The 115,343-nt window shown below is 64.1% G+C and carries 103 protein-coding genes, 1 other RNA gene and 1 riboswitch (2 of these 105 running past the window's edge); of the genes, 60 read left to right on the forward strand and 44 right to left on the reverse strand.

All coding sequences use genetic code 11. The features are described from left to right. The 3 genes from NFC73_RS02510 to NFC73_RS02520 all read right to left on the reverse strand — a co-directional run. On the reverse strand, positions 1-504 hold the 5' end (the start) of the coding sequence (locus NFC73_RS02510) for a cryptochrome/photolyase family protein (RefSeq protein WP_254747355.1). Its footprint begins 972 nt before the window's first position; the window shows 504 of its 1,476 coding nt (coding positions 1-504); it begins with the start codon at positions 502-504; the stop codon falls past the left edge of the window. A 143-nt stretch (positions 505-647) separates the two neighbouring features. Further along, on the reverse strand, positions 648-1,433 hold the full coding sequence (locus tag NFC73_RS02515; RefSeq protein WP_254747357.1) for a PspA/IM30 family protein: 786 nt from the start codon (positions 1,431-1,433) through the stop codon (positions 648-650). Between the two features lie 111 nt (positions 1,434-1,544). Then, entirely contained in the window at positions 1,545-3,593 is a 2,049-nt protein-coding gene (locus tag NFC73_RS02520) for a TPM domain-containing protein (RefSeq protein WP_254747359.1), read from the reverse strand. A 287-nt stretch (positions 3,594-3,880) separates the two neighbouring features. Here NFC73_RS02520 and NFC73_RS02525 point away from each other — a divergent pair, with 287 nt between their 5' ends. The 4 genes from NFC73_RS02525 to NFC73_RS02540 all read left to right on the forward strand — a co-directional run bounded on the left by NFC73_RS02525 (position 3,881) and on the right by NFC73_RS02540 (position 8,267). Continuing rightward, positions 3,881-5,461 carry a trypsin-like peptidase domain-containing protein gene (locus NFC73_RS02525; protein ID WP_254747361.1) on the forward strand — a complete coding sequence of 527 codons (1,581 nt, stop codon included), beginning with the start codon at positions 3,881-3,883 and terminating at the stop codon, positions 5,459-5,461. A gap of 254 nt (positions 5,462-5,715) precedes the next feature. Then, a complete protein-coding gene (locus NFC73_RS02530) occupies positions 5,716-6,516 on the forward strand; it encodes an electron transfer flavoprotein subunit beta/FixA family protein (RefSeq protein ID WP_254747549.1) in 801 nt (266 codons plus the stop codon). A gap of 14 nt (positions 6,517-6,530) precedes the next feature. Beyond that, positions 6,531-7,484, forward strand: a complete 954-nt coding sequence (locus NFC73_RS02535) for an electron transfer flavoprotein subunit alpha/FixB family protein (RefSeq protein WP_254747363.1) — start codon at positions 6,531-6,533, stop codon at positions 7,482-7,484. Between the two features lie 3 nt (positions 7,485-7,487). Beyond that, positions 7,488-8,267 (forward strand): PIG-L deacetylase family protein, encoded by a 780-nt coding sequence (locus NFC73_RS02540; RefSeq protein ID WP_254747365.1) that lies wholly within the window; start codon positions 7,488-7,490, stop codon positions 8,265-8,267. Between the two features lie 43 nt (positions 8,268-8,310). Here the strand turns inward: NFC73_RS02540 and NFC73_RS02545 are convergent, their stop codons facing one another. From NFC73_RS02545 to NFC73_RS02560, 4 genes are all read right to left on the reverse strand, one after another. Beyond that, on the reverse strand, positions 8,311-9,189 hold the full coding sequence (locus NFC73_RS02545) for an anti-sigma factor (protein WP_254747367.1): 879 nt from the start codon (positions 9,187-9,189) through the stop codon (positions 8,311-8,313). 1 nt (position 9,190) lies between these two features. Next, complete coding sequence (sigK, locus tag NFC73_RS02550; protein WP_254747369.1) at positions 9,191-9,799, reverse strand: ECF RNA polymerase sigma factor SigK; 609 nt, start codon at positions 9,797-9,799, stop codon at positions 9,191-9,193. Between the two features lie 202 nt (positions 9,800-10,001). Further along, positions 10,002-10,469 (reverse strand): tRNA (cytidine(34)-2'-O)-methyltransferase, encoded by a 468-nt coding sequence (locus NFC73_RS02555; protein WP_058931909.1) that lies wholly within the window; start codon positions 10,467-10,469, stop codon positions 10,002-10,004. Positions 10,470-10,534: 65 nt separating this feature from the next. After that, positions 10,535-11,497 carry a J domain-containing protein gene (locus tag NFC73_RS02560; protein WP_254747371.1) on the reverse strand — a complete coding sequence of 321 codons (963 nt, stop codon included), beginning with the start codon at positions 11,495-11,497 and terminating at the stop codon, positions 10,535-10,537. Between the two features lie 167 nt (positions 11,498-11,664). Here NFC73_RS02560 and NFC73_RS02565 point away from each other — a divergent pair, with 167 nt between their 5' ends. Further along, positions 11,665-12,336: a hypothetical protein gene (locus NFC73_RS02565; protein ID WP_254747373.1), complete on the forward strand. Its 672-nt coding sequence runs from the start codon at positions 11,665-11,667 to the stop codon at positions 12,334-12,336. Positions 12,337-12,345: 9 nt separating this feature from the next. On the opposite strand, the gene NFC73_RS02570 is transcribed toward NFC73_RS02565, so the two are convergent. Beyond that, entirely contained in the window at positions 12,346-12,774 is a 429-nt protein-coding gene (locus NFC73_RS02570; RefSeq protein WP_254747375.1) for a hypothetical protein, read from the reverse strand. Positions 12,775-12,863: 89 nt separating this feature from the next. On the opposite strand from NFC73_RS02570, the gene NFC73_RS02575 reads away from it, so the two are divergent. Together NFC73_RS02575 and NFC73_RS02580 are read left to right on the forward strand one after the other, a co-directional pair. After that, the gene (locus tag NFC73_RS02575) at positions 12,864-13,526 is read left to right on the forward strand and encodes a helix-turn-helix transcriptional regulator (RefSeq protein WP_254747377.1); all 663 of its coding nucleotides are present in this window, start codon (positions 12,864-12,866) and stop codon (positions 13,524-13,526) included. Between the two features lie 56 nt (positions 13,527-13,582). Next, the gene (locus tag NFC73_RS02580) at positions 13,583-14,815 is read left to right on the forward strand and encodes a cysteine desulfurase family protein (RefSeq protein ID WP_254747379.1); all 1,233 of its coding nucleotides are present in this window, start codon (positions 13,583-13,585) and stop codon (positions 14,813-14,815) included. Here NFC73_RS02580 and NFC73_RS02585 read toward each other — a convergent pair. Further along, the gene (locus tag NFC73_RS02585; RefSeq protein ID WP_254747381.1) at positions 14,791-16,062 is read right to left on the reverse strand and encodes an NAD(P)/FAD-dependent oxidoreductase; all 1,272 of its coding nucleotides are present in this window, start codon (positions 16,060-16,062) and stop codon (positions 14,791-14,793) included. The two genes, NFC73_RS02580 and NFC73_RS02585, sit on opposite strands and share 25 nt — an antisense overlap. A gap of 208 nt (positions 16,063-16,270) precedes the next feature. Here NFC73_RS02585 and mnmA point away from each other — a divergent pair, with 208 nt between their 5' ends. The 7 genes from mnmA (at position 16,271) to NFC73_RS02620 (ending at position 24,620) form a co-directional block, all read left to right on the forward strand. Then, the gene (gene mnmA, locus NFC73_RS02590; protein WP_305884500.1) at positions 16,271-17,395 is read left to right on the forward strand and encodes a tRNA 2-thiouridine(34) synthase MnmA; all 1,125 of its coding nucleotides are present in this window, start codon (positions 16,271-16,273) and stop codon (positions 17,393-17,395) included. A gap of 174 nt (positions 17,396-17,569) precedes the next feature. After that, positions 17,570-19,210 (forward strand): ABC transporter substrate-binding protein, encoded by a 1,641-nt coding sequence (locus NFC73_RS02595; protein ID WP_254747384.1) that lies wholly within the window; start codon positions 17,570-17,572, stop codon positions 19,208-19,210. A gap of 93 nt (positions 19,211-19,303) precedes the next feature. Then, positions 19,304-20,386 carry an ABC transporter permease gene (locus NFC73_RS02600; RefSeq protein WP_254747386.1) on the forward strand — a complete coding sequence of 361 codons (1,083 nt, stop codon included), beginning with the start codon at positions 19,304-19,306 and terminating at the stop codon, positions 20,384-20,386. Further along, the gene (locus tag NFC73_RS02605) at positions 20,386-21,399 is read left to right on the forward strand and encodes an ABC transporter permease (protein WP_254747388.1); all 1,014 of its coding nucleotides are present in this window, start codon (positions 20,386-20,388) and stop codon (positions 21,397-21,399) included. Before NFC73_RS02600 ends, NFC73_RS02605 begins: the two co-directional genes overlap by 1 nt. Continuing rightward, complete coding sequence (locus tag NFC73_RS02610; RefSeq protein ID WP_254747390.1) at positions 21,396-23,111, forward strand: ABC transporter ATP-binding protein; 1,716 nt, start codon at positions 21,396-21,398, stop codon at positions 23,109-23,111. Before NFC73_RS02605 ends, NFC73_RS02610 begins: the two co-directional genes overlap by 4 nt. A 121-nt stretch (positions 23,112-23,232) precedes the next feature. Next, positions 23,233-23,619, forward strand: a complete 387-nt coding sequence (locus NFC73_RS02615) for a chorismate mutase (protein ID WP_058931921.1) — start codon at positions 23,233-23,235, stop codon at positions 23,617-23,619. Continuing rightward, positions 23,610-24,620, forward strand: coding sequence for a uroporphyrinogen decarboxylase/cobalamine-independent methonine synthase family protein (locus NFC73_RS02620; protein WP_254747391.1), 1,011 nt, complete (start codon positions 23,610-23,612; stop codon positions 24,618-24,620). The genes NFC73_RS02615 and NFC73_RS02620 overlap by 10 nt, the downstream gene beginning before the upstream one ends. Positions 24,621-24,656: 36 nt before the next feature. Here NFC73_RS02620 and NFC73_RS02625 read toward each other — a convergent pair whose 3' ends face one another. From NFC73_RS02625 to NFC73_RS02650, 6 genes are read right to left on the reverse strand one after another with little or no spacing between them, the layout of a single operon-like run. Then, positions 24,657-25,370 carry a DUF4166 domain-containing protein gene (locus NFC73_RS02625; protein WP_254747392.1) on the reverse strand — a complete coding sequence of 238 codons (714 nt, stop codon included), beginning with the start codon at positions 25,368-25,370 and terminating at the stop codon, positions 24,657-24,659. A 41-nt stretch (positions 25,371-25,411) separates the two neighbouring features. After that, positions 25,412-26,704 carry a DUF58 domain-containing protein gene (locus NFC73_RS02630; protein ID WP_254747393.1) on the reverse strand — a complete coding sequence of 431 codons (1,293 nt, stop codon included), beginning with the start codon at positions 26,702-26,704 and terminating at the stop codon, positions 25,412-25,414. Between the two features lie 11 nt (positions 26,705-26,715). Then, positions 26,716-27,717, reverse strand: coding sequence for an AAA family ATPase (locus NFC73_RS02635; protein WP_256548514.1), 1,002 nt, complete (start codon positions 27,715-27,717; stop codon positions 26,716-26,718). Next, positions 27,714-28,973: a DUF4350 domain-containing protein gene (locus NFC73_RS02640; RefSeq protein WP_254747394.1), complete on the reverse strand. Its 1,260-nt coding sequence runs from the start codon at positions 28,971-28,973 to the stop codon at positions 27,714-27,716. The genes NFC73_RS02635 and NFC73_RS02640 overlap by 4 nt, the downstream gene beginning before the upstream one ends. Then, positions 28,970-29,626 carry a DUF4129 domain-containing protein gene (locus NFC73_RS02645; protein ID WP_254747395.1) on the reverse strand — a complete coding sequence of 219 codons (657 nt, stop codon included), beginning with the start codon at positions 29,624-29,626 and terminating at the stop codon, positions 28,970-28,972. The genes NFC73_RS02640 and NFC73_RS02645 overlap by 4 nt, the downstream gene beginning before the upstream one ends. Further along, positions 29,616-30,887: a DUF7847 domain-containing protein gene (locus NFC73_RS02650; RefSeq protein ID WP_254747396.1), complete on the reverse strand. Its 1,272-nt coding sequence runs from the start codon at positions 30,885-30,887 to the stop codon at positions 29,616-29,618. Before NFC73_RS02650 ends, NFC73_RS02645 begins: the two co-directional genes overlap by 11 nt. Before the next feature lie 154 nt (positions 30,888-31,041). Here NFC73_RS02650 and mtrA point away from each other — a divergent pair, with 154 nt between their 5' ends. From mtrA to secA, 7 genes are all read left to right on the forward strand, one after another. Then, positions 31,042-31,716, forward strand: a complete 675-nt coding sequence (gene mtrA / locus NFC73_RS02655) for an MtrAB system response regulator MtrA (RefSeq protein WP_056343773.1) — start codon at positions 31,042-31,044, stop codon at positions 31,714-31,716. After that, on the forward strand, positions 31,688-33,535 hold the full coding sequence (mtrB, locus tag NFC73_RS02660) for an MtrAB system histidine kinase MtrB (RefSeq protein ID WP_372494552.1): 1,848 nt from the start codon (positions 31,688-31,690) through the stop codon (positions 33,533-33,535). The genes mtrA and mtrB overlap by 29 nt, the downstream gene beginning before the upstream one ends. Then, complete coding sequence (locus NFC73_RS02665) at positions 33,532-35,250, forward strand: LpqB family beta-propeller domain-containing protein (protein ID WP_254747397.1); 1,719 nt, start codon at positions 33,532-33,534, stop codon at positions 35,248-35,250. The genes mtrB and NFC73_RS02665 overlap by 4 nt, the downstream gene beginning before the upstream one ends. A gap of 170 nt (positions 35,251-35,420) precedes the next feature. Next, positions 35,421-36,308: a ComF family protein gene (locus NFC73_RS02670; RefSeq protein WP_254747398.1), complete on the forward strand. Its 888-nt coding sequence runs from the start codon at positions 35,421-35,423 to the stop codon at positions 36,306-36,308. A gap of 145 nt (positions 36,309-36,453) precedes the next feature. Continuing rightward, a complete protein-coding gene (gene hpf, locus NFC73_RS02675) occupies positions 36,454-37,179 on the forward strand; it encodes a ribosome hibernation-promoting factor, HPF/YfiA family (protein ID WP_254747399.1) in 726 nt (241 codons plus the stop codon). Positions 37,180-37,211: 32 nt separating this feature from the next. Continuing rightward, positions 37,212-38,477 carry a winged helix-turn-helix domain-containing protein gene (locus NFC73_RS02680; RefSeq protein ID WP_254747401.1) on the forward strand — a complete coding sequence of 422 codons (1,266 nt, stop codon included), beginning with the start codon at positions 37,212-37,214 and terminating at the stop codon, positions 38,475-38,477. Between the two features lie 47 nt (positions 38,478-38,524). Next, entirely contained in the window at positions 38,525-41,263 is a 2,739-nt protein-coding gene (gene secA, locus NFC73_RS02685) for a preprotein translocase subunit SecA (protein ID WP_254747403.1), read from the forward strand. Positions 41,264-41,386: 123 nt separating this feature from the next. On the opposite strand, the gene NFC73_RS02690 is transcribed toward secA, so the two are convergent. Then, a complete protein-coding gene (locus NFC73_RS02690) occupies positions 41,387-41,854 on the reverse strand; it encodes an Rv3235 family protein (protein ID WP_254747405.1) in 468 nt (155 codons plus the stop codon). 43 nt (positions 41,855-41,897) lie between these two features. Continuing rightward, positions 41,898-42,731 carry a LysM peptidoglycan-binding domain-containing protein gene (locus tag NFC73_RS02695; protein ID WP_254747407.1) on the reverse strand — a complete coding sequence of 278 codons (834 nt, stop codon included), beginning with the start codon at positions 42,729-42,731 and terminating at the stop codon, positions 41,898-41,900. Positions 42,732-42,879: 148 nt separating this feature from the next. Here NFC73_RS02695 and NFC73_RS02700 point away from each other — a divergent pair, with 148 nt between their 5' ends. After that, complete coding sequence (locus NFC73_RS02700) at positions 42,880-43,452, forward strand: hypothetical protein (RefSeq protein WP_254747409.1); 573 nt, start codon at positions 42,880-42,882, stop codon at positions 43,450-43,452. A gap of 115 nt (positions 43,453-43,567) precedes the next feature. Here NFC73_RS02700 and NFC73_RS02705 read toward each other — a convergent pair whose 3' ends face one another. Then, a complete protein-coding gene (locus NFC73_RS02705) occupies positions 43,568-43,783 on the reverse strand; it encodes a helix-turn-helix domain-containing protein (RefSeq protein ID WP_104062208.1) in 216 nt (71 codons plus the stop codon). Positions 43,784-43,935: 152 nt separating this feature from the next. On the opposite strand from NFC73_RS02705, the gene NFC73_RS02710 reads away from it, so the two are divergent. The 4 genes from NFC73_RS02710 to NFC73_RS02725 are packed head-to-tail and all read left to right on the forward strand — an operon-like array spanning position 43,936 to position 52,290. Further along, a complete protein-coding gene (locus NFC73_RS02710) occupies positions 43,936-44,577 on the forward strand; it encodes an SAF domain-containing protein (RefSeq protein ID WP_254747411.1) in 642 nt (213 codons plus the stop codon). Further along, a complete protein-coding gene (locus tag NFC73_RS02715; protein WP_254747413.1) occupies positions 44,574-45,881 on the forward strand; it encodes a CpaE/TadZ family protein in 1,308 nt (435 codons plus the stop codon). Before NFC73_RS02710 ends, NFC73_RS02715 begins: the two co-directional genes overlap by 4 nt. A 57-nt stretch (positions 45,882-45,938) precedes the next feature. Beyond that, a complete protein-coding gene (locus NFC73_RS02720) occupies positions 45,939-50,792 on the forward strand; it encodes an NAD-glutamate dehydrogenase (protein WP_254747415.1) in 4,854 nt (1,617 codons plus the stop codon). A 28-nt stretch (positions 50,793-50,820) separates the two neighbouring features. Further along, positions 50,821-52,290, forward strand: a complete 1,470-nt coding sequence (locus NFC73_RS02725) for a sensor histidine kinase (protein WP_254747417.1) — start codon at positions 50,821-50,823, stop codon at positions 52,288-52,290. A 117-nt stretch (positions 52,291-52,407) separates the two neighbouring features. On the opposite strand, the gene NFC73_RS02730 is transcribed toward NFC73_RS02725, so the two are convergent. Beyond that, entirely contained in the window at positions 52,408-52,656 is a 249-nt protein-coding gene (locus NFC73_RS02730; RefSeq protein WP_003804966.1) for a WhiB family transcriptional regulator, read from the reverse strand. Between the two features lie 230 nt (positions 52,657-52,886). Between NFC73_RS02730 and NFC73_RS02735 the strand changes: the two genes are divergently transcribed. Further along, the gene (locus NFC73_RS02735) at positions 52,887-53,324 is read left to right on the forward strand and encodes a hypothetical protein (protein ID WP_254747419.1); all 438 of its coding nucleotides are present in this window, start codon (positions 52,887-52,889) and stop codon (positions 53,322-53,324) included. A 13-nt stretch (positions 53,325-53,337) separates the two neighbouring features. Here the strand turns inward: NFC73_RS02735 and NFC73_RS02740 are convergent, their stop codons facing one another. Continuing rightward, positions 53,338-57,348, reverse strand: a complete 4,011-nt coding sequence (locus NFC73_RS02740; RefSeq protein ID WP_254747421.1) for a type VII secretion EssC family protein — start codon at positions 57,346-57,348, stop codon at positions 53,338-53,340. A 211-nt stretch (positions 57,349-57,559) separates the two neighbouring features. Between NFC73_RS02740 and NFC73_RS02745 the strand changes: the two genes are divergently transcribed. From NFC73_RS02745 to NFC73_RS20935, 9 genes are all read left to right on the forward strand, one after another. Beyond that, positions 57,560-58,891: a glycosyltransferase 87 family protein gene (locus NFC73_RS02745; RefSeq protein WP_254747423.1), complete on the forward strand. Its 1,332-nt coding sequence runs from the start codon at positions 57,560-57,562 to the stop codon at positions 58,889-58,891. Between the two features lie 104 nt (positions 58,892-58,995). Next, a complete protein-coding gene (locus NFC73_RS02750; RefSeq protein WP_254747425.1) occupies positions 58,996-59,613 on the forward strand; it encodes an acyltransferase in 618 nt (205 codons plus the stop codon). Then, on the forward strand, positions 59,610-60,701 hold the full coding sequence (locus NFC73_RS02755) for a DegT/DnrJ/EryC1/StrS family aminotransferase (protein WP_254747427.1): 1,092 nt from the start codon (positions 59,610-59,612) through the stop codon (positions 60,699-60,701). The genes NFC73_RS02750 and NFC73_RS02755 overlap by 4 nt, the downstream gene beginning before the upstream one ends. Beyond that, positions 60,701-61,687 carry a Gfo/Idh/MocA family protein gene (locus NFC73_RS02760; protein WP_254747429.1) on the forward strand — a complete coding sequence of 329 codons (987 nt, stop codon included), beginning with the start codon at positions 60,701-60,703 and terminating at the stop codon, positions 61,685-61,687. The genes NFC73_RS02755 and NFC73_RS02760 overlap by 1 nt, the downstream gene beginning before the upstream one ends. Before the next feature lie 175 nt (positions 61,688-61,862). Continuing rightward, positions 61,863-63,047, forward strand: coding sequence for a UDP-galactopyranose mutase (glf, locus tag NFC73_RS02765; RefSeq protein WP_254747431.1), 1,185 nt, complete (start codon positions 61,863-61,865; stop codon positions 63,045-63,047). After that, positions 63,044-65,059 carry a glycosyltransferase gene (locus NFC73_RS02770; RefSeq protein ID WP_254747433.1) on the forward strand — a complete coding sequence of 672 codons (2,016 nt, stop codon included), beginning with the start codon at positions 63,044-63,046 and terminating at the stop codon, positions 65,057-65,059. The genes glf and NFC73_RS02770 overlap by 4 nt, the downstream gene beginning before the upstream one ends. Before the next feature lie 2 nt (positions 65,060-65,061). Beyond that, positions 65,062-65,961: an ABC transporter permease gene (locus tag NFC73_RS02775; protein WP_372494555.1), complete on the forward strand. Its 900-nt coding sequence runs from the start codon at positions 65,062-65,064 to the stop codon at positions 65,959-65,961. Between the two features lie 2 nt (positions 65,962-65,963). After that, positions 65,964-66,701 (forward strand): ABC transporter ATP-binding protein, encoded by a 738-nt coding sequence (locus NFC73_RS02780; RefSeq protein WP_254747435.1) that lies wholly within the window; start codon positions 65,964-65,966, stop codon positions 66,699-66,701. Between the two features lie 135 nt (positions 66,702-66,836). Continuing rightward, positions 66,837-67,205, forward strand: coding sequence for a helix-turn-helix domain-containing protein (locus tag NFC73_RS20935; RefSeq protein WP_372494563.1), 369 nt, complete (start codon positions 66,837-66,839; stop codon positions 67,203-67,205). On the opposite strand, the gene NFC73_RS02785 is transcribed toward NFC73_RS20935, so the two are convergent. The 6 genes from NFC73_RS02785 to NFC73_RS02810 all read right to left on the reverse strand — a co-directional run bounded on the left by NFC73_RS02785 (position 67,138) and on the right by NFC73_RS02810 (position 77,112). Beyond that, positions 67,138-68,310 (reverse strand): putative hexosyltransferase, encoded by a 1,173-nt coding sequence (locus NFC73_RS02785; RefSeq protein WP_254747437.1) that lies wholly within the window; start codon positions 68,308-68,310, stop codon positions 67,138-67,140. The two genes, NFC73_RS20935 and NFC73_RS02785, sit on opposite strands and share 68 nt — an antisense overlap. A 347-nt stretch (positions 68,311-68,657) precedes the next feature. Then, positions 68,658-70,922, reverse strand: coding sequence for a hypothetical protein (locus NFC73_RS02790; RefSeq protein ID WP_254747439.1), 2,265 nt, complete (start codon positions 70,920-70,922; stop codon positions 68,658-68,660). A 72-nt stretch (positions 70,923-70,994) separates the two neighbouring features. Next, entirely contained in the window at positions 70,995-72,677 is a 1,683-nt protein-coding gene (locus NFC73_RS02795) for a DUF6798 domain-containing protein (RefSeq protein WP_254747441.1), read from the reverse strand. 154 nt (positions 72,678-72,831) lie between these two features. Next, on the reverse strand, positions 72,832-73,842 hold the full coding sequence (locus NFC73_RS02800; protein WP_254747443.1) for a flippase-like domain-containing protein: 1,011 nt from the start codon (positions 73,840-73,842) through the stop codon (positions 72,832-72,834). Then, positions 73,839-74,582 carry a glycosyltransferase gene (locus NFC73_RS02805; RefSeq protein WP_254747445.1) on the reverse strand — a complete coding sequence of 248 codons (744 nt, stop codon included), beginning with the start codon at positions 74,580-74,582 and terminating at the stop codon, positions 73,839-73,841. The genes NFC73_RS02800 and NFC73_RS02805 overlap by 4 nt, the downstream gene beginning before the upstream one ends. Positions 74,583-74,781: 199 nt before the next feature. Then, the gene (locus NFC73_RS02810; protein WP_372494556.1) at positions 74,782-77,112 is read right to left on the reverse strand and encodes a lysozyme; all 2,331 of its coding nucleotides are present in this window, start codon (positions 77,110-77,112) and stop codon (positions 74,782-74,784) included. Positions 77,113-78,003: 891 nt separating this feature from the next. Between NFC73_RS02810 and NFC73_RS02815 the strand changes: the two genes are divergently transcribed. From NFC73_RS02815 to NFC73_RS02885, 15 genes are all read left to right on the forward strand, one after another. Further along, on the forward strand, positions 78,004-78,735 hold the full coding sequence (locus NFC73_RS02815; protein WP_254747449.1) for a polyprenol monophosphomannose synthase: 732 nt from the start codon (positions 78,004-78,006) through the stop codon (positions 78,733-78,735). A 315-nt stretch (positions 78,736-79,050) separates the two neighbouring features. Continuing rightward, positions 79,051-80,274, forward strand: coding sequence for a TadA family conjugal transfer-associated ATPase (locus NFC73_RS02820; protein ID WP_254747451.1), 1,224 nt, complete (start codon positions 79,051-79,053; stop codon positions 80,272-80,274). Next, a complete protein-coding gene (locus NFC73_RS02825; RefSeq protein ID WP_254747453.1) occupies positions 80,274-81,128 on the forward strand; it encodes a type II secretion system F family protein in 855 nt (284 codons plus the stop codon). Before NFC73_RS02820 ends, NFC73_RS02825 begins: the two co-directional genes overlap by 1 nt. Next, positions 81,125-82,066 (forward strand): type II secretion system F family protein, encoded by a 942-nt coding sequence (locus tag NFC73_RS02830; protein WP_254747455.1) that lies wholly within the window; start codon positions 81,125-81,127, stop codon positions 82,064-82,066. The genes NFC73_RS02825 and NFC73_RS02830 overlap by 4 nt, the downstream gene beginning before the upstream one ends. Positions 82,067-82,147: 81 nt before the next feature. Then, positions 82,148-82,414 (forward strand): hypothetical protein, encoded by a 267-nt coding sequence (locus tag NFC73_RS02835; protein ID WP_254747457.1) that lies wholly within the window; start codon positions 82,148-82,150, stop codon positions 82,412-82,414. Positions 82,415-82,438: 24 nt separating this feature from the next. Beyond that, a complete protein-coding gene (locus NFC73_RS02840; RefSeq protein WP_254747559.1) occupies positions 82,439-82,861 on the forward strand; it encodes a TadE/TadG family type IV pilus assembly protein in 423 nt (140 codons plus the stop codon). After that, positions 82,842-83,345, forward strand: a complete 504-nt coding sequence (locus NFC73_RS02845) for a hypothetical protein (RefSeq protein ID WP_254747459.1) — start codon at positions 82,842-82,844, stop codon at positions 83,343-83,345. The genes NFC73_RS02840 and NFC73_RS02845 overlap by 20 nt, the downstream gene beginning before the upstream one ends. Before the next feature lie 77 nt (positions 83,346-83,422). Then, positions 83,423-83,836, forward strand: coding sequence for a pilus assembly protein TadG-related protein (locus tag NFC73_RS02850; RefSeq protein ID WP_254747561.1), 414 nt, complete (start codon positions 83,423-83,425; stop codon positions 83,834-83,836). Positions 83,837-83,899: 63 nt separating this feature from the next. Continuing rightward, on the forward strand, positions 83,900-85,018 hold the full coding sequence (prfB, locus tag NFC73_RS02855) for a peptide chain release factor 2 (RefSeq protein WP_254747461.1): 1,119 nt from the start codon (positions 83,900-83,902) through the stop codon (positions 85,016-85,018). A gap of 175 nt (positions 85,019-85,193) precedes the next feature. Continuing rightward, positions 85,194-85,988, forward strand: a complete 795-nt coding sequence (gene ftsE / locus NFC73_RS02860) for a cell division ATP-binding protein FtsE (protein WP_254747463.1) — start codon at positions 85,194-85,196, stop codon at positions 85,986-85,988. After that, positions 85,985-86,899, forward strand: a complete 915-nt coding sequence (gene ftsX, locus NFC73_RS02865; RefSeq protein ID WP_104061128.1) for a permease-like cell division protein FtsX — start codon at positions 85,985-85,987, stop codon at positions 86,897-86,899. Before ftsE ends, ftsX begins: the two co-directional genes overlap by 4 nt. Positions 86,900-86,926: 27 nt before the next feature. Beyond that, positions 86,927-88,333, forward strand: coding sequence for a peptidoglycan DD-metalloendopeptidase family protein (locus tag NFC73_RS02870; protein WP_254747465.1), 1,407 nt, complete (start codon positions 86,927-86,929; stop codon positions 88,331-88,333). 87 nt (positions 88,334-88,420) lie between these two features. Further along, entirely contained in the window at positions 88,421-88,891 is a 471-nt protein-coding gene (gene smpB / locus NFC73_RS02875; RefSeq protein ID WP_056343258.1) for an SsrA-binding protein SmpB, read from the forward strand. Between the two features lie 87 nt (positions 88,892-88,978). After that, positions 88,979-89,347: a transfer-messenger RNA gene (gene ssrA, locus NFC73_RS02880) on the forward strand. Positions 89,348-89,551: 204 nt separating this feature from the next. Next, a complete protein-coding gene (locus NFC73_RS02885; RefSeq protein WP_254747467.1) occupies positions 89,552-90,532 on the forward strand; it encodes a S1C family serine protease in 981 nt (326 codons plus the stop codon). 4 nt (positions 90,533-90,536) lie between these two features. On the opposite strand, the gene NFC73_RS02890 is transcribed toward NFC73_RS02885, so the two are convergent. The 11 genes from NFC73_RS02890 to NFC73_RS02940 form a co-directional block, all read right to left on the reverse strand. Beyond that, complete coding sequence (locus NFC73_RS02890) at positions 90,537-90,674, reverse strand: hypothetical protein (RefSeq protein WP_254747469.1); 138 nt, start codon at positions 90,672-90,674, stop codon at positions 90,537-90,539. A gap of 81 nt (positions 90,675-90,755) precedes the next feature. Continuing rightward, a complete protein-coding gene (locus NFC73_RS02895; protein WP_254747471.1) occupies positions 90,756-91,124 on the reverse strand; it encodes a hypothetical protein in 369 nt (122 codons plus the stop codon). Between the two features lie 43 nt (positions 91,125-91,167). Then, positions 91,168-91,563 (reverse strand): fluoride efflux transporter FluC, encoded by a 396-nt coding sequence (locus NFC73_RS02900; RefSeq protein WP_254747563.1) that lies wholly within the window; start codon positions 91,561-91,563, stop codon positions 91,168-91,170. Continuing rightward, positions 91,563-91,997, reverse strand: coding sequence for a fluoride efflux transporter FluC (locus NFC73_RS02905; RefSeq protein WP_254747473.1), 435 nt, complete (start codon positions 91,995-91,997; stop codon positions 91,563-91,565). Before NFC73_RS02905 ends, NFC73_RS02900 begins: the two co-directional genes overlap by 1 nt. Next, positions 91,998-92,711, reverse strand: a complete 714-nt coding sequence (locus NFC73_RS02910) for a metal-dependent transcriptional regulator (protein ID WP_254747475.1) — start codon at positions 92,709-92,711, stop codon at positions 91,998-92,000. A gap of 31 nt (positions 92,712-92,742) precedes the next feature. Continuing rightward, positions 92,743-93,501: a class I SAM-dependent methyltransferase gene (locus NFC73_RS02915; protein WP_254747477.1), complete on the reverse strand. Its 759-nt coding sequence runs from the start codon at positions 93,499-93,501 to the stop codon at positions 92,743-92,745. A 121-nt stretch (positions 93,502-93,622) separates the two neighbouring features. Continuing rightward, positions 93,623-95,062, reverse strand: coding sequence for an aminotransferase class V-fold PLP-dependent enzyme (locus NFC73_RS02920; protein ID WP_254747479.1), 1,440 nt, complete (start codon positions 95,060-95,062; stop codon positions 93,623-93,625). A gap of 35 nt (positions 95,063-95,097) precedes the next feature. Next, positions 95,098-95,211: riboswitch (SAM riboswitch) on the reverse strand. A gap of 158 nt (positions 95,212-95,369) precedes the next feature. Next, complete coding sequence (gene hisN, locus NFC73_RS02925) at positions 95,370-96,182, reverse strand: histidinol-phosphatase (RefSeq protein ID WP_058931973.1); 813 nt, start codon at positions 96,180-96,182, stop codon at positions 95,370-95,372. A 52-nt stretch (positions 96,183-96,234) separates the two neighbouring features. Next, positions 96,235-97,350, reverse strand: a complete 1,116-nt coding sequence (gene rsgA, locus NFC73_RS02930) for a ribosome small subunit-dependent GTPase A (RefSeq protein WP_252576400.1) — start codon at positions 97,348-97,350, stop codon at positions 96,235-96,237. Continuing rightward, entirely contained in the window at positions 97,334-98,734 is a 1,401-nt protein-coding gene (gene aroA / locus NFC73_RS02935) for a 3-phosphoshikimate 1-carboxyvinyltransferase (protein WP_254747481.1), read from the reverse strand. Before aroA ends, rsgA begins: the two co-directional genes overlap by 17 nt. A 6-nt stretch (positions 98,735-98,740) precedes the next feature. After that, positions 98,741-99,277, reverse strand: a complete 537-nt coding sequence (locus NFC73_RS02940; protein WP_254747483.1) for a DoxX family protein — start codon at positions 99,275-99,277, stop codon at positions 98,741-98,743. 316 nt (positions 99,278-99,593) lie between these two features. Between NFC73_RS02940 and NFC73_RS02945 the strand changes: the two genes are divergently transcribed. Both NFC73_RS02945 and rsrA read left to right on the forward strand, forming a co-directional pair. Further along, complete coding sequence (locus NFC73_RS02945) at positions 99,594-100,403, forward strand: sigma-70 family RNA polymerase sigma factor (RefSeq protein ID WP_254747485.1); 810 nt, start codon at positions 99,594-99,596, stop codon at positions 100,401-100,403. Next, positions 100,400-100,660: a mycothiol system anti-sigma-R factor gene (rsrA, locus tag NFC73_RS02950; protein ID WP_254747487.1), complete on the forward strand. Its 261-nt coding sequence runs from the start codon at positions 100,400-100,402 to the stop codon at positions 100,658-100,660. The genes NFC73_RS02945 and rsrA overlap by 4 nt, the downstream gene beginning before the upstream one ends. 127 nt (positions 100,661-100,787) lie before the next feature. Here rsrA and NFC73_RS20940 read toward each other — a convergent pair whose 3' ends face one another. From NFC73_RS20940 to NFC73_RS02970, 5 genes are all read right to left on the reverse strand, one after another. Further along, a complete protein-coding gene (locus tag NFC73_RS20940) occupies positions 100,788-100,862 on the reverse strand; it encodes a 50S ribosomal protein bL37 (protein WP_104061284.1) in 75 nt (24 codons plus the stop codon). A gap of 128 nt (positions 100,863-100,990) precedes the next feature. After that, a complete protein-coding gene (locus tag NFC73_RS02955) occupies positions 100,991-101,602 on the reverse strand; it encodes a PadR family transcriptional regulator (RefSeq protein WP_254747489.1) in 612 nt (203 codons plus the stop codon). Continuing rightward, positions 101,602-102,444: a DUF4097 family beta strand repeat-containing protein gene (locus tag NFC73_RS02960; RefSeq protein WP_254747491.1), complete on the reverse strand. Its 843-nt coding sequence runs from the start codon at positions 102,442-102,444 to the stop codon at positions 101,602-101,604. Before NFC73_RS02960 ends, NFC73_RS02955 begins: the two co-directional genes overlap by 1 nt. A gap of 101 nt (positions 102,445-102,545) precedes the next feature. Then, the gene (locus NFC73_RS02965) at positions 102,546-103,145 is read right to left on the reverse strand and encodes a GDSL-type esterase/lipase family protein (protein ID WP_099093407.1); all 600 of its coding nucleotides are present in this window, start codon (positions 103,143-103,145) and stop codon (positions 102,546-102,548) included. A gap of 121 nt (positions 103,146-103,266) precedes the next feature. Continuing rightward, on the reverse strand, positions 103,267-107,067 hold the full coding sequence (locus tag NFC73_RS02970; RefSeq protein WP_254747493.1) for a multifunctional oxoglutarate decarboxylase/oxoglutarate dehydrogenase thiamine pyrophosphate-binding subunit/dihydrolipoyllysine-residue succinyltransferase subunit: 3,801 nt from the start codon (positions 107,065-107,067) through the stop codon (positions 103,267-103,269). Between the two features lie 500 nt (positions 107,068-107,567). Between NFC73_RS02970 and NFC73_RS02975 the strand changes: the two genes are divergently transcribed. The 5 genes from NFC73_RS02975 (at position 107,568) to NFC73_RS02995 (ending at position 112,770) form a co-directional block, all read left to right on the forward strand. Beyond that, the gene (locus NFC73_RS02975; RefSeq protein WP_254747495.1) at positions 107,568-108,902 is read left to right on the forward strand and encodes a hemolysin family protein; all 1,335 of its coding nucleotides are present in this window, start codon (positions 107,568-107,570) and stop codon (positions 108,900-108,902) included. After that, positions 108,899-109,969 (forward strand): hemolysin family protein, encoded by a 1,071-nt coding sequence (locus NFC73_RS02980; protein ID WP_254747497.1) that lies wholly within the window; start codon positions 108,899-108,901, stop codon positions 109,967-109,969. The genes NFC73_RS02975 and NFC73_RS02980 overlap by 4 nt, the downstream gene beginning before the upstream one ends. A 115-nt stretch (positions 109,970-110,084) precedes the next feature. Continuing rightward, positions 110,085-111,083 (forward strand): metal ABC transporter solute-binding protein, Zn/Mn family, encoded by a 999-nt coding sequence (locus tag NFC73_RS02985; RefSeq protein WP_254747499.1) that lies wholly within the window; start codon positions 110,085-110,087, stop codon positions 111,081-111,083. Further along, the gene (locus NFC73_RS02990; RefSeq protein WP_254747502.1) at positions 111,080-111,895 is read left to right on the forward strand and encodes a metal ABC transporter ATP-binding protein; all 816 of its coding nucleotides are present in this window, start codon (positions 111,080-111,082) and stop codon (positions 111,893-111,895) included. Before NFC73_RS02985 ends, NFC73_RS02990 begins: the two co-directional genes overlap by 4 nt. Beyond that, on the forward strand, positions 111,895-112,770 hold the full coding sequence (locus NFC73_RS02995; protein WP_254747504.1) for a metal ABC transporter permease: 876 nt from the start codon (positions 111,895-111,897) through the stop codon (positions 112,768-112,770). The genes NFC73_RS02990 and NFC73_RS02995 overlap by 1 nt, the downstream gene beginning before the upstream one ends. A 44-nt stretch (positions 112,771-112,814) precedes the next feature. On the opposite strand, the gene NFC73_RS03000 is transcribed toward NFC73_RS02995, so the two are convergent. Next, the gene (locus NFC73_RS03000; RefSeq protein WP_252600109.1) at positions 112,815-113,297 is read right to left on the reverse strand and encodes a Fur family transcriptional regulator; all 483 of its coding nucleotides are present in this window, start codon (positions 113,295-113,297) and stop codon (positions 112,815-112,817) included. Between the two features lie 110 nt (positions 113,298-113,407). Between NFC73_RS03000 and NFC73_RS03005 the strand changes: the two genes are divergently transcribed. Further along, entirely contained in the window at positions 113,408-114,064 is a 657-nt protein-coding gene (locus tag NFC73_RS03005; protein ID WP_254747506.1) for an MBL fold metallo-hydrolase, read from the forward strand. Between the two features lie 4 nt (positions 114,065-114,068). On the opposite strand, the gene NFC73_RS03010 is transcribed toward NFC73_RS03005, so the two are convergent. Then, positions 114,069-115,148: a PLP-dependent cysteine synthase family protein gene (locus NFC73_RS03010; protein ID WP_254747507.1), complete on the reverse strand. Its 1,080-nt coding sequence runs from the start codon at positions 115,146-115,148 to the stop codon at positions 114,069-114,071. Between the two features lie 100 nt (positions 115,149-115,248). Between NFC73_RS03010 and NFC73_RS03015 the strand changes: the two genes are divergently transcribed. After that, positions 115,249-115,343, forward strand: the start of a protein-coding gene (locus NFC73_RS03015) for a sulfurtransferase (RefSeq protein WP_254747508.1). Its footprint extends 793 nt past the window's final position; only the first 95 of its 888 coding nucleotides appear in the window; its start codon is at positions 115,249-115,251; its stop codon lies beyond the right edge, outside the window.

Here is a 115,343-nt window from a genome sequence, read left to right on the forward strand (position 1 = left end):
CGGCGGACGAGGCTCGCCGGACGCAGTGCAGGCCCGCCAGTACGGCGTGAACACCTTGTAGGGGCCGCCGCTGCCGGTGGTGATGGTCCACGGCTCGAAGAGCAGGTTGGCCTGGAAGCTGGCGGCTTCGATGCCGTTCTCCGCCGCCCAGGCCTTGATATCAGCGTCCAGGGACCGCTCGGGACCGCCGTAGCGGCGGTTCCACAGCAGGTGCTTTGCGCCGGTCTCCGCGGCCAGGTCCCGGATCACACGGCTGGCAGGTCCGCGCCTGAGGATGAGTGCGGAACCGGCCTCAGCAAGCGCCCCCGCCAATGCAGTCAGCGAGTGGTGCAGCCACCAGCGGGCCGCGCCTCCCAGGGGACGGATTCCCGGGGATTCCTCGTCCAGAATGTAGACCACCGTCAGCGGCAGGCCGAGTTCGACGGCGTGGGACAGGGCAGGGTTGTCGTCCAGTCGAAGGTCGTCACGGAGCCAGACGATGGAGGATGCGACGGGGGAGGCCATGGCCTCCACGCTACACATCCGGGACTGCGGCCGCACGGGGCCGGATGCATTACGGGTTGCAGGCTCCTGTTCGGGCATGGCAGGGGCCGGGGTTCGTGATGAACCCCGGCCCCTGCTGCCCGCTCAGCGGCGGACGCGGCTGGCTACAGCTTGTCGAAGTCGGCTTCGTCGACCGTGGACTCTGACCGGGTGCCGGAAGCGCCGATGGCCGGCTTCGCCCCGCCGGACTTCAGGGCTGCCAGGCGTGCTTCGATCTCCACTTGCTCGCCGAGGTCTTCCAGCTGGTTGAACTGGGCGTCCAGGCTCGACGCGGCAAGCTCCTGCTGCCCGCGGACCTTGGCCTCTTCGCGGCGGATTTTCTCTTCGAAGCGGCCAACTTCGCTGGTGGGATCCATGAAGTCGATGCTCTTGATGGCATCGTGCACCTGGGACTGTGCCGCGGCCGTCTTGGAGCGGGCAACCAGCTCGTTGCGCTTGCTGGTGAGCTCGTTGAGCTTGCCCTTCATCTGGTCCAGGCCCGACTTGAGCTTGTCCACTACCTCCGTCTGCGAGGCGATGCTCGGCTCAGCGCCCTTGGCTTCGCTTTCCGCGGACATCTGGCGCTGCAGCGCCACCTTGGCGAGGTTGTCGAACTTCTCGGCGTCAACGTTGTCGCCGGCACTGCGGTATTCGTCAGCCTTGCGAGACGCGGCGAGGGCCTTGTTGCCCCAGTCCTGGGCGTTCTTGATGTCCTCGCGGTAGTCATCCTGGAGCATACGCAGGTTGCCGATGGTCTGGGCGACTGCGGATTCAGCCTCCGCAATGTTGTTGGTGTAGTCCCGGACCATCTGGTCCAGCATCTTCTGCGGATCCTCAGCGTTGTCCAGCAAGGTGTTGATGTTTGCCTTTGCCAGCTGTGCGATCCGGCCGAAAATGGACTGCTTAACCATGGTGTTACCTTTCGTCCTGCTCAATGGTGGTCACTGAGATCAGTGAACAGTTGTGTACCGCGTCTTTTCGCCGGCAGGTTCGTTCCTGCTGGCGCCTAGCTTCTTGTCGGATCAGAAACTTCCTGAGTCTCCGCCGCCGAAATCTCCGCCGCCGAAGTCCCCTCCGCCGGAGTCACCACCCCAGCCGCCTCCGTCGCTGTGGCCTCCGCCCCAGCCTCCGCCGCTGCCACCGTTGAGGATGGAGTTGATGAGGATACCGCCGAGAATGGCGCCCCCGAGGCCGCCGCCGCCTCCGCCGCGCCCGCCGAACATGCCACCGCCGCCGAAGCCTTGGTTGGCGTAGCCGCCAAAGTTGTCGACGTCAGCCTGGGCGAGTTGCGCTGCCTGGGCCGCGAGGGCGTGGGCCTGCTGGGCGTAGGTCAGCGCGGTGACGGGATCGTTGCGCGAGATCGACAGTGCGTAGTCGAGGTTGCGCTGGGACTCGGCGAGCCGTGTACGGGCCTCGGTGCCCACGCCGCCGCGGCGGGCGGTGATGTAGTCCGACGTGGCACTGATCTGCGCCTGCGCCGACATGATGGTCTGCTGCAGCGATGCCTGGGCGCGGCGCGCCTGGTCCTGCTGGTTCCGGATGCCGGTGAGGGACTGGTCCAGGGCCTGGTGCGCTGTTTCGACGCGCTGCAGGGTGGCGATGGGATCGATTTTCCCGCCCTGGATTTCGGCTTTGACCTGGCCCAGGGCGGCCTCAACGCCGGCTACCGGGCCGGCGAGTTCTGGGTGTTCGCCGGACTGGATCATGGCTTTCGCCTGCGCGAGGTCCTGGGAGGTTTCGACGACGGCCGCCTCCAGGCTGTTACGGGCTTCGTCCAGGCTGTTGGATACCTTAGTGATGGCGTCCAGCAGAACGTTGGTCTGGTGCAGGCTTTCTTCAGATGCCCGCACGGCGACTGCTGCAAGGCTGCCCTCGCCTTCGCTGAGCTTCTCCTGGGCGGTGGCCGTGGCATTCTGCACAAAGGCCAGGCGTTCCTTGGCCTGGGTGATGTTGTCAGCGACCTGCACCAGCGCGCTGTCCGCGTACTTGGCGCGCAAGGCCGTCAGCGACTGCTCGGCGCTGGTGATCTTGGCATCGGCTTCGTGGGCTCCGGCGCTGATGGCTGCCAGTGCCTGCGGGGCGTTCTTCTCGAGCTCCCGGAGCGAGTCGAAGTCGGCCTTCTGCTCCTGGAGCGAGCCGAGCGCTGCCTCTGAACGGCGGATGATCTCGCCGAGCCAGCTGCGCTGCTGTTCTTCCGTGTCCGGGATGTGGTCATCAAGCTGCTGCTGGAGCTTGAAGGATTCGGACATGTGGGCTTTGGCTTCGGCCAGGGCCTTGGTGAAGTTCCCCACCGCGGCGTCGCCGTACTGGGCCTCCGCGAAGCCGAGTTCCTGTTCGCTGGACTTGATGGCGTCGTCGGCCTCGATGATCAGTGAGCCGCTCTTGCGGCGGAGTTCCTCGATGCTGAGTGAAGCCAGCGGATCGAGCTCGGCGCCCTGGGGCCCGTAGCTGGCGCTGGATGCCTCGGCTGCCTTTTTGCGCTTGTTGCGGAAGTAAAGGTACGCGCCGGCCCCACCGGCAACTGCAATACCCGTTCCTACCAGGACCGCTGCGCCGGTGCCGTCACCCGAGGGGACGTTGCCGCTGCCGCCGCCTGCCGCATCCCCGATGGCTCCAGCGGTGTCAATGGCAGCCTGGGCGAAGTCCTTCTTGCCGCCAGCCAGGTTGGCCGTGACGGCGTTCTGGCTGATGGCTCCCTGCTTGGACTTGATGGGGCTGGCAGAGTTCAGGACGAAGCTGAATTTACCGTCATCCTTGGCTATCGCCAGGACGGCGTCGGACCTGCCCATGCCCTTGTTCGTCGCTACGGCTGCGGCCCATTCAGCTGGAGCGGTTGGGTTGGTGAACGTGTCCACAGTCACAACATAAAGGTTGTATTTGTGGTCCTTCAGGAGCTTCTGGATGGCTTCCTGGACCTCACCACTGCGTCCGCCGAGAACTTTTGCGTTATCTACGATGTTCGTTCCGGACGGGATAGTCACCGGGTCTTCAGCCCAGGCCGCGCCGGCAGGAACCGCGAGCAGCCCGGTCAGGCCGATCACGGCGAGAATACGTTTGAACTTTGACCGCATTGTGCAACCCTTCAGCACGCCTGACACCGATTCGGGACGAATCAACGTCTCAGAATGCAGCAGCGCCCCCACGCATGATGTAAAGCCGCAGGTCGCTGTGGCAATTCTTCTTGATTCTATGGTGCACCTTATGGTGAGTCCACACGGACGAATATGCCACCAGCGAAACGCTCGAAAGCGCTGGTGTGCAGGGATTTTCAGTCTCTCAGGAACCTCCCAGCGAACGTTCGCCCCAGGTCCAGCCAGACGGTACATAGTTAATGCAGACGAGGATGAAAGGAAGTCCAATGACTGAGAACCCAACCCAGGGTGCAGCGCCGGAGAACCGCAATCCGGATGAGCGCCGGAATGCGGACCAGAACCCTGCGGAGGTCCGCAGTGACGCTGCCGGTCAGGCTAATCCGACCGAGCAACTGGACCGGTCCGGGGCACCCGAAAACCCCACCCAGCCGCTGCCGGGTGCACCCCGTCCGGTCTTCCCTCCCCGCGAGCCGTTCTACGGCCAGCAAACACCGGGCCAGCAGGGTCCGGGCCAGCAGACCCCCGGTCCGTACGGCGCCTCCTGGCCCGGCGGCCAGCAATACGGCCAGCACGGAGCACATTCCGCTGTTCCGGGGTATGCAGGCCAGTACAACGCTGCCCCGAACCCGGCCGACGCGCCCCGCCGGAAAGCCTCGTTCGGCGTCGGGACCCTGGTGGCCAGCATCCTGGCGGCCGGCCTTGTGGGTGGTGGCGTGGCCACGGTCGGTTCGGGCAACCTCTTCAACAATGGCTCGCCGTCGGCCACGAGCAGCGGCAGCCAGTCTGAGACCGTGATTGTCAACAACAAGGACGACGTCAACGCCATCACGGCTGCGGCGCTCAAGGCGTCACCGAGCGTGGTGACCATCAGTGCCACGAGCGGCAGTTCGGGCGGCACGGGCTCCGGCATCGTTATGGACAACGAAGGCCACATCCTGACCAACACCCACGTGGTGACGCTCGATGGCCAGAGCGCCAACGCAGCCCTGGAGGTCCGGACCAGCGCGGGCAAGGTCCTCAAGGCCACACTGGTGGGCACTGACCCCCTTTCTGACCTTGCGGTCATCAAGGTGGACAACGCGTCCGGGCTGACCGCAGCCACACTCGGTGACTCGGGCAAACTCAACGTCGGCGACACGGCCATCGCCATCGGCTCTCCGCTTGGCCTGACCGGAACGGTCACTGACGGCATCGTCTCCACCCTGAACCGGACCATTAGTGTGGCGTCCTCGGCGGCACCGAAGGAAGGCGACACTTCCCAGGGCGGCGATCAGGGCTTCCAGTTCGCCCCGCCAAACGGTGGCCAAGGCCAAAGCACCGCCAATCAGGGTTCCATCTCCATCAATGTGATCCAGACTGATGCCGCCATCAACCCCGGCAACTCCGGCGGAGCGTTGGTCAACACCAAGGGTGAGATCATCGGCGTCAATGTCGCCATCGCGTCCGCCGGCTCCGATTCTTCGACCACCGGCGGAAATATCGGAGTGGGCTTCAGCATCCCCATCAACCACGCAAAACGGGTGGCACAGGAGATTATTGATACGGGCAAGGCCTCCCACGGCCAGTTGGGTGTCAGCGTCAAGGAAAAGTCGTCGAGCGGCTCGTCCTCGGGCTTCTCCGTAGGTGCCGACGTGGCAACGGTCGAGCCGAATTCGGCTGCCGCCAAGGCCGGTATCAAGGTGGGCGATGTGGTGATCAAGTTCAACGACCTGGTCATCAGCGAGCCCAACCAGCTCACAGCGGCCGTCCGTGAGCAGGCCGGCGGTTCCACCGTCAAGCTCACCGTCCTGCGCAACGGCCAGGAGCAGACACTGGACGTCACGCTCGGCACCGCGGCGGACCAGTAGGCCTGAACAGCAGGGCGCACGGCAAACCATAAACGCGGACGGCGGCGATCACCCAAGGTGATCGCCGCCGTCGTCGTACGTGTTCGCCGCACGCCCGGGCAGTGCCGTGACACAGGCGTTAACGGGACGGCAACGGCGGGCGGCTATATGGTTAGCTAGGATCTACCCGTATCCCGGGCGTTCCGAGGCCATGACCCCATCCGGCTGGCTGTCCACAAGCATGGAAGGCTGCTGTAAACACAGTGGAAGAGACATTGAAGATCATCGTCCTGGTCAAGCATGTACCGGACGCACAGTTCGACCGACACCTCACCGGCGAGGGCTACACCGCGGACCGTGACGAAAGCATCCTTTCCGAGCTGGACGAATACGCGCTGGAGGCGGCTTTGCAGCTGGCTGAGGCCCGCGGTGGGGCAAAGGCCGGCAACCAGGTCATTGCGCTGAGCATGGGCGCGTCCGGTGCCGTGAACGCGGTGAAGAAGTCGCTCCAGATGGGCGCCACCGAAGGCGTGCACCTCACGGACAGTGCACTGGCCGGCTCAGACGCCGCCGCCACGTCGCTCGCGCTCGCGGCCGCCATCCGCCATCTTGGCACCGGCGCGCCGGTGGACCTTGTCCTCACGGGCATGGCGTCCACCGACGGCGAAACTTCCCTGGTCCCGGCCCAGCTAGCCGAGCGCCTCGGTCTGCCGCAGGTCACCTTCGCGTCCTCGCTGACGGTCGACGGCGGCCGGCTCACCGCGCGCCGCGACGCCGACACCTACTCGGAGACCGTCGAAGCAACGCTTCCCGCGGTGGTCTCCGTGACGGACCAGATCAACGAACCGCGCTACCCCAACTTCAAGGGCATCATCGCGGCCAAGCGCAAGAGCATCACCACCCTGTCCCTGGCCGACATCGGAGTTGATCCCGCACACGTGGGCCACGCCGGATCCTGGACCACGGTGACCGCTGCCGAGGAACGCCCGCCGCGCACCGCCGGAACCATCATCACCGACGAAGGCGACGCCGGCATCAAGCTCGTCGACTTCCTCGCCGCCCAGAAGCTGCTCTAAGAGGGATCACAGACATGGCAAACGTACTCGTATTCATTGACAACCCCGGCGATGCCCTGAAGAAGAGCACCCTCGAACTGCTCACCCTGGGACGTTCCCTCGGAGAGACCGCTGTTGCCGTGAACGGCGATCTGCATCAGGATGTATCGGCCACACTCGCCGAATATGGCGTCACTGCCGTTTTTAGGCCCTCCGCCCAGGACCTGGATGACTACCTAGTCTCGGCGAAGGCAGCCTATCTCGCGGCCGCCGCGGGTGCCGCCAGGGCCGGCACGGTGCTCCTGGACAACTCGCCAGAAGGCAAAGAGATCGCGGCGCGGCTCGGCATCCGGCTGAACGCCGGCGTCATCACCGACGTTGTGGCGGTCGACGCCGACGGTACAGCCCACAAGTCGGTCCTCGCGGGGTCCTACACCACCTCTGCCAGGGCCACCACGGCGGTTTCCGTGCTGACGGTGAAGGCCAACAACGTCACGCCGGAGCCGGCATCCGTGGCTTCCGCGCCGGAGACGTCCATCGTCGAAGTTCCGGCCGACGGTACGGCCGCGGCGGCCCGCGTCACCGCCCGCGAGCAGAAGGCGGCCAGCGGCCGCCCGGATCTGTCGGACGCCCGCATCGTGGTGGCTGGCGGTCGCGGAGTGGACGGCGACTTCGGTCCTGTGGAGCAGCTTGCGGACGCCCTCGGTGCCGCCGTCGGGGCCTCCCGTGCAGCCACGGACGCCGGCTGGATCAGCCACGACGCCCAGGTGGGCCAGACCGGCAAGACCGTGTCGCCCCAGCTCTACATCTCGGCCGGCATTTCCGGTGCCATCCAGCAGAAAGCCGGGATGCAGACAGCGAAGGTCATCGTGGCCGTGAACAAAGACGCCGAGTCGCCGATCTTCGAAATCGCCGATTTTGGCATCATCGGGGACCTCTTCGATGTCCTTCCGCAGGCCACCGAAGAAATCAAGAAGCGAAAAGGCTGATCCTTGACCGATCCTGCTGTTTCAGCGCAGAGCCCGTTCAACCCGGACATCCACCGGATTGGGCGGGTGCTCTGTTTCGCCGCCCATCCGGACGACATCGACTTCGGTGCGGCCGGCACTATCGCCGCTTGGACGGCCGCGGGAATCCACGTCAGCTACTGCATCATGACCGACGGCGACGCGGGCGGCTTCGACCCGGGGCAGCGGGCCGAGATCATCGCCCTCAGGGCGGCCGAGCAGCGCCGGGCAGCCGAACTCGTGGGCGTGACCGACATCCACTACCTCCATGAGCGCGATGGCTACCTTGAACCGACGCACGAGGTAATGAAAGGTGTTGTGCAGCTGATCCGGGAACTCCGCCCCGACGTCGTGCTCGCCATGCATCCGGAACGGAACTGGAACCGCCTCCAGAAGAGCCACCCGGACCACCTTGCCGTGGGGGAGGCCGTGACCCGGGCTGTATACCCTGCGGTCGAAAACCCGTTCGCCTATCCGGAGCTGGCCGAGGCAGGCCTCGCGGCCTACAAGCTGCCGTGGCTGTGGCTCTATGCCGGGCCCGAAGAGCGGGAGAACCACTTTGAGGATGTTACCGACCATGTGGACGCCAAGCTCGACGCGATCCACGTGCACGTGAGCCAGCATCCCGACGTCGGCGCCATGGAAGTGGCGGTGCGGAACGGCATGTACCTGAACGCACGGCGTGCGGGCTTTGCCGACGGCCGCAGCGCCGAAGCCTTCCACGTGGTCGCCGTCAACGGCCCGGGGACGATCGCCGGCTTCTAGGACTTCCGGTGGGCGGCTGGCCTCTGGCGCAGCCGCCCCGGTCTTAGGCGCCCAGAGGTGCGGCAGCCACGGTGGGGAACGTCGGCGTGGCCGAACCGCCCACCGGCTCCACGGTGATGCCGAGCGCTGCAGCGGATGCAATGCCCTTCACCACCGCAGGCTTCGACAGGGCTGCCTCGTCCATCAGGCCCTGGGAAACCGGTGCCGAGCCGTCCTTCGGGATCAGCCACATCTGGTAAACCTTGCCGGCCGGCGGTGCGGGTACACCGTTCATCTTGACCACCACGGCATCCTTCGACGACGAAATCAGCACTGTGGCGGTGCCGCCGGCGGAGACAGGAACGGATGCTTCGCGGACGTCGGCGGCACGGACCACCTGGTTCAGGGGGTCGTTCTGGTCCGTGATGTAGGCGCCCACGCCCACGCCACCAAGGGCGATCACGGCGGCGGCGGCGACTGCGGTGAGCCAGCGGCGGGCCCCGACAGGCCGGCGTCGTTCTTCCCTGCGGACCCTGGCAGCGGCGAGCTCATCCATGGCTTCTGCCGGCGGCTGTGGGGACGGCGTGGCTGCCGCGGCAGGCGCAGCAATGACTTCGGTGGGCCCATCGGCAGGCAGCTGCGCGAGCGATGGCAACTGCGACACGATACGGGCGAAAAGATCCGCAGGAGGTTCCGCCTCAGCCGTGAAGGACGACGCGAGAGTCTCCCTTGCCTGGCGGACACGCTCAAAGAAGGCGCTGCGCTCGGCGTCGGGCGCAGCGGAGATGTAGCGGTCAATGGCGGCGCGTTCGGCATCGCTGATCGCGTCCAGGGCATAGAGCTCGGCGAGATCCACGGCCCGCCCGGATTCCAGGTCGGCGGCGATCTCAGTTCCGAACGAGCCGGGACGGCGGGTGCCTCCCTGACTATTCATTTCTGTCATCTCAACTCACCCCCAGACAGGTCTTCAAGCGGATCAGTCCGTCGCGGATGCGGGACTTAATGGTGGGTACTGCTGCGTTCAGTTTTTCCGCGACTTCGCGGTAAGTGAGGCCGCCGTAGTAGGCCAGCCGCACGGATTCCTGCTGTGTATCGGTCAGCGTTTCCAGGCACCGGACCACCGCCTCGGCCTCGAGCCGGCTGTCCACTTCGGCGGAAACGGAGTCGTGGTCCACGTCCTGGCTGCTGGCGCCGTACTTGGCTTCACGGTCCGTGGCCGACTGCGAGGAGCGGACCTTGTCCACGGCCCGGCGGTGGGAAATGGTCATCAGCCACGAGAGCGGACTGCCCGCTTCCGGGTTGAACTTCGCCGCATTCTGCCAGACCTGGAGGAAAACCTCCTGCGTGGTGTCTTCGCTGAGTTCGGGATCGATGAGCACCCGCCGCGCCATGCCGAAGACCCTGCGGGAGGTGAATTGGTAGAACTCGGCAAATGCTGCTTGATCGCCGTCGGCTATGCGGGCCAGTAGTCCGGCCAAGCGCTTGCTGAGATCCGCCGGTGAGTCTGTGACTGCGGCCGGGGCCTCGGAGTTTGGCGCGTTGGGAGTTTCCATCACTACCCAGCATAAGTCGCCCGGCGGTGAAACCTGAGCATCGCGGCCGGTGCTGCCCCCGGGAAAGGGGAAAGCCGACGGTACCGTCCGCCTCGTCTCTAGCAGTGTCACCTGCCGCTCCTTCGTCGCCCTGGAATTGCTGTCAGGAGTGATTCGGTGCGGGCAGCCCTGCGGATGGGCCGCGGGCGTCCGGAACTGGCGCTCAGATCTGGGCGCCGGAAAATCCCTGCTGGCGCCAGGCCTCGTAGACGGCAATGGACGCCGCGTTGGCCAGGTTCAGCGAACGGAGGGAGGGCAGCATGGGAAGCCGCACGGTGGCCGTGACATGCGGATCGCTTTTGAGATGTTCCGGCAGGCCCACTGATTCCTGGCCGAACATCAGGACGTCCCCGGGGCGGTAGGCGATGTCCGCGTAGCTGGCGGTGCCGTCCGAGGTGAAGGCGTACACGCGCTCCGGCTGCAGTTCCCGCCAGGCGTCCTCGATGCTTTTGTGGACGGTGACGACCGCGAGGTCGTGGTAGTCAAGGCCGGCGCGCCGGAGCTTGGCATCGGAGAAATCAAAGCCGAGGGGTTCCACCAGGTGCAGTTGGGCGCCGGTTATGGCTGCGAGCCTGATCGCATTGCCGGTGTTGCCGGGGATTTCGGGGGCATGGAAGAGGATTCGGAACACCGTCCAATCCTAGTCAACCAATCCGGGTCAACGGTTCAGCGCCCGCTACCAGCACATGCAACGGTTCAGTGCATGCCGCGAAGCAGCCTGGCCAGTACGGACACGTTGACGGTGTTGGGCGTGGGACCGGAGGAGAGAAAGTGCTTGAGACCGCGGACCAGGCCTGCTGCGTTGACCACCTGGATGGTCTCGGAGCTGCCCGCTGTACGCCGGTGGCGGTCGATGACGGGTTCGTGGAGGTTGCCGTCGGCGCTGTGGATGACTGTCCAGCCGGTGACGTTCAGTTCCGGGAAGATGTCCTGCATGGCCCGGACAACGTGGGCCAGTTGCGGCGGCGCGATGGAACGTCCGCCGTGCCTCAGGGTTTGCCCGTCCCAGGCGTAGGCGCCCTTCGGGAGCAGCATGGACCCGATCAGCGCCAGCCGGTAGCCGGACAGGAGTGCGTGGTCAATGTGGCTGTTATCGGCCGGGGACTGCAGACCGTTGACCAGCCGGGCCGCAGGGATCGCGGGCAGAACCTGGCGGGTGATGAGCTGCACAGTGCGCAGTTCGCGCTGGATCCGGGCCTCGGCGCCAAAAATGCCCCGTTTGCGCGGCATCCCGTGGACCTGCTGGCTGGCCTGGGCGAACGGGATGAGCGGCACCGTGCCGGACGCCCCGAAAGCCGCAGCATCGTAAGGCGGGACGTACAGGGGCGGGTCACCCGCGGTGTTCCGGGGCGTGGTGGTCCGGTGCACGGTGGCAGAGGCATAGCTGCCCGCCGCCGGCGCATCAAAGTGCGGCCCCGCGGCGGAATCGTCGGTGTTGCGGGACGTTCCTGCGGCATACGAGCGGTCGTAGGCCTTCCGGCGCGTCGGGTCGATCAGGGTTTCGTATGCTGCCGTCACCTGCCGGAAAGCGGCGGCGTCCCCGCCATGGTCAGGATGGGCCTTTCTCGCGGCCCGGCGGTAGGCCACCTTGATCTCCTTGTCGGTGGCCGTCGCGGCGACGCGGAGCACCTCGTAGTAGGAGTTGCTGCTCTCGGTCAAGCACTCATCCTTTTTCTTCGCTGGCCAGTCCACGGCATGCAGCCCGGTGGGCCCCAGTTTACGGCCTTCCCACACAACGTCTGCGCACGCCTGAGTGGTTCCCGCGGCCCGGCGTCTAGACTCTTTGAGGATGACGGCAGGCGGGCCGTCCGGGCGAACATATTGGGGTGGACGTGAAGGCGCAGGCGGCTGTACTCGTGGCGGGGGCGCTGCTCGGCGTGACGGTACTGGGAGGCTGCAGTGTTGACGTTCCCGATCCGGCTGCCCCGAAACTGGAGCCAACCGTCACCGCCCTGGCCACCCCTACCATCACCTCGGGCCATGACGCAGAAGCGGTGGCCGCAAAGGACATGCCGTTCTCCGCTGGCGGTTCCCTGGCCGCCGGGATCCCCGTGGGGGTCTCGGACGGACTCAAGGATGCACCCGGCTGGCAGCAGGTCAAGGAGAACGTGGCCGGCGAGAGTCAATTCGTGAAGGCGGATGGCTGTCTGGTGGCAGCTAAGGTCCGCACAAACCAGGCGTCGCTGGCGCTTCAGGACGACAAGGAGTCGACTGTTGGCCTCTTCACGTACCTGGACCCGACCATCCTGCCCGGCTATCTGAAGACAGCGACGCTGCGGTGGGGCGGTGAGGCCGGCAAACCGGGGCCATCGGCTGAAGTGCTGGCGCTGGAGAAACCCGGCCAAGCGGGCGTCAGGGCCACCGCCGTTATGGCCCGGGTGTTCGGCACCGCGGCTTCGTCGGTCTATATTTCGGTGGCCTGCCCGGACGATGCGACACTGGCAGCCGCCCGGGCCGACGTCGCAGAACGCCTCCGTATGGTTCCGCCGTCGAACTAGCGCTGCCGGCTACTTACCATGCCTGCGCCAGGACCCGGCGGGGGAAAGGCGGTTCAGTGCCAGCGCGCCCACGAGCAGGCCGAAGTCCCGTAAGGCAACATCGTAGAAGCTGCCCAGGACCAGCAGGTTGATGATGATGCCCAGCAGCCAGACGGCCACCAGCAGGGAACCGAACCGCGGCCGGACGGCCACTGCAATACCGGCGGCGATCTCCACGACGCCGACGATGTACATGAAGGTCTGCGCCGACACCGGCACCACGGAGGTGGCAACCGGCGCGAGGTAGATGGTCCAGTCGGTCAGGATGTTGGTGAACTTGTCCAGCCCGAAGAGAATCGGTGCGACGGTGAACACAGTGCGCAGCAGGAAGAAGGCCTGCCTGTCCGGTGCCATAGCCTGTAGACGACTGCCTGCCGTGATTTTCGCGCTGGTTGTCATGGTGGACTCCTTCTAAAAGTAGGTATGATTATTTTAGAAGGATTAACACTATTAAGCAATGGATGTTGTTTTTAGAGTAGGGGTACAGGGTGCGCAGACTTCCGTGGGGCCGCCGCATGGCGGCCGTGGCTTCCTTGGGCGACGTCAAGCGCCGGCAGCTTTTTGAACTGGTTGCCGCTTCCGAGTCCGCCGTCGGGCGCGATGAGGCCGCGCTGGCCCTCGGCCTGCCAAGAAGCACGGCGTCCTTCCACCTTGACAGGTTGGTCCAGGACGGACTCCTGGCGGTGGAATTCCACAAGGCAGCCGGGAAGTCGGGTCCTGGATCCGGGCGGCCGGCGAAGATGTACCGGAAATCAACGAGTGAAGTCGGCGCTTCCGTGCCGGACCGCAACTATGACCTTGCCGCTGAGCTGCTGGTCGCTGCGATCGAGCACTCCACGGCGACCGGCGGAGCCGTGGGCAACTCCCTGCTGGCCGCGTCGTACGGCAAGGGCCAGGTGCTGGCCGCCGGCGCCGCAAGCCTGGCGGACTTCCTGGCGGGGGAGGGCTACGAGCCCAGGCCTGACGGCGCCGGCGGCTTTGTGCTGGTGAACTGCCCGTTCCATCGCCTCTCGGACGGGCACCCTGACGTGGTCTGCGCCATGAACGGATCCTTTCTGCAGGGCGCGGCTGCGGCGTGTGGGGAGCCGGAGGATCGTATAGCGCCGAACAGCGAGCCTGGCCAGTGCTGCGCCAGGATCACCCCGCCCTGACACCTGATGGGCCGGGGCCGCGGGTGTACCGCCTTGGGCGCCGCTAGAATTGAGGCGTGCCCGTCTACCTCGATCATGCAGCCACTACGCCACTTTCCGCCGAGGCGCTGGCAGCCTTGACCCGGGAACTTGCCCGCACCGGCAATCCTTCGTCCCTGCACGGCTCGGGCCGGCGTGCCCGCCGTTCCGTGGAGGACGCCAGGGAAGCCATTGCGACGGCGGCCGGCGCCCATCCCTCCGAGGTCATCTTTACATCCGGGGGCACTGAGTCGGACAACCTTGCCGTGAAGGGCCTGTACTGGGCCCGTTCCGGCGAAGACCCGGCACGGCGCCGCATCCTCTGCTCCGCCGTCGAGCATCATGCCGTGCTGGACACTGTGGAATGGCTGGAGCGGCACGAGGGTGCCATTGTCACCTGGCTTCCGGTGGACAGCGAGGGCGTGGTGGACCTGGACGTCCTCGCCGCCGAGCTGGCCCGGGACCCCGGGACCATTGCGCTCGTGACGGTCATGTGGGCCAACAATGAAGTGGGCACCATCCAGCCGGTGCACAGGATTGTGCAGCTGGCGCACGCCGCCGGAGTGCCGGTCCATTCGGATGCCGTGCAGGCCTTCGGCTCGCTGCCCGTTGATTTCAAGGCCTCCGGGCTGGACGCGATGTCCGTTTCCGGGCACAAGATCGGCGGACCGGTGGGAGTCGGCGCCCTCCTGCTGGGGCGGGCCGTCAAGCTGACTCCGGTGCAGCACGGTGGCGGCCAGGAACGCGACGTGCGCTCCGGGACGCTGGACACGGCGTCCATCGCCGCCTTCGCTGCCGCCGCCGAGGCCGCCACCGCACGGCTTGCCGCCGAGTCCGCGAGGATCGCGGCCCTGCGGGACAGGCTCATCAACGGCGTTCTGCAGCGGGTGCCCGAGGCTGCACTCCGCGGCGCCCCGGGGGAGGGTCGGCTGCCCGGCAACGCGCATTTCACGTTCCCTGGCTGCGAAGGTGATTCGCTGCTGTTCCTGCTGGACCTGGTGGGGGTGGAATCCTCCACGGGATCCGCCTGCACGGCCGGTGTCCCGCGCCCGTCCCACGTGCTGCTGGCCATGGGGCTGGACGAGGAGACAGCCCGTGGCGCCCAGCGCTTCACGCTGGGGCATGCCTCAACCGACGCGGACGTGGATGCCTTGCTGGCGGCCCTCCCCGGCGCGTACCAGCGCGCCCGCCAGGCAGGGATGGCCGGGCATGAATCATCGATCCAGACTGCGGGAACCGTGGCGCGTCAGGCCTCCTCCGGCAGGAGCTGATCAAGCCCAACGGAGCTGTCGGCCAGCCGCTCCGCTGTGACTCGGGTCCTGGCCGAGATAAGGGCCTTGATGGTCTTCTGCGCGCCGGGCTGCGGCTTCCGCGGCCAGTTGACGCTCATCCCGGCCACCACCCTGGAATCCTGCTGCCAGAACGCGATGAACTCCTTGCCCTCCAGTGACCCCCGGATCACCGGCTCAGCGCCCGCCGCCAGGGCCGGGAAGCCCGAGTACTCCATGCTGACGTCGTACTGATCGGTGTAGAAGTAGGGGATGGTGCTCAGGACTGCATCCTGGCCGAGCATGGCCCTGGCGGCCACCTTTCCGCCGTTCAGGGCATTGGACCAGTGCTCGCTGCGGTGGTGCTGGCCGGTGAAGGGGTGCAGGGCGTTGGCGATGTCGCCGGCGGCAAAAATGCCGGGCGTGCTGGTCCGCAGGGACGCGTCCGTGAGGATCCCGTTGTCCAGGGCGAGGCCGGCCGCCTGCGCTGGTCCGGTCTCGGGAACCACGCCGACGGCGATGACCACGATGTCCGCAGGGAGCGCCTCCCCGGAATCGGTGACCACCCCGGTGACAGCGCCGCCGTGGCCGGTGAGTTCCCGCGCTGAGGCAGGAAGCCGGAAGCTCACGCCGTTGGCTTCGTGGAGTCTGCGGAAGAACCGTCCGAGGTCAGGGCCGATGGCCCCGGCCAGGGGGATCTCTTCCAGTCCGAGGAGCATGACGTTGTTGCCGTACGTGGCGGCAGCGGCAGCCAGTTCCATACCGATCCAGCCGGAGCCGATCATCACCACGTTCCTGCCGCCCGCCGCCAGGCTGCTGCGCAACCGACGGCTGTCGTCCAGGGTGCGGAAGGTGGATACCCCGGCCAGGTCGCTTCCGGGCAGCCGGAGGGTGCGGGGCGTTGCCCCGGTGGCGAGCAGCAGGGAATCGTATGGCAGTGTGCTGCCGTCGTCCAGCTCCACGGTCCTGGCGCCCGGCCGGATGCCCGTGACGCGGGCACCCAGGCGGAGGCCGACGTCGTTCTCCGCGTACCAGCCTGGCGGCACCACCGGGACGGCGTCCTCGGCGGCCTTGCCCAGCAGATACTCCTTGGACAGCGGCGGCCGCAGATAGGGAGGATGGTGCTCTGCGCCGATGATGGTCACCCGGCCTTTGAAGCCTTCCGCCCGCAGGGTCTTGGCCGCGGTGGCCCCGGCCAGTCCGCCGCCGGCAATCACAATGTCCCCCGCAGTAGCAATGTCCTCAGCCATGTCCGCCCTATTCCCGCTGGTGTGTGCTCGAAGTCTAAAACCACTAAGCTTGACTTTAGAAGTTTAGGGCCGCTGGGTCAAGGGTCTTTTGGGGAGGAATCGGCGTGGCGATAGACTGGTGCGGCAGGCATTGTGCTATTCCTGCGGCCGCCGGTTGAACGGCAGCCGCCCTCTGCCGGCATCCCCCGAAACCCTAAAGAAAGCCAGTATGCGAGTTCTAGCAGCCATGAGCGGTGGAGTCGACTCCGCCGTTGCCGCAGCACGTGCCGTTGAGGCCGGGCACGACGTCGTCGGCGTTCACCTTGCGCTGTCCAGGATGCCCGGCACCCTGCGGACGGGCAGCCGCGGCTGCTGCACCATCGAAGATTCCCGCGACGCCTGGCGTGCGTGCGACGTGCTCGGAATCCCGTACTACGTGTGGGACTTCTCCGAGCGCTTCAAGGAGGACGTGGTCCAGGACTTCATTGACGAGTACGCTGCCGGCCGCACACCGAATCCGTGCATGCGCTGCAACGAGCGCATCAAGTTCGCGGCATTGCTGGAGAAGGCCATCGCGCTGGGCTTCGACGCCGTCTGCACCGGGCACTACGCCAAGGTGATCACGGACGCCGAAGGCAACCCCGAACTGCACCGCGCCGCGGACTGGGCCAAGGACCAGAGCTACGTCCTGGGAGTCCTCACCCACGAACAGCTCAAGCACTCCATGTTCCCGCTGGCCGACACCCCCTCGAAGGCCGAAGTCCGCGCGGAAGCCGAACGGCGCGGGCTGTCCGTGGCCAACAAGCCGGACAGCCACGACATCTGCTTCATTCCCGACGGCGACACCGCCGGCTGGCTCGCCGAAAAGATCGACATGACCACCGGTGACATTGTGGACGAGACCGGAGCGAAGGTGGGGGAGCACCCGGGAGCCAACGCGTTCACCGTGGGGCAGCGCCGTGGCCTGAAGCTCGGCACCCCGGCGTCGGATGGAAAGCCCAGGTTCGTCCTGGAGATCCGGCCCAAGGAAAACAAGGTTGTGGTGGGGCCCCAGGCGCTGCTGGCCATTGACGAGATCCGCGGCATCAAGGTCTCGTGGGCCGGCCTGCCCATCGCGGCAATCGAAACGGGCGCCGAGTTTGACTGCTATGCCCAGGTCCGCGCCCACGGGGACCCTGTTCCGGCAACTGCGCGAATGCTGCCCGGCGATGGTGCACGCCAGCTGCTGGTCACGTTGACCGATCCGCTGCGCGGTGTGGCACCCGGCCAGACAGTGGTCCTCTACCAGGGCAGCCGCGTCCTGGGCCAGGCCACCATCGACGCTGCCCGGTCGTTGCAGCGCGCGGAGCTCTGAGGCGGAGCAAATTTACCCCGGTCAGGTAAATTTTGTGTCTCAACTCACAAAAAAGCCGGTTGGTGAGTCCGGCGTCTGGTTGAATCTAGGCATCAGGACAGCGCGCTGCCCGCTCAAGCCAAGACACCCATTTGCGGGCGGCGAGCGCGTACTCATCGAACAGAAAGTTCACAGATGACCAAGAACATTCAAGCCTTGCGCAGCGCAATCGCGCTCGCAGGCGTTTCCGCCTTCGCATTGACGGCCTGCACGGGCCCCTCGGGTGGCGGCGGGGGTGGCACCACAGCATCGGAGAATGCCAGCAGCGTCATTGCGTACGGGACCACAGACAAAGTCACCGCACTGGACCCGGCGGGCTCGTACGACAACGGTTCGTTTATGGTGATGAACCAGATTTACTCGTTCTTGTTGAACTCCAAACCCGGTGGCGCCGATCCCGTGCCGGACCTGGCCGAATCGTCGTCGTTCACGAAGCCCACCGAATTCACCGTCAAACTCAAGAGCGACCTCAAATGGGCCAACGGGCACGTGCTGGATTCCAAAGACGTCAAGTTCTCCTTTGATCGCCAGACTGCCATCAACGATCCCAACGGGCCGGCTTCGTTGTTGTCCAACATCGATTCCATTGCCACACCTGATGCCAGCACCGTGGTTTTCACACTGAAGAATGCCAACGACCAGACGTTCCCGCAGATTCTGACCAGCCCGGCCGCCCCGATCGTTGACGACGAAGTGTTCCCGGCAGACAAGCTCCTCAGCGACGAGGAAATTGTCAAGGCCAACGCCTTCCACGGCCAGTACATCATTGACTCCTACAACAAGAACACGTTGGTCAGCCTGAAGGCTTGGCCGGACTACAAGGGAGTGCTGGGCAAGCCCGCCAACGCAGGGGCCACCATCAAGTACTACACCGACCAGACCAACATGAAGTTGGAGGTCAAAGGCGGGCAGATCGACGTTGCCAACCGCAGCCTGAGCGCCACGGACATCGAAGACCTCAAGAAGGACTCCAACGTCACGGTCCATGTCGGACCCGGCGGTGAGATGCGGTACATCGTCTTCAACTACGACACCATGCCGTACGGCGCCAAGGCTCCCGAAGCGGACCCGAAGAAGGCGCTTGCCGTCCGTCAGGCGGTTGCCAACCTCATTGACCGCCAGGCCATTTCGGATCAGGTCTACAAGGGCACATACCTGCCCATGTGGTCCAACGTCCCGTCCGGTTTCGTGGGCGCCAACGAATCGTTCAAGCAGGCCTATGGGGATGGCTCGGGCAAACCCAGCCTGGACAAGGCCAAGAAGGTCATGTCCGACGCCGGCATCACCGGTCCCGTAACCATCAAACTGCAGTACAACCCGGACCACTACGGCAAGTCATCCGGTGACGAATACGCCATGGTCAAGGACCAGTTGGAGAAGAGCGGGCTGTTCACTGTTGACCTTCAGTCCACCGAGTGGGTCACGTATAACTCGGCCTCGAAGAAAGACAGCTACCCCGTCTTCCAGCTGGGATGGTTCCCGGACTTCAGCGACGCGGACAACTACCTGACACCCTTCTTCGTGGGCGGTGGCTTCATGAACAACCACTACTCCAACCCTGAGGTCGAATCGCTGATCGCCAAGCAGCTCGTTACGGCCGACAAGGCAGAGCGCGAGAAGACGATCCAGGAGGTCCAGAACCTTCTGGCCAAGGACATCTCAACCCTGCCGTTGCTGCAAGGGGCCCAGGTGGCTGTTTCGGGGACCAAGGTGAAGGGCGTGGATTCGACACTTGATGCGTCGTTCAAGTTCCGGCTCGGCACCATTTCCAAGTAACAGCTAAATACCTGCGTAGGGGGTGGGGCCGGCCGGTCCTGCCTCCTACGCGTTAGCTCCACATTTTCGATTTCCAGACCAAGCAGGTTCAGCATGGCCACTTTGATAGATGCGCCGCCGCCAACGGTGGCGGCCCCCATATCCAAATCCGCGGGAGGTGGCCTCGGGAGGTATATCCTGATTCGCTTCCTGCTGATCTTCCCGACGATCTTCATCCTCGTCACCCTCGTTTTCTTCCTGATGCGGATCACCGGCGATCCCATTACCGCAGCCCAGGGCGGGCGCCTCCCGCAGGAACAAATCGACGCCTTGGTTCACCAGGCCGGCTATGACCGGAACCTGTTCATCCAATACATCGAGTACCTTGGCCACGTCGCCACCGGAAACTTCGGCCGGACTATTTCAGATGGCCGGCCTGTCATCGAGATGCTCGTCAAGTTTGGTGCGGCCACGCTGGAACTGAGCATCAACGCCGTGATAGTGGCGTTGCTCGTGGGAATACCGCTGGGTATGTTCGCCGCCCACAAACGCGACAAGGTTCCGGACGCTGTCCTGCGCATGTTCGCCATCCTTTGCTATGCCACCCCTGTTTTCTTTGCCGGCCTGCTGCTGAAGCTGACCTTTTCTGTAGGACTGGGTTGGTTCCCCGTGGCTGGCCGGGCGTCCACCACAACGGAATTGGCGATGGGCCGGCTGGCAGCGCCCACCGGCGTCTACTGGCTGGACGCCCTTCGCAGCGGCAATCTGGCAGCCTTTGGCGACATCGTCCACCACGCAGTCCTGCCGGCCGTCGCGCTGGGCCTATTGACCGCGGGCGTCTTCCTCCGTCTGGTCCGCACCAACGTGATCGGCACGCTGGGCAGGGACTATGTTGAGGCAGGCCGCTCCAGAGGTGTCAGTGAATACCGCCTGGTGACCAAGCATGCCTACAAGCCTGCGCTGATCCCCATCATCACGGTGATGGGTTTGCAGATTGCCCTGCTGTTGGGCGGTGCGGTGCTGACCGAAACCACCTTCGAGTGGAAAGGCCTCGGCTATCAGCTGGCGCAGTACCTTACCGCGCGTGACTTTGTGGCTGTCCAGGGCATCGTGATGCTGCTGGCCGTCATTGTGGCGATCACCAATTTCGTGGTGGATATTGCCGCTGCCCTGATTGATCCGCGAGTGAGGTATTGATGGGCACCACAGTTTTGGAACCGAAAAAGAAGTCCTTGCTGGACCGGCTTCCGGTCTCGTCCCACATCCGCCAAAGCGTTGGCCTGCAACGGACCATGCTGCTCATCGGCGTCGTCCTGTGCGCTGTTTTTGTGGTGGCCGCGATCTTTGCGCCGGTGCTGGCGCCTTACGGGTATTCCCAGATTTCCGATGACGCCGGTTCGTTCCCGGCCCAGGCCGAACCCGGTGGCAAGCACGTGTTGGGAACGACGGTGGGTGGCTACGACGTCCTGTCCCGAATGATCTGGGGATCGCAGACAGCCTTGGCAGTGATTGTTGCTGCCGTGCTGATGTCCATCTTCCTGGGCGTGTTCCTCGGACTGGTGAGCGGCTACTTCGGCGGCTGGTTGGACCGCGTGCTGGTGGTGATTGCTGACGCAATTTACGCCTTCCCGACACTCCTCGTTGCTATTGTGATGTCGATTGCCATCAATAAGGGACAGTCTGGCTTCTGGGGCGGAATCCTCGCCTGCGGTTTTGCCATCACGGCAGTGTTTGTACCGCAGTACTTCCGGGTGATCCGCGCTGAAACCATCCGGCTCAAGGCCGAACCGTTTGTGGAATCCGCCCAGGTTGTTGGCGCCTCAAGCGCCAGGATTATCAGCAGGCACATCTTTTCGAACGCGACCCGGACCCTGCCGCTGATCTTTACGCTCAACGCGTCCGAAGCCATCCTCACCCTGGCAGGCCTGGGCTTCCTCGGTTTCGGTATCGAGCCAAGCTCCGCGGCGGAATGGGGCTTTGACCTGAACAAGGCGATGTCCGACGCCTCCTCAGGCATTTGGTGGACCGGAGTGTTCCCCGGCCTGGCCATCGTCCTGACGGTGGTTGGACTGACCCTCGTGGGTGAAAGCATCAATGACCTGAACGATCCGCGCTTGCGTGGCCGCAAGGCTGCCGGCGCCAAGGGCGCCCCGGGACCATCAACCGCCGCCGCCAACGCCGCCATCGCAGCGGATGTGAGAGGACTGTGACCATCAATATTGATCCGGTATCTGACCAGTCCAGGCCGGTAGACCAGCCCGTACTGGAGATCGACCACCTCAAAGTCACGTTCGCCACCGACGGCGGAGACGTCTACGCCGTTAAGGATGTGAGCCTGGACGTCCGCTCCGGCGAGGTCCTGGCCATCGTGGGTGAATCCGGCTCCGGCAAGACCGTGACTGCGAAAACCATCCTCGGGCTGCTGCCTGAGACCGCCACCAGCGGGGGCGCCGTCCTGATCAACGGGAACAACGTGATCAGCGTCAGCGCCGCGAAGCTGAGGCAGATCCGCGGCCGCGATGTGGCCATGGTGTTCCAGGAGCCCTCCACGGCCCTGAACCCGGTGTTCACCGTGGGCTGGCAGATTGCTGAGGGCATCCGTGCCCATGCCGGCGGTCCCGGCGGGAAGCGGGTCTCGGCCAAGGACGCCAAGGCCCGTGCCATTGAGGCGCTGCGCAAAGTGGGGATCCCGGATCCGGAGCATCGGGTCAACTACTACCCGCACCAGTTCTCCGGCGGCCAGAAGCAGCGCGTGGTGATCGCCGCCGCGCTGGCCCTGAACCCGGGACTCATCGTGGCCGATGAACCCACCACAGCCCTGGATGTCACCGTCCAGGCCGAAATCCTGGAGCTGCTCCGGGACCTCCGGGACAAGTACGGCACATCGATCGTGCTGATCACGCACAACATGGGCGTGGTGGCCGACCTCGCGGACCGCGTGGTGGTGATGTACCAGGGTGATGTGGTGGAGGAAGCGCCGGTGCGGGTGCTGTTCGCCGAACCCAAGCAGGACTACACCAAGAAGCTGCTGGCCGCCGTGCCCCACCTGGGCCGGAACTCGGCGTCGGAGGGCCTGCGGGAACGCGCCCACCAGGGTTCGCCGGTGCTGGTGGAGGCAACCAACCTGACCATCGAGTACCCCGGCAGGCTGGGAACGCCGGCCTTTAAGGCCGTGGACGGGGTCAGCTTCACCGTGTCCCAGGGCGAAGTCTTTGGACTGGTGGGCGAATCCGGATCAGGGAAAACCACCATCGGCCGGGCCATCGCGGGCCTGAACCGGACCACGGGCGGCAGCCTGAAAGTACTCGGCTACGAGATGCTGAACCTCAAGGAACGGACGTTCAAGCCCCTTCGGAAGGATATCGGCTTCGTGTTCCAGGATCCGGCTGCGTCCTTCAACCCCCAGCTGACCATCGGCGACTGCGTAGCGGAGCCCATGATCATCCACACCAACCCGAGCCCGGCGCAGGCGCGCAAACGCGTTGCTGAGCTGCTTGAATCAGTGCAGCTGCCGGCGTCGTACGCCCAGCGGTACCCGCACGAGCTGTCCGGCGGGCAGCGCCAGCGGGCGTCGCTGGCGCGCGCACTGATCCTGAACCCGCGGCTGCTGATCGCTGACGAGCCGACGTCGGCACTGGACGTTTCGGTGCAGGCGAAGGTCCTGGAACTCTTCAAGGAAATCCAGGCCGAGTTTGGGTTCGCGGCACTGTTCATCAGCCACGATCTCGCGGTGGTGGACATCCTGTCCCAGTGGGTGGGCGTCCTGTACAAGGGCAAGCTGGTGGAGCAGGGCATCGGCAGCCAGGTGATGGGCGCGCCGCAGCACGACTACACCAAACGGCTGATTGCCTCGCTGCCCGTCCCTGATCCGGACGAACAGGCACGACGCCGGGAAGCGCACCGGGCGCTGCTGGCCCAGTAGGCACCACCGGCGACCCCACAGTCGCGGCGCCACCAGACGGACATCCCGCCGCACCAGGCGGGGTGTCCGTCCGCCGCTTAACACCGGAAGGATTTCCGCGGACGCCCCATAGACTTGGACCATGACGCAGCAAAACCATGATGTTCCCGACACCGACACCTACGATGCCGCCGCGAGTTCGCTGGCAGGCCACGTGGACAACTCGGTGATGGCGGAACTGCTGTCCATCCGCTCCAGCATCGACAACATCGATGCGACCTTGGTGTACCTCCTGGCCGAACGGTTCAAGGCCACCCAGAAAGTGGGCTTCCTCAAGGCCGCGCACCGGCTCCCGGCGGGGGATCCAGGCCGGGAATCCGCCCAGATTGCCCGTCTCCGGCGGCTGGCGGAGGATGCCCACCTCGATCCCGCGTTTGCGGAGAAGTTCCTGAACTTCATCATTGGCGAGGTCATCCGCCATCATGAAGCCATCGCCGAGGACCACCAGGCGGCTGCAGAGTGGAAGTAACAGCCACCGGGCTTGGGCCCTGGCCGGGGGAAGACCCCGTGGAGGCTGCCCGCATTATCCGCGGCGAGCTCGGCAGCCCGCACCTGCCGTTCCTGGCGGAGCTTCCGGATCGTGGAGTCGGCTCCGACGCCCTGGGGCGGACGGCCGCACTCCTGGTTGAGATGGCCGTGGATGTCCAGCCGTACGGCTGGCGGCTGGTGGACCGTCCGGGCAAGGATTTCCGCCGGGCGGCGTCGGCCCTGTCCACCGACATCAACGTCCTGGCTGACGTTGCCGGCGCCGAGGACACCCGCGCCCCCGAACTCAAGGTCCAGCTGCTGGGACCGCTGAGTCTTGCCGCCGGACTGCACCTGCACAACGGCGAACGGGCGCTGATCGATTACGGCGCACGCCGGGACATTGCCGAGTCGCTGGCCGCAGGGGTTGGCGGCTACCTGTCCCGGATTTCCAGCGCGGTTCCGGGCGCGCGGCTGGTGGTCCAGGTCGACGAGCCTGATATCGCCGCCGTGCTGGCCGGCACCATTCCGACGTCGAGCGGTTACCGCACGCTGCGGGCGGTGGGTGGCCAGGAGGTCACCGAGTCCTGGCAGGTGGTGATCGAGGCGCTCCGTGAGGCGGGCGCCGCCGAAATCGTTGTCTCCGTGCCTGAAATTGAGGCCCCCATCGGCCGGATCATTGCCGCCGGCGCCGACGGCGTGGCCGTTCCTCTGAGGGCCCTGACCACACGGCAGTGGGAGCAGTTGGCCACGGCAGTGGAGGCAGGCAAGCGGATCTGGGCCGGCGCCCTGGACGTCAGCCGTGGCACGCTGCCCAGGGTGGCCGACGTCGTGGAGTCCGTCTGGCGGCCATGGCACGAGCTGGGGCTGCCGGCGTCGTCCCTGGACAGTATCCGGGTCACCCCCTCGGCGGGGCTTGCCGGCCACACGCCGGCCACCGCCACAGCAGTGCTGGGCCGGCTCACCCAGGTGGCCGACGGCCTTAACCAGCGCGCACACGGCTGACCGGCCCACCGCTGAGCGGGCCTCAGGGCAAGACTTCTACGTCCGGTTTTCCCAACGGTCCGGCTGGGCGTAGCGGGGCAGGAAACTCTGTGCTGAACTGCCGCCGATGTAGGGACGCAGGCGGTAGTCGAAGCCGCCCGCATAGACCAGCACCTGCCCGATCTGGGGCTGGATGACCTTGACCTGGATCCGGTGCTGGCCGTTCTCGCCGGCGTCGGCGTCCCACCACTGCTCGGCGTAGGCCTTGGCATCGACTGTGGCCGGCAGCGGCAGGCGGAGGGGGCCCAGGAACAGCCGGGACGCCTCGGAAACGCCGCGCAGCCTACCCTCGTTCGTCACGCTGAGCTTGAGGTCGGTCACCATTCGCCGGAACCGGCCCAGATAGTCCACCAGCCGCGGGCCGCCGTCGGAATCCACGAGGCTGGTGGTGTCCTGGAAGATCCGCACGTGCCCGGGGAAACGGATTTCCCGCCGGGCAGTCAGGCTGGAGCGGCCGAACGGATCCTGATGGGCATGGTTTTCAATCCTGAAGGGGATGCTTTCCCCGTAATCCGGGAAAAACGCGTCCTCCCCGGAGGTCAGCTTGAGCAGCGGCCGCAGCCACGCCTGCCGGCAGCCCACAACGTCGAACACGCCCTCCCCGACGCCGTAGTGTCCCGAGCCGGGCGCCAGGGAAAAGTACTCCTGCAGCTCAGGCTGCAGCCGGTGGAAGTCTTCGCCCAGGGCCTGCCGGTAAATAGGTTCGTTCATGGTGACCTCCTGGACGGTGCCGTCAGCGGCGCTGCAGCGACTCACAATCTACCGGCTGCCTTGAGCCGGATGTACATGTCGGCAAGCTGCGGCGGCAGCTGGTGTGGCTCCGCATCCACCACTTCCACCCCGTGGTGCCGGAGTTCGGCGCTGACCGCCGCCCGTTCCAGCAGTACGCGTTCGGCCGCTGCCGCCCGGAACACGCCGGCGGCGTTCTCACGCTCCCGCAGCATCCGCCCCAGCACGGGATCACGGACGGCGGCCACCACCACAACGTGCTGCTGCGCGAGTTGCGCGGCCACGGGAATGAGCCCTTCCTCCGGTGCCCCGCCGTCCAACGAGGTCAGCAGCACCACCAGGGACCGGTGGGCGGAGACCGCCCGGATCTGGCCGGGGAGGCTGGACCAGTCAAGCTCAATCAGTTCCGCTTCGAGGGGCGCCATCGCTTGCACCAGCTGCCCCAGGAGGTTGCCGGTGGTGGCGGAACCGGCTCTTGCCCGCGGACGTCGGTCGTAGGCCAGGAAGTCCACCCGGTCACCGCCACGCTCGGCCAGGACCGCCAGCAGGAGCGCCGCTTCGATGCCGGTATCCAGCCGTGGCTCATCCTCGATCCTCGCCGCTGACGTGCGGGATGTATCCAGCATGATCACCACGCGACGGTCGCGTTCCGGGCGCCAGGTGCGGACGACGACGGCGGACCGGCGGGCGGTTGCGCGCCAGTCGATGGACCGGACGTCGTCCCCGCGGACGTAGTCACGCAGCGAGTCGAATTCGGTGCCGGCACCCCGGATCTGCACGGCGGCCTTGCCGTCGAGTTCGCGGAGTTTCCTGAGCTTCGAGGGGAGGTGCCTGCGGGAATGGAACGGCGGCAGGACCCGCAGGAGGCCCGCACAGTCAAACGTGCGCTGGCGTGCCGCGAGCCGAAGGGGTCCATGGGAGCGCACAGTGACGTGCCTGGCGCCCACGTCGCCGCGGCGGACCGGCTGTAGCCGGACGGTCATCCGGCGGCTTTCCAGGGCGGGGATGTCCAGGTCCTGGACCGGATTCACAGCCCCGGCAGACGGCTGCCACGCGTCTCGAACAGTGGCGCGCAAGTGTCGCCGGCCACTGTTGCGCAGCGTGAGGACCGAAGCGGCCGTGCCGTGCAGCGTCACGTTGCCTGGCTCGGCGCGCGTGACGATGATGGCCCGCGGGGAAGCGGCCAGGCCAAGGTCCAGGCCCAGGAGAGCAGCGAGTGCCCCGACAACGCCCAGGACCGTTCCCCCGCCAGGAAACAGCAGCACCGGCACCAGGCCCAGCAGTGCCAGCACGACGAACCGTCCGGAGAGTGCCATGTGCAAGCGAATCAGCGGGGGACCGGGACGGAGGCCAGGATGCTGCCCAGGACATCGTCCACACGGACCCCGTCCATCTGGGCATCAGGCTGCAAGGCCACGCGGTGGCGCAGGCACGGCAGCGCCAGTGCCTTGACGTCGTCGGGGGTGACGAAGCTGCGGCCCGACAGCCAGGCCCAGGCGCGGGCTGTATTAAGCAGTGCAGTCGCGCCGCGGGGCGAGACGCCCAGCTGGAACGACGGCGCCTGTCGGGTGGCGCGCACGAGGTCCACGATGTAGCCGATGATTTCCGGTTCGACGGCAACGGTGGCCACAGCCTGCCGCGCCCGTTCTAGGTCCTCGGCGCCGGCCACCGCCCGGACACCGGCGGCAGCAAGGTCCCGGGGATTGAAGCCAGCCGCGTGCCGCCGGATCACTTCCACCTCGTCAGTCCGGCCGGGCAGCGGCATGGTGAGCTTGAGCAGGAACCGGTCCAGCTGGGCTTCGGGCAGGGGATAGGTTCCTTCATACTCCACGGGGTTCTGGGTTGCCGCCACCAGGAAGTTCGCTGGCAGCGGCCGGGACACCCCGTCCACCGAGACCTGCCGCTCTTCCATGGCCTCCAACAGGGAGGCCTGCGTCTTCGGCGGCGTCCGGTTGATTTCGTCAGCCAGCAGGATGTTGGTGAAGACCGGACCCTCGCGGAAACTGAATTCCGAGGTGTGTGAGTCATAGACCAGGGACCCGGTGATGTCGCCGGGCATCAGGTCAGGGGTGAACTGTACGCGTTTGGTGTCCAGGCTCAGCGCGGCGGACAGCGCCCGGACCAGGAGTGTCTTGGCCACACCGGGCACGCCCTCGAGGAGAACATGCCCTTGGGAGAGCAGCGCGATCAGGAGTCCAGTGACGGTCGCATCCTGGCCCACCACGGCTTTGGCAACCTCGTGGCGGACATCCAGGAGCGCCTGCCGGGCGGGATCCAGTGTCCGCGGGGAGGAATCCATGATCTGCGGGGCGCCGTACAGTTCGTTCATCGGGTCCTGACCTCGTTCTCTAGTTTGTCCAGTTCCTGTGACCATTGCACCAGCCTGGTTGCGGTACTGGGGCGTTCCTGGATCAGGCCGCTGATATCTCTGACCGGCCGGCCCAGGTGCCGGGCTACTGCCTGCACCACGTCGTCGGCAGTGGCCTGGGAGCCGACTCGAAGGGCTTGCGCCAGGCGAACCAGGGTGCCGGCCCGAAGGTTGTCCCGTGCCCGGTCCAGTGCGTGGGAATCCTGATAGAGGCGCGCGCGGCCTTCGGCGGTCTCCACGGCCTTGACCACCACGGGGAGTGGTTCAAACACGAGCGGGCCGAGGCGGCGCCCGCGCCACACAATGGCCAGCACGGCCACAAAGACCAGCCAGGGCCCCAGGAATGCCACCCAGTCAGGGGCGAGATCATCAAGTGTCTGCGTTGACTCCGCAGAGGCCGCGTCGCCCAGCCCGGGCAGGTACCAGACAACGACGTCTGAGCCGCCCAGCGTCCGCAGGGCCAGTGCGGCATGGCCGTGGCTGGCAAGCCCGCCGTTGTCAAGCAGGGCGGTGCTGCCCAGGACGGTCAGGCCGCCGTCATCCGTGCGGGCAAGCAGCCCGGCGGTGTTTCCCGGCGGGCTGAAGCACACCGTGCCGCCGTCGTACAGGAATCCGCCGGTTCCGGAGACGGCACCTGCCGCCGCGGGATCGGTGAGATCGCAGCCCGGTTCCAGGAGCGCCGTTGACTCAGGCACCACACCGGCCTGGCTGATGCCGGTATCGAGGGCCTTCAGGGTACCGAGCCGCGGCGTCACCAGCACTACGCGTCCCGCACTTGCCGTCAGCTCGTCCAGCCGGGATTGGTCCAGGAATCCGCTCCGGTCGTACAGGAGGAGGGTGGCATCCGGCCGGTCCGCCAGTGCTGCCGTGGCGGAGTCAAAGGATTCAACATCCTGGACCTCGACACCGTGGCGGCCCAGTATCTCGCTGACCGCCCTGGCGCCGCCCGGCCCGGCGTTATGCACGGATAACGGCAGGGAATCGCCCTTTGGTGCGAGTTGGGTGGAAATAACCACGGCCAGTCCGACGGCGGCCGCCGCGCCGATTGCTGCCCCGCCGCGGTGCCGCCGGAGCCAGGCACGGGCGGCACCGCGTCCCGACCCGGACCCGGATCGGAGTGCCGGGGCGGAACCCGGCTGCGCCTCCGGTGCACCCGACGTCGGAAGTTTGGGCGTCAGGAGATCCGGCGAAGTCTGCGTCGTGGGACCCTGCGTCATCGCGGAACCGCCGGTTCGTCACGTTCAGCGGGCAGGGCAGCGCTCGCCGGCGTGAGGGACTGCAGGGCAATGTCCAGTTCGCGCACCGCGGCATAGTCAGCCTGGCTTGCGGACTCATTTCCGTAGCGGATCCCGTCGAAAGTCCGCGCAGCGTCCGTCAGGCGGCCGGCCTCTGACGGAAACGGTGTGGTCAGTTCATGCGCCACCTCGTCCGCGGTCCGGCCCGGCCGCGCGTCGAAAAGCGTTCTGTCCTCGGCTGTGCGCACCAGCGCACGGAAACAGTCCACGACGGCGGCACTCCAGTTGCCGGCTGCGGCAGCGGCCGCCGCGCGCCCACGGTAGGCCTCGGCATTGACTGTTCTGCCGGCGTCGAATACGTCTCCGGCACGCTTGGCCTTCGCGTTGAGGCGCGGGCGGGCCAGGACTACCGCGGCGCCGATCAGCACGGCGATGGCCACGCCGATCCACGGCGCCGCCACGGCGGTGTCCGGGCCGGAACCCCCGTCCAGGGACCGCAGCCAGTCCAGGATGTCCGCCCACACAGTGTCCAGCCAGCCTGGGGCCGCGTCACGGTATTCCGGCTTGGCAAGTTCCTCTTCGGCCCAGCGGCGGGCCTCATCGCGGCCAGGCAGGACCGGTGGTTCAGCGGCCATCCGGCCATGCCCCGCCTGGCACTGCCCCGTAGGGAGGCCGCGGATATTGGTCGGGTCCCGCCCGGTAGACCGGGATGCCTCGGCCCGGGACGCCGTCGGGATCTGCTCCGGATTCCAGCAGCCGGAGCAGGGCAATGTCCAGCCCGTCCCGGCGCATCCTGAGGTCGAGGTAGAGCAGTGCCATCACGGAGGTCTGGAAGGCAAAACCCGCTGCGGCGACCACTGCGGTAACGACCGCGGTGGCAACGCCCGCCACCACGGCCGCCGTCATGGCCTGCTCGGCACCGCCATGGGGTGAGACCACGCCGGTGTAAAAACCGGTGAGCAGTGTGACGGGAATCATGACGACCTGGGCGATGACCCCCACCATGATGCCCACCACCAGCGTGATGCCCAGGAGCCGCCACCAATTGCTGCGTGTCAGTTCCCAGGAGCGCCGGATGCCGGCCATGGCACCGAGTTCCTCCACCACCACGGCGGCCGGCGCCACCATGAGCTTGATGTAGACCCATACGTACAGCACAAAGCACACCAGACCCAGCGGGATAAGGATCAGCGCGCCAAGTCCGCCCACGGTACTGACCAGCAGCACTGCCAGCGCCACAAACAGCAGCGCAACGAGGAGCCCGCCGCCAACCAGCAGGGCCGCCAGGCGGATCAGGGCCCCAGCGCGGGACCGCGCCAGGGACCACATCTGCCTGAAGCCGGTGGGGCGGTTGAGGACTGACCTGGCGACCGGAACCACCATGGCGCCCTGAAGCACCGCGGACAGAAAAACGGTGAGCACCGAGACGAGCAGGATCCCGGACGCGAAGGTCACCACCAGCGGGACCAGGTCCTGCTCCGTCAGGCCCGCCGCCCAGGCTTCAAGGGATGCCGCGGACGTGGCGGAAAATGAACTGAGAACTGCCGTGACCACTGCGGCGAGGGTCTGCGCCAGCAACGCGGCGCCCAGCATGGCCTTGGCATTGCGTCTGATTGCTTGGAAGGAGCCGTCGAGGATCTCGCCGAACATCAGCGGCCGCAGGGGAACGATGCCGGGTTTGGGCGGGGCAACATAACGCGGCTGCTGGTACGGCAGCGGACCGCCGTAGGGATTGTGCGGCGGGGTGCCCCAAACCGGTGGGCCACCCGGAGGAGGTCCCCAAACCGGCTGGCCGCCCCAGGGCTGCTGTGCCGGGCCGGGCTGCGGCCCCCATGGAGGCTGGTTCCCTGGCGGCTGGCCCTTCCCAGCCTCGCCGGCAGGATGCGGCTGCTGCATGTTCGGATCCTGGTGTGGCACCCTGTTCCTTCCCCCGTGCGGGACTGTCCGCGTGTTGCCAGCCTATAGTTCCGGCGTCGGGCGGCCTAGCGTGGCGCCATGCCGTAAGGCCGTTCAACAGGACAAACCCTGTTCGATAAGGGAATATATAACTATGAAGGCACGCATTCTGGTAGTTGACGATGACGAAGCGCTGGCCGAAATGATTGGGATTGTTCTGCGCAATGACGGCTTTGAGCCGGTTTTTTGCGCCGATGGCAGCCAGGCGCTGGATATTTTCCGTTCATCGAAGCCTGACCTCGTGCTGCTTGACCTGATGCTGCCCGGTGTGGACGGCATCGAGGTCTGCCGGCAGATCCGCTCCGAATCGGACGTGCCCATCGTCATGCTCACGGCCAAGTCGGATACGTCCGACGTCGTCCGCGGCCTTGAGTCCGGCGCAGACGACTACGTACCCAAGCCGTTCAAACCCGCCGAACTCGTGGCACGCGTGCGTGCCCGCCTGCGGCCCGGCGACCAGAAGGCGCCTGAAACGCTGCGGATCGCTGACATCACCATCGACGTGGCCGGCCATACCGTGAAGCGTGCCGATGAGCGGATTTCCCTCACGCCCCTGGAGTTTGACCTCCTCGTAGCCCTGGCGCGGAAGCCATGGCAGGTGTTCACCCGTGAGCTGCTGCTGGAACAGGTCTGGGGCTACCGCCACGCGGCGGACACCCGGCTGGTCAACGTCCACGTCCAGCGCCTCCGGTCAAAAATTGAACGGGATCCGGAAGCTCCCGAAGTTGTATTGACGGTTCGTGGTGTCGGCTACAAAGCAGGTTCCTGAGCCCTCAGGACCAGAAGCGCACCGCGTCCCGGACCTTCCCGCAGCCAAGGGCCCGGAGCACACGGATGCGCTGCCGTCAGAGCTGGCAACGCTGCCATTCCGGGCCCGGATCTGGCGGCGCCGTGGAGTAATCGTGGGGCTACGGGTGGGCCGCCTTGTCCGTCTCGGCGTGACCCGTTTCTTCCCTGCGGTCCGTTTCGCCGGGCGGGCCATGCGTCGACGCTGGCGCCGGTCCCTGCAATTCCGGACAGTCCTCACCACGCTGCTGCTGGCCGTGACATCCTTTGGCGCCGTGGGCGCCTACCTGTCCAACCAGATCGCCAACAACCTGTTCCAGGAGCGCCTCACCCAGGCCGAATCCGAGACCCGTTACTACGTCAAGCAGGTCCAGGAGACGTTCGACGGCGCCCAGGTCACCGACCAGTCCAGCGTCATCACCCTGGTCTACGACACGTTGAACGCAGTGGAGGGCCGCGGCTCCGTCATCCAGCGCCGCTACGTTTTCGAAGCCAAGCCCGAACAGACCAAGCCCCGGAACCGCTGGGTGGAGTCGCGGGCGTCGGACCAGCTGACTGTCAGCGTCATCCCGCCTGCGCTCCGTACGGCGGTACAGGATTCAGGCAAGGACCAGTACTGGGCCTCCACCGTGATTCCGGTAGGTACGGAGGACAGGCCGGGCATCGCCGTGGGCAACCTGGTGACCTTCAACGGGACCGTGTATGAGCTCTACCTGATCTATGACGTCAACACCGCCCAGCAGACGCTCGACGAAATCCAGGGCGTCCTCCTGGCCGGCGGCGCGGTGCTGGTGCTGATGATCGGGGCCATCGCCTGGTATGTCACCCGCAATGTTGTCAGCCCCGTCAGCCACGCTGCCCTGGTGTCGGAGAAGCTTGCGGCCGGCCAATTGCAGGAACGGATGGTGGTCAAAGGCGAAGACGAGGTGGCCCGTCTCGGGGCATCGTTCAACCACATGGCCGCCAGCCTCCAGGAGCAGATCACCCAGCTGGCCATGCTGTCCCAGATGCAGCAACGGTTTGTCTCCGACGTCTCCCACGAGCTGCGCACGCCCCTGACCACGGTCCGCATGGCAGCGGAGGTGTTGTACGACGCCCGGCACGACTTCGACCCCATCAACAAGCGCTCCGCCGAACTCCTGTACAACCAGGTCGAGAGGTTCCAATCCCTGCTGGCCGACCTTCTCGAGATCTCCCGCTTCGACGCCGGCGTGGCCATGCTCGATGCCGAGCCCGAGGACATCCTGCAGGTGATCGCACACGTCATTGACGGGGCGGCGCCCGTCGCGGCCGAATACGGCTCGGAGATCATCCTGCGGGCACCCGCCGAGGGAATTGTCGCGGAAATGGACGCCAGGAGGATCGACAGGATCCTGCGGAACCTCATCCTGAACGCCGTGGAGCATGGCGAAGGCAGGCCGGTCACGGTGACAGTGGCGGCCAACCAGTCGGCGGTGGGGGTTGCTGTCCGTGATCACGGGATCGGCATGACCCCGGCCGAGGCCGCCCGCGTCTTTGACCGGTTCTGGCGTGCGGATCCGGCCCGGGCCCGCACCACCGGAGGCAGCGGCCTGGGCCTGTCCATCGCCATGGAGGACACCAAACTCCATAACGGCTGGCTGCAGGCCTGGGGAAACAAGGGCAGGGGGGCCAACTTCCGGCTGACCATTCCGTTGCGCCAGGGCGAGGAGATCGACCGCTCACCTGTGCAGCTTGAGCCGGAGGACATCATCCTCCCCGACATCCCACATTCGAAAAACGTGCTGGTCCTGGGGCCCGGAACACCGAAGGAGTCTTCATGACGGGCCGAAAAGTGCGGGCGATGCTGAAGAGGAGCGTTGTGCTGTTCGTCGTTGTCCTGGTCCTGGCCTCCTGCGCCCGCATTCCCACGGCCGGGCCGGTGGGGAAGAGCGCGGAAGGCAGCGCCGGCAACGTCAACGCACCGGTTTTCCTCCCGGCCGCTCCCCAGCCCGGCGCTACTCCGGAAAACATCATTGATTACTTCTACCGTGCCGGTACCGGATACGAGGGGGACTACGCGGTGGCCCGCGAATACCTGACGCAGGCAGCGTCAGTATCCTGGAAACCCGACCAACGCGCGCTGGTGTACCGCGAGGCGAAAGTGGTGGGCACCGGCGTCGACAACGTCTACAACTACCAGCTGGACGTTGCCTACAGCGTCGATGTTGACGGCATCGCCACCCAGATGCCCGAAGGCACCATCGAGAACATTCCGGCCACTCTCACCCAGGTGGACGGCGAATGGCGGATCTCAGCCATCCCGGACGGAACAGCGATCCCGGAGGAAACCTTCAAGGTCATCTACGGCGCCTACCCTATCTACTTTTACGATCCCAGCTTCACCTATGCCGTGCCTGACGTCCGCTGGTTCATCAAGAATAAGACCGTCAAAGCCATGACCAGTGCCCTGCTGGCAGGCCCCGCGCCCTACCTTCGCGGCGCGGTGGTGAGCGCCTTCCCGTCCGGCATCAAACTTGCCCGCGAATCGGTTCCGGTGGTGTCCGGCGCCGCGCAGGTGGACCTCACCGCCAAGGAACTCACGGAGGCGTCCACGGAGGACAGGCTCCGGATGCAGACGCAGCTTTCGCTCACGTTCCGCAGCCAGCCCGACGTCGTTAATGTGGAGTTGCATGCCAACCAGGACCTGGTCCGCGTCGAAGACAACGGTTCGGTGTTGCCCCCGGTGCGGGACAAAAACGTGCCGGTCCGCGAGATCGCCGTCAGCGGCAATGAGCTGGTTCGCTACGAAAACAACAGGGTGTCCCCGCTGCCGGATATGCAGCCAGTTTCGTCGCTCGGGCCCCGCTACCCGTCGGAATCCCCGGTGTCCCAGACCGTTGCCTTCCTCAACGACAGCCGGACGACGCTCTACAGCATGGTGCCGGGACAGCCCGCCCGTGCGCTGACAACGCGCAGCACCATTACGCACCCGTCCTTCAGCATTCATGACTGGGTGTGGGCCGCAGGGCCGGGAGCCACCGGCGGTACTGAGGTGGTGGCCTACCGGCCCGTCGGAGTCGCCGAAGGTGCCGCCGTTCCCACCGTTACGCTCACGCCGTCGTGGTTGTCCGGAAGAACCGTCAAGGAGCTGAGGATCTCCCGCGAGGGCGTCCGGGCGCTGGTCATCTCGGAACAGAACGGCAAGACGAAGGTGCAGATTGCCGGGATCATCCGGAACGCCGACGGGACACCCCGGGAACTGACGGCCCCGATCACCCTGGTGGCATCCGGTGACCCGGACCAGGGCGTCTGGGTGAACGACACAACGGTCGCCGTGATGAAAGCCTCGGCAGGCTCGAACGTCACGCCGGAGCTGCTGTCCCTCACCTCCGGACAACCCCAGCAGTTGGCGCCCTGGCCCGGCCTGGTGTGGCTCAGCGCCGGCAACGGGCTGGAGGAAATCTATGGCCAGTCGGCCGAGGGTATCTTCCAGCGGCTCGGCAACGGCTGGTCGCCTCAGCTGAGGGGCCCCATCGACCCCTCATTCCCTGGGTAGCTTTCCACATAGCGCGGACCAGCGGTTCCGGGGCTGCGATACGCAGGTCACCATAGGGTGTGACCGTAGTTCAGCCCGGACGTCCTCCTGCCCGCCACGCGCCCGCGCGCCGGTCCGGGGGCCGCAGTGGGGACCGCACCGGGGGAAGCCCCGCCAGAAATGCTGCGAGCTTGGATCCGGACCTCCTGCCGCCTCCGCTACAGTCCGCCAAGCATCGCGGCGGCCACCGACGGCGCTGGCTGCGGGCCGCCGACCAGATGGGCGTGGCCGCCGCGGAGCTGCTGGCACTCGCTGTCCCTGTGGACTGCGTCTGCTGCGGTGCGGAGGACCTGGCCCTGTGCGTTATGTGCGAACGCCACGTCCGCCTGTTGACCAGGCACCCGTTCCGGGCAGAGGAGCAGGCGCCGGCCCTGATGAACGTCGACGGCGGCCTGATCCTTCCCGTGGTGGCGGCCGGGGTGTACCGCGAGGAGCTGGCGCAGGCCGTGCTTTCGTTCAAGAGCCATGGCCAGCACCAGCTCACGTCAGTCCTGGCGCGCGGACTGGGCCAGGGCATTGCCGCGTCCGTGGCCGGCGTCGACGGCGTCTGTCTGGTTCCGGTGCCCAGCAGTATGGCCGGCTACATCAAAAGAGGGTTCAGTCCGGTCCACCTCCTACTCGCAGAGTTGCGTCGGGGGACCACCATCCGCGGTACACCGGTGGTGGACGTGATCCGGAAATCCCGGCGCCGCGCAGCACTGGAGCGGCTGCCTGGAGGCCAAAAGGGACTCGGCCGCGGGGCCAGGGCGAGCCGGGTCAAGGGGTCCATGAAGATCCCGAAGCGCCAGCGCGCACGGGTGGCCGGACGCCGCTGCATCATTATCGACGATGTCCTCACCACCGGGGCCACACTCGCCGAAGCCGCCCGCGCACTGCACCTCAGCGGTGCCGTGGTGGTGGGTGCAGTGGTCCTTGCCGCGACACGCCCGCCGGATTCAGCTGGCGGCGAAGAGCCCGCCCCGGGAGCTGGCGGAACGCCGCCCGTCTTAGAAAAAAATAAACGAAGAAAGGATGAATAACAGGTGGCTATGAACTAACGTCGGTTGTGGGTACCAAGAACAAGTTGTACCTTTCGATGGCGGCTCGGAAAGGGGCTCGACTGTCAAGCAGGTCGGCCCGTGGGATGTGCCGCCGTCGTGTCACCGAAGTCATTTGGAGGGCACCATGGAGTTTATGATCAGCGGACGAAATCTGACGGTCTCAGACCGCTTCCGCGAATACGCCGGTGAAAAGATCTCGAAGATCGAGTCACTTGGCGACAAGGTCCAGCGCGTTGACGCGAAGGTTTCCAAGGAAACGAATGCGCGCCAGACCGGCGACCAGCTCACCGTTGAAGTGACGGTCCTGGGCCGGGGACCCGTAATCCGTGCCGAAGCCAGCGCCGCAGACAAATTCGCCGCGTTCGATCTCGCCTACACCAAGCTGCTGGAACGTCTCCGCCGCGCCAAGGACCGCAAGAAGGTCCACCACGGGCGCCACACCCCCAAGGCCGTACGTGAAGCCACCGCATCACTGGAACCCGCGAGTACCAGTGAGCCCCTTTATGTCGAGGCGAGCCATCGCGGCGAAACCCAGGCAGCACCTGTTGAACGATCGCCCTACGAGGTCGAGAACGACATTCCGGCTGGGGACTCCCCGGTGCTGATCCGGCGCAAAGTTTTCCCTGCGGCCTCCCTCAGCCTTGACGATGCTGTGGACAACATGGAGCTCGTGGGCCACGATTTCTACCTGTTTGTGGACAAGGCCACCAACACGCCATCGGTGGTCTATCGGCGCCGTGGCTGGACGTACGGGGTGATCACCCTGGACCACGAATGCGAACCGGGGGAGACGGCCGTCGAAGAAAAAATCCTCGCCTACCGTTCCGATGACGAGGCTGCAAAAGTCTAGGGCGGTTTACACCCCTCAATGAAAGGACTGATGTGCCAGCGACGCTGAGCCTTAACCAGGCCCGGCGGATCGCACTGGCAGCTCAGGGACTCGACAAAGGACGGCCCGCCGGCCCCGTGACCTCACGGACGGTGGGCCGGACCTTTGCCCGGATCCAGCTTGTCCAGATCGATTCCGTCAACGTGTTGTCCCGCAGTCACTTTCTGCCCTTCTTTTCAAGGCTCGGCAACTACGACCGCACCATCCTTCAGCGGATGGCCAGCTCGCCTCCCCGACGCATGATGGAGTACTGGGCCCACGAGGCCAGCTTCATCCGGCCCGAGCACTACCAAGACCTCCGCTTGTGGCAGAAACGTACGTGGGTGGGTGCGTCCGCCCTCGACCCGGACCTGCGCGACGCGGTGGCAGGAAAGATCCTCGACGCCCTCGCCGCAGGGCGGCCCATGACGGCGGCGGAACTGACGGTGAACATCGGGCACGTGGAGGACCGGCGGGACGACAACTGGGGATGGAACTGGAACGCCGTCAAGCGCGTGCTTGAAGGCCTGTTCGAGGCGGGCACCATTTCCGCGGCAACCAGAACCGAACAGTTCGAGCGAAAGTACACGCTGACGGCCAGAGTGCTGCCGCGCCGGCTGGCCCTCGAAGCCACGCCGGACCCTGTTGAGGCCATGCATCGGCTCATCGACGCGGCCGCGCAAGCCCATGGCATCGGAACCGTGAAGTGCTTCGCGGACTACTTCCGTACACCGGTCAAGGCGGCCGCCGCCTCTGTGGACCATCTGGTCAGCATAGGGAGGCTGGAGCCGGTCGCTGTCGCCGGCTGGGACCGGAAGGTATACCTCCATGCCGACGCCACATTGCCGCGGCGGGTGTCAGGGCGGGCCTTGCTCAGCCCCTTTGACTCCCTGGTCTTCGAGCGGCGCCGGCTAGAGGAGCTCTTCGGGTTCCATTTCCGCATCGAGATTTACACGCCCGCGCACCTTCGACGCTTCGGGTACTACGTCCTGCCCTTTCTCCTGGGTGACACCATCGTGGCGCGGGTGGACCTTAAGGCGGACCGTGCTGCAGGAAATCTGCTGGTCAGGTCCGCCTACGGTGAGCCGGACGCACCGGCAGGGACCGCCGTCGAGCTCGCCGCCGAGCTGGAACTGATGGCCGAATGGCTGGAGCTGGACAACGTTGTGGTCAGCCCGATCGGGGGCCTGGCGGAGTCCCTCGGCGCCGCCCTGCGCCACCGCGCCGGTCCGCTCCGCTCTCAGGGAACACCGGCCGCGTGGCCTGTGTCTCTCCCGTAGACTAAAAACGCCAGAATTCGGCAGCATAAGACTGGGAGTATCTTCACGTGGCATCACTTATCGAAAAACTTCTCCGCACGGGTGACAAAAAAACCCTGCGGCAACTGCGGAACTATGCCGACTCCATCAATGCCCTCGAAGACTCGTTCAAAACCTTCACGGATGCTGAGCTCCGCGAGGAAACTGACCACCTCCGCGCCCGACACCGGGACGGTGAGCACCTGGACGATCTCCTCCCGGAGGCATTCGCCGCCGTGCGTGAAGCCTCATCCCGCACCCTGGGCATGCGTCACTTCGACGTCCAGCTTATGGGTGGCGCCGCCCTCCACCTCGGCAATATCGCCGAAATGAAGACCGGCGAAGGCAAAACCCTTGTTGCCACCGCGCCCGCCTTCCTTAATGCCCTCACCGGCAATGGCGTCCACGTCATCACGGTGAACGACTACCTTGCCGAATACCAGTCAGACCTTATGGGCCGGGTCTACCGTTTCCTGGGCCTGACCAGCGGTTGCATCCTGTCCAACCAGGATCCCGCGGTGCGCCGGCAGCAGTACGCCGCGGACATCACCTACGGCACCAACAACGAATTCGGCTTTGACTACCTGCGCGACAATATGGCGTGGGACCAGTCAGAACTGGTCCAGCGTGGCCACAACTTCGCCATTGTTGATGAGGTCGACTCCATCCTCATCGACGAAGCCCGCACGCCGCTCATCATTTCCGGCCCTGCCCAGGGCGACACCAACCGGTGGTACAGCGAATTTGCCAAGGTGGTGCAGCGGCTGAAGGCCGGCGAGGACTACGAGGCTGACGAGAAGAAGCGCACGGTCGGTGTCCTGGAGAGCGGCATCGAAAAAGTGGAGGACTACCTGGGGATCCAGAACCTCTACGAATCCGCGAACACTCCGCTCATCGGGTTCCTGAACAACGCCATCAAAGCCAAGGAACTCTTCAAGCGGGACAAGGACTACGTCATCCTCGACGGCGAAGTGCTCATCGTTGACGAACACACTGGCCGAATCCTGGCTGGCCGCCGCTATAACGAGGGCATGCACCAGGCCATCGAGGCCAAGGAAGCCGTGGAGATCAAGGCCGAAAACCAGACCCTGGCCACGGTCACGCTGCAGAACTACTTCCGGATGTACTCCAAGCTGGCAGGCATGACCGGCACGGCCGAGACTGAGGCCGCCGAGTTCATGGGCACGTACAAGCTTGGTGTGGTGGCCATCCCCACCAACCGGGACATGCAGCGGATCGACCAGTCGGACCTCGTGTTCAAGAATGAAAAGGTGAAGTTCGACGCCGTCGTGAAGGACATTGCCGAGCGTCACCAACTGGGCCAGCCGATCCTTGTGGGCACAACGAGTGTCGAAAAGAGCGAATACCTTTCCGGGCTGCTCGCCAAGGAAGGCATCAGGCACGAGGTCCTGAACGCCAAAAACCACGCCCGTGAAGCGGCCATCGTTGCGCAGGCCGGACGCAAGGGTGCTGTTACGGTGGCCACCAACATGGCAGGCCGCGGCACTGACATCATGCTGGGTGGCAACGCCGAATTCACTGCGGTGGCCGATCTGGCCAAGCGGGGGCTGGACCCGGAAGAGAATTCCGAAGAGTACGAGGCCGCGTGGCCGGCTGCCCTGGAGGCGGCCAAGCAGTCCGTAAAGGACGAACACGAGGAAGTACTGAACCTCGGCGGGCTGTATGTCCTGGGAACTGAGCGGCACGAGTCCCGCCGCATCGACAACCAGCTCCGTGGCCGCTCCGGCCGCCAGGGCGACCCCGGCGAATCACGCTTCTACCTCTCCTTGACCGATGACCTGATGCGGCTCTTCAACTCCGGCGCGGCCGAACGGCTGATGAACAGTTCGGTCCCGGATGATGTGCCGCTGGAATCGAAGCTGGTTTCCCGGGCCATCGCGTCTGCCCAAGGTCAGGTTGAAGGCCGCAACGCCGAGCAGCGCAAGAACGTCCTCAAGTACGACGACGTCCTGAACCGCCAGCGCGAAGCCATCTACGGTGACCGCCGCCGGATCCTCGAAGGTGACGACCTCCACGAGAAGGTCCAGTTCTTCGTGGAGGACACCATCACCGCCCTGATCGACTCCGCCACGGCCGAAGGCAATGGCGACGACTGGGATTACACCCAGCTGTGGACCAACCTCAAGACGCTCTACCCCGTCAGTGTCACAGCGGAAGAGATCATCGAGGAAGCCGGCGGCAAGTCCAAGCTCACTGTTGAATTCCTCAAGGAGGAACTGCTCTCCGACGCCCGTGTGGTCTACCAGACCAGGGAAGAGACCATCGGCGCAGAGAGCATGCGCGAGCTGGAACGCCGCGTGGTGCTCTCGGTCATCGGGCGTAAGTGGCAGGAACACCTGTACGAGATGGACTACCTCAAGGAAGGCATCGGCCTGCGCGCCATGGCGCAGCGTGACCCGCTGGTGGAATACCAGCGCGAGGGCTTCGTTATGTTCCAGAGCATGATGGAGGCCATCCGCGAGGAAAGCGTCGGTTTCCTGTTCAACCTTGAAGTTGAGGTGACCCCAGCCCAGGATGTGGTGGTGCCCGACGCCGCGGGTGGCCACACCGAGCACGTTGAGCCGCAGATCCACGCTGCCGGCCTGGAAGCGCCGGAGAAGCCGGCCCAGCTGCAGTACACGGCTCCCGGCGAAGACGGCGCATCCCAGACCCGGGTGGAGGGTCGTGTCTCTTCACGGTCCGGAAATCCCGCAAAGGCTGCAGCGCAGGACGCCCCCAAGCGTCAGGCCAGGAAAAAGCGCCGCTGACTGCAGGGATCGAGACTGATCAGCCATAGGTCGGCACTGCAATAGACCGTCGCTGAAACAGTTCGACACTGGAAGTGCCCGGAGCCTGAGCTCCGGGCACTTCCGCATTCGTGGGCAAGCGGTTCAGCCGACCATAAACTCGGTCACGCGCCAGACCTGCTTGCTGCGCTCAAGCCGGACCGCTACAGCCCGTGCCCGGATGTCATCAACCACCACGGCGCTTGCCTCATGGATGCCCGGGGCGACCTCGCAGGCGCGGACTGAACGCACGATGGAGTTCTTGTGCAGCCGGGCCAGGGACGGCGAGGAAGAGCGCGACTGTTCGCGGCGGATCAAGGCCGCACGGTGCTGCAGCACGGCGAGGCAGCGCGGATCCAGACGGCGGGCGAGCTGGTGGACCGGCCGGATGCCGGCGAGGACTTCCATGGCCGCCTGCACAGTACTGCGTGTGATCGCCAGGATTTCGGAGGCTTCGTCTGCCGCACGCAGCGGCACGACCGGCGCGGTAGTGGTGCGTGGAGGAACCTGGCGGACTGCTGCCGCGCCAGCCGGGTTGACCGTGGCGGAGCGGATTGGCGTAACTGCGTACATGTGATTCCCCTGAGTCGTGAGCTGATGAATATCGGAACGTCGGTTAGGCCGTGGAAGGTGCTTTCAAAATCTGTCCGGGCAGCAGGACATGCGGGCTTTCGCCAATCCGCGATTTGTTGGCCTCGTACCAGCGGGGCCAGTGCAAGGCGACATCCACATCCGAAGCCGCCGGGCCCAAGTGGCGGGAGGCGATGTCCCAGAGTGTGTCGCCCGCCAGTACCGTGACCTCACTCAATGGCGCCGGTGCGTCCTGTTCCGCCCGGACGGGCAGGGCCGCCAGCAGGCCGGGGTCCGGGACCGGCGGGCTGGGACGCCAGTCTGGCCGGACCGCCGCCGCAGGAGTTTCGGTGGTCTGTCCCACCAGGTCTGCGGTGTCTTTGCCCTCCGGTTCCGGGAGCTGCCGGTGGCCGCTTGTGGGCGACCACTGGGCCTGGACGGCTGCGCCGTGGACCGGTACGTCCTGGACCGCCACTACCTGCGTAGGTACCCAGGCGGGTCCGGCCGGTGGGACTGCTGCGTGAGCCAGTGGTGCCGACAGCAGTTGCACCGACAGTGCGGCCACAGCGAGCCGGCGCATAAATGCCGGGCAGCACTTGCCGGCCCTGTCGGCGGACCGCCGCCTGCCGCACCTGTCCAGGACGGCAGCCGCTGACGCCAAAACCATCGAGAAGGTCCACCACGCCACGATGGCCAGCCCTGCGGCGACAGCCACGGCGCCGAGTAGGTCATCGAGGTCCGGGCCTTGCCGGCGTGCTGTGGACAGTTGCCATCGACCCACCATGCCCCCGCCGGCAACGCAGAGGAAGAATCCCAACAGGAGGATGGACGCCGCCATGACGGCGTCTGCGCGGAGCCCGCGTGCTGTAGCTGCCGTCATGATGTTCCTATCTCATGTTTGATGCTGTTTGATGCAGTTTGATAAATCTAGGTTCAGTTTGACGCAGTTGTGCTGGATTTGTCCAGAGACTGGAGTGAAGTCGTTGGTGAATTGACCGCGAACAAACCCGCGCCCTACGCTTGGCCCCATGCGTTGGGATGCTCTGTTCAGTGATATGGAGGCACAGTTCGCCGAGGGCGAGCGACTGGCCGTCGATGCCGAGATCTCTGAGCGGGCAAGAGCGGAAACAGCCTCCGTCGCTCTGGCTGACCGCTTGCGGGGTTCCCTGAACAGCCACGTGGCCGTGTACCTGGCGTGTGGGCGCGCCTTCGAAGGAACCCTGAGCCATGCCGGCGCCGACGCGCTGGTCCTGAACGAGTTGCGTCACCAGATCCTGGTCCCGTACGGCGCGGTGGCACGCTATGCGGGCCTTGGCCGCGGTTCCGTGGCCGAGACTTCGCAGGTGCGGCGCCGGATCGGATTGGCGCATGCGCTGCGGGGCCTGGCGCGGGACCGGGCCGAACTTGCAGTCACTCTGCGCCACGCGCCGGAAAGGGATACCGGGCTGGCCGGAGTCATCGACCGCGTGGGCATTGACTTTTTGGACCTGGCGCTGGTCAGCCCCGGGGAGTCCCGGCGGGCATCACAGGTTCGGCAGGTAGCCACTATTCCGTTTGCGGCGCTGGGTGCCCTGCGGTCACGGAGTACAGCGGAACTGTAGCCGCGGGGCCGGAGTTTTTGTCCACCTAATGGGACTTTGCTGCCGGCAAGAGGCGATTATCTGGACAAAAACCCAGCGGAGAAGAGGCTGCTAGGGCTGCCTTGCAAAGCCAGAATCAGCCTTGCTTGGCTTTGGCCTCCTGGATCATGCGGCTGGCCTCGGCGTAGCGCTCTTCGATGTACTGCTCCAGCATCTTTTCCTCGACGCGCCACTGCCCGCGGCCACCCACCTGGATGGCCTTCAGTTCTCCGCTGCGGACCAAGGCATAGGCCGCCGGCGAGTTGATTTGCAGCTGTTCAGCAACATCGGCGAGAGTCAGGAATCTGGGCATAGCTCCATTTTGCCATTGAAGGCGCCATCTGGTGCTGTTATCCACAGTTTGATGTTGTTTGGTCTTTTGACTTTTGTTCCGGGGCCCGTGCCGTAACAATGAGGTGTCCGGACGCAGCCAGCCGCCTGGACCAGAGCTAGGGGGAGAAGAGCATGAGCCACGATGCTGTTGCTGCAGGTGCCAGGCTGAAACCGCCGTCGTGGAAGGATCCCCGGCTGCTGGTTGGCGTGCTGCTGGTCCTTGCATCGGTGGTGGGAGTGACCTCGCTGGTTGGCAGCGCTGATCAGACCACCGAGGTTTACGCTGCCAGGGACTCCATAGCGGTGGGTGAGAAGCTGACGGCGGACAATGTGGTCCGGGCCAAGGTCCGCCTGGGTGAGACCGAACCGCATTACGTCACCGTGGAAGCAGGGCTCCCCGACGGGTTGGTCGCAGTCCAAAGAATCGGCAAGAACCAATTGGTGCCCAAGGAAAGTCTGGCCACCGTGGATTCGTTGGACCGCAAGCCCGTGGCCGTGACCATTGAGGAAGCACTGCCGCCGCAGGCGGTTGCCGGGACCCGGGTGGACGTCTGGGTTGCCTTGCCGGATGCCCGCAACGGCTTCAGTGAGCCGAAGCTCCTGCTGCCCGGTGCGGAAATTGCACAGGTGACCGTCGGCTCCACGGCCTTGGGGTCCTCCCGCAATACGGTGCTGATGGTGCTGGTTGCCGACGGCCAGATGCCGGCCATCCTCGGCGCGCAGGCTAACCAGGCCAAGATTTCAGTGGTGTGGAACCCGGGAGGGGCCTCATGAGTATCCCCGTGGTCACCGTGGGCCAGGCCCGCGAGGACGTAGTGGGCGGGTTGGAGCGGCTCCACGGTCCCGTCACTGTGGTCCGTCGCTGTACTGAACTGACGGAGCTGCTGGCTGCCTGCCAAAGCGGGCTGGCACGGGCCGCGGTTGTGGCCGACGGCTGCGAGGGCCTGACTGCTTCGCTCGTTGATCGGCTCGGTGCCGTGGGCGTGGCGATCATCGCCCTCACGGATGACGCCGACGAGGCCGCCAGGCTGCGCGGGATCGGTGTGGCCTCCGCACTGACCGGCGTAGAGTCCGCCGCCCTGGCCGGCAGGATTGCCGAGGCCGTTGCCCAGCTGACAGGCTCCGCCAGGGATGTAACGTTCGGGAGCGGGCTCGGGGACACCAGCGCTGCGTTGCGTCAGCGTCCCGCGGACCAGGCGGACGGGCCGCCGGCCTCCGGGGAAGGCAAGATCATTGCCGTGTGGGGTCCCGCCGGTTCGCCCGGCCGGACCTTCGTCGCAGCCAACATCGCGGGGGAACTGGCTGCGGATGGGAAGTCCGTGCTCCTCGTCGACGCAGACAGTTACGGGGCCAGCATTGCCGCAGTCCTTGGCCTGCTGGATGAATCTGCGGGGATCGCGCAGGCCTGCCGGCTTGCGGACCAGGGACTGCTCGAAGCCGCTGCGCTGCTGAAGGTGGCCACACCGGTCACCACCAGGCTTGGGACCTTCCGAGTCCTGACCGGGATCACCCGGGCGGACAGATGGACCGAACTACGGGCAGCAGCACTGTCGCTGGTGCTGGAACGCGCCAAGGAGGTTGCCGACGTCGTGGTTGTGGACACCGGCTTCTGTCTGGAGGCGGACGAAGAACTCAGCTTTGACACGATGGCTCCGCGCCGGAATGCAGCGACCCTGCGGAGCCTGGAACTGGCGGACACCGTCTATGCCGTGGGGGCCGCCGATCCGGTGGGGGTTCCCCGGCTGGTCCGCGGACTCGCGGAGCTCGAGTTGGCAGTTCCGCAGGTGTCGCCGGTTGTGGTGATGAACAAGGTCCGGGCGGCGGCGGTGGGGAGGTCACCGGAACGGCAGCTGAAGGATGCGTGGGAACGGTATGGTCCGTCGTCGCAGATTTCGGTCTTCCTGCCGGCGGACAGCCCAGCGGCCGACGCGGCGCTGTTGGGCGGCTCCCTGCTGCTTGAAACGGCGCCGGATTCCAAGCTGAGGAAGGCGATCGCCGAATTGGTTTGTGCACCTGTCCAGCGATCTTCCCGATCCTCTGTATTTTCTTCCACACCGAGGCTTCGCCGAAAGGGCTAGGCTCGCCGTAGGAGCTGCAACGGTGCAGCATCAAACTTGTGATGGAGGCGTTTGTCGATGTCGTCTGGATCCAGCGTGGAGGATCAAGCTTTGGCTATTGGTGACCGGGAGGGATTTCTGGCCGATTATTACCAGCATCTTGCCGAAGAGGATGCCCGGACTTATTCCCCCGAGGCGCTGGCCAGGCGGGCGGAAACCCACCGCGGTGTCGCCGCGAACCGGCAGCCGGGCCAGGCGAAGGTTTCCATCGTCAACGAAGAGGACAGCAGCGTCGTCTATATCGTGACGGACGATATGCCTTTCCTTGTTGACTCGGTTAACGCGGAGCTTGTGCGCCAGAACGCCGCCATCGGGCTTGTGCTTCATCCACTGTTCGTTGTGACCCGGAACCGGGAAACGGGACAGCTGGTCAAAGTTGACCGCGTCCCGTCCCACATCGGTCTCTCCAGCGGTGACACGGCCGCGATGCCTATGCTGTCGCACCTCATCGCGCAGGGCGAAAACGCCTCCCACATGGAGTCGTGGATCGCGGTGGAAATCAACCGCGTCTCCGACGAGGCAAAGGCGTCGTTGCTGGACGGTCTGGACCGCATCCTGGGAGACGTGCGCGCCGCCGTCGAAGACTGGCCCAAGATGCGCAACAAGGCCCAGCAGATTGCCGCGAGCCTGGACCAGGTGTCCCACCCGTCGCAGATTGCCGAACTGCGGCAGGCGCAGGATCTTCTCCGCTGGCTCGACGACGGCAACTTCACCTTCCTTGGATACCGTGAGTACGACCTCGTCACAGTCGACGGTGAAGATGTACTGGAACTGCGTGAAGACAGCGGTCTCGGACTGCTCCGGGCGAAGCCGGGCGCGCCGCATATGCAGCATCTCACCGACGCCGGCCGAAAAAAGGCCCGCGAAAAGCGGGCGCTGGTGATCACAAAAGCAAACTCACGGTCCACCGTCCACCGCCCCGCGTACCTTGACTATATTGGCGTGAAGAGCTTCGACGCGGCCGGCAACGTCAACGGCGAGCGCCGCTTTATCGGCCTGTTCGCAACCAGTGCCTACGCCGGATCCGTCCGGAACATCCCCGTCGTGCGCGAAAAAGTGGACGCGGTGCTGGGCAATGCCGGCTTCCCGCCTGACTCACACTCCGGCAAGGACCTTTTGGGGATCCTGGAGACGTACCCCCGCGACGAGCTGTTCCAGATCGAGACCGAGGACCTGGCGGCCACCGCAACCGGCATCCAGAGATTGCAGGAGCGGCGCCGGACCCGGCTGTTCCTTCGGCCGGACATCTACGGCCGTTTTATGTCCGCGGTGGTCTACCTTCCGCGTGACCGGTACACCACCAATGTCCGGCTCCGCATCGAGGAAGAATTACGGACCACGTTCAAGGCTGAGTCAATCGACTACGAAGCGCGGATGACCGAATCGGCCCTCGCCCGCCTGTTCTTCCGGATCCGCCTGCCCAAGGGCAGCGAGCTCAGCCATTTCAACGCCGATGAGCTTGAAGCGCGGCTGGTCCGGGCGGCCCGCTCGTGGAGTGAGGGCATCGCTGAAGTCCTGCGGGAACGCGGCGCCGATGAGCAGGCGAAGGAGCTTGCCGCGATCTGGTCGGAGGCTTTTCCGGCCGGCTACCGGGTTGATTACGAGGTCGAAGACGCACTGGAGGACATCGCCCGGTTCGAAAAGTACGGGGCTGAAGCCGAGCGTACGGCCGGTGCCAGGCAGGAACGGCCGGGCGTCCATGTGTACTTGCCGAAGGGCGCCGGTGAAGTCCTGGAGGAGGATGCCCGCGTCAAGCTGTACATGCTGGAGCCCAAGAGCCTGAGCCAGATCCTGCCGTTCTTTCACAATCTGGGACTCGAGGTGCTGGATGAGCGGCCCTTTGAGATCGAGACGGCTGACCAGCGGGACTTCTTCCTCTATGACCTCGGGCTGAAATACCCTGCCGGCATTGATCCGTTGGCCACGGGACAGCTGCTGGCTGACTCGTTCGGTGCCGCCGTATCCGGCGCCGTAGAGTCGGACAGTTTTGACCGGCTGGTGCTGCGTGAGGGGATGCAGTGGCGCCAGATCACGGTCCTGCGGGCCTATGCCCGGTACATGCGGCAGATGGGGAACACCAACTCGGTGGGCTTCATGGCGGACACGCTGCTCGCCAATCCCGATGTCACCAAGGCCCTGATGGCTCTTTTTGCGGCCCGGTTCGATCCCGCCCTGAGCCGGACCGAGCGCCTTGAGGCGCAGGAGAAGGTCCGCGGCGAGCTGTCGGCCGCCATTGAAGAGGTGGCAACGCTCGACGCCGACCGTGTGCTCCGGACCTTGGCGAACCTGATCGAGGCGACCCTCCGCACCAACTACTACCAGTACAAAACTCACCTGAGCTTCAAGCTCGATCCTTCCCGGATTGAGGGGCTGCCGTTCCCGCGCCCGATGTTCGAAATCTGGGTCTATTCCCCGCGGGTCGAGGGGGTCCACCTCCGCTTCGGCAAGGTGGCCCGCGGCGGCCTGCGCTGGTCTGACCGGCGCGAGGATTTCCGGACGGAAATCCTCGGCCTGGTGAAGGCGCAGACCGTCAAGAACGCGGTCATCGTTCCCACCGGGGCCAAGGGCGGCTTCTTCGCCAAGCGGCTGCCCGATCCTGCCGCGGACCGTGCCGCCTGGATGGCGGAGGGTGTTGAAAGCTACAAGACGTTCATCCGGGGCCTGCTGGACCTCACTGACAACCTCGTCACGGGAGCCGAGGGCGAATCTGTAGTGCCGCCGTCGGACGTTGTCCGGCACGACGACGACGATTCCTACCTTGTGGTGGCGGCGGACAAGGGGACGGCCACGTTCTCGGACATAGCCAACGGGCTGGCCGCAGAATACGGGTTCTGGCTCGGTGACGCGTTCGCCTCCGGAGGTTCGGTGGGTTACGACCACAAGGCGATGGGCATCACGGCCCGTGGCGCGTGGGAGTCGGTCAAGCGCCACTTCAGCGAGCTCGACGTCGATACCCAGACCCAGCCGTTCACCGTGGTGGGCGTGGGTGATATGTCCGGCGATGTGTTCGGCAACGGCATGCTCCTGTCCCGGCATATCCGGCTGCTGGCAGCGTTCGACCACCGGCACATCTTCCTTGACCCCGCACCGGAAACGGAATCGTCGTTCGTGGAACGCCGGAGGCTGTTCGAACTGCCGCGGTCCTCGTGGGACGACTACGACAAGTCCCTCATCAGCGAAGGCGGCGGCGTGTACGCCCGCCAGGCCAAGTCCATCCCGGTCTCGAGGCAGGTCCGGGCGGCCCTGGGCCTGCCCGAGGCGACCACCGAGCTCAGCCCGCCGGAGCTTCTCCGCGCTATCCTGCTTGCGCCCGCAGACCTGCTCTACAACGGCGGGATCGGAACGTACGTCAAGGCCAGCACTGAGTCGAACGCTTCCGTGGGTGACAAGGCCAACGACAGCATTCGCGTGGACGGCAAGGACCTGCGGGTCAAGGTGGTGGGCGAAGGCGGAAACCTGGGCATGACGCAGCGCGGCCGCATCGAAGCCGCCCTGCAGGGGGTCATCCTGAACACCGACGCGATCGACAACTCGGCCGGCGTCGACTGCTCCGACCATGAAGTGAACATCAAGATCTTTGTGGACCGGATGGTGGCAGCGGACAAGCTAACCCCGGAGGAACGGGCAGGCTTCCTCGCTTCCATGACGGACGAGGTGGGTCGGCTGGTCCTCGAGGACAACGTGGACCAGAACATCCTGCTCCTGAATGACCGGATGCGCGTGGCCGAGTGGAGCCCCAGCTATGAGCGGCTCATGGACTGGCTGGAAAAATCGGCTGACCTGAAGCGCGACCTCGAAGCGCTGCCCAGCACCGAAACCCTGCGGGAGCGACTGAGCCAGGGCCAGGGGCTGACGTCGCCGGAGCTCTCGGTGCTGGCGGCCTACGCGAAGATCGAGCTGGCCTCGGCGCTGCGTGACAGCGACCTCGCCGACGATCCGTGGTTCCGGGGGACGCTGCGGGCGTACTTCCCGCAGCAGCTGCGCGAACGGTTCGACGCCGAGCTGGACACCCATCCGCTGCGGCGCGAGATTATTGCCACGGTGGTGGCCAACGACATGATCAACCTGGGCGGCATCACGTTCGCCTTCCGGACCATGGAGGAAACCTCGGCCACGGAGGTGGCTGTGGCGAAGGCATTTGTGGCGCTCCGCGAGATTTTCGACCTGAACACCATGGTGGGGGAGCTGAACAGCCTGCCGGCGTCGTTCCCCACAGAGCACTGGAGCACCGTCCACCTGGACATCCGCCGTCTGCTGGACCGCGCTGTCCGGTGGCTGCTGGCGCAGGGCGGCACGTCCCGGCCCATCGCGGACACCGTGGCCGAGTTCAAGCCGCTCCTGGACCCGATGCGGGCCCGGCTCCTGGACTACCTGCGCGGTGATGACCGTGACCGCGTTGCGGACTGGCTGGAGACCGCGCGTGCGTGGGAACTCCCGGAGGGGCTCGCCCTCCGGTGGGCGGAGCTCTTCGAGAGCTTTGTCCTGCTGGACATCGCCAAGATCGTGCATGCCCGTAAGGAGCCGGTGGAGGAGATTGCGGCCGTTTACTACACGGTATTCAACCGCTTCCACGCTGACAGGCTGCTGGAACGGATCAGCAGCCTGCCGCGCCAGGACAGGTGGCAGGCACTGGCCAGGGCCGCACTCCGGGATGACCTCTATTCCACCGTCTCGGACATGACGACGGCGGTACTCGAGTCGACGGCGTCCGGGGACTCCGCGGAGGACAGGCTGAAGGACTGGGAACGCCAGAATGCCGAGCAGCTGGGCAGGGCAAAGAGCATGTTTGACGAGGTCAACTCGCTCGAGGCCGACGACATGGCCTCACTGTCGGTAGCATTGAGGCTCTTGAGGTCAATCGTCCGACGCTAGGAATCCCGGCGTCGTAACTGGAGGTGCAGTGGCAATCTTTACGGACCCCATCAGGGAACACGCTGATTTCGGGCCGGGCGATGCCGAGTGGCTGCACCTCCTGGTGGGCGACTGGCAGATGGTCGCTGACCTGGCGTTTGCCGACTTGGCGTTATGGTTCCCGCACCCGGATCACGGCTATGTGGCGCTGGCGCACGTCAGGCCGTCCACCACGCACACCGTGTTCCACGGCGACTTTGTGGGCGAGCCCATCCGGCAGGACCTGAAGCCGCTGGTGGACAAGGCCTGGAGCAGCCGTGCCATCGAGCGGTCCAGTGAAACCAACTGGAGCACGGACATGGCGTTGCGGGTGGAGGCTGTGCCGATGGTGCGCAACGGCCGGACGCTGGCAGTGGTGACCACCCACATGGACCTGTCCAGTTCCCGGATGCCGTCCCGCCTGGAGTTGACGTACCGGCAGTGCGCCTACGATCTGCTCCGGATGGGAACGCTGGGGCTGTGGCCTGACTTTGCCTCGCCCACCGGTTCGCGCCGCGGCGCGCCTCGTGTGGGGGACGGCCTGATCAGGCTCGATGCCGAGGGAATTGTGCAGTACGCAAGCCCCAACGGGGTGTCGGCTTTCCGGCGGCTGGGCGACGGCGAGTCGCTGGAAGGCCGTTCGCTGGCGGAGGTGACCGCCGGCCTGCTGAAGGACCGGCGGCTGGTGGACGAGACGCTGCCGCTGGTGGTGACGGGCCGGATGCCGTGGCGTAGTGAGATTGAGTCCCGTGGTGTGAGCCTGTCGCTGCGGGCCATCCCGCTGCGGGATGAGCAGCAGCGCTTTGGTGCGCTGGTGCTGTGCCGGGACGTGTCCGAACTGCGGCGCCGGGAGATGGAACTCGTTACCAAGGATGCGACCATCCGCGAGATCCACCACAGGGTGAAAAACAACCTGCAGACCGTTGCAGCCCTGCTGCGCATGCAGTCCCGCCGGATGGTCAGCGACGAGGCCAAACAGGGCCTGGAGCAGGCGATGCGGCGCGTGGCCACCATAGCGCTGGTCCACGAGACTCTTTCGCAGGGATTGGCGCAGAGCGTTGACTTCGACGAGCTGATCGGCCGCCAGTTCAGGCTGTCCGCAGAGGTCGCCTCGCCATCGCAGCAGGTCAAGACCGAGCGGTCCGGACTGTTTGGGGAACTGCCCAGCGACTTCGCCACCCCGCTGGCACTGGTCATCAATGAACTGGTGACCAACGCCGTCGAGCACGGGCTCGAAGGACGGACCGGCACCGTGTGGCTCATCGCGGACCGCTCCGAAGAGGAAGACGGAGAGGAACTGCTGACCGTCACCATTGCCGACGACGGTGTGGGACTGCCGGATACACCGCACGTCGAGGGTCTGGGGCTGCAGATTGTCCGCACGCTGGTCACCAGTGAGCTGGGCGGCACCATCGCGTGGCACCCGCGCGACGGCGGCGGAACGGCTGTCCAGATCCGCCTGAGCCTGGCGGCCAGGTAGCCAGGGGACCTTGCACTTAAGTTGACCGTCTGACTTAACCGCCGATGGCCGCAACCCTTCCGGGTTGCGGCCATCGTTGTGTGAGGCTGTTGGTGCCAGGGCCCTTAAGGACCGAGCCTAGGAGGCGCGGCGGGCGCGTGCGGCGCGGCGCTTAAGGGCACGGCGTTCGTCTTCGCTCATGCCGCCCCAGACGCCGGCGTCCTGGCCGGACTCAAGAGCCCACTGGAGGCACGTGTCAACGACGGGGCAGCGGCGGCAAACGCTTTTGGCTTCCTCAATCTGGAGGAGGGCAGGCCCTGTGTTTCCTACGGGGAAAAACAGTTCCGGGTCCTTGTCGAGGCACGCCGCGCGGTTACGCCAATCCATGCTGATCAGTTGCTCCAATTCTGGGAAAAGCTCTTTGTGAAATAATTCACTAGTAGCTACAAAGGAAAAGGGCCCTGCGGGCCCCCTTGGTCATCTCAGTCAAGCCTGTCATGTTAACGCTGTGTAAACAAGGGGTAATACAGCTCGAAATCCCCGGATAGCTGAGCGATACATCACACGGGCATTGCCGACCCCCGCCACTGTCCGACTATCTCCGGTAGGGTGCCAGTGTGTCAAGACCCCCCACGAACCCAGCAGATCCGTCGCCATCCACGCGCCCTCGCGGCATTGTGGCCATAGCTCTTGTTGTTGCCGCCGAGGCCACCGCGCTACTGGTTGCCGCCGCCTGGTACGGCTACGAACTCCTAACCGGTGCACCGGTCCTGTCTTTTTGGGGAGCCGTATTTACCCTGGTTCTCTTGCTCGCTTCCTCGGCCTGGCTCTATTCGGTGGGGCACTTCCTCTTCCGTGGGCGCCGGTGGACGAGGGCAGCGGCGCTGGTCGCCCAGCTGTTTGTCCTTACTATCGGCGTCCCGACCCTTACCGGCGGCGTCATTTGGGCGGGGATCGCCATGGTGGTGCCGGCGCTTGCAGCCATAGTGCTCCTGTTCGACAAACGCGTCATCAGCTACGCATCCCGGACAGGCGATTCGCCTCCGGCGTTCTAGGCACTACCGGCACTTAGGCGGCCAATCCGTCCTTCAACTGATCCGGCGGTACCCAGCCCAGTTGGACGGCGGTGGCGCGACCGTTCTGGATGAGAACGCTCCGTCCCGGTGGCGGGTTGGGTTCCGCCTCGAAGCGGACCCCTAAGAGGTCTCCGTCCATAAAGGTCCGGGGCGCGATCAGGATGCCGCAGCCCAAGTTACGTGCCTGGAGCGCCAGTGGAACCCGCTGGGCCAGTATGGGACTGTATCCCACGGTCATCACCACCGTGATTCCAAGCGTGTTGAGGTCGGCAAGGTCACGGGTGACGTCCTGCAGCAACAGGTCCGCATCGTCGACCAATGCCACCGAGTTCCGTTCCAGACCACCCGTGGTGGCTTGGCGCAGGATCCCGGCCCAATAGGCACCCGGTTCGATGTCCTGCGCCGGCATAAGCCACGGTCCTGCTTCAGGGTTGACCTTTGGCAGGAGCCGGAGGAAAGACGACTTGCCAGACGAAGGGCCGCCCAACACGGCCAGCACTCCACCCGCAGGCGCCCGGACGGATATCGGTTCAAGTTCGTCGCCGCCCACACCGATGCGGAGGACGCGCTGCCCCAGTGGGATCCTGCCTTTCAGTTCAGCCGGGATCTGAGGGGCCGCCCGGTTCAGGATGTGGGCCGCGGGAACAACGGCCGGTAGGGGCGCCACTCGGAATGGTCGACGCTGCAGGGAGGTCTCCGGCGCCTGGGCTACCCCCGGATCTACGGCCTCAGCGCCGGCAGCCGTGTAGAACTGGCAGACTGCAGTTCTTCCACCCGTCAGCGCGCCCACAGCGACGGCCCTTCCCACCGCGGGCGCTGTCGGAGGCAGTTTCGGCCAGGCAATCCGGCTGTCGTCGCTGGATCCGGTCGGGAAGTACACCCGGTTGGGAATGGCTGCGAAGAACCTGGAAGTGACCAGTTCCCGCTGTCCCGAGATGATCACCGTGATGCCGGCCCGGTTTCCATCCCGGACAAGGTCATGGAGAACGTCCTCGGCCCACGCCAACGGCCCGGCACGTAAGGCCGAGAGCCAGGATCCCCAGCCAGCGATCACGAGCACGAGCGGTATGTCGTCGTCAGCGGCGGGACGTCCCAGCCGGAGTGACTGCTCCCGTGCCAGGCGCTCCAGGATGCGTACGGCACGGCGAAGCTCGTGCAGTCCTGCCGTGGCGCCCACCCGGCAGTGGGAAGCCAACCCCACGAACGAACTGTCCGGGTCCAGCACATACAAGTGGGATTCCCGGGCATGGGATGCCAAACCGAGGACTGCCAGCCGGATGGCCTCAGGCACTCCTGATTCCGGTCCGCCAACAAGGGCAAGGTGTCCGTGGCCGGCAGGTTCCCAGATCAAGGGTGCGGTTCGCTGTTCGGCAGGCAGGTCCATCAGGCCGAGCGTTACGGACCAGAGGGTGGCACCGGCGTCGGCCTTGCTCCTGTCATTGGCGCCATCGTCGTCAGCGTCGCCTTCGATACTCCCGGGGGTAGTCGTGCCTGCAGGTTCGGGGAGGAGACAGGGGAGCGGTGCAGCAATCGGCTTCCGGATGGCCGGACGGTTCATGGTCTCCCACAACGCGGACATGGAAGCTGTCAACGGGGTGGTTGCCTCGGCGGGCGTCGGTTCGTGGCCGGCGGGTCCGGAACCCCCCAGCACTGCAGGGGCACCGATGTACTCGGAGGCCAACCATACCGAGATTCCGTCGGGTTCGGGTCGGGTGGCTCCGGCTGTCAGGGATCCGGCCTGGAACTCCACAGGAGCCTCCGTTCCGCGGGCCAGGTAGGCCCGGCCCGGAGTATCGACGCTGATCCCGGCCGCGGCTTTCGAATTGATGATGTCCACCGATTCCATCTCCGACTGGACGCGCAACGCGATGCTGGTGGTGACGTTGGCGCGGATGTCGGCCGTCAGCGCGCCCTGGGGCCGTTGTGTGGCCATGATCAGGTGAATGCCCAGGGAACGGCCGATGGCGGCGATCCTCATCAATTCCCGGAGCGATTCGGGGGCATCCTCCACCAGCATCCGGAATTCATCTATGACGATTACAAGATGGGGGAGCGGCGACGCGCGGCCCGCCGACGAAGTCCGGAATGACGTCAGGTCCGGTGCCTGAACTGCCGCCAGGCGCTCTTCGCGGAACCTGATCTCGGCGCGGAGGGACTGCAGGGCGCGTTCGAGCTCATGGCTGCTCAGGTCGGTGAGCATACCCACACAGTGCGGGAGCCCGGTCAGGGGTCCGAGTCCGGAGCCGCCCTTGAAATCCACAAAGAGGAAGTTGATGCGGTCCGGCGCGTAGCTGAGGGCGAGAGCAACCGTGATGCTGCGCAGGAGTTCGGATTTTCCTGAGCCAGTGGTCCCGGCGACCAGCAGGTGGGGTCCGTCGTTTTGGAGATCGATTGTCCGGACACCCTCGAGACCGCGCCCAATGGGAACGACAAGCCCGGGCAAGCTGTTGTTTGCTGACCATCGCCTGGATGTTTCGGGAGTGGAGTGGGAGAGCAGCTCAGCGAGCCGGCAAGACGTGGGGATGGACCGTCCCGCACCGACGGGCTGGTTTGCCTCCCGCGCCAGTCGACGGCAAAACCTGTCGAAGACGTCAACGGGTGCCAGGTCAGGAGCGAATCGGATGCTGTCATCACCGTCATTGAACACAGACGAGCGTTCACCGAGTTCCACGTCAGCAGTCGTCAGCGCCGACCCGCATTCGGGGGCATGGATGACCTGCCACCCGTGTTCCAAGGCCGTGGCGATGATCCTGGCCGCGGACTCCGTGCCGTCCATAAGAAGGAGCAGGCCGTGTCCCTGGGCGGGCCCGAAGCTTCGCTTAAGCAGGGTCCCGAGAGTACTTGAGTTACTGGAAAGGGTGACGCCGTCCAGATACCGTGCGGCCAGGGGGAGCTGCTCCGCCTTGCCATGGACGACCACCCGGGTGTTCCGGCCCTGCGGATAACCGGCAAGCTGCATCAGGAGTGAGCGCACCAGCCCGTCGACGGCGGCGCGTGGCCCGCGGATGGTGGTGAGGGGTCTGGCCGGACTCAACGTTAGTGGCAGCATGCCGGCTGAAGGGACAGCACGGCCCGGATCCGTGGGCTCGAACCGGACGTTGGCCGGCTGGATGGCCTGGCCCAGCCGCAGCCAGATGCCCTCGTTGGTGCGCGGCCCGGCGCGGTCCCTCCCTGTTGTATCCCCGATGGTCAAGTCCGAGAGCGGCGGCGCGGCCCGCCGTCGTCGTTCCTGGTCCTGGGTGACCGCGCCCCGGACCGCCGCAGCGAGAGCGCGGCGTTGCCGGCGCCCGCCGATCACCGGCACCAGGATGGAGATCGCCGAGACGGCCGTAAAAGCCAGGAACATCCACATCCCGGTTACGACGGCAAGCCCCACACCAATGACCACCGGCAGCACAGCCGTCAGAAGCAGGGCCCCGCGGTTTGTGGGATCGTCGCGCCGGCTGATAACCAACGGCTCGTGGACATCCATCCCGGCGTCGGCCAGTCCGTAACCGGAACTCTCGAGGAACACCAACGACATGGTGGAGTTGCCGCAACGGATGCTGGAGCCGGTCGAAATCACGGCGTTCCGCACGCGCTCGCCGTCCACATCGGTGCCGTTGGCGCTGTCCAGATCAACAATCGTGATGGCAGTTTCTGTGACAACCAGGCGCGCGTGAGTGCGGGAAATGTCGGCGTCCGGGATGAGAATGTCGGCATTGCTGCGGCCGATGGTGTACGTGCCGCGCCGCAGCGGCACAACCGTCCCCGCGCCGGCACCGCTGTGGACGGCCAATGCCAGTGACGCCGGGGGCTCGGGGGTGCGCGGCCGGAACCTGCGCGCCGTGAGGTCCGCCCCGTCGACGAGCGTGGCTCCGTTGACAAGCGGAGGCCATCCGAGCCTGAGCTCAGCGACGTTCTGGCCGGCCACAGAGACAATCCCGGTCCCGAAATTTGCCGTCAGCGCGGCCTGCAGGTCCGCACCGGCAGCCCCGTGCGGACCCTCGATGGTCAGCTCCACGGGTGGTTCCTGGAGAGCTGCGCCCGGGCTCCGAACGAGCGTGCAGTGCAGCGGCATGAGGTGTGAGTCCTATCGGTCAGCTTGTCTCTAAGCTAGCCGTCAGGCTGGAGCGTGTCGCGGGGGTGATGGCCATATGTGGATAGGGGCGGGGCTTCGCGGGAAAGGCATCGTTGTAGAGTTGAATCGTCCCGGAACCCGACCAAAGGCCCCAATGCAACTCTCCGCGCTGCAGTTGATGAGACTTTTCCAGAACAGGTTGACGCTGCTGTTGACATTCAGCTTTGTACATGCCGTGTTCTTTGTGGTCTTTATTCGGAAGTTCCTTGGCGGTGTCCCTCATGAAGATGTGACGCTGTATAGCCGCTGGGCCTTTTCCGGGCTGGAAACCGGAACCTGGCCGGGTCTCGACATCGATTGGGTCTACCCAATCGGAGCATTGGGACCAATCATGGCCGCCGCCATACTTGGTAAACAAGCCTATTTCTTTTTGTGGTTTGCCATGACCTCGATCCTGAATTTGGCCACCATACTCGTCCTCACCCGGGATTCGAAGAGCCGCGGGGGGTGGTTGGCTGCCTACTTCTGGCTATCTATCTGTTTGATCATGGGGCCGTTGGTGTTCAGTCGTATTGAAGGCATTGCGGGCCCGCTGGTGGTTATAGGCTTGGCCTACCTCTCGCGCCAGCCCGTGGTCGCCGCCGCACTCCTTGCCGTGGCGACCTGGATAAAAGTTTGGCCGGCCGCAGTCGTTGTGGCGCTCCTTATTGCCTCTAGGAAGCGCGTAACTGTGTTCTTTACGGGGCTTGCTGTTTCGGCGGCCTTTGCCGCTGTGGTGCTTGTGAAGGGTGGGGGGGAGCACCTGTTTAGTTTCTGGCTAGCACAGGGGAACCGTGGAATGCAGCTGGAGGCACCGCTTATCACGACCGGACTCTGGAACGCCATATTGCATCGCGGTGACTACGTTTACGTTAACTACGGTATTCAGACGCTGGAAATTTGGGGGCCGACGGCCGAGGCAGTTGTGCCGTGGCCCAACCCGCTGCTTGCCATCTGTGGCGTTGTCATTGCTGCGACACTAATCCTGGCTCAGCGGCGGGGCGCAGACGCCATCCAGCTCCTGCTATGCGGCTCTATGTGCCTGGTCGGAGCTCTGATTGTCTTCAACAAGGTGGGGTCGCCCCAGTACATGCTTTGGTTTGCGGCCATTGTCGCCGCAGGTCTTGCTCTTGATCAGAAGGGTTGGCGAGTTCATGCGGTCATCGTGCTGGTTCTATGCGTTCTGACGACACTTGTGTATCTGCTCTATGAGGACCTTTACGTAAACCTCAGCCCGGGAGTGGCCTTGATCCTGACGATCAGGAACGTACTCGTAGTGGCATTGTTCGCCGTGTCGCTATGGCAAGTTTTCCGTCTCGCACGAAAGCCTCGAGGGCTGCCTGTCCGAGGGCAGCCGACGGCGGATCCTGCTAAGGAGGCCGGGATACGCCACGACCCAGACGAACACGACCTGAGTCGTCCGAGCAATACTGTGCAGCACAGTTGAGGTGCAAGATGGCCGAGCTGCGCGGTACTCGCCGCCGCACGCATGCCGGCCCCGGCGCAAGGCCACCCACCCGCTGTCAGCTAAGATAGGCTACGTTGTCCGACATGTCGCAGAGAGAAGGAATATCGCCCGTGATAGTGGTAGCACCCAGTGCTGACGTTTCAAATCAGGCGGTGATAGGCGACGGGTCCAAAATCTGGCATCTGGCGCAGGTCCGCGAAGACGCCCAACTAGGAGCCAACTGCATCGTCGGCCGTGGTGCCTATATCGGCACTGGCGTAAAGATGGGCGATAACTGCAAGGTGCAGAACTATGCCCTCGTCTATGAGCCTGCTGTGCTCGGCCACGGGGTCTTTATCGGCCCGGCAGTCGTCCTCACAAATGATACGTATCCTCGGGCTGTTGCTCCCGACGGCAGCCTCAAGAGCGCACACGACTGGGTTGCAGTTGGCGTCACCATCAAAGATGGAGCGTCCATCGGCGCCAGGGCTGTTTGTGTCGCACCTGTTCAGATAGGTCGATGGGCGACTGTAGCCGCAGGCGCTGTTGTCACTAAAGACGTCTCCGATTTTGCACTGATGGCCGGAGTTCCGGCCAAACGCCTCGGCTGGGTCGGCAAGGCAGGCTTTCCTCTGACTATCGAAGGCGATGTCTGGGTTTGCCCAGAAACGGGCGATAAGTATGTTGAAAACAACGAAACCCTCCGAGAGGTAGAGGTATGAGCCGCGATTTTATCCCCCCCGCGAAGCCGATTATTGGCGACGACGAGAGGTGGGCAGTTGACGCCGTCCTAGCGACAGGACAGTTGGCGCAGGGATCAGAAGTAGCAAGTTTCGAAGAGGAATTTTCCCAGGTTCTGCTGGACGGACGTGCGGCTGTCGCAGTGAACTCGGGCACATCCGGTTTGCACCTGGGTCTGCTCGCGGCCGGTGTCGGCCCTGGTGATGAAGTCATTGTGCCCTCCTTCACCTTCGCTGCAACAGCCAACTCTGTGGCGCTGACCGGGGCAACCCCCATATTCGCCGATATTGACATTGATTCATTCACCTTGGACCCGGCATCGGTGGAGTCGTGCATTACAGACAACACCGTCGGTATCATGCCCGTACACCTGTATGGTCACCCATTTCACGTGGACGCAATCGTCGAGGTAGCCACGCGTCATGGTGTGAAGGTCTTTGAGGACGCTGCGCAGGCGCACGGTGCGGCCGTCAACGGTCGCAAGGTCGGTACTTTCGGTGACTTTGCTATGTTCAGCTTGTACCCGACCAAGAACATGACGTCGGGCGAAGGCGGAATGGTGAGCACCGGTCTCACAGACGTAGAGCGCCGGCTTCGGCTGCTGCGAAACCAGGGTATGGAGCGCCAATACGAAAATGAACTTGTCGGCTTCAATTGCCGGATGACCAATATCCACGCCGCAATCGGACGTGTTCAACTCACTAAGGTTGGGGCTTGGACTCGTACGCGTCAGGAAAACGCGGCTTTCTTCGATGCCAACCTGGCAGGGGTCATCACCCCGAGCGTTGCCGATGGATACGAACACGTATATCACCAGTACACCATCCGTGTTCCGGAAGGACGGGACGACTTCGCCCGGGCGCTAAAGCAAGAATACGGCGTGGGCTCCGGAATTTACTACCCGATTCCGAACCACCGGCTGGCTCCGTTCAAGACAGGTGACGACCTGCCGGTCACTGAAGAAGCGGCCAGTTCGGTTCTCTCCCTGCCGGTTCACCCCTCTCTGAGCCAGGACGACTTGGAACGTATTGTCGAGGCAGTCAACAAGCTGGCAAAGGCAGGCAGCTAATGGCGAACCTCCGCGCAGGCCTGATCGGCCTGGGAATGATGGGGCGTCACCATGCCCGCGTTCTTCGTGAACTGGAAGGTGTCGATCTGGTTGCTGTCGCCGACTCATTCGGTGACCCGCACGGCGTGGCTGACGGCTTAAAGATCTGTTCCAGCGTTGATGAGCTTATCGAGCATGGCATCGACATGGCGGTAGCGGCCGTCCCAACCGCGCTGCACGAAGAGATCGCGCTTAAGTTTGCCGAAGCTGGCGTGCACACATTGGTTGAGAAGCCGATTGCCGAGGACGCTGCAGCCGGGGCGCGCATCGCCGATGCATTTGAAGCCAAGGGTCTGATTGGCGCCGTTGGACACATCGAACGTTTCAACCCTGCGCTCCAGAACCTGCGTGAACGGCTAGAGGCGGGAGAGCTCGGCGACGTCTACCAGATCTCGACCCGCAGGCAAGGACCGTTCCCTGCCAGGATTGCGGATGTAGGCGTCGTAAAAGATCTCGCGACCCACGACATCGACCTAACGGCTTGGCTCGCGCAGAGCCACTTCGTCAACGTCTTCGCTCGGACCACGCACCGCAGCGGACGTGAACATGAGGATATGGTGTCGGCGATAGGACTGCTCGAGGGCGGAATTATCACCAACCACACAGTTAACTGGCTGTCCCCCTTCAAGGAGCGCACGACGCTTGTACTGGGTGATCGTGGGGCGTTCGTGGCCGACACTATTTCGGCTGACCTTACTTTTGTCGAGAACGGTACGTTTGAGACCGAGTGGGAATCCATGGCAGCATTCCGGGGCGTCTCCGAAGGCTCCAGCACGCGCTTCGCACTGGCCAAGCGCGAGCCCTTAAAGATGGAGCATGAAGCATTTCGTGACGCCATCCTTGGTAAGTCTATGAACATCGTTACCCTGCAGGAGGGTTTGGCGACTCTAAGGGTTGCCGAGGGATGCCTGAAATCTGCCCAGACGCAGATGACCATATCGCTCTGACGAAACCTGCTTCCGGCCGACGGCTACCGAGTGATCGGCCGGAAGCACTCGTGCCTAGCCTGCGTGCACTGGAGTGTTTGGGTGCTGCGGGGTAAAGGACGTCGGACTTTGGTTGCTGGGTAATCTTGTCTTTGGGGTCCCTGAACACGACGGATCCCGCCATTGAGGAGTACATGTGAACGCTGACCTTGTTATTGTCGGATCGGGCTTTTTTGGCCTAACCATTGCAGAGCAGGCTGCCACCGAGCTCGGCTTGAAGGTAGTCGTCCTCGACCGCCGCCACCACATTGGTGGAAACGCCTACAGCGAAAAGGAAGAACAGACTGGGATTGAGGTGCACCGTTACGGCGCGCACCTGTTCCACACCTCGAACGAGCGCGTGTGGGAGTACGTGAACCGGTTTACCACCTTCACGAACTACGTACACAAGGTATATGGCGTGCACAAGGGCGAGGTCTTCTCACTGCCCATCAATCTGGCCACGATCAACCAGTTTTTCCGCGCCAATCTGACGCCGGCGCAGGCGCAGGCTCTGATTCAGGAGCAGGCAGGCGAACTGGCGGGGACTGATCCGCAGAACCTAAACGACAAGGGCATCCAGCTCATTGGGCGTCCGTTGTACGAGGCGTTCATCAAGCACTACACCGGGAAACAGTGGCAGACCGATCCCAAGGACCTCCCGGCGGACATCATCTCGCGGCTCCCTGTGCGCTACAACTACGACAATCGGTACTTCAATGACAAGTACGAGGGTCTGCCGACGGATGGCTACACGGCCTGGATCGAAAAAATGGCGGAACACGCGAACATCGAAGTCCGGCTCAACACCGACTTCTTCGATGAGTCGCACGAGTACAGCAAGGACAAGGTCGTCGGGAACATCCCCGTGATCTATACCGGTCCGGTTGACCGCTACTTCGATTTCGCAGAAGGCGACCTTTCCTGGCGCACTATCGACTTCGAAGAGGAAGTGCTCGGCGTCGGCGATTTCCAGGGAACATCGGTGGTCAACTACAACGACTCCGATGTGGCGTACACGCGCATCATCGAGCCTCGCCACTTTCACCCGGAGCGCGAATACCAGACGGAAAAGACCGTCGTCATGCGCGAATTCTCCCGCGCCGCAGAGAAGGGCGATGAGCCCTATTACCCGATCAACACGGCCGCCGACCGGGAACGCCTGCTCAAGTACCGCGACCTGGCTGCTGCCGAGAAGGATGTGCTCTTCGGCGGACGGCTCGGCACATATAAGTACCTCGACATGCACATGGCCATTGGCTCGGCCCTGACCATGTTTGACAACAAGATCCGGCCGCACTTCGAGAGCGGCAGCAGCATAGAGAGCGGCGTCGACGCATGAGCGAGAAGCTTCAGGACCCATCCCTGATATCCCCAAGTTCGAAGCCGCGTTTCCGTACCGTGCACCGTGTCGTACTGCCTGTCGACGGTGACACGGACATCCTCCCTCTTTACGTTGACTTCAACGCGTCTCAACGGGTTGTGGAAGTTACTAAGCGCTTGAAGCGAGCCGGAGCTCTGCCCGCCGTTGTGCCACCAGCCAGCACGCACCAACGGTCGGACTTCATCGTCGGACGCAACTCTCTCAGGCTTCCGGCCTTCCATCGAGTATCCCTCGGTACTTACTTCAACGCCTTTCCGGCCAGCTACTGGCGCAAGCACACGGACGTGGACTCAGTACGGCTGACCGTAAACGTTGATGCTGAAGCGACGATCGTCGTCTACCGATCCAGCCCCCGTGGCACTGCGAACCGCGTAGACAGCGTCCACTCTAAAGCCGGCGGGGCAATCACCTTTGACCTGCCAATAGGGGCCTTCGTCGACGGCGGATGGTACTGGTTCGACCTTGTAGCGCACTCCGCAGATGTGACGCTGAGCAGTGCTGACTGGTCCGTTAAGGAGCCCGAGGGCTTCAGTCCGGGCACGCTCACAGTCGCCGTTACCACCTATAACAAGGCCGACTACGCGCTGAGGCACATGGTCACCTTTGCCAAGGACCCAGGTCTGCTGGATGTTCTGGACCGGCTCGTGATCACAGACCAGGGCACGGATAAGGTCCGGAACCAGGAAGGCTTTGCCGACGCCTCTGCCGCCTTGGGGGGCAAGTTCAAACTCGTTGAACAGGGCAACATCGGCGGATCCGGAGGATTTGCCCGCGGCATGTACGAAGGGGCGGTAAAAGGCGAGAGCACGTATGTCATGCTCTTGGACGATGACGTCAGCATTGAAACGGAGGGTGTGCTGCGAGCGGTGAATTTTGCCGACTTCACTCGCAATCCGACGATTGTTGGCGGTCACATGTTCAACCTCTTCGAGCGGTCCGTGCTGCACACTTTTGGTGAGCAGATCGACACGTATCGCTATTTCTGGGGACCTGCAACCAACACGCGCGAATCTCACGACTTCGCCGCTAGTAATCTCCGGACATCCCCCTGGCTGCACCGCCGCACGGACGTCGACTACAACGGCTGGTGGATGTGTCTTATCCCGACATCGATTGTTCGAGAGATTGGACTCTCTTTCCCGGTCTTCATCAAATGGGATGACGCGGAATACGGCGTCCGTGCAAATAAGCACGGTTACTCGACGGTGTCCCTGCCGGGTGCTGCTGTCTGGCATATGCCCTGGACCGAAAAAGACGACACAATCGACTGGCAGGCTTACTATCACCAGCGGAACCGCTGGGTGGCTGCCATGGTCTATTCGCCCTACAAGCGCGGCGGTCGCATGCCCCTAGAGAGCATTGCGGTAGATATCCGGCATCTCTTGGCGCTTCGTTACTCCGCCGTCGAAATCCGGATTAAGGCGCTCGAGGATGTCTTGGAGGGCCCGGACCACCTCCACCGAACGATCGCACACCGATTGAGCGATGTAAGGCAGATCCGATCGGGTTTCAGCGATGCTCAGATCAAGCCTGACCTGCTGGCATTTCCCCCCGTTCGCCAGGGGGAGAAGCGGATCGTGCCGGCCGAAGAGCCTGTCCGCAGAACCTATGGCGCCCTTAGGGCGGCCAAGGGTTTGCTACGTCAGTTCACACCGGTGCGCCCGAGCGCTATGCAGAACCCGGAGCTTGCCATCCCCTCGATGGAGTCGAGGTGGTGGAGCCTCGTCGAACTCGATTCGGCCCTTGTCTCCGCTTCGGATGGCTCTGGGGCATCGTGGTACAGGCGGGACCGGAAGACGTTCCTCAGCCAACTCCGCAGGTCGATCGTGCTCCACCGCCGATTGATGGCCAACTACGATGGGCTCGCTCGGGATTACCAGCAGGCTCATCCGCTCGTCACCGGCGTCGACGAGTGGGCCAAGACGTTCGCGGCCGTCAGCGATGACGCGTCCGAATTTTCGAAGGACTAGTGGTGGGAGCAGACTCTACCGGCGATCGGACCGACATTTCTGGCCTCCGAGCTCCGGGCAGGGGCAATGGTTTGAGAGACGTTTTGAATCAACGCTTTCTGCTAAAGCTCTTGGTCAGGAAAGAACTCAAGATTCGCTACCGCGGTTCCGTGTTGGGGATGCTCTGGTCCTATGTGAAGCCTGGCGTCCAGTTCATAGTCTTCTATGTGGCGTTGGGCCTATTCCTTGGACAGGAGCAGAGCCCACGAAACCCCGGGGGACTCCCCAACTACGCGATCTATCTTTTTTCCGGCGTCGTTTTGGTCAACTTCTTTACGGAGGCACTGGGCAACGCTTCCCGGTCGATCGTACTGAACTACTCACTAATCAAGAAGATCTACCTCCCGCGGGAGCTCTTCCCTGTAGCGTCAGTGTGGGTATCAGCGGTCCACTTTCTGCCCCAGTTGATCGTGCTGCTGATCGCCTGTCTGTTCTCCGGATGGCGTCCTGGGCCAACACAGATCCTGGCTGCCGTCGCTGCTTTCGTCATCGTGGCCCTGCTGGCGGCCGGCCTGGGCCTGCTGTTTGGCTCCATTAACGTGTACTTTCGCGACGCCGAGAATATTGTTGACCTGCTGCTGATGGTGGTGACCTGGGCTTCGCCTGTGATGTATGCCTGGACTCAGGTGAGTGACAAACTCGGCTCGACGTTCTATTCGTTCTACCAGGCCAACCCCATGACAATCGCCGTCGAGATATTCCATGCAGCTTTCTGGCTTCCAACCACGGACGGTTCCAGCCCGCTCCCGGAGAACCTGCTTACGTTTTGGCTGGGCCTCGGCCTTGTGACATCGATCGTTATTGTGTTCGTAGGCCAGTGGACCTTCCGCAGCCTTGAAGGCCGTTTTGCACAGGAGCTGTGAACATGACGCTTGCAATTGAAGTGAAGAACGTCCGGAAGCAATTCGTCCTCCGGCACACTCGTTCGATCAAGGAAGCCCTCGTATGGCTGCTGAATGGACGGAAAGGCGACCTTTCAGAGAAGTTCCTTGCACTGGATGACGTTTCCTTGTCCGTGAAAAAGGGCGAGACGGTGGCGTTGCTTGGGTTCAACGGATCCGGTAAATCCACGCTGCTAAAGCACATTTCGGGTGTGATGGTTCCTGATTCCGGCACTATTTTGACGCGCGGTCGAGTAGCAGGACTTATCGAAGTAGGGGCCGGCTTCCACCACGACCTCAGCGGCCGCGACAATGTATTCTTGAATGGCGCCATCCTTGGGATGACCGAAAAGGAAATCGAAGATCGATTCGATTCCATCGTCGAATTCGCTGAAATTGGACAGTTTATCGACACCGAGGTCAAGTTCTATTCCTCCGGTATGTACCTTCGCCTGGCCTTTTCCGTCGCTGTCCACACTAAACCCGATGTTTTCCTTGTAGACGAAATCCTTGCAGTAGGCGACGAGCCATTCCAGCGCAAGTGCATCAATAAGATCAAAGAGCTAGCGGCTGCCGGACAGACTCTAGTCGTCGTGAGTCACGACCTAGAGCTCGTATCGACTATCTGTGATCGAGGAGTCCTTCTGCAGAAGGGAGCGATCGTGCTCGATGGCCCCGTGCGCGAGGTCGTATCCGAGCTCCGCCGCCGTCAGCGTGACTAGTGCCGCGTGTCTAAAGTGGTTCTAGGGTTGTTGTTTGGGAGAATTGGGCATGGCTCATCCCCTGCCCCTGCCCCGGCTTTGGTTATTCGTGATGGTGACTTCGAGGTGTTGTCGCGGTGGTCCCGCTCGATGTCGATGAAGGCGGGGCTGGTCCAGCGGGCCAGGACCATTCTGATGGCGGCCGACGGTGCGCCGAATTCACGCATTGCCGAGGCTGTCGGTGTCTCTGTCCCCACGGTCTTGGCGTGGCGCGGAAGGTACCAGGAACGGGGTATGGTCGGGCTGGAGGACGAGGGGCGTTCGGGCGGGCCGAGGGAGATTGACCGCATGAAGATCATTGCAGCCACGCTGACCCCGCCACCGGCATCGTTGGCGTTAACACTGGCAAAAAGCCAAGCCAAAGACAACTTCAAACACGCGGCACTCAGGCCGAGCCTTAGCCGGCCCAGAATCCCGAGAAGTAGATGGTGCTCCAACCCAACATTGCCCACGTGGAGAGCGTGAGATAGATCCAGAAGAAGATCGGCTGCCGCCTAAGCAAGTATGCGATGCCGATCCAAAGCGGCCACCACAGGAGTGCCGCACGCGGTACGGAGTAGAAATACGTGGACGTGGCTAAGAGAACGATGTTGATGGCGACAAATACGGCTTCCCCGTAGTACTTCTTGACAAGCAGAATCGCCGTAAGGATGACGCCTAAAGCGACTGCGGCGATTTCGAGGTAGGCCATCTGAGTATGTCCACCCGTAGGTGGATAGCTGTTCAGTGTAGAGGCGGCCGCCGTCCAAGGCCACTCGAAGTGGCGTCCCCAATATTTCTGCGCTGTCTGATAGGCAAGAGGATCGCCTGTGCGGTACCACAGAGCGCCCATCCACGTGGCGAGAGTGGCCGCAGGAATACCTAGGTATAGAAAACTCCAGCGTCGTCGACCACCGACGCTCCAGTTTCGTTGAGTTAGCCAAAGGACAAAGAGTGATACCAGCAGAAAGGCTCCGGTAATCCTCGCCGTTGACGAAAGAGCACACATGACGCTGGCCAAGAACCATCGCTGGCGCTTGCCAAAGTACCACGCACCTAGCGCGAAGCCCAGGAAAATGGCTTCCGTGTAAGGCGCGAAAAGGAAAATCGCCGGCGGTGCAGCTACGAAGACTGCTGCCGCCTTGAGCCCGAGTCCCGGTTCATACAGGTTCGCTAGCCGCGATACCCACACTGTGGCTGCAGCGCCGGAGAGCCAAGACACGGCCAATCCGGCGATGATCACGGGAACATGAAGGACAAGCCCGGCCTTCAGCAGATACGGAAACAAGGGGAAAAAAGCATATAAGGGCGCGGACGTAGAGGCCACTCCAGGGGGCGGGAAATAACCAAAACGAGCGATGTCCACAAAGTGGATGAAGTCAAAGCGCGACCAGCGCGAAAGGATATCCCCAACCGAGGGCCTATCGGGGTACGCGCCCACGAAGGAGACCACAAGCAAGCAGATCGTCACTGCGACTGAGGCTGCCAGCCAGATCCAGATGGCCAGAATGTCTGTCTGCCGCGGTGAACGTTCGAGGGTATTGACGTTTGATCCCTCGGTCTCTAGTGCAGTTGTGGAACTGGTCGACATTGGTCTCTTTGGTCCTCATGGTGTCGATTGTTTGCCGGCCATTTACAGGCAGCCGACGGTATCTGGACTGGGCTCCTGCGGTAACGCCCGGCTCATATTTTTGACGCGGTGGTCTGGCCCGACGTCGCGATGATGAAAAGGTAAGCCCACGGTAATGAACTTGAATTCCTAGAATATCCTAGCGGTGAAGTTCGCCATATTCCGCGGCATCAGTTAGCTGGCAGGATTCGATCTGCTCAGTCTCAGCAATTTTCCAGCCTGTTACAACCACAGTGGGAAAGCAGGGTGAACTAAGCCCGCCCGTCGATTCAGTTAGCAATCGGAGTGATCCTGGGAACCTTCCAAGGCTAGACAATGGACCCTGCCCTTCGTACGAATTCGGGCGAGCGTCGCCGTCGGACATAATAGACAGCTGTCATTGCTGCCATTCCAGCCCATGCTACGCCCTGAGCGGCCAGTCCGGCGACCAATCCAGGCGTGGTGAACGTGAGATCCACATGCTTCGCGCCGGCGGGGATATCAACCTCCACGAGGCCAGCTGGCCCTTGCTTCAGAGGCTGCATGACGCCGTCGACCTTCAGTGTGTAACCCGGCCAAGCGAGCCGGGCGAAGATAATCTTGCCTGCACTGGCTCCGTCAGCCAGCGTTACGCTCTCGGCCGGTTCAACGGTCGCAGAGGACTCCACACGGATGCCTTCAGAGGCCCAGGACACCGTACCTGGGTAGGGGAGTGCGGAACGTCGCTGGAGGATAGTGCGCGCCGAATCCGACTTGACGAGGGACCACCCAGGAGCGATGTCCAATTCGGGCAGGGGGATAAGATCGCGTTGGACGACGACCGTTTCAAGACGCAACAAGTCCGCCAACGGAGCTCCGAAACCGGATAACTGGGGTTCAAACAACCGCTCATAGGCCTCCGGACAGGTTTCCGCCCGGTAGTTCATGCAGAGCGCTTTGGCGTATGCGGTGAAGCTGATGCCACTGTAGCGCCCGAGACTGTGGTCAATGTCTGCGTTCAAAATCTGGTTACCGTAGAGGAATTGGCCGCTGGTGAACTCTTCTTTGCTGAGCTCATGGATCTGGAGGATCTGGAGTGTATTTCCCTTGTAATCCCCGGTAGCCTGTCGGAGCTGTCCTGCGTCGACGGGGGAGCCGCGGTCCTCGACGATGCTGTTGGGGATGTATAGCCGTGACTGTAGGCCCAGCGTGGCGATGGTTCCGACTATCATGATGGCCGCCAACCCGCGCATTCCAAACCGCTTGTATGCGATCATGGCGGTTATAACGAGTGCCAGGCTAAGAGCAATCGCAAAAGCGTGCACCTTCATACCCTCAGGCACCATTGACCATGCCCTGTACGCGCCGAAGAGCAAGATGGCCACGGTGAAGAACAAACGCTTTTTCCACATGTTGGTCCGTAGTCCGGCTGAGGCCATCACGGCTAGCACGATGATGACGCCGAGGTAAACGTATTCGATCAAACGTAGCGGCCAGCGGAAGACCAGAACATTCGAGGGAGCGAAAGTCAGCAGGAAATAGGCGCCGATGATGATGTAGAGGCTAACGAGGTGCCGGGAACGGTGCCGAATGCTTTGGAAATCGAGCCAAGGGATTAGTGGGAGCGCAAACCAAGCTAGGTAGCTGGAAGGCACGTTTTCAATCGGCCCCCAAAACGTTGTCATTCGCGGACGGTAGTTACTCGTGCTTGCGGCCAGTAGGGATGACATGTCCGGCTGTAGAAAGAGGTCGTTGATGATTACAGACGACGTTCGCACGGTGACGTCCGAACTCAGGGGCAGCGGGAAATAGACCATCACCGCGGTGAGTCCCACCGCAAAACCAACGAGAATCAGGGGCACTAGTCGGCGCCAATGCCGAACGAGAATTAGCTCGCATGCCAAGGCGACAAGGACAAGGATTACTCCGATGGCCCCGTACGGGTTGCCCGCTGTCATGGTCATGAAACCAAGCAGGAATGGCAAGAATGGCGAAGTGTGTCGGTGCGCATAGCGCCGTGCAGACCACCAGAAGACCGTGGTCCAAGCAAAGGCTATGAGGCCGCCGGGCCAGCGTGCGGCCTCATAGAACAGAGTAAAGCCGCTGAACGGAATGGCGACTGCAGCAGCCAGCGAAAGGGGGCGGTTGGCGCCGTAATCCCGCGAAAGCATGAAGACGCCGAAGGCAAGCAGCGCGATGAATTGGATGATGATGAAGTAGCTCGCGGCAGAAAGATTGTCGAAGTACGAGACGATAATCGAGTTGGCGATGTTCACAGGGTTAAAGATGCCGTAGCCGACTTCTGCTACGACGTTGCCTCCGACCCAGCCATCTGGGTCCATCAGGGGGAACCGTCCGGCCCGAATCTCTTGGCCCAGGTTGCGCCAGAGAGGCAGGAACGACTGCATCATGTCGTCCCAGTAATAGAACGTTGGGCTAAACAGCCGGGGAACGAGCGACGTTACGGCAGCAATGAGCGACGCTAGGAGTCCCCACTGCCAGTCGTGGTTTTTCAGCCGAAGCCTAAGTCCGCGCTGCGAACCTTTGTTCCCGGACGCTGGTGCAGCCGCCACCATCCCCGATGTTGAGGTGTTGCTCAGCAAACCTTTTGACATGACGTCGGCGTACTCCTTGATTTCCCTGAGTTGCATCTGATCGACGGACCGGCGATAGCGCCCGTTCTTCGGCTACTTCTTGCTCAGTACGTAGTAGTTGATGTCGTTGAACGGCTCAAGGACTTCGTGCCAGCCGAGCTTGCCGAGATCTTCAAACTTGTCCTTCTGGGAGATATCCAGCACGGCGTACTCAACTGAATACTTTGCCGCTGCTGAGTCGAGTTCCTGGGCACTCATACTGAGGTATGTCTGCGAGTAAGGCAGCTTACACTGGTCAATTCCACCGAGGTCGCTGATTCGCTGCTGCCACTCCTGCCATGGCGCTCCACCATAGGGCACATCCTTGCAATCGGCTACAACGCCGCGGCCGGAGGGTGTTTTGACGATCCACTGTGGGGCCGCCAGTAACTGCTCGCCCGGGGGGACCGTCGCTTCGACCTTCTTGCCCCAAGCCTTGAGGTCGGCGTTCGAAATGAACGTGGTATTGAGTCCGCGGGGGGTAAAGGCATGGGCGGCGACAGCGTTTAGTGCGAACAGTCCAACAAAGGCTAGTACCCCGGCACGGAAAGCCCAAGGGCCTAGGCCCCTGCCTCTGTGGCTTCGAATATAAATGACGGCAGCGGTGACCACCACAAGTGGGAGGACGAACTTAGGCGATGTAGCGTGTTTAAGCTGCCAGGCGAACTGCCCGAGGTAGAGGAAGAGGGCAAAGAAAGACGCCTGTGCCATTGCTGCGCCGCGCCAGTTCCAACCCGCCCGGAACAGGCCCACCAGGATACCGAATATGGCGAACGGGAAGACTACGGCACCCAGCCGGTAAACATTTGTTCCTTGGAACAGTGGACCCAGTACGGGGACGTGCATGTTATCCATGAGGAGGCCAAGGGCCAGGCCGACGCCTGCGAGACCGACGGTGGCCGTCCATATCCAGCGGTCCTTGGTCCCCACGAAAGACCAGGTAAGTAACGACAGAAGGATTATGGCGAGTGAGCTGTAAACCAGCGGCAGATCCCACAGATGGGCGGCACAGTGGTACGGAATCATGACATCGCAGATCTCTACGAAGTCTTGGAGTTTTGCCGCAATTGGCCGGAAGGTAAGGCCAAACACCACTATCGCGCCAGTTACGAAAAGTGACGACAGCCCGGCGACCCAGAGCGACCGGCCCAGACTTTCAGAGCGGTCGCGAGTGAACCATTTAATGGTCGATACGGCGATGAGGAAAATACAGATGACCGCGCCCTGTTGAACATGGACGACGGCGATAAGCGGTGCGACGACTGCCGCAGCCGTGAATCGACCAGTGTTCAAGTACGCCAGGAAGAGGTAGACCATGTGCCCCCCGACTACGGCCGGGACTGCAAAGGCGATCATGGCATTACCAGTCCCCACTGAACTCCACGGAGCTACGGACATCAGAAATGTCACGGCCAAGCCGAGAAGCCACGGATGGTTGGGCGCCCAATGTTTGCTGAGTATGGCCGTTGCAAAACCGAAGGAGACGAGGCCTGCCACCCAAAACACGAAGTAGGCCGCCCCCAGGTTGCCCGCGGACGCGCCAAGGAAAGTAATGATGTCAAAGAACCAGTGCGGTTGCGGTGAGGCTTCCATGAACCAGTCGCCCGCAAACTTTGTCGGGTCGGCCCAATGGATTCCGAGCGTGGACAGCACGAGATGATCGCTGTTGCCGGCGTTGTAGCCCCCAGGCATGTAACCGCCGCGTCCCTGATTCCCGAAGTTGATAAGGATGCCCATGAATAGCGTCCAGGTAATTGCCTGAACAGCGGTGTGGTTCGCGATGGTGCGAAATTGGAATCGGGGTGACTGGCGTGGGTCAGCGGACATCGCGGTGGGACTTTCTGAAGAAGCTTGGAGCAGCGAACTACCCTCGGTACGCGAGGGCGACTGACTAGTCATCTTTAGTGATGCGGTTCGCCTTTTCAGCCTTCGCAGTCTTCCTCAGATGAATGAAGGCGACACCGACGCACAATAGGTCCGCCACGGTGAACATGATGCGAGAAAGCGCTGCTATGGCCGTGGCGGCACCCGCGGTCATTAGCCCGGCAAGGGCCAGGTACAGCACGAACTCGCGCGCGCCCACGCCTGCGGGGAGAAGGAAGGCGAGAACCCCGGCGGTCATTCCAAGGGATAGTGCGCCCGTCAGCAGCATTAGGTTACCGATAGTCAAGGCCGTCTCGTGGCCGACGAGGATCCAAAGATGTAGCCCAAAGAAGCAGTACATGGCTACGCCGAGACCGAAAGCCTGCAACATTGTGCTGGCACGGATCCGCTCCGGCAGTGGCGGTCTGCGGAGCGCCTTGAGTACGACATTGACAAGGAACGTGACAATATGGGGGTTCATTGCGAGCAGGACGAACGGAAGAACTATATAGAGCCACTGAAGAGACGGCTGCTGGGTAATAATCAGGGGCAGCGCCATTGCTCCGACGACGAGCGATGCGCCGACGGTGACACCTGTACTGATCAGGGAGGCTACAAAGACTTGCGCTCGGGCAAGTCCGTTCTTCCGGCCGAGTTCCATCTGGAGTACGAAGGCCCACACGGATCCGGGCAAGTACTTGCCTATCTGCCCGACAAGGTAGATCTGGTTAAGTGATTTGCCTTCTGGGCTGAGATGCCGTGAACGTAGAATCCCGACCATGACAACTCGCCACATCATCATGCCAAGCAGTACCCCGGGAATCAGTGCCAGCAGCGAAAGCACCAACTGCCACCAATGAAGTGAAAAGACAGTTTCCTGAACCTGCGGCCAATTGACCACGATGAAGTAGGCTGCAGCGGCAAACACCAGGACCATTAGGGCCCTGCGTGCGAAGTCAATTAGCTTTTGCCGTCCACCAACAGTTGGTTCGGGTAGCTCTGCGGTTTCATTGGGTGGCACCGGGTGACTATTAGTCATAGTGTCGGAAGTCCTTCCGGAGTCGAGCCAAAGTCACTTCGGCGGGACCGTAAGGCTAGGAGACCCCTAGCCATTTTTACGATGTCCCCGAGTTTGATGGTCGTCTCGGTGGGTTGTTCGTCGGGCGCAAGAATAACAGGTACCTCCACGATGGCCATCCCTTGCTGCTCTGCGGCAAACACGACCTGTGTGCTGAAGAGGAAACCAGGATCATCAAAGCGGTCAACCATCTTCCGAAGCCAGTCTCCGTCGACGATCAGCGTGCCCTGGGAGTCGCCCACCTTTGAACCTAGGAGAACCTTGCGGAGGATCCGGAATCCGAGGCTGCTGATATTGCGTGTCAGGCCTCGCGGGGTGATCGAATTCTTGTGCGCCTTGGAGCCGATGACGACAGGGGGCTTGGGCATGAGTTCTGCATCCTGTTCAAGGTCGCCGATACCGAACGGGAGGTCATCCGCGGTCAGGAGTATGCGTTGGCCAGAACTGGCTTGGATGCCTCGACGGTACGCATTTCCCATTCCCTTGTCGCTCTGCAAAACGTGGAAGGTCACATTTTGGGTGTCCACAGCGTTCGCTCGGGCGACTTCGAGGGTGCCGTCGGAGGACCCGTTTTCGACGATGATGATCTCGGACTGTCCGGTTGTCAGGTACGCGGAAAGCAAGCCGATTGTGTGCGCTAGCACCCTCTCACCGTTATAGACGGGAATGACAACAGAAAGTCCTATTGCTCTTGCTGTCACGGGTCTAAACACTCCTAGGGTTGGCGCAGCCGAGCACAAAAGCGGTGTCGGCGTTCATTGGGGGCGGGCCCTCTTTGCTGGCCCGCAGTATTCCAGTCTAGATCATCGCAAAGGGGGTTTCTGGAAGCGCGGCGCCGGTAACGCTCGCTTTTCCGGGCCTGGGGGGCGCGTTCGGGCTACTGATTGGCCTTACGGCAGGCTACCAACTGCCTGCAGCAGCGCCCGCGATTAGGAGATTCTTCCACTGTCCAGGCACGTTCTGAACGCCGGTGAATCTTCCGCTGGCCGTGACCGAGTAGTGGGAAAGTTCGCCGCTGCCTGTGCGTGCAATAACGCCGGCGTAGCCGTTGGCCAGCAGGTTGAAGGAAGCACTTACGGGGGCCAGGTCGGACCAGCCCATACCTATTATTGTGGCGCCATTCTGGAAGCTTCGGAGGCCGTTACCGAGGTAGATGCGCATGATTCCCTCGCCGTCTATGGCCAGAAGGTCGTAGATCCCGTCCCAGTTCCAGTCAAGCATGGTGGTGCGCATCTGGCCCCAACCCGTCCCGATGATGTCACCGCCTTGGAGCATCCCGGAATTCCCCACATTGCGGTATAAGCGTAAATTTCCGGCGCTGTCGGTAGCGACTACGTCGGGATAGCCGGACGTAGTCCAAGGTCCTACCGCCAATTTCATGGCGTCCCAACCGCCTGAACCTACGGTGATGGAGCTGCCAAATCCGCCTGTTGCGTTGCCAAGGTAGACATCCAGGCGGCCGAATTTCCACTGCACAAGCATGTCGTAGACGCCGTCCCGGTTCCAATCGACGGTCGTGAGACTCCGCATGTCAACGAAGCCCACACCTATCTGTTGCCGCTGCGAAACAGCACCGTTGGTCATAGCCCGGTTGTTCCATAGGGTCCCATTGGAGTCGGCAGTGATGATATCTGATCCATGCGGGATAGAGGGTCGAGGGGTCATTTGGAAGCTCTGGGTGTCGCCCATCTGGAAGTTGCCAAAGCCGACGCCGACAACGCTACTGGCGCCCCACCCGCCGCCGGGATTGATCGAGTAATATCGCAGTTCACCGTTGCTCATGCGCCCGACCACACCGGTGCTGCTGGCACCGTTGAATCCATAGACCGGAAATAGCGCGGATGCGCCAACCCAACCGGAGCCGATCGGCGTTGGGGACTCCGAAAAGTAGCCGCTTGAATTGGCGGCGGCCACGTAGAGGTTACCGTCTGGGCGCACAGTGATCAGATCCAGGCTGCCATTGCCGTCGAAGTCCGTGATTACCAGCGGGCTGTCTAGGGAGATGGCTCCGATCGAAGTCCGTCCGGAGTCGATGGCTGTTCCAAAGGAGTTGGAGTATCGCCAGACCTGCCCGCGGTCGTCGGTAGCAACTATGCTGGGATACCGGCTGCCCGTACCAATAGTGGCGGGCGCGATCTTCATTCCGGCCCAGCCCACTCCGAGCTGGACGCCACTGCTGAAGCCCCCGTATACGGAACCGAGGTAGACCAGCAGCCTTCCGTCCTTCGTCTGCGTCAAAAGATCGTACGTACCGTCATCGTTCCAGTCCACCGCATAAATACCTTGGAGGCCCGTGAACCCGTAACCAATGGCACGCGTGGACGTTATGGCCCCAGCACCGTTGCCCCCATAATTCCAAAGCGTTCCGCCAGAATCGATCGCAAGAATGTCCGCGGCAGATTTTATCGATGGGTTGACGGGGATGGTGCCCGTTTCCTTAGCGAAGCGCTGCAAATCGGCAAGGGAACCATTCCAGACGTTTGAGTCTCCGGCCAAGGGGCCGGTGCTGCTGTACTGCCAAATGCTGTACGTCCTCCAGCTGGCGGGCACTGCGCCAGCGTTGTTCGTAGGCGAACTAGGGTAGGCGGCGACCCACAGTGGGTAGTCGGCAAATCCCGCAGGATCACCAAGGCACTGCCGCCACCAGGAGGTATTGGTATAAATAGCGGGCAAGCGACCCGTCATTGACAGCATGGCGTTGCCAAAGTCGCGGACCCAAGAAGTCAACTGGGCCGGTGACATCCCGTAGCAAGTATTGCCGAAGTAGAAGCCGTTGATCGTGCGGTTTTCGTAGGGGTTGAACTCAAAGTCCAACACTGGCGGCAAGGTGTGTCCATCGGCGGTCCACCCCCCACCGTTTTGTACGAAATAGCGTGCTTGGTCGGCGCCTGAAGACCAATTGGGGATAGCGAAGTGGTAGGCCCCACGGATCATACCGACATTCCGTGAGCCTTGGTATTGCGAGGCATATGTGGGGCTCGTGTAGTAGTTTCCCTCGCTGGCCTTAACGTAGGCGAACCTCGCACCCATGTTCCACTGTTGTAGCCAGTCCACAGAGGGTTGATGGCTGCTGACATCGAGTCCTTGGACGCCAAAGGTGGGCATCCAGGTGCCTTCAGTAGCCAAAGCCTCCGTGGTGAGTTTTTTCAGACTGGCAGAGGGGGAGGACGCTGTCACGCGGGCGGAGCGCTGTCCCATCTCAGCGCCGGCTGGGCCCACGGCCTCGGCCATGGCTGCTCTCGCGGCGTCGGATTCCGTACTCGGTCCAGGGGTTATCGCTGCATTCTCAGCAACTGACGGCGCCGGCGAAGGGGTTGCGTTGGCCGGCGCTGTTGTATCGGGAGCGGTCCTCTCCGGAGCCAGGCTTGACGACGCTGTAGAACTGGCGTCAGGCGTGGGAGTAGGCCCCGGATCAACAGCGAAAGCTATGCCCGCAAGCCCGGGTCCCGCCACTAGTGCGGCAGCCAGAACTGCCGTCCCCAGAGATTTCAGGAGGGGACGATGATTGGGGGACGGGTTCCGCTTCATATTGGCTCCGGAGACAATGAGGCGCTTGCTTGAGCGCGACATGAGGGTTGCAGTTCAGGAGACGCTGAACTGGAAATATCGAGACTTAACGCGCCTACCCTAACACCGCAGTGTCTGCAGTAACCAGAGTTTCCTTTGTTGCCAATGTGAAAATAGCTAAGCGTGCTACTTCTGTTGCCTTGGCAGCCGGATTTACCAGGACGATGACCTTTACGGGTTGAATTGCCTGCGATAGGCAGTGGAGTTTCTGTCAGACTGGACACGCTGGCAAACGAACGCGCCGAAGGGCCGCCAACTTCACGTCACCAAGTTTCCGATGACTGCTTCGAGCCATGCGGTCGTTTGCCCTGTAAGAGACACCTGCTCAGGTCGGAGTGCCCTGAGCAGGGCCATTTTCGGGTGGGATCGAGGTGCTCGCATCTGGATACACTGATACAGGGATTGCATTTCCCTTGGGTGGTGCTCGCAGCGACTGCCAGACACATTCGTAATGGCGCGAACGCCGAGCCAGATATCCCCAGCCCCATACTTATTGACTAGCGGTGAGCTTAAGCGCTCTTATGCTTCGTCTTAACTGAACACGGAGAACACCCTTTGACCGCCAGCACCCCAAAGATCACCGTCGTAGTCCCGACTTACAACGAATGCGAAAATCTGCCTATTCTTGCAGCCCAGCTCGAAGCGCTCGGAATTCCAAGCCTGCATGTCCTCGTGGTTGATGACAATTCACCGGACGGTACAGGCGACATCGCAGACATGTTGGCCTCAGAGTCAGGCGGGACTGTTTCTGTGCTGCATCGCACGGAGAAGAACGGGTTAGGACGTGCTTACGTCGCAGGAATGAACCGCGCTTTGGCTGAGAATGGCCAAATCGTCATTCAGATGGATGCTGATCTATCGCACCCAGTCGCCGCGATACCCGCGATGATGGACCGCATCCAGAACCAGGGCGCTGATCTGGTTATTGGCTCCCGCTATGTTGCTGGCGGCTCAACGGCGGCTGAATGGCCGTGGCATCGCAAGGCGCTGTCGCTTTGGGCCAACTTTTACGTTAGGGCGATTCTTGGGTTGAAAGTCAAGGATGGCACCGCCGGGTTCAAAGCCTGGACAGCTTCTGCACTCCAGACAATCGACGTCACGTCGATACGGAGCAACGGTTACTCCTTCCAAGTCGAGATGAACTATCGGACGGCCCAGCGAGGGCTAAAGATCGTCGAAGTACCTATTCGATTTGAAGAAAGGATTGAAGGTGCATCAAAGATGAACCTTCGGGAGCAAATCGAGTCGGCACTCACCCCGTGGAAGCTTGTGCTTGGAAAGAAATAGCGCCAGTTCGGGACCGTGGCACGACGCCAGGAATGGGAGCCTAAGGAGTGCCACTCGGGCTGCCGCGGTAGGAAGCCTATTTGGACCTGTGTTTGACGGGGCGTCCTCTAACGACGCGGGGCCGGTCGGCGACTGACGGAGTTCACGGTGAAGGCGTGTCTGCAGTAACCAGAGTTTCCGCTGTTGCCAATGTGAAAGATGCGTCACTGTTATCCACAGCCCGCCTTATATGACTTGGCGCCGTGGTGTAGCGTCCCTAGGCTGTACCCAGTTGAACTGCCTCCGCCGGGGGCGGCAGTTGTATTGGGGAACTACATGGACGCTGTGCGAATCGTGGAAGACGAAGTCCGCGAGCTGATCCGCCGTCGGGGTCTTGATCCGCTGCGGCAGGCGGGCGAGGTCCGTCGGCTCGTCGAGGCGGCTGTGAGCGACTACGACGAACGGGCCCTGATGGGGCCGCTCCCTCCGATTGGTCCGCTGGAGGCCGCCCGCAGGTTTGTCTTTGACGCGGTGGCCGGCTTCGGTGTCCTTCAGCCGCTGCTGGACGATCCGACCATCGAGGAAGTCTGGATCAACGCACCCAACGAAATCTACGTCGCCAGGAACGGCGAGTCGGAACTGACCTCACTCAGCCTCACGGACCAGCAGGTCCGCGATCTCGTGGAACGCATGTTGAAGAGTTCCGGCCGCCGCCTGGACATGTCATCGCCCTTCGTGGACGCAGCCTTGCCTGATGGTTCGAGACTCCACGTAGTTATTCCAGATGTCACCCGCAGGCACTGGGCCGTGAATATTCGCAAGTTCGTGGTGAAGGCCAGCCGCCTGGAGCACCTGGTCGAGCTTGGAACCCTGACACCTCAGTCTGCCCGTTTCCTCGGTGCAGCGGTGTCCAGCGGACTGAACATCCTCGTGTCGGGCTCAACCCAGGCGGGCAAGACCACCATGCTCAACTGCCTGGCCGCGAGCATCGGCAGCCGTGAGCGCGTCATTACGGTCGAGGAAATCTTCGAACTTCAGTTCCCGCTCCGGGACGTCGTCGGACTCCAATGCAGGCAGCCCAACCTCGAAGGCGAAGGCGAGATCCCACTGCGAAGGCTTGTCAAGGAAGCCCTCCGGATGCGCCCGGACAGACTAGTGGTGGGAGAGGTACGGGAAGCGGAAAGCCTGGACATGCTGATCGCCTTAAATAGTGGACTCCCGGGGATGTGCACCGTCCATGCAAACTCAGCCCACGACGCTGTGACCAAGATCTGTACCCTTCCGCTACTCGCCGGTGAAAATATCTCGTCTGCCTTCGTTGTCCCCACGGTGGCGTCCTGCATCGACCTCGTGATCCACTGCAGCCGGCACGCCAACGGCCGCCGCCAAGTAACCGAGATCCTTTCCCTTGGCCGGCGGGTGGAAAACGGCATCATCGAATCCTCCATGGTTTTCGCCATGGAGGACGGCCAGCTGCAGCCGCGGGCCAACTCCATGCCCGCGGCGGAGAAGTTTTCCCGGGCAGGGTACGACGTCGCGGCGCTGCTGGAGCCGCGCTGATGGCGCCTCTGGTAGGGGTGCTTGCGGGCGCCGGGCTCTTCCTGATCTGGTGGTCGTTCTGGGAAAAGCCGGCAGCGCTGAAGCGCCGCCCGCGGGCCAGCCGCCTCGAGGACCTGCTGGCGTCCGCCGGAATCGAAAAGGTCACCGGGATGGGCCTCGTGGCCTCATGCCTGGGACTGGGCATTTTTGTGGCTCTCATCCTCTTTGTCGTCAGCCGGTCATGGCCTATATCCGTCTGCTTCGGACTCTTCGGCGCCTGGCTGCCCGTCAGCATTGTCCGGTGGCGGGCGGCCAGGAGAACAGCCGTCCTACGCCAGCTCTGGCCGGACGTGGTGGACCACCTGCGTTCAGCCATCCGCGCCGGGCTCTCACTGCCGGAGGCCCTGATCCAGCTGGGGGAGAAGGGCCCCGAGGAGCTTCGGCATGTATTCCGGGACTTCGGGGCCGACTACCGTGCTGGCGGGCAGTTCGATGCATCTCTCAATAAACTCAAGGACCGGCTGGCGGACCCGGTGGCGGACCGGATCGTCGAGGCACTCAGGCTCACCCGTGAAGTGGGCGGTTCTGACTTGGGGAAGCTGTTGGGCACTCTTGCGGAATTTCTCCGGGAAAATGCGCGAACACGCAGCGAGCTCGAGGCCCGGCAGTCCTGGACTGTCAACGCCGCCAGGCTCGCGGTTGCCGCCCCCTGGATCGTTATGCTCCTCCTGGCCACCAGGCCTGAAGCAGTGAACGCTTACAACACGCCCATGGGAGCCGGCGTCCTCCTCGGCGGGCTCGTGGTGTCGCTGGTCTGCTACTCCATCATGCTTCGCATCGGCGCCCTTCCGCAGGACGAACGGGTGCTGCGATGAACGGGATCTCGGCGACTGCGATTGTGTGCGGCATAGTCCTCGGGACGGGCCTTTGGCTGATCTTCGTCCGGTTGCCCTTTATGCGACCGCTCACATTCGTCGAGCGCATCGATCCGCAGCTGAAATCGCAAAACCTTGAATCGCGGTTGCTGCGGACCAGCGGACAGAACGCCACACCCTTCGGACCGTTGGAACGGATCGTGCGTCCCCTGCTCCACGACGGACTCGCAGCCCTGGGGAAGCTGAACCTAGGGTCAAAGGCGCTGACCCGCAGGCTCGCCCAAGCCAGCATCAACAAATCACCCATAGATTTCCGGGCCGAACAGCTCCTCTGGTCGGCCGCTGGATTCGCCGCCGCCATGGCCGCCGTGGTGCTGGGCGCGGTAGCCGGCCGGTTCAGTCCATTCCTCGCAGTTGTGGCCGTCCTCGGAAGCGCGCTCGGCGGCTTTCTCTTCCGTGACTTCTGGTTGGGCGTCCAGATCAGCAGGCGGGAATCCCGGATGATGGCGGAGTTTCCCAGCCTTGCCGAGCTCATGGCACTGGCTGTCGGTGCCGGTGAAAGTGCCACGGGGGCCCTGGACCGTGTCTGTCGCAGTGCCAGTGGCGAGCTGGCCAAGGAGTTTTCCAAGATTCTTGCTGAGACCAGAGCGGGAAAACCGCTGGTGGAAGCGCTCCAGGAGTTTTCCTCGCGGACAGATCTGGGGCCGCTCGTCAGATTTGTCGACGGAATCATCGTCGCGGTCGAGCGGGGCACACCCTTGGCAGATGTGCTGAGAGCTCAGGCCCAGGACGTCCGGGACACCGCAAAACGGGACCTCATGGAGTCGGCGGGCAAGAAAGAAATCGCCATGATGGTTCCTTTGGTCTTTGGTGTCCTCCCCCTAACAGTGGTTTTCGCGGTGTTCCCCGGCATCGCGGCCATCAGCCTCGGACTGTAGCCATGAGCATGGCCAAGCCGTCACATCCCCTAACCGCCACATGACTTACATCGCGTCATTTACACAATGAATGGGACCGAAATGAAAAACCTGGGAATCTCGAGCAGCCTGCTGCTCCTCGCTTTGCTGGCCGGCCTGTGGGCACGGATCTGTGAAACTGTGTCAGGCCGGAGGTACGCGGCGATAGATCCCGACGTGCCGGCCCAAGACCACCCGGAACGTGGCGACGTCCCGGGTTGGGTGATGATCACCTTAATGTCCGCAGTCTTGGTGGCGGCGTTGCTGGCTCTCGCCGGCCCGGCCCTCGAAACGATGTTCAACCAGGCCATGGACAAGGTCGGAAAGTAAGCCATGCTGGGCGCCAGCCAGTGGATGCCCAGCCGGGAACCGTGCCGGTCCCGGATCGGCGCTGGGCCGGGCTGGCGCACGGATGAACGCGGTTCTGCCGTCGTGGACTTCGTCCTCGTGGGCGGCCTGCTCACCATGTTTTTTCTGGCGATAATCCAGCTGACCCTTGTCCTGCACGTACGCAACACACTGATCGACGCGGCAGCCTCGGGGGCACGTTATGGAACCCTCGCAGACCGGGGAGCGTCAGATGCCCAGGAACGGGCGGCGACGCTCATTGAGACTTCGCTGAACGCTGAGTTCGCGCAGGATGTCACCACTGCCGAAGTAATGTTCCAGGGCCTGCGGACCCTCGAAGTGACCATCAAGGCTCCCATGCCCGTCATCGGGCTGATCGGCCCCCGGGACCTGCTGGAGGTGAAAGGCCATGCCGCCATCCAGCCTTAACGTCTTCCGGGGCCGAACGGATATCAGGGCCTTCCTCAAGAACAGGTTCAGTGAGGCGCTCCGCAACGAGCACAGGGAAGAGGGGAGCGCCGTGGTCGAATTCACCTTCTTCGCGCTGCTCCTGATGGTCCCATTGGTCTACTTCATCATCACCGTGGGCCAGATCCAAGGTGGGTCCTTCGCCGTGGTCGGCGCCGCAGACCAGGCCGCGAAGGTGTTCGTCGCCCAACCGGATGCAGAGTCTGCCCAGGCTGCCGCCGAACAGTCAGCCCTCATCGCCCTCGCGGACTTCGGCCACGATGCCGGGCAGGCACGCGTATCCACCCGCTGCGACCCTGCCGACTGCCAGGCTGCGGGCACGGCCATCACCGTCACGGTCAACCTCACTGTCCCGTTGCCCTTCGTGCCATTCAATGAGGACTTCAGGCTCAAAGCCAGCGAAGTTGAAGCCTCGTCCACGCAACTGGTGGGCAGGTTCCGGTGACCCAAAAGGTGACGCACAAAGCGATCCCCAAAGCGATCCCCAAAGCCACGCCCGGCGATCCAGGTGAGGGTGGCCAGATGATCGTTATGATCATCGGCTACGTCGCGCTGGCCCTCCTGGTGGTCACAGTGGTCATCGGCATCTCCAGCGTCTACCTCGAACACAAGCGGCTGTTGTCCCTGGCCGACGGCGCCTCGCTGGCCGCCGCCGACAGCTACACGTTGGGCGAGGTCGGGGGAGAGGGCGGGAGCCCCTCAGCCGTACTGGGCCCTGGACGCGTCCGCAGCGTTGCGGCAGACTTTATCGCCCGGAGCCCGTCGTCGGCCCGGTTCGACGGGTTGGCCGTTTCAGCGGCGACCGGCAGCCCTGACGGGTCCACCGCCGTCGTGGTCCTCAGCGCTGTTGTCCACCCGCCGATGGTGAATTTCCTGGTGCCTGATGGCTTCAGAATTGAAGCGGCCTCCACGGCCCGTTCCCGGCTCACGCGCTGACCGGAAGCGGAGTAGCCAGGAGAAGTCCGGCACTCCGGCCGGATAGCGTAGGCTTAAACAACCATGGCCAATATTGATTTTTCCGCAGAAATCCGCGCTCTTCGCGCCACCTACACCTCCATCGAGCGAGTCAGCGATGTTGAGGCTCTGAAGGAAGACATCGCCGAACTGAGCGAGCGCGCCGGCGAGCCGGACCTGTGGGATGACCCCGCCGCGGCGCAGAAGATCACGTCCCGCCTGTCGCACCGCCAGTCCGAGCTGGAGCGGCTGAACCGGCTGGTATCGCGGATCGATGACCTGGAAGTGCTGGTGGAGCTTGGCCAGGACGAGGATGACGCCGATTCCATGGGCGAAGCTGCAACCGAGCTGGAGTCCATCAGGAAATCCCTGAAGGAACTCGAAGTAGTGACGCTGCTTTCGGGAGAGTACGACGAACGTGAAGCCGTGGTGTCCATCAGGGCCGGGGCCGGCGGCGTTGACGCCGCAGACTTCGCCGAAATGCTCATGCGTATGTACCTTCGCTGGGCCGAACGCCACGGGTACCCCACCACCGTCATGGACACCTCCTACGCCGAGGAGGCGGGACTGAAGTCCGCAACGTTCGAAGTCAAGGCACCGTATGCGTTCGGCACTCTCAGCGTCGAAGCCGGAACCCACCGCCTGGTGCGGATCAGCCCGTTCGACAACCAGGGTCGCCGCCAGACGTCCTTCGCCGCCGTCGAGGTCATTCCGCTGATCGAGTCAACGGACTCCATCGACATACCGGACAACGAGATCCGTGTGGACGTGTTCAGGTCCTCCGGGCCCGGCGGGCAGTCGGTTAACACCACCGACTCCGCCGTCCGGCTGACCCACATCCCCACCGGCACCGTGGTGTCGATGCAGAACGAAAAGTCGCAGCTCCAGAACCGGGCAGCAGCCCTGCGCGTTCTGCAGTCCCGGCTCCTTCTCCTGAAGAAGGAGCAGGAGGACGCCGAAAAGAAGGCGTTCGCCGGCGATGTCAAGGCATCCTGGGGCGATCAGATGCGCTCCTACGTCCTGAACCCGTACCAGATGGTCAAGGACCTCCGGACCGAACACGAGGTAGGCAACACCTCCGCCGTGTTCGACGGCGAAATTGACGACTTCATCGACGCCGGGATCCGCTGGCGCACCGACAACCGGAACGCCGACAAGTCGTAGCTGCTGTGCCTACCCGGTAGGCCTGATCGCGCGACACACCCCCGAAGCCCCCGAAAACCGGCCAAAAGCCTGCGTATAGTCGAGGAGCCGGAGCTCTACTTCCCCCAAACGAATGCCCGTGCGCCGGCTGCAGATCTGGGCTGTATCAGCCGTGCCCTGCAGGGTACTTAGGGCCATGATCCGATTCGAAAATGTCACCAAGGTCTACGACCATACGGCCCGGCCTGCGCTGGACGATGTCAGCCTTGAGATTGACCGTGGTGAATTTGCCTTCCTCGTCGGCGCTTCCGGATCCGGAAAGTCCACCTTCCTGCGGCTGGTGCTGAAGGAAGACCGGGCCTCTTCGGGCGCCGTGTACGTCGCCGGGCAAAACGTCGCGAAGATCTCCAGCTGGCGCGTGCCCAGGCTCCGCCGCGGCATCGGCGTGGTTTTCCAGGACTTCCGGCTCCTTCCGCAGAAGAGCGTGTTCGCCAACGTAGCCTTCGCGATGCAGGTCATCGGCAAGAGCCGCAGCGTCATCCGCGACACCGTCCCCGAAGTCCTGAAGACCGTGGGCCTGGAAGGCAAGGAAAACCGCCTTCCGCATGAGCTTTCGGGTGGAGAGCAGCAGCGTGTGGCCATCGCCCGTGCGGTAGTCAACCGCCCCGGCATCCTCCTCGCCGATGAACCCACCGGCAACCTGGACCCCACCACCTCCATGGGCATCATGGGCGTGCTGGACAAGATCAACCAGAACGGCACCACGGTGGTCATGGCCACACACGACGACGACATCGTCAACGAGATGCGCAAGCGCGTTGTAGAGCTCAGGAATGGCATCGTCATCCGCGACGAGGCCAAAGCTTTGTATACCTCCATGATCCCCGTGGTGGGCCAGTCCCGCCGGCTCAAGGATGCCAGCGGCCGGGACGAATCCCAACCGCCCGCATCAGGGGAACGCAATCCGGGCGCAGGGGAGGAGCAGCGATGAGGCTCGCCTTTGTCCTCGGCGAAATCGGCAGCGGACTGCGCCGCAACGTTTCCATGGTGGTCTCGGTCATCCTGGTCACCTTTGTCTCACTGACATTCGTGGGTGCCGCAGGCATGCTGCAGCTCCAGATCAACCAGATGAAGGGCTACTGGTACGACAAAGTCCAGGTTGCCATCTTCCTCTGCAGTGACGGTTCGACGGCGGCCGGTTGCGCCACCGGGCCGGTCACGCCGGAGCAGCAGGACAACCTGCAGACCCTGCTCGAATCACCCGCCGTGGCCCAATACGTCAACGATTTCCAGTTCGAGTCCAAGGAAGAGGCCTACAAGCACTTCAAGGACCAGTTCTCGAATTCTCCGATCGTGGATTCCGTTACGCCGGACCAGCTCCCTTCATCGTTCCGCATCAACATGAAGGATCCGGAAAAATATCAGATCATCAGCGAGACGTTCTCCTCGCAGCCGGGCGTCGAAACGGTCATTGACCAGCGCCAGCTGCTTGAGCGGCTCTTCTCGGCCATGAATGCCGCCTCCCTGGTTGCTGTCAGCATCGCCGGCGTGATGATTGTCTGCGCCATCCTCCTGATCGCCACCACCATCCGGCTCTCGGCCTTCAGCCGCCGCCGCGAGACCGGGATCATGCGCCTGGTGGGCGCGTCCAAGCTTGTCATCCAGCTGCCGTTCATCCTTGAAGGCGTGATTGCGGCGGTGATCGGCGCCGCCCTGGCATCCGGCACGCTGTGGGCGGTGGCGCACTTCTTCCTGGGCGAGTACCTGTCCAAGCAGTATCCGGACACGGCGTTTATCTCGCCGGGCCAGACGCTCATTCTTGCGCCGGCCTTGCTGATCCTTGGCGGATCTTTGGCAGGAATTTCGTCGCTCTTGACCTTACGCAGATATTTGAAGGTCTAGGCTGTGCAAACCGAACAAGGAATCCTGATGAACGAATTGCACCGACCTGCGCCCCGGCACCGGGCCGAACGCCGGCGACCTGCGGGCCGCCGCGCCGGCCTGATCAGCGGCGTCCTGGCCCTGCTCCTCGCCGCCAGCATGGGTGCGTCAGCCCCGGTGGCGCACGCCGATGAGCTCGATGACAAGCGTGCCGCCCTCGAAGCTGAGGCGGCCCGGGTTCAGCAGTCCCTGGAATTCGTGGACTCACGCATCGCGAAGGCCGCCGGCGACCTGGTGATCTATCAGGGCCAGCTGCCCGGCGCCCAGCAGGCACTCCTGGAGGCCCAGGGGCGCGTGGCCAGTGCGGTCAAGGAAGTCGAAGCCCTGACGGCGCGCGTAGACCTTGCTCAGCAGAACAAAGCCAAAATCACCCAGCAGCTTGAGGCTGACAAACAGAAGATCGCGGACACCAAGAAGCTGATCGGCCAGATCGCCACCCAGGCCTACAAGTCCGGAGGCGTGCCGTCGAACCTGACCCTCTTCTTCGGGGCAAACAACGGCGGCAGCCTGACCGACACCATGGACCTCGCGGACCAGGCCATGCGCAGCCAGAACGCCGCCATGGACAAGCTGTCCCAGCAAAGCGCCACCAATGTGAACTCCCAGGCCCGGCTCGAAGCCGTTGAGGCGGAGATCAGGGACCTTAAGGCCAAGGCAGACGCCGCGCTGGAGCGCGAGAAGGCTGCCCGTGATGAGGCGGCTGCCAAGAAGGCCCAGGTTGACCAGCTGATCGCCGACACCGTGCGCCTTGATGCCGAACTCCAGGCAGCGAAACCAGGCATCCAGTCCCAGATGGCGGCGGTTGCAGCGAGCCAGAACTCCGTTGCCAACGAAATCGCCGAACGTGACCGCAGGCTCCGCGAGGCTTGGGAGGCCGAACAGCGCCGGCTCGCGGAGGCGGCCGCTGCGGCTGCACGGGCACAGGGCCAGGCCGCGCAGCCGTACGCCCCGGTGACCGGATCGCCGTCCGCCTTTGGCCTGCGGCACCCGTTCTCCGGTGACGTTCCGATCACCTCGGGCTTCGGCTGGCGCTCAACACCGCCGGGAACCATCGATTTCTACGGCACCGGCGGTTACCTCCACACCGGCATTGACTTCGGCGCCGCCTGCGGCACCCCCGTCTATGCCGCGGCGGCCGGCGAGGTGTTCTCCTCAGGCTGGAGTTCCGCCGATGGCGGTGGCTGGCGGGTGAAGCTGTCGCACGGTGTGGTGCAGGGTAACTCCCTGACCACTATCGTCTACCACAACAGCAGCGTCGTGGTCTCTAATGGCCAGCAGGTTTCCCAGGGGCAGCTCATCGCCTACTCGGGTAACACCGGCAACTCCACCGGATGCCATGCGCACTTTGAAACCTGGCTCAACGGGGCGGCAGTTGACCCGATGCGCCTCCTGTAACGCGGGTCCGCGCCTGCCGTACACTGGTATGACTCCGCGCCGGAACGGCCGGAGCCAACCAGGATCCACGAACTGAGGAGTTCCACCGTGCCCAAAGAAAGTGGCCGTAAAGTTGTGGCCACCAACCGCAAGGCCCGGCATGACTACCACGTGCTGGATACCTACGAGGCCGGCATCGCCCTGATGGGGACCGAGGTCAAGTCCCTGCGTGAAGGCCACGCCTCCATGGTTGACGGTTTCTGCACGTTCTACAATGACGAGCTGTGGATGGAGGGCATCCATATCCCCGAGTACAACCAGGGGAGCTGGACCAACCACTCCGCACGCCGCCGTCGGAAGCTTTTGCTGCACCGTGAGGAGCTCAACAAGATCTCCGTGAAGATCCGGGAATCCGGCTTCACGGTTGTGCCGCTGCAGCTGTACTTCCTCGACGGCCGGGCCAAGGTGGAGATCGGTGTCGCACGCGGTAAGCGGGAGTACGACAAGCGCCAGACCCTGCGTGAGCAGCAGGACAACCGCGAAGCCCTTCGCGAGGTCCGGGAACGCAACCGCCGGTAGGAATGTTTTTCGCCGGGCATGCGTTATGCTAGATAGTCCAGCAGGGATTTGTGCGTGCACGGCCCGGCTGGTTTGAAAACAAAATACGGGGATGATCGGTTTCGACGATGTTAGTCGCGACAGGTGAAGCGGGCCGAGGATGCAGAATTATCTCGTAAACGCTGTCTGCAAACCAATAAGTGCCAAATCAAACCGCACTGACTTCGCTCTCGCTGCCTAAGCAGTAAGACAGTCCGTCAGCCCGAGGTTGCTATTGCCCCGGATCCTGGCGTCATTTAGATAGCCACTGCTGCTTGCCTCCGTCATCGGGGCAAACGGGACTCTTAGATGACTGGGCCCGGATCAGCCACCTGTTTGCAGGAGGGCTGGGGCCGAGAAAGTCCGACGCAAACTGCGCCCGGAGAAGCCCTGTTAACACAACATCGGACGGGGGTTCAATTCCCCCCATCTCCACATTTTGAATGTCGCAAGACATTGCCAGAAGGCCCGGACCCCGCGTCCGGGTCTTCTGTCATTTAAGCGCCGTGTTGGGTGCGCTGTTCACCCACGGCGTAGCCGTTCCGGGACTACCGGGCGCCACCGCGTGGTTGTCCCCAGTAAGCTCCGGCGCAGCAGCAGGTCTGGAAGCCGGAGGCCGCAACGCAGGCCAGGAGGTGTGCCATGGAACAGGCGCGGGAACCCAACGCTGCAGCGGCCGACGACGGTCCGCTGGACTCGTACTCGGAGACAGTCATGCGCGTGGCTGAGACGGTCACTCCGCATGTTGCGGCCGTTGAAATGACTGGCAACCGCCGTAACGGCCGGTTCCGCATGGGCGCAGGCTCGGCCGTGCTCTTTACTGAAGACGGCTACCTGCTCACCAATTCGCATGTGGTGGCCGGCACTCATCAAGGCCATGCCGCCTTTGCTGACGGCAGCCGGACCGATATTGAACTGGTGGGGGCGGATCCTTTGTCCGACCTCGCAGTGGTCCACGGCAGGGCACCGAAAGTGGCCCCAGCGCAGTTCGGCGATGCCGAGACGTTGCGGGTGGGCCAGCTGGTCATCGCGGTGGGAAATCCGCTGGGCTTGGCCGGATCAGTCACAGCGGGGGTGGTCAGCGGCCTGGGCCGCGCCATTCCGGTGTGGTCCAGTGGGAACCGGCGCGTGATCGAGGACGTCATCCAGACCGACGCAGCACTCAATGCCGGCAGTTCCGGCGGAGCACTGGCCGATACGCACGGCCGCATCGTGGGAATCAACACCGCTGTGGCCGGAGCGGGGCTGGGCCTGGCCGTGCCCATCAACACCACCACGCGGCGCATCATCTCAGCGCTGCTGAAGGACGGCCGTGTCAGGCGGGCTTATCTCGGCGTGGTCAGCACACCTTTCCGGCTCAATGCCAGCGCGGTGATCAGGACGGGACAACGGGACGGGCTTCGCGTGGTGGAGGTCCTGGCCGGTTCGCCTGCAGACCGCGGGGGCCTGCGTGCGGGTGACGTCATCCTGACAGCCGGAAGCCGCCCCGTCAGCAATGCCGAGAGCCTGCAGAAGCTGCTGTTCGCCGATGCGATCGGCCAGCCGCTGCCGATTAGAGTGCTGAGGGACGGCCAGGAAGTGGACATTGTGGCAGTGCCCGAAGAGATGGCCGGGAACGGGTAAACCGTTACCGGCGCTTCTTCAGGTGCGCTACCGGGTCCTGCGGGCCTTCAGTCGGGCTCTTGGCCTTCTTCTCCGCGCGTTTTTCCTTGATGGTTTTGACCGGCTTCTTGTGCAGCTGCTGGTGTGGTGACTTGTCCGGCATGGTGTGCTCCTTACAACGGGGGACGGGCTGCGTCCCACTTCGTAAAATACGCCTCTTCAGCCCCGAATGTAATGCCCCGAATCAGTCCGGAACTGCAACGTCCGCGATGCCCACAAAACGGGTCCCGACGCCGTCGAACTCGCTCCTGATGAGGCCCGGCCTCAGCGGCGGCACCTCGTCCGGGGCATGGTGCCCGCACACCACATACGTGAATTCCGGCCACCATTTTTTGGGCCGGGCCGCTTCCTCGTAGCCGCAGACGGCGCATTCCAGGTGCACCCAGACCGGGCGCTTGCCGGTCCGGTTGGCCCGCGACTGGATCAGCCATGCCGGTGGGTTGTCCAGGATTTCGCCCAGCTCCGCCTCGGTCAGTCGTTTCGGGATGCCATGGCGCTGGGCCATTTCCATCGGTACATCTAGGGCAATTGCCGCGTCGCGTCTGCTAATCATCAGAGTCAACGATACGGGACCGGGACAAACCAATTTGAGTCCCTTACGACGCCAGTGCGATGCCCACAGCCGCCGCGGCAAATCCGGCGGCCAGGTTGGCGCCGATGTTCAGGGCGGCGGCACCGAACCGCGACTCGCTCAGGAGCCGCACCGTGGCGGTGGTCCAGGAGCTGAACGTGGTGAGCCCGCCCGCCAGGCCCGTGGCCACAGCGGTCTGCCACTCGGGGGCAAGGCCGAGCCGTCCGGTCATGCCGACGGAGAGTCCGATGATCAGGCACCCGGTGACGTTGACGGTGAGCGTGGCCCACGGCCAGTGCCGCGGCCTACCGCTCGGGCTGAGGGCTGTTCGGAGCCCCTCGCGGTGGGCGAACCAGCTGTCGACGGCGAAGCGCAGCAGGGCGCCCGCCATGCCGAACACTCCCACCAGGACCGCGCCCATCACGGCGCTGTCCCCGCCCGGTCGCCCTGCAGCCGGTCGGTGAGCAGCCGTCCGGTCCGCCAGCCACCGGCCGCACCGCCCAGTCCCAGCAGCAGGGACAGCCCCAGGTAGGCCATCCACACTGGATGTTCGCCGGCCCTGGACAGCTGGTCACTCGAGAAAACGACTGCTGAGAACGTGGTGAACGAGCCCAGGAATCCGGGCGCCAGGCCGGCGCGGAGCCAGAATGCCGTCTGCGGCCGCGCCATCCACACCGTGGTGAGGGCAGCCAGCACAAAACTTCCGGTGACGTTGATTCCCAGGGTGGTCCAGGGCATTGCCCCCACGGTTTCCGGAAACGCGAGTCCCAGCCCGTACCGGAGTTCCGTTCCGGCCAGGCCGCCTGCCGCCACGGCCAGCCAGGCCCGCCAGTGCGGCACGTGGGCGTTCGTCATTCAGCGGCCGCTGAGGGTGCAGCCGGTGTGGGGATGGTCACTGTGGACCCAGAGCGCTGCGGTGACTTCCTCCGCGAGATCGTAGTCCCGCTTCCTGCCGGCGTTGCTGATCCGCACCACCAGCGCTCCGCCAAACGGTTTACGGCCCACAACCTCCACCTCGTCGTCGAGGTCAATTTCCTCGGCCGAAAGATACCGCAGAAGATCAGGGTTCTCGTCGCTGATGCGGGTGATCCGGCCGGTGTGTCCGGGATCGAGTTCGCCGAGCAGATGAGCTTCTGGCAGCAGCACCGTGCCGTCCGCGGAGGGGATCGGGTCGCCGTGCGGGTCGCGTTGCGGGTTGCCCAGCTTTGCCGACATGCGCTCAATAAACGTGTCCGACACCGCGTGCTCCAGCAGTTCGGCTTCGTCGTGGACTTCATCCCAGCTGTAACCGAGCTCCTGCACCAGGTAGGTCTCAATGAGCCGGTGCCGGCGCACCATGGACAATGCCAGCCGGACCCCGGAGTCTGTAAGGGTGATGGCGCTGTACGGCTTGTGGTCCACCAGGCCCTGGTCCTTAAGCTTGCGGACCATCTCCGAGACCGAGGAATTGGCCACCCCCAGGCGCTGCGCGAGCTGGGAAGACGTGATGGGTTTGTCCTGCCACTCCGTGAAGCCGTAGATGACCTTGACGTAGTCCTCGATCGAGGAGGAGGGCGCGCTGGTCTTCACGTTTCCAAGCCTACCCGGTGGTTAGGGCCCGTCATGCCTTCGTGGCCCGCCACGTCAACGTCAGGTACGGCAGGCTGATCTCCTCGTCGGCGGTGTGTCCCAGGTGTTCGTGCAGGTACCAGTCGAGGTTGGCGAGGACCTTGCCGCGCGTGGCTTCACCGGCGCGCAGGTAGTAGCTGCGGGACTTCGTCAGTTCCATGATGTCCGCCGTGCTGAGGCTGTCTTCCCAACGGGTCACATGGCTCTCGAGGCCTTCAAACTCCGGCCCCACCACCGGACGGAACCCGGGCTTGTAGACGTCGCCCGCGTGCATTATGCGGGACAGCCGGTGCACCCACGGAACGGACGTGTCCAGCTGGTTCCAGATCAGCCCCAGCGTTCCGCCGGGCCGCAGGATCCGCGCCAGTTCGGTGCTCGCCGGCAGCGGATCGCACCAGTGCCAGGCCTGCGCCACGCTTACGACGTCGAACGAGGAGTCGGCGAGGCCGGTGGCCTCTGCAGTCCCCTGCGTCGCGTCCGCCGCCGCGTAGAGGGCCCGCAGCTGTTCGAGCATGTCCGGCGACGGATCCACGGCGGAAACGGCCAGGCTGCGTTCCAGTAGAAGCGCGGTGAACTTGCCGGTTCCGGCGCCCACGTCCACGGCGTCCGTGGCCCCGGCAGGGATCAGCCACTCCGCTGAGTCGGCAGGGTAGCCAGGGCGTACGCGCTGGTAGTGTTCGCCGCCGTCCTGGAAACTCTGTCCGAGTTCCAGGCGGCGTCCGTGCTCAAGCCTGGGGCCACCCCGTGCCACGTGCGGCCTCCTTCAACTGTGCCCATCGGTATCCCTCGAATTTACCGCATGGGCCGCAGCCAATGGGTCAGACGGCAGTCAGGCGGCAGCCAGGTCAGGAACCAGGGGAGGAAAGCGTCAGTCAGTCGTCAAGGCACGGAGCCGCGCCGGCGGTGCCAGGCGTGTTGGGAGCCCAGTGAGGGTACGTGCGGGAGTCGTTGGCCGGAACCCAGCGGCCCGCGTCCACCACATAGTCCCAGCCCAGGCCGGTCCGGCGGAGTTGCTCCAGGCCGGCAAGGAGCCGCTGGACATCCTCCAGTCGGGAGCCCACGCCGAAGCTGGCCCGCAGGGAACCGGAGGGAAGGCCAAGGCGCTTGAGCAGCGGATGCGCGCAGAAGCGGCCGTCCCTGAGGCCAACGCCATGCTCGGCCGACAGGTACGCGGCCACGAGCCCGGCGTCGTACCCTGCCACGGAGAAGTTCACCACGCCGATGGTGCCCGTTTCGGCGTCCGTGTCGGAGAAGATCTGGTGCACGGTCACGCCGTCGATCTTCCCGAGCCCTTCGACCAGGAATGACCTGATGGCTGCCTCGTGGGCGTGCCAGCGGTCGTGGTCCAGGGACGCGATGACCTGGGTGGCGCGGGCCAGTGTGGCCGCGCCGAGGACGTTGGGGGAGCCGCCCTCGTGCCGGGCCGGGCCGGTGGCCCAGCTGACGCCGTCGAGCCGGGCCTCGCGGACGGCCCCGCCGCCGGCCAGGTGGGGAGTTCCGGCGTCGAGCCAGTCGGTGCGGCCGACGAGGACGCCAGAGCCGAAGGGCGCGTAGAGCTTGTGCCCGGAGAAGGCGAGGTAGTCGACGTCGTCGGTGCTGATATTGATGCGCCGGTGCGGCGCCAGCTGCGCGGCGTCAACCACGATCCGCGCCCCGTACTCATGGGCGAGGGCGGCCAGGGCCCTGATCGGGAGGATCTCGCCGGTGACGTTGGAGGCGCCCGTGACCGCGAGGAGGCTGACGTTGCGCTGCTCAAGTTCGGCGCGGAGGACCTCGAGGGTCCCCACGATGGTGTCCGCGGCGACGACGCTGCGGTGCGGGACTCCCTGCCACGGCAGGAGGTTGGCGTGGTGTTCGATGTCCAGGTACAGGACATCGCCATTGGGCCGCCCGTCTGTCGCCGGCAGGCAACCCGCCAGCAGGTTCAGCGAGTCGGTGGTGTTCCGGGTGAAGATGACGGAGTCGTCCGGGCGTCCGCCCACAAAGTCACGCACGATGTCCCGGGCGTTCTCATAGACGGAGGTGCTGATCTGCGATGCGTAGCCGGCGCCGCGATGGACGCTGGCGTAGAACGGCAGGATCTCGTTGAGGTAGGCCGACACCACCGAGAGGGCGGGAGCGGATGCGCCGTAGTCCAGGTTTGCGTACCGGATGTGGCCGCCCTGGATCAGCGGTGCCTGGATTTCCGCGCCGGTGACGGCAGAGAGGGGGCGGCCGGCAATGACGGCGGCATCGTTGAACAGCGCAGCGGCCTTGGCGGGGGCGGCGTTGTCGGGAGAAACAGTGTTGGGGGAGACTGTGGCAGTTGTCACGGAGACCTCACTCTAAAAGGACTCCCGGTAACGGGAACCCGCGCTTGCCGTGTCCGTTCCGGACCGGCCTGGTCGTCACCCGGGGCACCCCACCGCGAATGGAGGGTTGCCGGCCAGCAAACCGGGGTTTAGCGCTGGCACTCGTGACCTGTTAAGAAGCGTAGAACATCTGCCGCTGCAGAAAGGAAGCCCGGCCCAATGTTAAGGACTTTGTTACGCGCGGTGGAGGAGCGGCTCATTTGTCGAAGATACGACGGCGGACGCCCCCTTGAGGAGGCGTCCGCCGTCGATAATTCGAAGAAAGCGCCTAGAGGAGGTCGTCCAGATTCGGGTTCAGACGCTTGAGCACTTCTGAGTGCAGGATGGAGTTCGTGGCCAGGGCGTTGCCGCCGAACGGCCCGTCCTGTCCCTCCAAAGAGGTGAACCGCCCGCCGGCTTCCACCACGATGGGCACCAGGGCAGCCATATCGTACAAGTTCAGTTCGGGCTCGCAGGCGATGTCCACGGAACCTTCGGCCACCATGCAGTAGGACCAGAAATCGCCGTAGGCGCGCGTGCGCCACACGTCCTCGGTCAGGCCCAGGAATTCATCCAGGTTGCCGCGTTCCTTCCAGCCGCCCAGGCTGGAGTAGGACAGGGAAGCATCCGAAAGTTTGGAGACGTCCGAGACGCGGAGCCGCGTTGCGGCGGCAAGGGACTTGCCCATGTACGCGCCGGAACCCTTGGCGGCCCACCAGCGCTTGCCCAGGGCGGGCGCACTGACCACTCCCACCACGGGTTCGCCTTCGTCCACGAGGGCGATCAGGGTGGCCCACACCGGGACGCCGCGGACAAAGTTCTTGGTGCCGTCGATGGGATCAATGATCCAGCGGCGGGAGCCATGGCCCGAACTGCCGAACTCCTCGCCCAGCACGGCGTCGCGCGGACGCGAGCGGGACAGTTGGCCACGGATGGCTTCCTCCGCGGACTTGTCCGCGTCCGTTACCGGCGTCAGGTCCGGCTTGGTCTCGATGCGGAGGTCCAGTGCCTTGAAGCGGCTCATGGTCTGGTCATCCACGGAATCTGCCAGCACATGGGCAAGGCGCAAGTCATCGTTGTAGCTCGAAGCGGGTTGGATCATGGTTCCAAACTACCGTCTCAGGGCCGCGGTGTTGGGGACATCGGCGTTCCGTCTAGCCGATGCTGCCCAGTTCCTTGGTTTCCTGGCCCACCAGGCGGGGATCCGTGCCCAGCAGCCGCCGCAGGGACGCGAGCCGGGCCGGGCCGGTGGGGCCCGCCTGGCCGGCGGACACCCAGGCGTCCACCCCGCAGTTGACGGCCGCGGTGTTGTGCTTGCAGCCACGCTCGCAGGCATCCGTACCCGGCTCCAGGTCCGGGAAGGACCGCAGGATCCGGTCTGGGTCCACATGGGCCAGGCCGAACGAACGGATGCCAGGGGTGTCGATGATCCAGCTTCCGGCGGGAGCTCCGGTCAGCTTCAGGGCAAGGGCCGACGACGACGTGTGGCGGCCGCGGCCGGTCACCGCGTTCACACCACCGGTGGCCCGTTCGGCCCCGGTGAGCGCATTGACCATGGTGGACTTGCCCACGCCGGAATGACCCAGCATCACCGAGACCTTGCCCTCCAGGTACGCGCGCAGCTGCGAAACCGCGTCACTGTCCAGGCGGGCAGAAAGGCCGTCGTCGGAGCGGGCATCGATACCTGAGGCTTCGGAGTCCGACGTGCGGCTGATGATCACGGGGAAGTCCAGGTGCTCATAGTTGGACAGCAGTTCCGCCGGATCCTTGACGTCCGCCTTGGTGACGAGCAGCAGCGGCTCAATGCCGGCGTCGTAAGCGGCCACGAGGGCGCGGTCGATGAAGCCCGTGCGCGGCTCCGGGTTTGCGGCGGCCACCACCACCACCAGCTGATCTGCGTTGGCCACCACCGCACGCTCGATCGGATCAGTGTCATCGGCGCTGCGGCGCAGCAGGGTCCTGCGGTCCTGGATCCGGACCAGGCGGGCCAGCGTGTCGGGTTCCCCGGAGACATCTCCAACGAGGGAGACGAAGTCGCCGGCAACCACGGGGGAGCGGCGGAGTTCGCGGGCCCTGGCTGCGATGATGATCCGCTCGTCGCCCGAGTCTTCGCCGACGACGGCGGTGTACCGGCCGCGGTCCACCGTGATGATGCGGCCCGTGACGGCGTCGTCGTGGCTGGGGCGGTCCTTCGTGCGCGGCCGGGAGCCCTTCTTGCTGGGCCGGATCCGGACGTCCGACTCGTCCCAGGAATCAGTGCTGCGTGCCACCAGCGGGACCTTCCACGCGCTTGTCGGCGGCAGCGCCCTGGGCCAGCATGTCGGCCCACATCTGCGGGAATTCCGGCATGGTCTTGGCCGTGGTGGCGATGTCCTGGACTTCGATCCCAGGCACCGCGAGGCCGAGGATGGCGCCGGCGGTGGCCATCCTGTGGTCCGCGTAGCTGTGGACGACGCCGGCGTGCAGCTTAGCCGGGCGGATCACCAGGCCGTCGCTGGTCTCCTCCGCGTCGCCGCCTAGGCGGTTGATTTCGGTGACCAGCGCGGCCAGCCGGTCCGTCTCGTGGCCGCGAAGGTGCGCGATGCCGGTCAGCCGTGAAGGTCCGCTGGCCAGGGCGCAGAGGGCCGCCACGGTAGGGGCGAGTTCGCTGGTTTCGTCAAAATCCGCACCCTTGATCTCCGGCCCGCCCGTGACGGTCAGGACGCCGTCAGCCAGGCTGACGTCCGCGCCCATATCCGCCAGGATGCTGCGCCAGAGGTCTCCCACCTGGGTGGTGCCGGCGGGCCAGTCCGGGATCCGGACGGTGCCGCCGGAGGCCAGCGCGGCGGCCAGGAACGGGCCGGCGTTGGAGAGGTCCTGCTCAATGCGCTGGTCAAAGGCGCGGATGGGCCCCGGTGCCACCACCCAGTGGTTGGGCACGGAATCGTCAACCGATACACCGACGCCGCGGAGTACGGCAACGGTCATATTGATGTGGTCCAGGCTCGGCACCGGTTTGCCCACGTGCTCCAGGTGGAGTCCGTCGGTAAACCTGGCGCCGACCAGCAGGAGGGCCGAGACGAACTGTGACGACGCACTGGCATCGATCACCAGGTGGCCGCCCCGGACTTCCCCGGTGCCTGCCACGGTGAACGGCAGCGACGAGGGGGTCCCGCCGTCGTCCGCGGTCAGGGCCACCCCGAGAGCTTTCAGGGCCTCGATGATGGTGCCCATGGGGCGCTTCCGGGCGTGGGGGTCGCCGTCGAACACGCTCACGCCGTTGCGCAACGCCGCAAGCGGCGGAACAAAACGCATCACCGTTCCGGCGAGGCCGCAGTCAATGTGCGTCGTTGACGACGGCGCCGCCTGGCTCAGGGGCATGACCTCCAGGTCCGGCCCGAACGCGCCGTCGCCGGGCACCTCCGTGATGGTGGCTCCCAACTGGCGGAGGGCGTCAATCATCAACGCAGAGTCCCGGGAATGCAGGGGGGCGCGGAGGCGGGACGGCCCGTCGGCCAGCGCGGCCAGCACCAGGAACCGGTTGGTCAGGGATTTTGAACCCGGCACCGTGACGGTGGCGTTGATGGGCCTGCTGGCGAAGGGGGCCGGCCAGTGCGGAACGGTGCCGGTGGAGCTGTGTGAGTCGGTGGCTGCGGGCGGGGTGGAACCGGTCATCCGTCCTTACGCCCCCGTTGCGTGTTCGACGGCACGGCGCACGGCCTTGTCTGCCTTGTGAAGCTTTTTGCCGGTGGTCTTGCGGGCGCCGGCGGCGCTCTTCCGGGCGTCCGCGGCGAGGTGCTCGGCACGCCAGGCCAGGCCCGGCTTGCCGGCGGTGTCCACCGAGGCCAGCAGTGCGCCGCCGCTGAGGGAAATGTTCTTGAGCAGCTGGTTTCGGCGGGCCTCGCGGCCTTCCTTGGTGCTGATGTCTGCGCTGCGCCATTCCACAAAGGTGTTCAGGAGCGAGATGACTGTCAGCAGTGTTGCCGAGAGGCGGCTGAACTTGCCCAGGCCGAACAGCACGCCGGCACCCACCTGCGTTCCGCCGATCACCCGTGCCAGCATCTTTTCGTCGGCCTGGAACGGCAGCGACGCGGCCGCCTTCTGCAGGAGCGGCGAGAGCTGGGTGGCGGTGTCATCGGCGTTCTTCAGCTTGTCCAGTCCGGCGACGACGAAACTGGAGGCCAGCATGGGGCGGGCGAGAGTACGGACAAAGGACATGGGTTTCCTCCTGGCTGGACGAACCGCACCGGATGCGGCGGAGTCCGTTCTAGTCTTGCACTTTTGGGGAATATTTGCCTGCCGCCAGCGGTTATGGTTTGCGGGTCCGCCGAACACCGGACGAATTGACTCACCATGGATTGCCCGGCAGGTATTTGCCTGGAACACCATGGCCTGACACAGACTGGAGTTGCCCTTGAGGTTACTGAAGGACGGGACGGAGCCCGCCGGACACGTAGCACTGCAGACCCTGGAATCCGATCCTCCGGAGTACGGAAGGCTGCGCGCCAAGGCCGTCACAGTAGACTTGAACGCAATGAGCACCCTGGATCCGGCCCTCGAGGCCATGTATGAGGCCTCCGAGCGAGACGCCAAAACAAGCGGCGAAGCCGATGCCAGCAGCGACGCTCCGGCAGGGAGTGACTCGCAGCCTGCAGACGCGCAGCCTGCAGGGGATGTCCCTGTGCAGGCTGAGCCTGCGCCTGCCGAGCAACCCGTGGATGTCGCCACCGAATCAGCGGAAGAGCGCCGGGTCCGTTTTGAGCGTGATGCTATGCAGTACGTGGACCAGCTCTACTCGGCCGCCATGCGGATGGCCAGGAACCCCGCGGATGCGGAAGACCTGGTCCAGGAGGCCTACACCAAGGCGTTTTCCGCGTTCCATCAGTACAAGCCGGGAACCAACCTTAAGGCGTGGCTCTACCGGATCCTGACCAACACGTACATCAACCTCTACCGGAAGCGGCAGCGCGAACCGCTGCAGTCGAACTCGGACACCATCGAGGACTGGCAGCTGGCCAGGGCGGAGTCGCATACGTCCCGCGGCCTGCGCTCGGCCGAGGCTGAGGCGCTGGACCACCTGCCGGACTCGGACGTCAAACGGGCGCTGCAGGCCATTCCCGAGGAGTTCCGGCTGGCGGTGTACTTCGCCGATGTCGAAGGCTTCGCGTACAAGGAGATCTCGGACATCATGAACACGCCGATCGGGACAGTGATGTCCCGGTTGCACCGCGGCCGGAAAATGTTGCGGGACATGCTGGCGGACTATGCCGCCGAACGAGGATTCAAAGGCGCCGTCGAATCACAGGACACGGCCGCGACCACAAAACAGGAGAACAGGAAATGAGCGACTGCCAGGGATTGGGCGACTGCGATGACGCCCGGATGCAACGCATCTACGAATACCTCGACGGGGCGTTGACCCGCGAGGACATCACGGAAATCAAGACCCATCTTGATGAGTGCCCTGAGTGCACGGAGGAGTATGACCTGGAGTGCGTGATCCGCAACCTGGTGAAGCGCTCGTGCACCGAGGCCGCTCCCGAAAACCTGAAGAACGCCATCCTGGACCGGATCCACTCCATCCGCCCGGTGGACGCCTGACACTAGCGGTAGCCGTCTGAAGGGACATCTGACCGCGTGGGCGTGAAAGACCAGTGCAAAGACGAAGGACCCCGGAAGCCGTGTGGCTTCCGGGGTCCTTCGCTTAAACCGTTTTCCAAGCTTTAGCTTAGGCGTTGGGGCGCTTCCCGTGGTTCGCGCCGCCACGCTTACGGTCACGACGTTTACGTGCACGCTTGCTCATAGCTGGCCTCCTTAAATGTTGGTACTCAAAAGAGCTGCCCCCAAGTCTCCCACACCATGGGACACGCCGCGAAACCGGAACGGGCTGTGACTGGGGGCAACGCCGATCCGGCGGCTCGGCCGCGCAGCTCAGCCGGGCAGCGAGTTGCGGATGGAGATGCGCGCCTGGTCCAGCACGGTCCTGACAGTTTCCAGCGTGACGGCGCTGATCGGTTGCCGGGTGGCCTGCAGCCGCAGTTCCACGCGCAGGTCATCCCGGAAGGCCTGCAGCAGCATCTCCGCTTCCTTCAGCTCCCGGAACCCTTCCGAGGTCAGGCGGCCGGCTTTCCTGAAATCGGCGGCCCGTGCCGTGGAACGGGCCGCCTCTGCGGTGGCCGCCAGGTCTGCCCGCAACCCGCGCATGTTGGCGCGGATATCCGCCCGCAGGTTGTCCGCCAGGCGGCGGACGGAAGCGGAAATGTCGTTCTCGACTCCGGCGAGTTCCTCCCGGCGCTTGTTGAGTTCGGCAAGCCCCGCCGCGGTGATGCGGTAGTTGGTGCGGCGGCCAACAGGCTCGGTGGCAACGAGCCCTTCTTCCTCCAGCTTTCCCAGCCGGGGATAGATGGTTCCCGCGCTGGGGGAGTAGGTGCCGCCGAACCGTTCGCTGAGGGCTTTGATCAGTTCATAGCCGTGTTTAGGCCCAGACTCCAGCAGTGCGAGCAGGTACAGCCGGAGCGCGCCGTGGGCAAACACCGGAGGCATCAGTGCCCCGCTTCCGGGCTACTTGGGTCGTCATTGCGGGTGGGCTGGCCATGGAAGACGGACGTTTTGCCGGACACCGAGTTGGTCCGGACCAGCATCAGCTTCCCGTCCGGTCCGGCAATGGTTTCCACCTTGCCGCCGGGCTGTGAGTACTGCTGGTCATCAATCACCACGACGCCGCTGGCAGACTTCGCCACGATGTCCACCCCGACGTCGTGCGGCAGCCTGATCGTGAGGTCGCCGGAGACTGAATTGGCACCGAAGTCGTGGGTAAACCCGAGCAGGTCAAAACTCATGTCGCCGCTGACCGTGTGAGCCCGGATGTTGCTGAACCGGCCGGATGCGGTGACCTCGCCGGAGACGCTCTTGGCGGTCAGGACGCCGTCGTGGTTTCGCGCGATGACCTCGCCGCTGACGGTGTTGACGTGAAGTTCCCCGGATGTGCCGTCTGCCATCACAGAACCCGAGACGGTATTGAGCCGCGTGCGTCCGCTGATTCCGGACACAAGGCCATCGCCGCTGACCGTACCGGCCTCCACCTCGACGCCGGCCGGCAGGGCGATACTGATAACCGCTGAGTTGTTGCTGTTGTGGTTGACCGTGCCCATCAGGTTCTTGAACCAGCCCTGCGGGCCGTGCAGCTGATGGCGGACCTCAAGCCGGCCGTCTGTCAGTGTCACCGACACGGGATCGCCCTGGACGTCGTTGATCTCCACGCGGGCAACGGCGTCGGCATGGGTGACGACGTCGAACCGGCCGCGGACCATGCCCAGCTTTAGCGACCTGACGTGGTCAACGTCGATGGTTTGCGGACCTGTGACGGTCCAGCTGTCCTCTGTCATGAAATCCTCCAAAACCGCGATATATCGTGACTGATGGTCCAAGATATAACGGTCGGCCGGGAGCAGTCAAGATATATCGCGATTGGGAAGGGCTGGGAGGCTTACTCGGGGGCGTCCATGCCCAGCCATTGGAACCAGCCGCGGTGGAGGACCAGCCAGGCCATCAGGCCATAGCCCGCCTGCCCGGGTGTGCCGGTGTTGGCCGCAAGGTCCTGGCGCCACTGTTCGTGGTTCAGCAGCGGGGAGAACGTGTCCACATAGAGGTGCTTGCGCCTGGTGGTGACGTCCGCGAAGGCTGTGTTCAGATCGGCGAGCCGGCGGTTCTGTACCGGGTCCAGCGTGGGCGGCGGGCCCACCACAAATACCTCAATCCGGTTCTGCGTGGCGGTATCCAGGATGTTGGCCAGGTTCAGGCGGCTCCGGGCGGTGGACAGGCCGAACTCGATGTCCCGGCCCGAGAGGCCGATCACCAGGCGGTTCTCGTGCTGGTCGCCGAACCGCCGACCGGCCTCCTCCTGCCAGCGGGCAGCCAGCCCCTCCGTTCCTTCCTGGGGACAGGGGAGGGCATACGCTTCCATGACCATGCCGTCCTGAGGAGTGCGGGCCAACACCCGGCCCAGCCAGCCGAGGGCCCTGGGATCGCCCAGCCCGGCCAGCAGTTCATCTCCAACAGCTGCGATCCGCAGCTTCCTGTCTTCCACAAGTCCCTCTTTACGTCCGTGCCGATTCAGGCCAATCGGCGTGGCTATGATCCATCTTCATTAAACAGAACTGCCCGGCCGGAGTCTGGTATTTCGACGTCCGGCCGGGCAGCCACTGGGACTACTTCCGTGCAAATGCCTGCTTCAGCAGTGAATCCTGCTCGGCTGCGTGTCGCTTCATGGAGCCGGCCGCCGTGGAGGCCGATGCGGGACGCGACACCAGGCGGACGCGCCGGTCCAGCGCCTCCGGGAGGTTCAGGCCCATAAACGGCCACGGTCCCTGGTTGGCGGGCTCGTCCTGGGCCCAGACAACCTCCGCGTTCGGGTACTTGGCCAGTTCCGCTGCGATGTCTTCGTGCGGCAGCGGGTAGAGCTGCTCCACGCGGACAATCGCGGTGGTCTTGTCACCGGTCTTCTGCCGGGTGGACAGGAGATCGTAGTACAGGCGGCCGGAGACCAGCAGCACGCGTTCGACGGCGTCTGCCGCCAGCTGCTCGTGGTCACCGATGACGGGGCGGAAGGAGCCCGTGGTGAAGTCCTCGACGGATGACGCAGCTGCCTTGAGGCGCAGCAGCTGCTTCGGCGTGAAGATGATCAGCGGTTTGCGCGGCCGGCTGTACGCCTGGCGGCGCAGCAGGTGGAAGTGTGATGCCGCCGTGGTGGGGTTGGCGACGATCATGTTCTCTTCGGCGCACATCAGCATGAAGCGTTCGATGCGTGCCGACGAGTGGTCCGGGCCCTGGCCTTCGTAGCCGTGCGGCAGCATCAGGACCAGGGAGGAGCGTTGGCCCCATTTCTGCTCGGCCGAGGAGATGAACTCATCGATGATGGTCTGCGCGCCGTTGACGAAGTCACCGAACTGCGCTTCCCACAGCACCAGGGCATCTGGGCGTTCCACCGAGTAGCCGTATTCGAAGCCCATGGCCGCGTATTCGGACAGCAGGGAGTCGTAGATCCACAGTTTCGCCTGGTCATCCGAGAGGTGGCCCAGGGGCAGCCATTCGCCGCCGTTGGCGCGGTCGTGGAACACCGCATGGCGCTGCACAAACGTGCCGCGGCGCGAGTCCTGGCCGGCGAGCCGGACGGGAACGCCTTCCATGATCAGCGAACCGAAGGCCGCGATCTCGCCAAAGCCCCAGTCGATGCCGCCTTCGCGGGACATCTGCTCGCGCTTTTCGAGGAGCTGCTTGAGCTTGGCGTGGACGGTGAAGCCCTCGGGGATCTGTACGTGGGCCTTGCCGATGTGTGCCAGGGTCTCCGGAGAAATGGCAGTGGACGCCGGGGCGTTGGTGCCGAAGTCAGCCTGCTGGGCGATGGGACGCTCAATGTCGGAGACGGCGGCGGAGTCCGCGGTGATGATCGGGATGGGCGAGGTCTGGGCCGCGTGCGTTTCGGCGAAGACCCGCTCCAGCCGTTCCTGGTAGTCGCGGAGCAGCTGCTCGGCCTCTTCCTCGGTGATGTCGCCACGGCCGATGAGCGCCTCGGTGTACAGCTTGCGGACGGAGCGCTTGGCTTCGATCAGGTTGTACATCATGGGCTGGGTCATCGAGGGGTCATCACCCTCGTTGTGGCCACGGCGGCGGTAGCACACCATGTCGATCACAACGTCCTTGTGGAAACGCTGGCGGAACTCGTAGGCGAGCTGGGCAATGCGCACCACGGCCTCGGGATCGTCACCGTTCACGTGGAACACCGGTGCCTGGATCATCTTGGCGACGTCCGTGGAGTACGTGGATGAACGCGACGACGATGGAGCAGTGGTGAAGCCCACCTGGTTGTTGACCACCACGTGGATGGTGCCGCCGGTCCGGTAGCCGCGGAGCTGGGACAGGTTCAGTGTCTCCGCAACCACGCCCTGGCCCGCAAATGCAGCGTCGCCGTGGACCATCAGGGGCAGGACCGGGAAGGCCTCGCCCTGGTCCAGGCGGTCCTGCTTGGCGCGGACGATGCCTTCGAGCACCGAGTCGACAGCCTCGAGGTGGGACGGGTTGGCGGCGAGGTAGACCTTGGTCTCGTTGCCGTTTTCCGAGGTGAACGTGCCTTCGGTACCGAGGTGGTACTTCACGTCGCCGGAGCCCTGCACGGAGCGGGGATCCTGGGTGCCTTCGAATTCGCGGAACACCTGGGCATAGGTCTTGCCGGCGATGTTGGTGAGGACGTTCAGGCGGCCGCGGTGGGCCATGCCGATTGCAACCTCGTCCAGTCCGTCGTCGGCGGCATCGGAAATGATGGCGTCGAGCAGCGGAATCAGGGATTCGCCGCCTTCCAGGGAGAAGCGCTTCTGGCCGACGAACTTGGTCTGCAGGAAGGTTTCAAACGCTTCGGCCGCATTGAGCCGGGACACAATGCGCAGCTGCTCTTCGCGGCTCGGCTTCGAGTAAGGGTGCTCCAGCTGGTCCTGGAACCACTTGCGTTCCTCCGGCTCCTGGATGTGCATGTACTCGATGCCGGTGGTGCGGCAGTAGGCATCACGGAGGACCCCGAGGATGTCGCGGAACTTGAGCATGGGGGCGCCGCCGAAACCGCCGGTGGGCCACTCACGGTCCAGGTCCCACAGGGTCAGCCCATAGGTGAGGACGTCAAGGTCCGGGTGCTTGCGCTGGACGTACTCCAGGGGGTCGGTGTCTGCCATCAAGTGGCCGCGCACACGGTAGGAGTGGATCAGCTGCTGGATCCGGGCAACCTTGTTGATCTGGTCCGCAGGGTCCACCTGCAGGTCCGGGCTCCAGCGAACGGGCTCGTACGGGATGCGGAGGGACTCGAAGATTTCGTCGTAGAAGTTCTGGGCACCGAGCAGCAGCTGGTGCACAAGCTTCAGGAACTCGCCGCTGCCGGCTCCCTGGATGACGCGGTGGTCATAGGTGGATGTCAGCGTGAGGACCTTGCTGATGGCGTTCTGCGCAATGATCTTTTCGCTGGCGCCCTGGAACTCGGCCGGGTAGTCCAGCGCACCGACGCCGATGATGGCAGCCTGACCCTTGGACAGGCGCGGCACGGAGTGAACGGTGCCGATGCCGCCGGGGTTGGTCAGGGACACCGTAGTGCCGGAGTGGTCGTCAGCGGTCAGCTTGCCGGCGCGGGCACGCTTGATGAGGTCTTCATAGGTGTGCCAGAACTCGGAGAAGTTGAGGGTCTCCGCCTTCTTGATGTTGGGCACCATAAGCAGGCGCGTGCCGTCCGGCTTGGGCATGTCAATGGCGATGCCGAAGTTGACGTGGGCCGGCTGGATAGCGCTGGGCTTGCCATCGATTTCGTCGTAGTAGACGTTCATCGAGGGGAACTGGGCGAGTGCCCGGATCACGGCGTAGCCGATGAGGTGCGTGAAGGAAACCTTGCCGCCGCGTGCACGGGCCAGGTTGGAGTTGATGACCACGCGGTTATCGATCAACAGCTTGGCCGGAATAGCCCGGACGCTGGTGGCCGTGGGGACCTCAAGGCTGGTGACCATGTTGGTGGCGATGGCCTTGGCCGGGCCACGAAGAACGGAGACCACGTCCTCTTCCGGAGCCGTGGGTGCCTTGACGTTCTTGGGAAGCTGGGCGGGAATCGGCTGGGCGCCGGTTCCGGGCTCGGTCTTCTTCGCGCCATCGCGGGCGACCGTAGCGGGAGCTTTCTTTGCCGCCGCAGGGGCGGTGGCCGGCGCTGCGGGCTGAGCGGCCGGCGACGTTGCCGGTGCAGCAGTTGCAGCAGCCGGAGGTGCCGGCGGTACAGCCGGCATTTCGCGGGTTGCTGGGTGGGCCACGGCTACCGCCGTGCTTCCGTTGGAAGAAGAACCGCTGCCTGAATCGAAGGACTCGAAAAGGGGCCACCATTTGGTATCCACCGTGTTCTTGTCTTTCTGATACTGCTCGTACAGTTCGTCAACGAGCCACTCGTTTCCGCCAAATTCCTCTGGTAGACGGTGGCTAGGCTGCTCTGGCACTTGAAATACGCCTCTTCCATGAGTTTGATTTCTCTCTGGCCGCCACGGTGCCGCAGCACAACATTCGAACCAGTCTCTGCGTCCTGAACCCGGACCGTTGCCAGTCTAATGAGCATTCTCTGTTAACTGCCAATAACGGTGACCCAAATCATGGCAATGACGCGGAGATCACGGATTGTGGCGTCCGGGAACCGTCCCGGCGCGGGTTCGCCGGGATCTCGGTGCGGCCATCCGAAAGCCACAATCTGCTCCTGTAGACTGAACTTCTTATGGACAGTAAATCTAGGTGCCGGCCTGGGGGCTGTCAGCGGAGCATGACGTACAGCACCGCGCAGTCCACCCGCAGAGCCGGCAAACCCCGAACACGCGCCCATCATTCTCCGTCAGCCCACCCCGGCGGAGCCCCTATGGAAACAGCGTCGGCTTCGGCCGATCATCCCCCGCCGGTCCGTTTCCCCCGGCTTCACACAGTTTCTCCCGACTTTCGGGCGGGATGCTGAATGGAGTGGTTGCTCCTCGCGGCAGGCCTCCTGCTGATCGCCGGCACCGGCTTCTTCGTCGCCGTCGAATTTTCCCTGATTGCCCTTGACCAGGCCACCGTCCAGCGTGCCATCGATAACGGTGACACGGGTGCCATTCCGCTGCTCAAGTGCCTGAAATCCCTCTCAACCCAGCTTTCCAGCTGCCAGCTCGGCATCACCCTCACCACCCTTCTGACCGGTTACGTGATGGAACCGTCGGTAGGACGCCTCCTCGAGGGCCCGTTGGCCGCCGTCGGTATTCCCGAAGTGGCGGCGGCATCCGTTTCCCTGGTCATCGCCATGGCGCTGGCCACACTGCTGTCCATGCTGCTTGGCGAACTCGTGCCCAAGAACATGGCCATTGCGCTGTCCTTCCAAGTGGGCAAGGCGCTGGCGCGGCCGCAGCTGGTCTTTACGGCCATCTTCAAGCCCGCCATCGTGGTGCTCAACGGCTTTTCCAACAAGGTACTGAACGTCTTTGGCCTGGAGGCCAAGGAAGAAATTTCCGGTGCCCGGACGCCGGCCGAGCTCGCCTCCCTGGTGCGGCGCTCCGCCGCCATGGGAACGCTCGACGCCGGGACGGCCAACTTTGTGGCCCGCACCCTGAACTTCTCGGCCCGGACGGCCGCCGATGTTATGACGCCCCGGATCCGGATGGAAACCATCGACGCAGACCAGCCTGTCTCGGACATCCTGGACGCCGCCCGGCGCACCGGGTACTCCCGTTTCCCCGTCATCGGGGAGTCCTCCGACGACATCAAGGGCCTGGTCCACGTCAAGAAGGCCGTTGCCGTGCCGTGGGACCGGCGGGCCAACCTGGAGGCAGGGGCCATCATGACCGATGTCCTCCGCGTGCCGGAGACCATCCACCTCGATGCCCTCCTGGCCGAGCTGCGCGAGGGAAACCTCCAGCTCGCGATTGTCCTGGATGAATACGGCGGAACCGCAGGCATCGCCACGCTTGAGGACCTGGTGGAGGAAATCGTCGGTGAAGTGTCCGACGAGCACGACAAGGTACGCCCGGGACTGCTCCAGAGCGCCTCCGGGGACTGGTACTTCCCCGGGTTGCTGCGCCCCGACGAGCTTTCCGAACAGATCCCGGGGCTGACCGTTCCGGACGAAGCCGCCTACGAAACCGTGGGCGGGTACGTCATGAGTGAACTGGGCCGGATCGCCGCAGTGGGGGACACCGTCGACGTAGGCGGAGGCACGCTGAGCGTGACCAGGATGGACGGCCGAAGGATCGAGCGGATCTCCTTCCATCCGGCGGCGCCTGAAGCGGAGCCTGCTCCGGAAGACGGGAGTGAACGATGAGTGACTGGGCCGGAATCGCCTGGCTGGTTGTCCTCCTGCTGGGTAACGCATTTTTTGTCGGCGCCGAGTTCGCCGTGATGTCGGCCAGGCGCAGCCAGATCGAACCCCTTGCCGAGGCCGGTTCCAAGCGGGCACAGACCACGTTGCGCGCCATGGAAAACGTCTCATTGATGCTGGCCTGCGCGCAGTTGGGCATCACCGTGTGCTCGCTGCTGATCCTGCAAGTGGCCGAACCGGCCATCCACCACCTGATGGCGGCTCCCCTGGAAGCAGTCGGGTTGCCGATGGAAGTTGCCGACGTCGCAGCGTTCGCGATTGCCCTGATGGTGGTGACCTTCCTTCACGTGACATTCGGCGAGATGGTACCGAAGAACATCTCGGTATCGGTGGCGGACAAGGCTGCCTTGCTGCTGGCGCCGCCGCTGATGTTTGTTGCCAAGCTGGTCAACCCGGCCATCGTCGCGCTGAACTGGTCGGCCAACCACATCCTCAAGCTGCTGCGGATTGAGCCCAAGGATGAGGTGAACTCGTCCTTCACGCTCGAAGAGGTCCAGTCGATCGTGCAGGAATCCACCCGCCACGGGCTGGTGGATGATCACGCGGGCCTGATCACCGGCGCCCTGGAATTTTCCGAACACACGGCGTCGGACATCATGGTTCCGCTGGACGACCTGGTCATGCTGAAGGCGGCCACCACGCCGGTGGAGTTTGAAAAAGCCGTCAGCAGGACCGGTTTTTCAAGGTTCCCGATGCTGGACGATGACGGCATGCTGTCCGGGTACCTCCACGTGAAGGATGTGCTGTCCATTCCCGAGTCGGACTACCAGCACCCCATCGCCGAGAGCAGGATCCGGTCGCTGGCCAACCTCGCGCTGGACGACGAAGTTGAAACGGCCATGTCCGTCATGCAGCGCACGGGCTCACACCTGGCCCGCGTGATCGGCGCGGACGGGCAGACCCACGGCGTCCTCTTCCTGGAAGACGTGATCGAGCAGCTGGTGGGAGAGATCCGGGACGCCACGCAGGCCACAGGCATCAGGAGGCTGGGCGAGCCGAATGGTGACTGAGCGCGCCCGGCTCCGCACGGGACCGGCCCGGCTATCCTAAATAGGAATCATTCACATTTAGGGGTAAGCTTTTGGGAGACGCAACTGTCCATCCCTGTACTGAACTGAGGTTCCCGTGCGCCACCCCGCCGCCATCCGAACGTCCCTCGCAGCCCTCGCCGGCGTGAGCCTGCTGCTCACCGCCTGCGGCTCCGGAGGCGGTGCGCCGTCGGCGACGTCCGGCACGGAGTCTTCCGCCGGCGTCGTCGACGTGGTGGCGTCCACCAACGTGTACGGGGACATCGCCGCGATCATCGGCGGGGACAAAGTCAACATCACCTCCATCATCACCAAGACCAGCCAGGACCCGCATTCGTATGAGGCCACCGCCCAGGACCGGCTGCTGGTGTCCAAGGCGGAACTGGTGATCGAGAACGGCGGCGGCTACGACGCCTTCCTCCACAAGATGGCCGACGACAGCAACATCCCGCACAGCAATATCGTCACGGCCACCGAAGTGGGCGGCCTGGCTCCGGAGGAAGGCCACCCCGATTCGCCGTCGGCGGCGAGCGAGTCAGCTGGCGGCCACCACCACGAGCACGGTGAGATCAACGAGCACGCCTGGTACAGCATGGATGCCATGGGCAAGCTCGCTGATTCACTGGCGGCCAAACTGGGTGAACTGGAACCGGGATCAGCCGCCCTGTTCACGTCCAATGCCGCAACCTTCAAGGCCGGGGTAGACGGCCTGGCCGTCAAGCTCGCCGCGCTGAAGGCCAACGGAACCGGCGCAGCCGTGGCCGTGACCGAACCCGTCCCGCTGTACCTGCTCGAAGCAGCCGGGCTGGAGAACAAGACTCCGGCCGACTACACCGCCGCGATCGAGGAAGGCTCGGACGTCCCGCCCGCGGTGCTGAAGGCAGCCACGGACCTGGCCGGATCCAAGGACATCAGGTTCCTGGCGTACAACGCGCAGACAGAGGGAACCCAGACGCAGGCGCTGAAAAAGGCGGCCGAAGCAGCAGGCGTTCCCGTCATTGACTTCAGCGAAACCCTGCCCGAAGGCAAGACGTACCTGCAGTGGATGACGGACAATGTTGATAACGTCAGCAAAGTCTTGGAGAAAAATAGTTGAAACCGGTGGTCAGCCTCCGCGGGGCGTCCCTGCAGTTCGGCAAACGCTTGCTCTGGGAGGATCTCGACCTGGACATCAGGCCCGGTGAGTTTTTCGCCGTCCTGGGCCCCAACGGCAGCGGAAAGACCAGTTTCCTCAAGGTTCTCCTGGGCCTGCAGGAACTGCAGTCCGGCCGGGCCACCCTTGGCGACCGTCCGGTGGAGCGGGGCAGCAACCTGATCGGCTACATTCCGCAGCAGAAATCCTTTGCTCCGGACACCCCCATGCGTGCGCGCGACCTGGTGGGGCTCGGCGTGGACGGCCACCGCTGGGGGCTGCGGCTGGGCAAGTCCCGGGCAAACCGCAGGATCGATGAGCTGCTGGAGCTGGTGGGCGCCAGTGACTACGCCAAAGTCCCGGTGGGCCAGCTCTCCGGCGGTGAGCAGCAGCGACTCCGGGTGGCCCAGGCGCTGGCCACGGACCCCAGGGTCCTCCTCTGTGACGAACCGTTGCTGTCCCTGGACCTGCACCATCAGCAGGCCGTCAGCGCGCTGATCAACAAGCAGTGCCACGCCCAGAACAGCGCGGTGGTTTTTGTCACCCATGAAATCAACCCCATCATCGACTACGTTGACCGGGTGCTGTACCTGGTCGGCGGGCGGTTCCGCGTGGGGACCCCGGAAGAGGTCATGACCACCGAGGTCCTGTCAGAGCTCTATGGCAGCCACGTGGAAGTCATCCACGCGAACGGGCGCATCGTCGTCATCGGCCTCCCCGACGCGACCACGCACCATCACGCCGATGTCCACGCCACGGTGGGGGAGGTGGCCTGATGGACGCGGACAGCATTATCGGAGCGATCTTCAGCTTCGAGAACTACGGAGAGCTGCTGGTGTTGGTCCAGAACTCCATCTGGGCCGGGGCCGTGTTGGGCCTGCTGGGCGGGCTGGTGGGCACTTTCGTGATGAAACGGGACCTGGCCTTCGCCGTCCACGGCATCTCGGAGCTCTCCTTCGCCGGGGCGGCGTTTGCGCTCCTGATCGGCTCGGACATCGTGTTTGGCTCGCTCATCGGCTCGGTGGCGGCGGCGCTGCTCCTGGGCCTGATGGGTGTCCGGGCGCGGGACAAAAACTCCATCATCGGGGTGATCATGCCCTTCGGCCTGGGGCTCGGCATCCTGTTCCTGTCGCTTTACGAAGGCCGGGCCGCCAACAAATTCGGCCTGCTCACGGGGCAGATCGTGTCCGTGGACACCGTCCAGCTCCAAGTCCTTGCAGGCGCCGCTGTGCTGGTCATTGCAGCCCTGGCAGCCATCTGGCGCCCGCTGAACTTTGCCAGCCTTGATCCCGAACTGGCCGAAGCCCGCGGGGTGCCCGTCCGGACGCTCGCGCTGATCTTCATGGTCCTGCTCGGAGTCAGCGTAGCGCTGTCCATCCAGGTGGTGGGGGCGCTCCTGGTGCTCGCCTTGCTGATCACTCCCGCAGCCGCGGCGCTCCGCGTGACGTCCGCTCCCGTGGCCGTGGTGGCGCTCAGTGTTGTTTTCGCCGTCACGGCTACGGTGGGCGGAATCTTGCTGGCCCTGGGCGGACGGATCCCCATCAGCCCTTACGTCACCACACTGTCATTCCTGATCTACGTGGTGTGCCGCGTCGTCGGCAGTGTCCGGGCCAAGCGTGGCATCAACGGCCGGCTGGTGCACGCCCGCTGACACGGGCATACGCCGGATGCTTAAGGTTGCGGCGGCGCTGGCCGTCAGAGCTTGCCGGCGGCCCTGAGGGTTGTGCACTCCGGGCACAGGCCGAAGATCTCCACGGTGTGCGCCACCTCCGTGTAGCCATGTTCGGTGGCGATCCGGGCGGCCCAGGTTTCCACGGCCGGGGCCTCGACTTCCACGGCCTTCCCGCAGTTGCGGCACAGCAGGTGATGGTGGTGCCCGGTCACGGCACAGCGCCGGTAAACGGCTTCGCCCTCGCCGTTGCGCAGCACGTCCACGAGGCCCTCGTCGGCGAGGGACTGCAGGATCCGGTACGCGGTTGCCAGGGAAACTGAGACGCCCTTGTTCTGCAGGATGCGGTATAGCTCCTGCGTGCTGACGAAGTCATCCAGCTCGTCCAGCGCAGCACTGACGGCCACACGCTGCTTGGTGACGCGCTGCTCCTTGCCGGGCACACTAACGGTGCCTGCGCCGGATGCAGCCGTCGACGGCGTGGCGTCAGCTTTGGTGCCGAACGGCATGAAGGTACTCGCTTCCCTGAGGGACGGTGGCAATCATCAAGATTACCAGCCGGGGCTGAACAGCCGGACGCCCCGTGGACAGGCCTGGGGCCGGACCCTAGGCTGGCGCTATGAAGCTGACAAAATACACCCACGCGTGCGTCCGGCTTGAGAAGGACGGCGGGGTGCTGGTGCTGGACCCGGGAACCTTCTCCGAAACGGCCGAGGCCCTGGCCGGGGCTCAGGCCGTGCTGATCACGCACGAGCACGCCGACCATGTGGATGTGCCGGCCATGGTCAACGCAATGCGCCGCTCTGACGTCCTGGCGGTCTTCGCGCCGGCCGGAGTGGCCGCCCGTCTGCGGGAGGAAGCGCCGCAGGCCGCAGTGCGGATCCACACGGTTGAACCCGGTTCCAGTTTCGACGCGGCCGGCTTCAACGTGCGCAGCTTCGGCGGACAGCACGCACTGATCCACCCGCAGGTTCCCATCGTGGCCAACATCGGCTACCTGGTGGACGGCAACGTCTACCACCCGGGGGACTCTTTCATCATCCCGGACGGCCTCAGCGTACAGACGCTGCTGGTTCCGCTCCACGCGCCGTGGAGCAAGGTCAGCGAGGTAGTGGATTTTGTTATTGCCGTCCGGGCCCCGCGTGCGTTCCAGATCCACGACGGGCTGCTCAACGAAACGGGCCTGAAGGTGGCAGAATCCCATGTTGCCCGGCTGGGCCGGAAATACGGCACCGAGTACACCCGCCTTGCTCCCCGGGAATCAGTGGAGGTCTGATGGGCTACATATTCCAGACGCCGGTCTCGAAAAACTTGCGGATGACTTCCTCATACGGCTCGGGGTCCAGGCCCTGCCCTGACAGCCACGCGGGATTGTAGTAGTTGCCCGCATAGCGGTCGCCGCCGTCGCACATCAACGACACAATGCTGCCGCGCTGTCCCTCGGCCACCATTTCCGCCACAAGCTGCCAGACACCCCACAGGTTGGTGCCCGTGGACGGTCCGGCGTGCAGGTCGGCGACCGTGCGCAGGTGCCGCATGGCTGCGACGGAGGCGGCATCGGGAACCTGGATCATGTGGTCGATGACGGCGGGCACAAAGCTCGGTTCCAGCCGCGGCCGGCCGATTCCTTCGATCCGTGACGGCAGGCCGGTGCTGGCCTCACTCCCACCGCTCAGCCAGCCGGGGTAAAACGCGGAATTCTCCGGGTCCACCACCGCAAGGCGCGTGTTGTGGCCGCGGTAGCGCAGGTAGCGGCCAATGGTCGCACTGGTACCTCCGGTCCCTGCACCCACCACGATCCAGCGGGGGACGGGGTGTTCCTCCAGCGCCAGCTGCCCGAAGATGGACTCCGCGATGTTGTTGTTGCCGCGCCAGTCCGTGGCCCGCTCCGCGTACGTGAACTGGTCCATGTAGTGGCCGTTGGACGTGGTAGCGATGTCCGCCGCCGCAGCATAAACCTCCGATGCGTGGTCAACCAACAGGCACGAGCCGCCGAACTGTTCGATCAGCGCGATCTTCTCCGGGCTCGTCGTGCGGGTCATGACCGCTACGAACGGCAGGCCCAGGAGCTGCGCGAAATATGCCTCCGAAACAGCGGTGCTGCCGCTGGACGCCTCCACTATGGTGGTACCTTCGCGGATCCAGCCGTTGACCAGGCCGAAGAGGAACAGCGAGCGGGCCAGCCGGTGTTTGAGGCTCCCCGAACGGTGCGTGGATTCGTCCTTGAGGTAAAGCTGGACGCCCCAGTGCTGCGGGAGCGGTACCGAGTAGAGATGGGTATCGGCGGACCGGTTGTTTTCCGCATTGACTTTTCTGATGGCCTGGTCAGCCCAGGCCCGGTCCGCGCTCGCGTTCTTCACCGGACCAGCCTACCGTCGGCCCTCCACGCCAGCCGTTCTGCCGCAGCTAGAGTTGGATCAGCGACTGCACACCTCACAAGCACAAATTGCAAGGAGAACGATGGGTCCACTGATGGCTGTCCCGGCTTTGGCGGCGCGTCTCGACGCCGGCCAGCGAACCGTGGTGTTGGACGTCCGCTGGGCGCTGGGGGATCC

This window comes from Pseudarthrobacter humi, from assembly GCF_024294965.1.
In the GTDB taxonomy this organism is placed as follows: domain Bacteria; phylum Actinomycetota; class Actinomycetes; order Actinomycetales; family Micrococcaceae; genus Arthrobacter; species Arthrobacter humi.

Bases quoted from the DNA above. Each gene is read 5' to 3' on its own strand.
- rsrA (WP_254747487.1), top strand. From the start codon at position 100,400: ATGAGCGACTGCCAGGGATTGGGCGACTGCGATGACGCCCGGATGCAA.
- NFC73_RS02835 (WP_254747457.1), top strand. From the start codon at position 82,148: ATGAAAAACCTGGGAATCTCGAGCAGCCTGCTGCTCCTCGCTTTGCTG.
- NFC73_RS02730 (WP_003804966.1), bottom strand. From the start codon at position 52,656: ATGGATTGGCGTAACCGCGCGGCGTGCCTCGACAAGGACCCGGAACTG.
- NFC73_RS02535 (WP_254747363.1), top strand. From the start codon at position 6,531: ATGGCAAACGTACTCGTATTCATTGACAACCCCGGCGATGCCCTGAAG.
- NFC73_RS02825 (WP_254747453.1), top strand. From the start codon at position 80,274: ATGGCGCCTCTGGTAGGGGTGCTTGCGGGCGCCGGGCTCTTCCTGATC.
- hpf (WP_254747399.1), top strand. From the start codon at position 36,454: ATGGAGTTTATGATCAGCGGACGAAATCTGACGGTCTCAGACCGCTTC.
- NFC73_RS02830 (WP_254747455.1), top strand. From the start codon at position 81,125: ATGAACGGGATCTCGGCGACTGCGATTGTGTGCGGCATAGTCCTCGGG.
- NFC73_RS02840 (WP_254747559.1), top strand. From the start codon at position 82,439: ATGCCCAGCCGGGAACCGTGCCGGTCCCGGATCGGCGCTGGGCCGGGC.
- NFC73_RS02760 (WP_254747429.1), top strand. From the start codon at position 60,701: ATGGCGAACCTCCGCGCAGGCCTGATCGGCCTGGGAATGATGGGGCGT.
- hisN (WP_058931973.1), bottom strand. From the start codon at position 96,182: ATGATCCAACCCGCTTCGAGCTACAACGATGACTTGCGCCTTGCCCAT.
- NFC73_RS20935 (WP_372494563.1), top strand. From the start codon at position 66,837: ATGAAGGCGGGGCTGGTCCAGCGGGCCAGGACCATTCTGATGGCGGCC.
- NFC73_RS02705 (WP_104062208.1), bottom strand. From the start codon at position 43,783: ATGCCCAGATTCCTGACTCTCGCCGATGTTGCTGAACAGCTGCAAATC.
- NFC73_RS02810 (WP_372494556.1), bottom strand. From the start codon at position 77,112: ATGGCCGAGGCCGTGGGCCCAGCCGGCGCTGAGATGGGACAGCGCTCC.
- NFC73_RS02665 (WP_254747397.1), top strand. From the start codon at position 33,532: ATGACGGGCCGAAAAGTGCGGGCGATGCTGAAGAGGAGCGTTGTGCTG.
- NFC73_RS02905 (WP_254747473.1), bottom strand. From the start codon at position 91,997: ATGACGAACGCCCACGTGCCGCACTGGCGGGCCTGGCTGGCCGTGGCG.
- NFC73_RS02845 (WP_254747459.1), top strand. From the start codon at position 82,842: ATGCCGCCATCCAGCCTTAACGTCTTCCGGGGCCGAACGGATATCAGG.
- NFC73_RS02625 (WP_254747392.1), bottom strand. From the start codon at position 25,370: ATGAACGAACCTATTTACCGGCAGGCCCTGGGCGAAGACTTCCACCGG.
- NFC73_RS02570 (WP_254747375.1), bottom strand. From the start codon at position 12,774: ATGACAACCAGCGCGAAAATCACGGCAGGCAGTCGTCTACAGGCTATG.
- NFC73_RS02600 (WP_254747386.1), top strand. From the start codon at position 19,304: ATGGCCACTTTGATAGATGCGCCGCCGCCAACGGTGGCGGCCCCCATA.
- NFC73_RS02780 (WP_254747435.1), top strand. From the start codon at position 65,964: ATGACGCTTGCAATTGAAGTGAAGAACGTCCGGAAGCAATTCGTCCTC.
- NFC73_RS02605 (WP_254747388.1), top strand. From the start codon at position 20,386: ATGGGCACCACAGTTTTGGAACCGAAAAAGAAGTCCTTGCTGGACCGG.
- NFC73_RS02710 (WP_254747411.1), top strand. From the start codon at position 43,936: ATGAGCCACGATGCTGTTGCTGCAGGTGCCAGGCTGAAACCGCCGTCG.
- NFC73_RS02585 (WP_254747381.1), bottom strand. From the start codon at position 16,062: ATGGCTGAGGACATTGCTACTGCGGGGGACATTGTGATTGCCGGCGGC.
- NFC73_RS02635 (WP_256548514.1), bottom strand. From the start codon at position 27,717: ATGAACGAACTGTACGGCGCCCCGCAGATCATGGATTCCTCCCCGCGG.
- NFC73_RS02785 (WP_254747437.1), bottom strand. From the start codon at position 68,310: ATGTCGACCAGTTCCACAACTGCACTAGAGACCGAGGGATCAAACGTC.
- NFC73_RS02690 (WP_254747405.1), bottom strand. From the start codon at position 41,854: ATGTACGCAGTTACGCCAATCCGCTCCGCCACGGTCAACCCGGCTGGC.
- NFC73_RS02720 (WP_254747415.1), top strand. From the start codon at position 45,939: ATGTCGTCTGGATCCAGCGTGGAGGATCAAGCTTTGGCTATTGGTGAC.
- ftsE (WP_254747463.1), top strand. From the start codon at position 85,194: ATGATCCGATTCGAAAATGTCACCAAGGTCTACGACCATACGGCCCGG.
- NFC73_RS02940 (WP_254747483.1), bottom strand. From the start codon at position 99,277: ATGTCCTTTGTCCGTACTCTCGCCCGCCCCATGCTGGCCTCCAGTTTC.
- NFC73_RS02790 (WP_254747439.1), bottom strand. From the start codon at position 70,922: ATGTCAAAAGGTTTGCTGAGCAACACCTCAACATCGGGGATGGTGGCG.
- NFC73_RS02945 (WP_254747485.1), top strand. From the start codon at position 99,594: ATGAGCACCCTGGATCCGGCCCTCGAGGCCATGTATGAGGCCTCCGAG.
- NFC73_RS02955 (WP_254747489.1), bottom strand. From the start codon at position 101,602: ATGCCTCCGGTGTTTGCCCACGGCGCGCTCCGGCTGTACCTGCTCGCA.
- mtrA (WP_056343773.1), top strand. From the start codon at position 31,042: ATGAAGGCACGCATTCTGGTAGTTGACGATGACGAAGCGCTGGCCGAA.
- NFC73_RS02525 (WP_254747361.1), top strand. From the start codon at position 3,881: ATGACTGAGAACCCAACCCAGGGTGCAGCGCCGGAGAACCGCAATCCG.
- NFC73_RS02520 (WP_254747359.1), bottom strand. From the start codon at position 3,593: ATGCGGTCAAAGTTCAAACGTATTCTCGCCGTGATCGGCCTGACCGGG.
- aroA (WP_254747481.1), bottom strand. From the start codon at position 98,734: ATGACCGGTTCCACCCCGCCCGCAGCCACCGACTCACACAGCTCCACC.
- NFC73_RS02615 (WP_058931921.1), top strand. From the start codon at position 23,233: ATGACGCAGCAAAACCATGATGTTCCCGACACCGACACCTACGATGCC.
- sigK (WP_254747369.1), bottom strand. From the start codon at position 9,799: ATGGAAACTCCCAACGCGCCAAACTCCGAGGCCCCGGCCGCAGTCACA.
- NFC73_RS02820 (WP_254747451.1), top strand. From the start codon at position 79,051: ATGGACGCTGTGCGAATCGTGGAAGACGAAGTCCGCGAGCTGATCCGC.
- NFC73_RS02630 (WP_254747393.1), bottom strand. From the start codon at position 26,704: ATGGCACTCTCCGGACGGTTCGTCGTGCTGGCACTGCTGGGCCTGGTG.
- NFC73_RS02975 (WP_254747495.1), top strand. From the start codon at position 107,568: ATGGAGTGGTTGCTCCTCGCGGCAGGCCTCCTGCTGATCGCCGGCACC.
- NFC73_RS02890 (WP_254747469.1), bottom strand. From the start codon at position 90,674: ATGCCGGACAAGTCACCACACCAGCAGCTGCACAAGAAGCCGGTCAAA.
- NFC73_RS02800 (WP_254747443.1), bottom strand. From the start codon at position 73,842: ATGACTAATAGTCACCCGGTGCCACCCAATGAAACCGCAGAGCTACCC.
- NFC73_RS02695 (WP_254747407.1), bottom strand. From the start codon at position 42,731: ATGACGGCAGCTACAGCACGCGGGCTCCGCGCAGACGCCGTCATGGCG.
- NFC73_RS02770 (WP_254747433.1), top strand. From the start codon at position 63,044: ATGAGCGAGAAGCTTCAGGACCCATCCCTGATATCCCCAAGTTCGAAG.
- NFC73_RS03000 (WP_252600109.1), bottom strand. From the start codon at position 113,297: ATGCCGTTCGGCACCAAAGCTGACGCCACGCCGTCGACGGCTGCATCC.
- prfB (WP_254747461.1), top strand. From the start codon at position 83,900: ATGGCCAATATTGATTTTTCCGCAGAAATCCGCGCTCTTCGCGCCACC.
- NFC73_RS02885 (WP_254747467.1), top strand. From the start codon at position 89,552: ATGGAACAGGCGCGGGAACCCAACGCTGCAGCGGCCGACGACGGTCCG.
- NFC73_RS02595 (WP_254747384.1), top strand. From the start codon at position 17,570: ATGACCAAGAACATTCAAGCCTTGCGCAGCGCAATCGCGCTCGCAGGC.
- NFC73_RS02900 (WP_254747563.1), bottom strand. From the start codon at position 91,563: ATGGGCGCGGTCCTGGTGGGAGTGTTCGGCATGGCGGGCGCCCTGCTG.
- NFC73_RS02980 (WP_254747497.1), top strand. From the start codon at position 108,899: ATGAGTGACTGGGCCGGAATCGCCTGGCTGGTTGTCCTCCTGCTGGGT.
- NFC73_RS02960 (WP_254747491.1), bottom strand. From the start codon at position 102,444: ATGACAGAGGACAGCTGGACCGTCACAGGTCCGCAAACCATCGACGTT.
- NFC73_RS02870 (WP_254747465.1), top strand. From the start codon at position 86,927: ATGAACGAATTGCACCGACCTGCGCCCCGGCACCGGGCCGAACGCCGG.
- NFC73_RS02795 (WP_254747441.1), bottom strand. From the start codon at position 72,677: ATGGGCATCCTTATCAACTTCGGGAATCAGGGACGCGGCGGTTACATG.
- NFC73_RS02755 (WP_254747427.1), top strand. From the start codon at position 59,610: ATGAGCCGCGATTTTATCCCCCCCGCGAAGCCGATTATTGGCGACGAC.
- NFC73_RS02715 (WP_254747413.1), top strand. From the start codon at position 44,574: ATGAGTATCCCCGTGGTCACCGTGGGCCAGGCCCGCGAGGACGTAGTG.
- ftsX (WP_104061128.1), top strand. From the start codon at position 85,985: ATGAGGCTCGCCTTTGTCCTCGGCGAAATCGGCAGCGGACTGCGCCGC.
- NFC73_RS03005 (WP_254747506.1), top strand. From the start codon at position 113,408: ATGAAGCTGACAAAATACACCCACGCGTGCGTCCGGCTTGAGAAGGAC.
- NFC73_RS02645 (WP_254747395.1), bottom strand. From the start codon at position 29,626: ATGGCCGCTGAACCACCGGTCCTGCCTGGCCGCGATGAGGCCCGCCGC.
- NFC73_RS02650 (WP_254747396.1), bottom strand. From the start codon at position 30,887: ATGCAGCAGCCGCATCCTGCCGGCGAGGCTGGGAAGGGCCAGCCGCCA.
- NFC73_RS02895 (WP_254747471.1), bottom strand. From the start codon at position 91,124: ATGATTAGCAGACGCGACGCGGCAATTGCCCTAGATGTACCGATGGAA.
- NFC73_RS02640 (WP_254747394.1), bottom strand. From the start codon at position 28,973: ATGACGCAGGGTCCCACGACGCAGACTTCGCCGGATCTCCTGACGCCC.
- NFC73_RS02745 (WP_254747423.1), top strand. From the start codon at position 57,560: ATGCAACTCTCCGCGCTGCAGTTGATGAGACTTTTCCAGAACAGGTTG.
- NFC73_RS02850 (WP_254747561.1), top strand. From the start codon at position 83,423: ATGATCGTTATGATCATCGGCTACGTCGCGCTGGCCCTCCTGGTGGTC.
- mnmA (WP_305884500.1), top strand. From the start codon at position 16,271: ATGCGAGTTCTAGCAGCCATGAGCGGTGGAGTCGACTCCGCCGTTGCC.
- NFC73_RS02545 (WP_254747367.1), bottom strand. From the start codon at position 9,189: ATGACAGAAATGAATAGTCAGGGAGGCACCCGCCGTCCCGGCTCGTTC.
- NFC73_RS02750 (WP_254747425.1), top strand. From the start codon at position 58,996: ATGTCGCAGAGAGAAGGAATATCGCCCGTGATAGTGGTAGCACCCAGT.
- NFC73_RS02995 (WP_254747504.1), top strand. From the start codon at position 111,895: ATGGACGCGGACAGCATTATCGGAGCGATCTTCAGCTTCGAGAACTAC.
- NFC73_RS02515 (WP_254747357.1), bottom strand. From the start codon at position 1,433: ATGGTTAAGCAGTCCATTTTCGGCCGGATCGCACAGCTGGCAAAGGCA.
- NFC73_RS02700 (WP_254747409.1), top strand. From the start codon at position 42,880: ATGCGTTGGGATGCTCTGTTCAGTGATATGGAGGCACAGTTCGCCGAG.